Origin of the sequence: Pseudomonas sp. MIL9, assembly GCF_016887925.1 — a bacterium.
GTDB classification, from domain to species: domain Bacteria; phylum Pseudomonadota; class Gammaproteobacteria; order Pseudomonadales; family Pseudomonadaceae; genus Aquipseudomonas; species Aquipseudomonas mohnii.
Genome location: NZ_JAFEHE010000008.1, coordinates 172,869 through 285,171 on the forward strand (window position 1 = coordinate 172,869; position 112,303 = coordinate 285,171).

109 protein-coding genes, 1 tRNA gene and 3 pseudogenes (2 of these 113 only partly in view) are annotated in these 112,303 nt (G+C 59.2%); 80 read left to right on the forward strand and 33 right to left on the reverse strand.

What is annotated here, in order from left to right; all coding sequences use genetic code 11:
- From JQF37_RS11040 to JQF37_RS11115, 16 genes are all read left to right on the forward strand, one after another.
- Nucleotides 1-294: the 3' end of a hypothetical protein gene (locus JQF37_RS11040; RefSeq protein ID WP_204149632.1), read on the forward strand. It extends 588 nt beyond the left edge of the window; the window shows 294 of its 882 coding nt (coding positions 589-882); its start codon lies off the left edge, out of view; the stop codon is at nt 292-294.
- 158 nt (nt 295-452) lie between these two features.
- Complete coding sequence (locus tag JQF37_RS11045) at nt 453-719, forward strand: AlpA family phage regulatory protein (protein WP_204149633.1); 267 nt, start codon at nt 453-455, stop codon at nt 717-719.
- On the forward strand, nt 720-1,091 hold the full coding sequence (locus JQF37_RS11050; RefSeq protein WP_204149634.1) for a hypothetical protein: 372 nt from the start codon (nt 720-722) through the stop codon (nt 1,089-1,091).
- Nucleotides 1,088-1,561 carry a Rha family transcriptional regulator gene (locus tag JQF37_RS11055; RefSeq protein ID WP_204149635.1) on the forward strand — a complete coding sequence of 158 codons (474 nt, stop codon included), beginning with the start codon at nt 1,088-1,090 and terminating at the stop codon, nt 1,559-1,561. The genes JQF37_RS11050 and JQF37_RS11055 overlap by 4 nt, the downstream gene beginning before the upstream one ends.
- A gap of 478 nt (nt 1,562-2,039) precedes the next feature.
- Entirely contained in the window at nt 2,040-2,267 is a 228-nt protein-coding gene (locus tag JQF37_RS11060) for a hypothetical protein (RefSeq protein ID WP_204149636.1), read from the forward strand.
- Nucleotides 2,264-2,788 (forward strand): hypothetical protein, encoded by a 525-nt coding sequence (locus tag JQF37_RS11065; RefSeq protein WP_204149637.1) that lies wholly within the window; start codon nt 2,264-2,266, stop codon nt 2,786-2,788. The genes JQF37_RS11060 and JQF37_RS11065 overlap by 4 nt, the downstream gene beginning before the upstream one ends.
- 20 nt (nt 2,789-2,808) lie before the next feature.
- Nucleotides 2,809-3,084 (forward strand): hypothetical protein, encoded by a 276-nt coding sequence (locus JQF37_RS11070; RefSeq protein WP_204149638.1) that lies wholly within the window; start codon nt 2,809-2,811, stop codon nt 3,082-3,084.
- Nucleotides 3,077-3,298, forward strand: a complete 222-nt coding sequence (locus JQF37_RS11075; RefSeq protein ID WP_017336042.1) for a hypothetical protein — start codon at nt 3,077-3,079, stop codon at nt 3,296-3,298. Before JQF37_RS11070 ends, JQF37_RS11075 begins: the two co-directional genes overlap by 8 nt.
- Nucleotides 3,295-4,173 (forward strand): toprim domain-containing protein, encoded by an 879-nt coding sequence (locus JQF37_RS11080; RefSeq protein ID WP_204149639.1) that lies wholly within the window; start codon nt 3,295-3,297, stop codon nt 4,171-4,173. Before JQF37_RS11075 ends, JQF37_RS11080 begins: the two co-directional genes overlap by 4 nt.
- Complete coding sequence (locus JQF37_RS11085) at nt 4,160-5,962, forward strand: DUF927 domain-containing protein (protein WP_204149640.1); 1,803 nt, start codon at nt 4,160-4,162, stop codon at nt 5,960-5,962. The genes JQF37_RS11080 and JQF37_RS11085 overlap by 14 nt, the downstream gene beginning before the upstream one ends.
- A 336-nt stretch (nt 5,963-6,298) precedes the next feature.
- The gene (locus JQF37_RS11090) at nt 6,299-6,607 is read left to right on the forward strand and encodes a hypothetical protein (RefSeq protein WP_204149641.1); all 309 of its coding nucleotides are present in this window, start codon (nt 6,299-6,301) and stop codon (nt 6,605-6,607) included.
- A gap of 106 nt (nt 6,608-6,713) precedes the next feature.
- Nucleotides 6,714-9,479, forward strand: coding sequence for a phage tail tape measure protein (locus JQF37_RS11095; RefSeq protein ID WP_204149642.1), 2,766 nt, complete (start codon nt 6,714-6,716; stop codon nt 9,477-9,479).
- Between the two features lie 53 nt (nt 9,480-9,532).
- Nucleotides 9,533-9,820 carry a hypothetical protein gene (locus tag JQF37_RS11100; protein WP_204149643.1) on the forward strand — a complete coding sequence of 96 codons (288 nt, stop codon included), beginning with the start codon at nt 9,533-9,535 and terminating at the stop codon, nt 9,818-9,820.
- Nucleotides 9,817-10,176: a hypothetical protein gene (locus JQF37_RS11105; RefSeq protein ID WP_204149644.1), complete on the forward strand. Its 360-nt coding sequence runs from the start codon at nt 9,817-9,819 to the stop codon at nt 10,174-10,176. Before JQF37_RS11100 ends, JQF37_RS11105 begins: the two co-directional genes overlap by 4 nt.
- A 38-nt stretch (nt 10,177-10,214) precedes the next feature.
- Nucleotides 10,215-10,820 carry a tail assembly protein gene (locus tag JQF37_RS11110; RefSeq protein ID WP_204149645.1) on the forward strand — a complete coding sequence of 202 codons (606 nt, stop codon included), beginning with the start codon at nt 10,215-10,217 and terminating at the stop codon, nt 10,818-10,820.
- A 62-nt stretch (nt 10,821-10,882) separates the two neighbouring features.
- Entirely contained in the window at nt 10,883-11,311 is a 429-nt protein-coding gene (locus JQF37_RS11115; protein ID WP_204149646.1) for a hypothetical protein, read from the forward strand.
- Nucleotides 11,312-12,099: 788 nt separating this feature from the next.
- On the opposite strand, the gene JQF37_RS11120 is transcribed toward JQF37_RS11115, so the two are convergent.
- Nucleotides 12,100-12,300 carry a hypothetical protein gene (locus tag JQF37_RS11120; protein WP_204149647.1) on the reverse strand — a complete coding sequence of 67 codons (201 nt, stop codon included), beginning with the start codon at nt 12,298-12,300 and terminating at the stop codon, nt 12,100-12,102.
- A gap of 194 nt (nt 12,301-12,494) precedes the next feature.
- Here JQF37_RS11120 and JQF37_RS11125 point away from each other — a divergent pair, with 194 nt between their 5' ends.
- The 4 genes from JQF37_RS11125 (at nt 12,495) to JQF37_RS11140 (ending at nt 13,748) form a co-directional block, all read left to right on the forward strand.
- Nucleotides 12,495-12,950: a DUF2280 domain-containing protein gene (locus JQF37_RS11125; protein WP_084318220.1), complete on the forward strand. Its 456-nt coding sequence runs from the start codon at nt 12,495-12,497 to the stop codon at nt 12,948-12,950.
- A gap of 107 nt (nt 12,951-13,057) precedes the next feature.
- Nucleotides 13,058-13,276 (forward strand): hypothetical protein, encoded by a 219-nt coding sequence (locus JQF37_RS11130; protein ID WP_204149648.1) that lies wholly within the window; start codon nt 13,058-13,060, stop codon nt 13,274-13,276.
- Nucleotides 13,277-13,299: 23 nt separating this feature from the next.
- Nucleotides 13,300-13,554, forward strand: a complete 255-nt coding sequence (locus JQF37_RS11135) for a hypothetical protein (protein WP_204149649.1) — start codon at nt 13,300-13,302, stop codon at nt 13,552-13,554.
- Nucleotides 13,551-13,748 (forward strand): AlpA family transcriptional regulator, encoded by a 198-nt coding sequence (locus JQF37_RS11140; RefSeq protein WP_204149650.1) that lies wholly within the window; start codon nt 13,551-13,553, stop codon nt 13,746-13,748. The genes JQF37_RS11135 and JQF37_RS11140 overlap by 4 nt, the downstream gene beginning before the upstream one ends.
- Before the next feature lie 68 nt (nt 13,749-13,816).
- Here the strand turns inward: JQF37_RS11140 and JQF37_RS11145 are convergent, their stop codons facing one another.
- Nucleotides 13,817-14,722 carry a hypothetical protein gene (locus JQF37_RS11145; protein WP_204149651.1) on the reverse strand — a complete coding sequence of 302 codons (906 nt, stop codon included), beginning with the start codon at nt 14,720-14,722 and terminating at the stop codon, nt 13,817-13,819.
- Nucleotides 14,723-15,656: 934 nt separating this feature from the next.
- Here JQF37_RS11145 and JQF37_RS11150 point away from each other — a divergent pair.
- Nucleotides 15,657-16,103 carry a hypothetical protein gene (locus JQF37_RS11150; RefSeq protein ID WP_130208518.1) on the forward strand — a complete coding sequence of 149 codons (447 nt, stop codon included), beginning with the start codon at nt 15,657-15,659 and terminating at the stop codon, nt 16,101-16,103.
- A 400-nt stretch (nt 16,104-16,503) separates the two neighbouring features.
- On the opposite strand, the gene JQF37_RS11155 is transcribed toward JQF37_RS11150, so the two are convergent.
- On the reverse strand, nt 16,504-16,953 hold the full coding sequence (locus JQF37_RS11155) for a carboxypeptidase regulatory-like domain-containing protein (protein WP_130208516.1): 450 nt from the start codon (nt 16,951-16,953) through the stop codon (nt 16,504-16,506).
- Between the two features lie 216 nt (nt 16,954-17,169).
- Here JQF37_RS11155 and JQF37_RS11160 point away from each other — a divergent pair, with 216 nt between their 5' ends.
- The 3 genes from JQF37_RS11160 to JQF37_RS11170 are packed head-to-tail and all read left to right on the forward strand — an operon-like array spanning nt 17,170 to nt 19,045.
- A complete protein-coding gene (locus tag JQF37_RS11160; protein WP_130208514.1) occupies nt 17,170-18,132 on the forward strand; it encodes an alpha/beta fold hydrolase in 963 nt (320 codons plus the stop codon).
- 37 nt (nt 18,133-18,169) lie between these two features.
- Nucleotides 18,170-18,586: a hypothetical protein gene (locus tag JQF37_RS11165; protein ID WP_047536298.1), complete on the forward strand. Its 417-nt coding sequence runs from the start codon at nt 18,170-18,172 to the stop codon at nt 18,584-18,586.
- 6 nt (nt 18,587-18,592) lie between these two features.
- A complete protein-coding gene (locus JQF37_RS11170; RefSeq protein WP_047536296.1) occupies nt 18,593-19,045 on the forward strand; it encodes a hypothetical protein in 453 nt (150 codons plus the stop codon).
- An 86-nt stretch (nt 19,046-19,131) separates the two neighbouring features.
- Here JQF37_RS11170 and gabP read toward each other — a convergent pair whose 3' ends face one another.
- On the reverse strand, nt 19,132-20,523 hold the full coding sequence (gene gabP, locus JQF37_RS11175; protein WP_130208512.1) for a GABA permease: 1,392 nt from the start codon (nt 20,521-20,523) through the stop codon (nt 19,132-19,134).
- A gap of 565 nt (nt 20,524-21,088) precedes the next feature.
- Between gabP and JQF37_RS11180 the strand changes: the two genes are divergently transcribed.
- From JQF37_RS11180 to JQF37_RS11225, 10 genes are all read left to right on the forward strand, one after another.
- Complete coding sequence (locus JQF37_RS11180) at nt 21,089-21,862, forward strand: ABC transporter ATP-binding protein (RefSeq protein ID WP_007972784.1); 774 nt, start codon at nt 21,089-21,091, stop codon at nt 21,860-21,862.
- A gap of 13 nt (nt 21,863-21,875) precedes the next feature.
- Entirely contained in the window at nt 21,876-22,622 is a 747-nt protein-coding gene (locus JQF37_RS11185) for an ABC transporter substrate-binding protein (protein WP_130208510.1), read from the forward strand.
- A 78-nt stretch (nt 22,623-22,700) separates the two neighbouring features.
- Nucleotides 22,701-23,396, forward strand: coding sequence for an ABC transporter permease (locus JQF37_RS11190; protein ID WP_047536288.1), 696 nt, complete (start codon nt 22,701-22,703; stop codon nt 23,394-23,396).
- Nucleotides 23,393-24,082, forward strand: coding sequence for an ABC transporter permease (locus JQF37_RS11195; RefSeq protein ID WP_130208508.1), 690 nt, complete (start codon nt 23,393-23,395; stop codon nt 24,080-24,082). The genes JQF37_RS11190 and JQF37_RS11195 overlap by 4 nt, the downstream gene beginning before the upstream one ends.
- Nucleotides 24,063-25,292, forward strand: a complete 1,230-nt coding sequence (locus JQF37_RS11200) for a methyltransferase (protein WP_130208506.1) — start codon at nt 24,063-24,065, stop codon at nt 25,290-25,292. Before JQF37_RS11195 ends, JQF37_RS11200 begins: the two co-directional genes overlap by 20 nt.
- A gap of 299 nt (nt 25,293-25,591) precedes the next feature.
- Complete coding sequence (locus tag JQF37_RS11205; RefSeq protein ID WP_130208504.1) at nt 25,592-26,833, forward strand: nucleoside deaminase; 1,242 nt, start codon at nt 25,592-25,594, stop codon at nt 26,831-26,833.
- A 130-nt stretch (nt 26,834-26,963) separates the two neighbouring features.
- Nucleotides 26,964-27,039: transfer RNA gene (locus JQF37_RS11210), tRNA-Thr, on the forward strand.
- A 172-nt stretch (nt 27,040-27,211) separates the two neighbouring features.
- Nucleotides 27,212-28,534, forward strand: a complete 1,323-nt coding sequence (locus JQF37_RS11215; protein WP_159906154.1) for an integrase arm-type DNA-binding domain-containing protein — start codon at nt 27,212-27,214, stop codon at nt 28,532-28,534.
- A gap of 911 nt (nt 28,535-29,445) precedes the next feature.
- Complete coding sequence (locus JQF37_RS11220) at nt 29,446-30,423, forward strand: integrase domain-containing protein (protein ID WP_159906150.1); 978 nt, start codon at nt 29,446-29,448, stop codon at nt 30,421-30,423.
- Complete coding sequence (locus JQF37_RS11225; protein WP_159906148.1) at nt 30,420-30,743, forward strand: hypothetical protein; 324 nt, start codon at nt 30,420-30,422, stop codon at nt 30,741-30,743. The genes JQF37_RS11220 and JQF37_RS11225 overlap by 4 nt, the downstream gene beginning before the upstream one ends.
- On the opposite strand, the pseudogene JQF37_RS31350 reads toward JQF37_RS11225, so the two are convergent.
- Nucleotides 30,719-31,011 (reverse strand): annotated as a pseudogene (locus JQF37_RS31350) (CopG family transcriptional regulator). The gene JQF37_RS11225 and the pseudogene JQF37_RS31350 sit on opposite strands and share 25 nt — an antisense overlap.
- A gap of 689 nt (nt 31,012-31,700) precedes the next feature.
- On the opposite strand from JQF37_RS31350, the gene JQF37_RS11230 reads away from it, so the two are divergent.
- The 3 genes from JQF37_RS11230 to JQF37_RS11240 are packed head-to-tail and all read left to right on the forward strand — an operon-like array spanning nt 31,701 to nt 33,979.
- The gene (locus tag JQF37_RS11230) at nt 31,701-32,357 is read left to right on the forward strand and encodes a hypothetical protein (protein ID WP_159906146.1); all 657 of its coding nucleotides are present in this window, start codon (nt 31,701-31,703) and stop codon (nt 32,355-32,357) included.
- Nucleotides 32,354-32,848 (forward strand): ImmA/IrrE family metallo-endopeptidase, encoded by a 495-nt coding sequence (locus JQF37_RS11235; protein ID WP_157225376.1) that lies wholly within the window; start codon nt 32,354-32,356, stop codon nt 32,846-32,848. Before JQF37_RS11230 ends, JQF37_RS11235 begins: the two co-directional genes overlap by 4 nt.
- Before the next feature lie 3 nt (nt 32,849-32,851).
- Complete coding sequence (locus tag JQF37_RS11240) at nt 32,852-33,979, forward strand: hypothetical protein (protein ID WP_159906144.1); 1,128 nt, start codon at nt 32,852-32,854, stop codon at nt 33,977-33,979.
- An 8-nt stretch (nt 33,980-33,987) separates the two neighbouring features.
- Here the strand turns inward: JQF37_RS11240 and JQF37_RS11245 are convergent, their stop codons facing one another.
- The gene (locus JQF37_RS11245; RefSeq protein WP_159906142.1) at nt 33,988-34,641 is read right to left on the reverse strand and encodes an MmcB family DNA repair protein; all 654 of its coding nucleotides are present in this window, start codon (nt 34,639-34,641) and stop codon (nt 33,988-33,990) included.
- Between the two features lie 1,337 nt (nt 34,642-35,978).
- Between JQF37_RS11245 and JQF37_RS11250 the strand changes: the two genes are divergently transcribed.
- The 3 genes from JQF37_RS11250 to JQF37_RS11260 are packed head-to-tail and all read left to right on the forward strand — an operon-like array spanning nt 35,979 to nt 40,173.
- Entirely contained in the window at nt 35,979-37,520 is a 1,542-nt protein-coding gene (locus tag JQF37_RS11250) for an OmpA family protein (protein WP_204149652.1), read from the forward strand.
- Between the two features lie 17 nt (nt 37,521-37,537).
- Nucleotides 37,538-39,340 carry a hypothetical protein gene (locus tag JQF37_RS11255; RefSeq protein ID WP_130208478.1) on the forward strand — a complete coding sequence of 601 codons (1,803 nt, stop codon included), beginning with the start codon at nt 37,538-37,540 and terminating at the stop codon, nt 39,338-39,340.
- A complete protein-coding gene (locus JQF37_RS11260; protein ID WP_047536280.1) occupies nt 39,340-40,173 on the forward strand; it encodes a hypothetical protein in 834 nt (277 codons plus the stop codon). Before JQF37_RS11255 ends, JQF37_RS11260 begins: the two co-directional genes overlap by 1 nt.
- A 122-nt stretch (nt 40,174-40,295) precedes the next feature.
- Here the strand turns inward: JQF37_RS11260 and JQF37_RS11265 are convergent, their stop codons facing one another.
- From JQF37_RS11265 to JQF37_RS11300, 8 genes are all read right to left on the reverse strand, one after another.
- Complete coding sequence (locus tag JQF37_RS11265) at nt 40,296-41,006, reverse strand: SDR family NAD(P)-dependent oxidoreductase (protein WP_130208476.1); 711 nt, start codon at nt 41,004-41,006, stop codon at nt 40,296-40,298.
- A 43-nt stretch (nt 41,007-41,049) separates the two neighbouring features.
- On the reverse strand, nt 41,050-41,706 hold the full coding sequence (locus JQF37_RS11270; RefSeq protein ID WP_047536278.1) for a DsbA family oxidoreductase: 657 nt from the start codon (nt 41,704-41,706) through the stop codon (nt 41,050-41,052).
- Entirely contained in the window at nt 41,703-41,921 is a 219-nt protein-coding gene (locus JQF37_RS11275; RefSeq protein WP_130208474.1) for a 4-oxalocrotonate tautomerase family protein, read from the reverse strand. The genes JQF37_RS11270 and JQF37_RS11275 overlap by 4 nt, the downstream gene beginning before the upstream one ends.
- A gap of 218 nt (nt 41,922-42,139) precedes the next feature.
- Complete coding sequence (locus JQF37_RS11280) at nt 42,140-43,426, reverse strand: OprD family porin (protein ID WP_130208472.1); 1,287 nt, start codon at nt 43,424-43,426, stop codon at nt 42,140-42,142.
- A gap of 442 nt (nt 43,427-43,868) precedes the next feature.
- Nucleotides 43,869-44,081 carry a hypothetical protein gene (locus JQF37_RS11285; RefSeq protein WP_130208470.1) on the reverse strand — a complete coding sequence of 71 codons (213 nt, stop codon included), beginning with the start codon at nt 44,079-44,081 and terminating at the stop codon, nt 43,869-43,871.
- 247 nt (nt 44,082-44,328) lie between these two features.
- A complete protein-coding gene (gene aguA / locus JQF37_RS11290; RefSeq protein ID WP_130208468.1) occupies nt 44,329-45,435 on the reverse strand; it encodes an agmatine deiminase in 1,107 nt (368 codons plus the stop codon).
- A gap of 5 nt (nt 45,436-45,440) precedes the next feature.
- Complete coding sequence (gene aguB, locus JQF37_RS11295) at nt 45,441-46,319, reverse strand: N-carbamoylputrescine amidase (RefSeq protein ID WP_090465808.1); 879 nt, start codon at nt 46,317-46,319, stop codon at nt 45,441-45,443.
- A 263-nt stretch (nt 46,320-46,582) separates the two neighbouring features.
- The gene (locus JQF37_RS11300; protein WP_130208466.1) at nt 46,583-49,495 is read right to left on the reverse strand and encodes an aminotransferase; all 2,913 of its coding nucleotides are present in this window, start codon (nt 49,493-49,495) and stop codon (nt 46,583-46,585) included.
- Between the two features lie 186 nt (nt 49,496-49,681).
- Between JQF37_RS11300 and rfbC the strand changes: the two genes are divergently transcribed.
- The 4 genes from rfbC (at nt 49,682) to JQF37_RS11320 (ending at nt 54,004) form a co-directional block, all read left to right on the forward strand.
- Nucleotides 49,682-50,227: a dTDP-4-dehydrorhamnose 3,5-epimerase gene (rfbC, locus tag JQF37_RS11305; protein WP_130208464.1), complete on the forward strand. Its 546-nt coding sequence runs from the start codon at nt 49,682-49,684 to the stop codon at nt 50,225-50,227.
- A gap of 82 nt (nt 50,228-50,309) precedes the next feature.
- A complete protein-coding gene (locus JQF37_RS11310; protein WP_130208462.1) occupies nt 50,310-52,118 on the forward strand; it encodes an ATP-binding protein in 1,809 nt (602 codons plus the stop codon).
- Nucleotides 52,115-53,509 carry a sigma-54 dependent transcriptional regulator gene (locus tag JQF37_RS11315; protein ID WP_130208460.1) on the forward strand — a complete coding sequence of 465 codons (1,395 nt, stop codon included), beginning with the start codon at nt 52,115-52,117 and terminating at the stop codon, nt 53,507-53,509. The genes JQF37_RS11310 and JQF37_RS11315 overlap by 4 nt, the downstream gene beginning before the upstream one ends.
- A 39-nt stretch (nt 53,510-53,548) precedes the next feature.
- Nucleotides 53,549-54,004: a YiiD C-terminal domain-containing protein gene (locus JQF37_RS11320; RefSeq protein WP_047536259.1), complete on the forward strand. Its 456-nt coding sequence runs from the start codon at nt 53,549-53,551 to the stop codon at nt 54,002-54,004.
- Nucleotides 54,005-54,070: 66 nt separating this feature from the next.
- Here JQF37_RS11320 and cysQ read toward each other — a convergent pair whose 3' ends face one another.
- Together cysQ and nudE are read right to left on the reverse strand one after the other, a co-directional pair.
- The gene (gene cysQ, locus JQF37_RS11325) at nt 54,071-54,898 is read right to left on the reverse strand and encodes a 3'(2'),5'-bisphosphate nucleotidase CysQ (RefSeq protein WP_130208458.1); all 828 of its coding nucleotides are present in this window, start codon (nt 54,896-54,898) and stop codon (nt 54,071-54,073) included.
- Entirely contained in the window at nt 54,895-55,461 is a 567-nt protein-coding gene (nudE, locus tag JQF37_RS11330) for an ADP compounds hydrolase NudE (RefSeq protein ID WP_130208456.1), read from the reverse strand. Before nudE ends, cysQ begins: the two co-directional genes overlap by 4 nt.
- Nucleotides 55,462-55,551: 90 nt before the next feature.
- On the opposite strand from nudE, the gene yrfG reads away from it, so the two are divergent.
- On the forward strand, nt 55,552-56,214 hold the full coding sequence (yrfG, locus tag JQF37_RS11335) for a GMP/IMP nucleotidase (protein ID WP_130208454.1): 663 nt from the start codon (nt 55,552-55,554) through the stop codon (nt 56,212-56,214).
- Between the two features lie 102 nt (nt 56,215-56,316).
- On the opposite strand, the gene lysM is transcribed toward yrfG, so the two are convergent.
- Nucleotides 56,317-56,757, reverse strand: a complete 441-nt coding sequence (gene lysM / locus JQF37_RS11340; RefSeq protein WP_130208452.1) for a peptidoglycan-binding protein LysM — start codon at nt 56,755-56,757, stop codon at nt 56,317-56,319.
- Between the two features lie 146 nt (nt 56,758-56,903).
- Between lysM and JQF37_RS11345 the strand changes: the two genes are divergently transcribed.
- The 4 genes from JQF37_RS11345 to JQF37_RS11360 all read left to right on the forward strand — a co-directional run bounded on the left by JQF37_RS11345 (nt 56,904) and on the right by JQF37_RS11360 (nt 61,886).
- Entirely contained in the window at nt 56,904-57,791 is an 888-nt protein-coding gene (locus tag JQF37_RS11345) for a LysR family transcriptional regulator (RefSeq protein ID WP_130208450.1), read from the forward strand.
- A 92-nt stretch (nt 57,792-57,883) separates the two neighbouring features.
- The gene (gene fdhD, locus JQF37_RS11350) at nt 57,884-58,723 is read left to right on the forward strand and encodes a formate dehydrogenase accessory sulfurtransferase FdhD (protein WP_130208448.1); all 840 of its coding nucleotides are present in this window, start codon (nt 57,884-57,886) and stop codon (nt 58,721-58,723) included.
- A complete protein-coding gene (locus tag JQF37_RS11355; RefSeq protein WP_130208446.1) occupies nt 58,720-61,068 on the forward strand; it encodes an FdhF/YdeP family oxidoreductase in 2,349 nt (782 codons plus the stop codon). The genes fdhD and JQF37_RS11355 overlap by 4 nt, the downstream gene beginning before the upstream one ends.
- A 335-nt stretch (nt 61,069-61,403) precedes the next feature.
- Complete coding sequence (locus tag JQF37_RS11360) at nt 61,404-61,886, forward strand: glycine zipper domain-containing protein (RefSeq protein WP_130208444.1); 483 nt, start codon at nt 61,404-61,406, stop codon at nt 61,884-61,886.
- A gap of 69 nt (nt 61,887-61,955) precedes the next feature.
- Here JQF37_RS11360 and JQF37_RS11365 read toward each other — a convergent pair whose 3' ends face one another.
- Together JQF37_RS11365 and JQF37_RS11370 are read right to left on the reverse strand one after the other, a co-directional pair.
- Nucleotides 61,956-62,375, reverse strand: a complete 420-nt coding sequence (locus JQF37_RS11365; protein WP_204149653.1) for a thioesterase family protein — start codon at nt 62,373-62,375, stop codon at nt 61,956-61,958.
- A 48-nt stretch (nt 62,376-62,423) separates the two neighbouring features.
- The gene (locus JQF37_RS11370) at nt 62,424-64,382 is read right to left on the reverse strand and encodes an ATP-dependent DNA helicase RecQ (RefSeq protein WP_130208441.1); all 1,959 of its coding nucleotides are present in this window, start codon (nt 64,380-64,382) and stop codon (nt 62,424-62,426) included.
- A gap of 546 nt (nt 64,383-64,928) precedes the next feature.
- Here JQF37_RS11370 and JQF37_RS11375 point away from each other — a divergent pair.
- The 5 genes from JQF37_RS11375 to JQF37_RS11395 all read left to right on the forward strand — a co-directional run bounded on the left by JQF37_RS11375 (nt 64,929) and on the right by JQF37_RS11395 (nt 68,195).
- The gene (locus JQF37_RS11375; protein ID WP_130208440.1) at nt 64,929-65,219 is read left to right on the forward strand and encodes a hypothetical protein; all 291 of its coding nucleotides are present in this window, start codon (nt 64,929-64,931) and stop codon (nt 65,217-65,219) included.
- A 373-nt stretch (nt 65,220-65,592) separates the two neighbouring features.
- Nucleotides 65,593-65,892 (forward strand): hypothetical protein, encoded by a 300-nt coding sequence (locus tag JQF37_RS11380; RefSeq protein WP_130208439.1) that lies wholly within the window; start codon nt 65,593-65,595, stop codon nt 65,890-65,892.
- A gap of 184 nt (nt 65,893-66,076) precedes the next feature.
- Entirely contained in the window at nt 66,077-66,571 is a 495-nt protein-coding gene (locus JQF37_RS11385) for a helix-turn-helix transcriptional regulator (RefSeq protein ID WP_130208437.1), read from the forward strand.
- Nucleotides 66,568-67,845 (forward strand): HipA domain-containing protein, encoded by a 1,278-nt coding sequence (locus tag JQF37_RS11390; RefSeq protein ID WP_130208435.1) that lies wholly within the window; start codon nt 66,568-66,570, stop codon nt 67,843-67,845. Before JQF37_RS11385 ends, JQF37_RS11390 begins: the two co-directional genes overlap by 4 nt.
- Nucleotides 67,842-68,195, forward strand: coding sequence for a DUF1493 family protein (locus JQF37_RS11395; RefSeq protein ID WP_130208433.1), 354 nt, complete (start codon nt 67,842-67,844; stop codon nt 68,193-68,195). Before JQF37_RS11390 ends, JQF37_RS11395 begins: the two co-directional genes overlap by 4 nt.
- 150 nt (nt 68,196-68,345) lie before the next feature.
- Here the strand turns inward: JQF37_RS11395 and JQF37_RS11400 are convergent, their stop codons facing one another.
- From JQF37_RS11400 to JQF37_RS11410, 3 genes are all read right to left on the reverse strand, one after another.
- On the reverse strand, nt 68,346-69,887 hold the full coding sequence (locus JQF37_RS11400) for a phosphoenolpyruvate carboxykinase (RefSeq protein ID WP_130208431.1): 1,542 nt from the start codon (nt 69,885-69,887) through the stop codon (nt 68,346-68,348).
- Between the two features lie 179 nt (nt 69,888-70,066).
- On the reverse strand, nt 70,067-70,969 hold the full coding sequence (hslO, locus tag JQF37_RS11405; protein ID WP_130208429.1) for an Hsp33 family molecular chaperone HslO: 903 nt from the start codon (nt 70,967-70,969) through the stop codon (nt 70,067-70,069).
- A 210-nt stretch (nt 70,970-71,179) separates the two neighbouring features.
- A complete protein-coding gene (locus tag JQF37_RS11410; protein WP_047536239.1) occupies nt 71,180-71,584 on the reverse strand; it encodes a S4 domain-containing protein in 405 nt (134 codons plus the stop codon).
- A 233-nt stretch (nt 71,585-71,817) separates the two neighbouring features.
- Between JQF37_RS11410 and JQF37_RS11415 the strand changes: the two genes are divergently transcribed.
- Nucleotides 71,818-72,279 (forward strand): ATP-dependent zinc protease, encoded by a 462-nt coding sequence (locus JQF37_RS11415; protein WP_174552512.1) that lies wholly within the window; start codon nt 71,818-71,820, stop codon nt 72,277-72,279.
- Nucleotides 72,276-73,181 (forward strand): 30S ribosomal protein S6--L-glutamate ligase, encoded by a 906-nt coding sequence (rimK, locus tag JQF37_RS11420; protein WP_130208427.1) that lies wholly within the window; start codon nt 72,276-72,278, stop codon nt 73,179-73,181. The genes JQF37_RS11415 and rimK overlap by 4 nt, the downstream gene beginning before the upstream one ends.
- Before the next feature lie 129 nt (nt 73,182-73,310).
- Here rimK and JQF37_RS11425 read toward each other — a convergent pair whose 3' ends face one another.
- Together JQF37_RS11425 and ompR are read right to left on the reverse strand one after the other, a co-directional pair.
- Nucleotides 73,311-74,624 (reverse strand): ATP-binding protein, encoded by a 1,314-nt coding sequence (locus tag JQF37_RS11425; RefSeq protein ID WP_103406042.1) that lies wholly within the window; start codon nt 74,622-74,624, stop codon nt 73,311-73,313.
- A gap of 115 nt (nt 74,625-74,739) precedes the next feature.
- Nucleotides 74,740-75,480 carry a two-component system response regulator OmpR gene (gene ompR / locus JQF37_RS11430; protein ID WP_047536233.1) on the reverse strand — a complete coding sequence of 247 codons (741 nt, stop codon included), beginning with the start codon at nt 75,478-75,480 and terminating at the stop codon, nt 74,740-74,742.
- 361 nt (nt 75,481-75,841) lie between these two features.
- Here ompR and JQF37_RS11435 point away from each other — a divergent pair, with 361 nt between their 5' ends.
- The 7 genes from JQF37_RS11435 to tauD all read left to right on the forward strand — a co-directional run bounded on the left by JQF37_RS11435 (nt 75,842) and on the right by tauD (nt 84,107).
- Entirely contained in the window at nt 75,842-78,166 is a 2,325-nt protein-coding gene (locus JQF37_RS11435) for a Tex family protein (RefSeq protein WP_130208425.1), read from the forward strand.
- On the forward strand, nt 78,166-78,549 hold the full coding sequence (locus JQF37_RS11440) for a PaaI family thioesterase (protein ID WP_130208423.1): 384 nt from the start codon (nt 78,166-78,168) through the stop codon (nt 78,547-78,549). The genes JQF37_RS11435 and JQF37_RS11440 overlap by 1 nt, the downstream gene beginning before the upstream one ends.
- A gap of 194 nt (nt 78,550-78,743) precedes the next feature.
- Nucleotides 78,744-80,327: a glutamate--cysteine ligase gene (gene gshA, locus JQF37_RS11445; protein WP_204149654.1), complete on the forward strand. Its 1,584-nt coding sequence runs from the start codon at nt 78,744-78,746 to the stop codon at nt 80,325-80,327.
- A gap of 244 nt (nt 80,328-80,571) precedes the next feature.
- The gene (tauA, locus tag JQF37_RS11450) at nt 80,572-81,549 is read left to right on the forward strand and encodes a taurine ABC transporter substrate-binding protein (RefSeq protein WP_103406045.1); all 978 of its coding nucleotides are present in this window, start codon (nt 80,572-80,574) and stop codon (nt 81,547-81,549) included.
- A gap of 16 nt (nt 81,550-81,565) precedes the next feature.
- Nucleotides 81,566-82,360, forward strand: coding sequence for a taurine ABC transporter ATP-binding subunit (gene tauB, locus JQF37_RS11455; RefSeq protein ID WP_130208419.1), 795 nt, complete (start codon nt 81,566-81,568; stop codon nt 82,358-82,360).
- The gene (gene tauC / locus JQF37_RS11460) at nt 82,357-83,190 is read left to right on the forward strand and encodes a taurine ABC transporter permease TauC (RefSeq protein WP_130208417.1); all 834 of its coding nucleotides are present in this window, start codon (nt 82,357-82,359) and stop codon (nt 83,188-83,190) included. The genes tauB and tauC overlap by 4 nt, the downstream gene beginning before the upstream one ends.
- Before the next feature lie 74 nt (nt 83,191-83,264).
- Nucleotides 83,265-84,107: a taurine dioxygenase gene (gene tauD, locus JQF37_RS11465; protein ID WP_130208415.1), complete on the forward strand. Its 843-nt coding sequence runs from the start codon at nt 83,265-83,267 to the stop codon at nt 84,105-84,107.
- 159 nt (nt 84,108-84,266) lie between these two features.
- On the opposite strand, the gene mgrA is transcribed toward tauD, so the two are convergent.
- Nucleotides 84,267-85,304, reverse strand: coding sequence for an L-glyceraldehyde 3-phosphate reductase (gene mgrA / locus JQF37_RS11470; RefSeq protein WP_130208413.1), 1,038 nt, complete (start codon nt 85,302-85,304; stop codon nt 84,267-84,269).
- A gap of 169 nt (nt 85,305-85,473) precedes the next feature.
- Nucleotides 85,474-86,364, reverse strand: a complete 891-nt coding sequence (locus tag JQF37_RS11475) for a LysR family transcriptional regulator (protein WP_130208411.1) — start codon at nt 86,362-86,364, stop codon at nt 85,474-85,476.
- A gap of 121 nt (nt 86,365-86,485) precedes the next feature.
- Between JQF37_RS11475 and JQF37_RS11480 the strand changes: the two genes are divergently transcribed.
- Both JQF37_RS11480 and JQF37_RS11485 read left to right on the forward strand, forming a co-directional pair.
- Nucleotides 86,486-87,226, forward strand: a complete 741-nt coding sequence (locus tag JQF37_RS11480) for an SDR family oxidoreductase (protein WP_130208409.1) — start codon at nt 86,486-86,488, stop codon at nt 87,224-87,226.
- Nucleotides 87,227-87,410: 184 nt separating this feature from the next.
- Entirely contained in the window at nt 87,411-87,671 is a 261-nt protein-coding gene (locus JQF37_RS11485; protein ID WP_090327842.1) for a hypothetical protein, read from the forward strand.
- 8 nt (nt 87,672-87,679) lie between these two features.
- On the opposite strand, the gene betT is transcribed toward JQF37_RS11485, so the two are convergent.
- Nucleotides 87,680-89,635: a choline transporter BetT gene (gene betT, locus JQF37_RS11490; protein ID WP_189340427.1), complete on the reverse strand. Its 1,956-nt coding sequence runs from the start codon at nt 89,633-89,635 to the stop codon at nt 87,680-87,682.
- Nucleotides 89,636-90,038: 403 nt separating this feature from the next.
- A complete protein-coding gene (epsC, locus tag JQF37_RS11495; RefSeq protein ID WP_047536188.1) occupies nt 90,039-90,965 on the reverse strand; it encodes a serine O-acetyltransferase EpsC in 927 nt (308 codons plus the stop codon).
- Between the two features lie 197 nt (nt 90,966-91,162).
- On the opposite strand from epsC, the gene JQF37_RS11500 reads away from it, so the two are divergent.
- The 13 genes from JQF37_RS11500 to JQF37_RS11560 all read left to right on the forward strand — a co-directional run bounded on the left by JQF37_RS11500 (nt 91,163) and on the right by JQF37_RS11560 (nt 104,368).
- Nucleotides 91,163-92,170: a D-cysteine desulfhydrase gene (locus JQF37_RS11500; RefSeq protein WP_130208405.1), complete on the forward strand. Its 1,008-nt coding sequence runs from the start codon at nt 91,163-91,165 to the stop codon at nt 92,168-92,170.
- A 247-nt stretch (nt 92,171-92,417) separates the two neighbouring features.
- A complete protein-coding gene (tcyJ, locus tag JQF37_RS11505) occupies nt 92,418-93,212 on the forward strand; it encodes a cystine ABC transporter substrate-binding protein (RefSeq protein WP_047536184.1) in 795 nt (264 codons plus the stop codon).
- The gene (tcyL, locus tag JQF37_RS11510) at nt 93,212-93,877 is read left to right on the forward strand and encodes a cystine ABC transporter permease (protein ID WP_130208403.1); all 666 of its coding nucleotides are present in this window, start codon (nt 93,212-93,214) and stop codon (nt 93,875-93,877) included. The genes tcyJ and tcyL overlap by 1 nt, the downstream gene beginning before the upstream one ends.
- A gap of 4 nt (nt 93,878-93,881) precedes the next feature.
- Nucleotides 93,882-94,637 (forward strand): L-cystine ABC transporter ATP-binding protein TcyN, encoded by a 756-nt coding sequence (gene tcyN, locus JQF37_RS11515; RefSeq protein WP_047536178.1) that lies wholly within the window; start codon nt 93,882-93,884, stop codon nt 94,635-94,637.
- A 482-nt stretch (nt 94,638-95,119) separates the two neighbouring features.
- Nucleotides 95,120-95,884 (forward strand): hypothetical protein, encoded by a 765-nt coding sequence (locus JQF37_RS11520; protein ID WP_130208401.1) that lies wholly within the window; start codon nt 95,120-95,122, stop codon nt 95,882-95,884.
- Between the two features lie 368 nt (nt 95,885-96,252).
- Entirely contained in the window at nt 96,253-97,494 is a 1,242-nt protein-coding gene (locus JQF37_RS11525) for an SfnB family sulfur acquisition oxidoreductase (RefSeq protein ID WP_130208399.1), read from the forward strand.
- Between the two features lie 23 nt (nt 97,495-97,517).
- Entirely contained in the window at nt 97,518-98,723 is a 1,206-nt protein-coding gene (locus tag JQF37_RS11530; protein ID WP_130208397.1) for an SfnB family sulfur acquisition oxidoreductase, read from the forward strand.
- Nucleotides 98,723-100,075: an LLM class flavin-dependent oxidoreductase gene (locus JQF37_RS11535; RefSeq protein WP_130208395.1), complete on the forward strand. Its 1,353-nt coding sequence runs from the start codon at nt 98,723-98,725 to the stop codon at nt 100,073-100,075. The genes JQF37_RS11530 and JQF37_RS11535 overlap by 1 nt, the downstream gene beginning before the upstream one ends.
- Nucleotides 100,076-100,193: 118 nt before the next feature.
- A complete protein-coding gene (locus JQF37_RS11540) occupies nt 100,194-101,003 on the forward strand; it encodes a MetQ/NlpA family ABC transporter substrate-binding protein (protein ID WP_130208393.1) in 810 nt (269 codons plus the stop codon).
- 2 nt (nt 101,004-101,005) lie between these two features.
- Entirely contained in the window at nt 101,006-102,139 is a 1,134-nt protein-coding gene (locus JQF37_RS11545; protein WP_130208391.1) for an ATP-binding cassette domain-containing protein, read from the forward strand.
- On the forward strand, nt 102,129-102,773 hold the full coding sequence (locus JQF37_RS11550; RefSeq protein WP_090465887.1) for a methionine ABC transporter permease: 645 nt from the start codon (nt 102,129-102,131) through the stop codon (nt 102,771-102,773). Before JQF37_RS11545 ends, JQF37_RS11550 begins: the two co-directional genes overlap by 11 nt.
- A 464-nt stretch (nt 102,774-103,237) precedes the next feature.
- Nucleotides 103,238-103,594: a hypothetical protein gene (locus JQF37_RS11555; RefSeq protein ID WP_130208389.1), complete on the forward strand. Its 357-nt coding sequence runs from the start codon at nt 103,238-103,240 to the stop codon at nt 103,592-103,594.
- Nucleotides 103,595-103,738: 144 nt separating this feature from the next.
- Nucleotides 103,739-104,368 carry a class I SAM-dependent methyltransferase gene (locus JQF37_RS11560; RefSeq protein WP_130208387.1) on the forward strand — a complete coding sequence of 210 codons (630 nt, stop codon included), beginning with the start codon at nt 103,739-103,741 and terminating at the stop codon, nt 104,366-104,368.
- 88 nt (nt 104,369-104,456) lie between these two features.
- Here the strand turns inward: JQF37_RS11560 and JQF37_RS11565 are convergent, their stop codons facing one another.
- Nucleotides 104,457-105,476: an RHS repeat-associated core domain-containing protein gene (locus tag JQF37_RS11565; protein WP_223272687.1), complete on the reverse strand. Its 1,020-nt coding sequence runs from the start codon at nt 105,474-105,476 to the stop codon at nt 104,457-104,459.
- 571 nt (nt 105,477-106,047) lie between these two features.
- Nucleotides 106,048-106,830, reverse strand: a complete 783-nt coding sequence (locus JQF37_RS11570; RefSeq protein WP_047536151.1) for a MetQ/NlpA family ABC transporter substrate-binding protein — start codon at nt 106,828-106,830, stop codon at nt 106,048-106,050.
- A 334-nt stretch (nt 106,831-107,164) separates the two neighbouring features.
- Here JQF37_RS11570 and JQF37_RS31815 point away from each other — a divergent pair.
- A pseudogene (locus JQF37_RS31815) lies at nt 107,165-107,242 on the forward strand (outer membrane lipoprotein carrier protein LolA); the annotation flags it as partial.
- On the opposite strand, the gene JQF37_RS11575 reads toward JQF37_RS31815, so the two are convergent.
- From JQF37_RS11575 to JQF37_RS11585, 3 genes and pseudogenes are all read right to left on the reverse strand, one after another.
- The gene (locus JQF37_RS11575; RefSeq protein ID WP_130211638.1) at nt 107,238-108,161 is read right to left on the reverse strand and encodes a sigma 54-interacting transcriptional regulator; all 924 of its coding nucleotides are present in this window, start codon (nt 108,159-108,161) and stop codon (nt 107,238-107,240) included. The pseudogene JQF37_RS31815 and the gene JQF37_RS11575 overlap by 5 nt on opposite strands.
- 65 nt (nt 108,162-108,226) lie before the next feature.
- A complete protein-coding gene (locus tag JQF37_RS11580; protein WP_047536146.1) occupies nt 108,227-108,808 on the reverse strand; it encodes an alpha/beta hydrolase in 582 nt (193 codons plus the stop codon).
- A gap of 283 nt (nt 108,809-109,091) precedes the next feature.
- Nucleotides 109,092-109,203: pseudogene (locus tag JQF37_RS11585) on the reverse strand (biopolymer transporter ExbD); the annotation flags it as partial.
- 863 nt (nt 109,204-110,066) lie between these two features.
- Here JQF37_RS11585 and vgrG point away from each other — a divergent pair.
- A protein-coding gene (vgrG, locus tag JQF37_RS11590) for a type VI secretion system tip protein VgrG (protein WP_130210773.1) crosses the window boundary here: on the forward strand, nt 110,067-112,303 show its 5' portion. Its footprint extends 142 nt past the window's final position; only the first 2,237 of its 2,379 coding nucleotides appear in the window; the start codon lies at nt 110,067-110,069; its stop codon lies off the right edge, out of view.

A 112,303-nucleotide genomic window follows, 5' to 3' on the forward strand; every position in this document is an offset into this window, starting at 1 on the left:
GAAGAGCAGCTTGAGGAAGCTATGGCCTTGGCCGAGATCATCCGCCCCGATAATGAGTTTTCGCCGCCTGAGTTACGCCAGATGGTGATGTGCTGCCGCGAGCTCAGTCGTGATTGCACTATTGATGTAGTTGCCGAGAAAGGTATTGGGCTTCGTATGCAGGTCAAAAGTTGGCTTGAAAAACGAATAGAGAAACCGGCAATCAATCAAATTGACCGCTTTGCAACCGCGCTGACTCTGCTTTCTCACAAAAAAGGGGGAGCTCCAACTCGTAACAAACAAAAAAACGGGTGACCCGTTACAAGCCTTGTAAATCAAAGCGCGCAACGGTTATCCACAGCATGCTGACATAAACCCCTCCCCCCTAGAGTGCAACTCCTCATCTGTTAGGGCCAATACCCGCCGGCCAAACTTTGCCTATGTTCTCAACGCCACCCAAGGAGGCGCACAACATGGCAGGCCCTACCATTTCCCAGCTTCACCAAAACTCGAAAGCCGAACTTGAGCGGCGCACTGAAACCGCAAACCTCCGCCGTTTCATCAAGTTGGCCGAAGTCCGCAGTTTGACCACCCTTTCCACATCCGAGATTTACCGCCGCATTGCAGCTGGTCGCTTCCCGAAGCAGGTACTGCTCGGGCCGAAGTCTGTCGTCTGGATCGAGGCTGAGGTTATTGCCTGGTGCGACTCGCTGGTCGCTCTGCGAGTGGAGGCGGCATAAATGACCGACCAAAAAAAAGACCAACCTAAAAAGGCCAGTCCGGAAAAATCTCACGCCCATAGTACCACCACCAGGATCGGGAAAGCGCCGACGAAGATCAGCCGCGTCCTGACTTATCTGCTCCAGGATCACAGCCTCAACCGCTTCGAAGCCGAGCGCCTGGGCGACCACTGCCTCCACTCGACTATCAGCAGGCTTTCCAACGCCTACGGGCTGAACTTCAGCCGCCAGCCCGAGCGTGTGCCAAACAACTGGGGCCAGCCTTGCATGGTGACTCGCTACAACCTACCGGCCAGTGAGCGTAAGCGCGCCCGCAACGTCCTAAAGATGCTTTGCAGCGCTGCTGGCATTAATCGTGAGGTGGCGGCATGAACGCTATCGTCCTAATCCACTCCACAGACGAGGTCCGCGCCGACAGCCGCATACTGGCCGAACAGCTGGGCGTTAAATCAAAGAACACGCTTGGCCTGATCGAGCGATACCTCAGCAAGTTCGAGCGGTTTGGGGTTGCTCTGTTTCAAACGGAGAAACCTGGGGCCGGTACTGCTGGTGGTAGGCCTGAACGGTTCGCGCTGCTCAACGAGGATCAGTGCTATTTCCTGCTGTCACTGTCTCGCAACACTGATCGCGTCGTAGAGCTGAAGGCGGATCTAATCATGGCATTCCGCGAAGCCAGGTATGGGCACGCCTGCCAGACGCTGGAAGCTCGCAAAAAGGAGGCTAGCAGCAGTGGTCGCCGCCTTGCTCACTGGCGTTATGACAAGCCTGGCGTTTACCAGCACGTTGCCCACCTGAGGGAGCAACTCAAGCTTCCACTCGATCTGGAGGACGTGCGCCCATGATGAATGCCTTGCTCATGCCCCACGATGAGTGGTCTATAACTTCTCTTGCCAGCAATCACGCCCGCCGGTATGGTTTGCCCTGTCACATTGCTGACAACGACCTTGGCGGGTCGAAAAGTAAACGGCGCAACAGCGCCCCTATTACGATTGCAGGCGCTTTTTTTGTGCCCGCATTCTCGTGTTATGGCGGGTTGCGCAGGAGCACCTTCGGGTGCGCCGGGTTCCGTTTACCCCGGTCCGCCAATCCTGTGCAATTCGCCACCCTTCCCTGCTTGGCGGCAGATAGGAGTGGTTCCAATGAAGTAAACGGAGCTACACCCATGAAACACGCCCTCTTTCCGTCCGTAATTCGCGCCTTTGCTCACCGCCACATGGCTCTGATCGCTCTTCGCGCAAACTCTCCCCTGTCCGTCCGTCTCGCCCGCTACAACGCCCACATGGCCATTGTCCGGACCTTGGAAACTGTAGGGGGTGCCGTATGACTTACCCTACCCAACCCTCCGCGTCCTCCGCCGACAGTCCACTTAACGAGTTGCGTGATGTGCAAGACATCCTTGTACTGCTGAGCCTGGCGCTTGCCATCATTGCCTCACCCTCCACGCCAATCCTTGTCGCCCGTGTCGCCGCCGTGATGGCCCAGCACACCGCCATGGCCTGGGCGGAACTCCTCGACGACGCGATCGCCGCGCAAGGGGGTGAAAAATGAACCGCCAGCTTTTGTCTTCGCTCTTCGCCGAGCGCGAGCACGCATCTTCGTGGTGGAGTGTCCTCAATCACTTGCGCATCTCCAACCAGTTGCCAGAGTGGGTTCGCACCAAAGTAGTTGGTAGTGATACCGACTATGAAGAGTCGATGCTCGAAAGAAGCATCGTCAATCATGCGCTGTTTGGCATCGACGAAATTCGACCGGGAGACGACCTTCGGCCATGCGCCTTTGAGTATCAGAGTCTCATTGACCTGATGGAGTTGGAGCGCACCCGTTATCTGACCTGGTGGACCATGCTCAATGAAATGCGGGCGCGTAAACAGCTGCCGGAATGGGTTGTGACGAACCGCATAGGTCACGGCCCGGACCATGAGCGGTGGTCTGACAAAGCGGCCAAGGTCAACCAGATGCTGTTTGGCCAACCACATGTTCGCCACTTGGCGACGCAGCTTCGGGTGCCTGAGGGGCCACGACCAGATTCTCGCCAGCGCACAGCGTCGCTGACTCCCGTGAATTGCTGATTCGATAAAGGTTTAAGCACATGAAGATTCAAAATGGCGCGCCAGCGTCAACGGGATCGGCTTGCCCGAAAAAAGCCACAGAGCTGTTTTATGTGACCCATCCGAAGGCGCTGAAAGCGTTGCTTGGGCCCTTCCTGACTGAGGCTGACGCGGAAGCTGGCCGCATCGTGATGCGTAGTGCTGAAGCCGCAGTGACGGCCTGCTTGGTCGATTCAATCGACGACATCACGCACTGGCACGCCGTGAACAATGGCCGGGTTTGCCGGATCTTTGCTGGGAGCGCCAACCATGGGTGATGTGATCCAGTTCGATCCACTCACCAGCATCGTCCGCGACGACGTGCCGCCACACATGGACGACTTCGGGCGCGCGCTGCTGATCGGTGCCTTCAGCGATCTGGTGAAACTGCGTGACAGCGCGACGAGCGAACACAGCCGCAAGCAATCCGATGCGATCGTTAAGCAGATCGGCAGCGTGCTGGCGCGTTACGAGCCGGAGGGTGCGGCATGACAGACACCACGATCCTTTTCCGTGACGCGCTCCAGTCGGTCTATGGCCCACTCGACTGGATTCCCGTGCCCGACAGCACCATCCACCGGTTCCGCGTCCCGGACGACAAACCCGGCACCCTCAATGGTTGGTATGTCCTGTACCTAGACGGTATCGCTTCGGGTGCGTTCGGGAGTTGGAAGGCTGGCGCTACCAGCACCTGGTGTAGTCGTGAACCAGTGGACGCCCGCGAAGCCGCGCAGGTGCGCCAGCGAATCGAGCAGGCCAGGCGCCAGCGTGAAGCCGAGCAGCAACGGCGCCAGCTCAAGGCCGCGAACATTGCTCAACGCTGGTGGCGTGATGCGCGCCGCGCCGATCCCGATCACCCGTACCTGATTGCCAAGGGCATTCGCGCCTACAGCCTGCGCCAGCGTGGTGACGAATTGCTGGTGCCGCTGTATTCCGGTGGTGTGCTGGTCAATCTGCAACGGATCGCCCCGGACGGCAGCAAGCGTTTCCTGTTTGGGGGCCGGATCAAGGGCGCCTATTCGCCGCTGGGGCGTATCACACCCGGCAAGCCGCTTTGTATCTGCGAAGGCTGGGCGACGGGCGCAACGCTTCACGAAAGCGGCTACACCGTCGCCTGCTCGATGAACGCCGGGAATCTCAAACCGGCGGCGCTGGCGCTTCGGGCCGAATACCACACCACCGAAATCATCATCGCGGGCGATGACGACCGCCTTACCGACGGCAACCCAGGACGCACAGCGGCAAACGCAGCCGCGGCAGCAGTCGGCGGCCAAGTGGCTTTCCCCGAGTGGCCAGAAGGTGCGCCCGATGACCTCACCGACTTCAATGACCTCGCAAACTGGAAGCTCTCTAATGGCCAAGCCTGATACCAACGTTATCAACCTTCGGCCAGAGGCCGCCACCATCGCGCCTGCTCGACCTTGCTGGGCGGTGTACGAACACTGGGTGACCAACGAGAACGGCCGCAAGCTGCGTCCAGGCGTGTATTGGCACAGCTTCAAGCGCACTGCTGCCGATCAGGATGACGCCGAGAACGACGCCGCCGACCGGCCGATCGCTGATGAGTGGATTTCAAGCCCCGTCACGGTTGTGGCCCGCACCACCAACAGCGACGACGGCAGCGAGGGGCGACTCCTGCGCCTGGTCACAGAGGGCGGAATCAAGGAATGGATCATCGCCATGGAGGTGTTCGGCGGCAGCGGCGAGGACGCCCGGCGAGCGTTGTTCGGCATGGGCGTCATCATCGCGCTGAAGAAACGCGGCACGTTCATGGAGTACCTGCTCGACCAGCACCCTGCAGATGTATTCGCCACCACTTGCCGACCGGGCTGGCATGAGTCAGGAGCATTCGTGTTGCCCGGGCGAACGATCGGCAGCGCCAATGTGCGGTATCAGGCCAGCAACAAGGCTCAAGTACTTTTCAGCCGGCGCGGCGAGCTGGCGCAATGGCAGTCAGAGGTGGCCGCCAAGTGCGCCGGCAATCCGGTGCTCACGTTGGCGATCGGCTGCTCGCTAGCCGGCCCGCTGCTGAGCCTGGTCGGCGTGCTGGGTGGCGGCGTTCACCTGGTGGGCGATAGCTCGAGCGGCAAGTCGCTGGCGCAACTGATTGGCTCGTCGGTGTGGGGCGACCCGGGCGTATTTGCCGCCAGCTGGGACATGACCAAGGGCGGCCTGGAGATCGAGGCGTCGAGCCGTAATGACACCATCCTCCCTCTGGACGAGATCAAACGCGCCGACCCGAAGCGGGTACAGGAGATGGCCTACTCCCTCGCAAATGGCCAAGGTAAAGGCACCATGACCCGCGAGCGTGAAGCACGCGGCAAACTGAGCTGGCGCCTGCTGACGCTCTCCAGCGGAGAACGCTCGCTATCTGAGCACGCTGCCATTTCCGGGAATGCCGCCCACGCTGGCGCCGAGTTACGCATGGTCGACGTGAACGCCGGCACCCGCACGCATCGGGCCTTTGATGAGCTACATGGCCTTGAGGGAGCGGACTTCCACCGGCAGCTCACCGTGGCTGTCGGTGCCCACCATGGCCACCTTGGACCGGAGTTTGTTGAGCGCTTGGTCGCGGCCGATGACAAGCCAGGACTGCTCAGCGACTTTGATGGCATCCGCGCCCAGTTCGTTGAGGACAACGCCCAAGCCGGCCGTGTGGCTGACCGGTTCGCCGTGATTGCGCTGGCGGGCGAGATGTCCATCGCCTACGGCCTTTTGCCCTGGGAGCCAGGTACCGCCCTCGCCGACTGCCGCCTGCTCTATGGCGAATGGCTCGCCCGTGTGGGCGGCGGAAACGCAGAAGATCGGCAGATCCTGGCCGGCATCATCGACTTCATCGACAAGCACGGCAGCAGCCGATTCTCCGATGTCGATGCGCCAGAGGTGGACGCCAAAGTGTTCAACCGGGCCGGGTACTGGGAGCTGGTGGCCGGCAAGCGGCTCTTCCTGTTCAACAAATCTGCACTCATCGAAGCCGCTCACGGGTTCGGCCTTACCCGAGTCATCAAAGCTCTTGAGGTTGGCGGGGCATTGGCCAAGCGCGACACCGACCGAGATAGCCGCAAAACCAAAAAGTACCGTATTCCCGCCGGCGGTTCGGCGCGCCTTTACGTGATCGATCCAGAAGCCCTGGACAGCGAAGGAGGTGCGGTGTGACCCCGATCTACGCCAAGTGCGAATGCCCGAGTTCACAGGAACCTACATTTTTGGGGAACAGGGGGAACGGGGGAACAGCCAGTAAAACCGTGGCCTGTAGCCGTTCCCCCTTATTGAATGTATGGGGAACAGGGGGAACACAAACATGTTTTTGAATATAGCCCCCCAAGACTTTCTGAGCATTTGGTTATCACTGTTCCCCACAAAAAAACGTGGGGTACAGAATCCCCCTCTGAAAGCACCGGAAACATTGGCTGTTCCCACTGTTCCCCCGTTCCCCCGTTTTTTTTCTACAGACACATATGGGCAATGGAGCAATCGTGGCGAGGTGGCGCAATGAGCCTCCTCTCCGGCTTGCTCGATCACATGCCGCCAGCCATTCCCGGTACCGACTCGCCAAAAGTGGATAGTCGGCCTGGCCCGCGCCTGGTGCTGGCCTCTCACGTCGAGCGCCCGGGGAAGTTCATCACCGGACCGCACGCAAATGCCGCCACAGCCACGCCAGAGTGGCGCCAGGCCCGCGACCAATATCTGAGCCACATCATGGTTTGCCGCTCCTGCTACGCGCCCACCGGCCGCCATTGCATTGCTGGCGCCGACCTGCGCGTCAGCTACGAAACAACACATATGGAGGCGCACCAATGACGCCTACGCGACACGTTTCCCGAATAACGAAAACGTGGCGCGGCATGAGCAACGACACCGGGCATCAGCCCATGACCAGCGCCAGCGGCGCTAAAGAGGTAATGGCATGACACAAGATATAGCCAGTCTCGGGATCAAAGTAGAGACGGGGGATGTAGCCAAAGCATCCACAGAACTGGATAGCCTCGCGCAGGCTGGCGCGAAGGCCGAAAAGGCGACGGAGAGCTTGGCCGGCGGGACTAAGAAGGTAGGCATCTCCATCAAAGAGATGGCCGAACAAACCAAAGGGGCTGGGCAAGCCACCGAAAAGTTTACCAAGAAGACCGATCAACTCGGCATGTCGGCGAAACAGACCGCAAACGCCCTTCGCGGCGTGCCTGCGCAATTCACCGACATTTTCACCTCAATTGCTGCTGGCCAGCCGATAACAATGGTCGCCTTGCAGCAGGGCGGCCAACTAAAGGATATGTTCGGCGGGATTGGTCCTGCTGCTCGGGCTCTGGGCGGTTACGTTGGTGGGCTGGTTAACCCATACACTCTGGCCGCGGCCGCTGCTGCTAGTCTTGGCATTGCTTATTACAAAGGCTCGCAGGAAGCGACCGCCTATAGCACCTCGCTGATCCTCACCGGAAATGCGGCTGGCACCAGCGCTGATCAGTTGGCATCGCTCGCACGCCAGGTTAGCGCGACGGTGGGCACAACCGGTGCGGCCGCTGAAGTCCTCGCCCAGCTGGCTGGCAGTGGAAACATCGCCGCGTACAGCTTCGAGGGCATCACCAAAGCCGCGCTGACGATGAAGGGCGCGACCGGCAAGGCGGTGGAAGAAACCGTTGCGCAGTTCGCCTCGATCGCCAAAGAGCCGGTAGCGGCCTCGATCAAGCTGAATGAGCAGTATCACTACCTGACCGCATCCGTGTACGAACAGATCGTCGCGCTGGAGAAGCAAGGTCACCATACCGAAGCGGTTCGCTTAGCCACTGTTGAATTTTATGATGCCGTTCAGGGCCGAGGCGAGCAGATCACTCAGCGGCTTGGCACGATCGAGAAAGCCTGGAGCAACGTCGCCAAGGCTGCCAAATGGGCATGGGACGCTGCGCTTGATGTTGGTCGAGAATCCACCTATGAGGAAAAGCTGGCAGAGCTTGAACAGGCAGCATCCAATGCGGCCAGACTTGGTGCTGGTCCGCGCGGTACTGGCGGGCAGGGCGCTGCTGGCATTGAGGCGCAGCGTGCTTCCCTGATGCTTGAGGAGCAGGAACGCCGCAACCGGGTTCAGGCCAACAAGGATGATCAGGACGCTAATGAACGATCGATCCAAGCCCGCCAGCGTCTGAACCTGCTGGTCGACAAAGGCAAGTCGCTCACCCAGCAAACGGCTGACGCTTACGAGAAGATCAACAAGGACGCGGCCGAAGCTGCCAGGAAAGGCACGGCTTACACGGCCGATCAGATTGCTCAAGCGAAGAAAACCGAGTTCGAGCGCATTAACGGCAAGCCTGCCAAGGGTGGCGGCGCCAAACAACTCGACCTGACCGGCTACAACGACGCCCAAAACGCAATCAAGGATCTGCAAGCCACGTATTCGAACTCCGAAAAGGAACTTGAGGCGCAGCAGAAGGCTGGACTGATCACGCAGCAAAACTACCTCGACCAGCGCACCGCGTTGATCCGGGCAGAGCGTGAAGAAGTCACCAGCGCCTATCAGGCCGAGATTGCCGCACTGGAAGCGGTGAAGGATCGCACCGGCACGACTAGCGAGCAGCGCATTCAGCTTGACCAGAAGATCGCCGATGCACGCACCAGCATGGTCAAGGCGCAGAAGGATGCCGACAGCCAGCTAAATATTCTCGCCACCAGCGAGGAAGGTAGGGTCAAGGCTCAGACCGCAGCATCGAAGGCTTATGTCGATCAACTCGAACGGCAGCGCGCCGCGCTTGAGGCATCAGGTGCGCGCGCCGCTAACGGGCTTGGATTGGGCGATCGTCAACAAGGCCTTCAGAACAGCCTCGATGGTTCCACTGACAAGTTCAATGACGAGCGCGCCAAGCTGCTGGATCGTCGCCGGACGGCTCCAGATAAATACAGCATGGATGACTACCAGAAGGATCTTGCAAGCCTGCAGACCGCCGAGGACAGCTACCGCGCCACCGTGGTTGGCAACTACGACAAGATGTCCGTAGCCCAGGCTGACTGGCAGTCCGGTGCGACATCAGCGTGGGCAAACTACCTAGACTCGGCGAGAGATGTGTCGGGCCAAACGAAAAGCCTCTTCACTAATGCGTTTGGCGAGATGGACGACGCTCTGGCAAATTTCGCGTTGACCGGAAAGCTGTCTTTCAGTGACCTCGCCAAGTCGATTATTTCGGATATGGCACGCATTGCCGCGAAGCAGGCCAGCTCCTCGGCCTTGAGCGGTTTGTTCGGCCTGGCAGCCAACGCAGTCGGGTCATATTTCGGCGGCTCTAGTGGCGCCACTCAGGGCGGCTACACCGGATCGGACTACTCGAACTGGGTGAAAACTCAGGCCAAGGGCGGTGCTTGGTCCGGCGGCGTGCAGATGTTTGCCGACGGCGGCGCGTTCACCAACAGCGTTGTCAGTTCGCCAACCGCCTTCGGGATGTCTGGCGGGAAGACTGGCGTCATGGGTGAGGCCGGTCCTGAGGCGATTGTCCCGCTTGCGCGCGACTCACAAGGGCGCCTCGGTGTACGTGGCGGCAGCAGCGCAACCCCGATCACCATGACCTTCTACATAGACGCTGCCGACAACGGCGCTAGCACCATCCCAGACCCCGCTAAGCTGGCTGAAGCGATGAAGACAGTCGCCCGACAGGAGATCGCCAACCAAAGGCGCAACGGCGGTCAACTAGCCTAATAGGGCTTGGGTTATTCGGCGGCTCCCGCCATCCAATTCAATGGAGATAAGCGATGACAATTGAGTACGACAAGCAGGTCCTCGTCGGAGTAATAAGTGACGCAGTGACCAATCACTTCCTGAAAATGCTGCCCAAGCAACCGGACGCTATTCGGGTTCGGGAGATCCTAGAGGAGGCGATCGAGATCGTTGTTCGGACGACTTCGGTTCTACATGAAGACTTTGAAACGCGCCCCGCAGAGATCCTGCAAGAGGGGCGAGAGCACTCGAAAGCTAATGTAGACCGATACCTGAAGATCATTTTAAGCCCAGGCAGCAAAGCTTGGAGACCTCGTAAATGACTGGTCAAGAACGCTTCGCCGAGGCGTGTAAGACAAACAGCTTTGCGTCGTACTCGCTGAAACAGGGGCCTGACTCTGGATACCTAGTGTGGGATGTCCGGCACGTCCGCGACGGCCTGAAGGTAACCATCGACGGTCCTTTCTTCACCGAGGAAGAAGCGCGGGTATCGGCCGATCTGCTTCGCGGGACATTCCGCGGCGCCCGGGCCTATAAGACGATCCGCGATCGGATTTGGAATTATGACCCGAGGGATGAACAGGTGACATTCGATCAGGCGCGTATGTCGCGATCTCTTCTCGCCATTCGCCTTGGCGTGAAAGCCCCAACCAACAGCGCCGCCGGCGCACCGGAGTAAATCATGACCCTTTCCATGAACCAGTTTGAGGTGACGCGATGAGCGCTATCGTTAACCCACCGATGACCCGCATCCTTTTGTCTGGCAGCCTGGCCAAAACCTTCGGCCGCGAGTTTTTCCGTCAATTGGAAACGGGCACCACTCGCGAGGCGTTCAGCGCTTTGCAGCACACCGTCGAAGGCTTCGCCGACTTCATCCGCGACTCGGCTCGCCGCGGCCTTCGTTATGCCATTTTCCGCAACCGAGAGAATGTCGGTGAAGACAGGTTCACCATGAGCGGGACGACAGAGATTCGCATCGTCCCGGTCATCGCTGGCAGCAAGAACGGCGGCCTGTTTCAGACAGTTTTAGGTGTCGCACTGATCGTTGTCGGCGCCTTTGCCTCGGCAACACCCTTCGGCCCGCCTCTAATCGCGATGGGTATCTCGCTGGCACTTGGCGGCGTCATGCAGATGCTATCTCCCGTACCAAAGGCCCCCAGCCAGCAAGAGCAGGCCGTCACCGAAAACAAGCCGAGCTATCTCTTCAATGGTGCGTTCAACTCCACACAGCAAGGTCTGCCTGTCCCGGTTGTTTACGGAACGATGTTGGTCGGCTCCAGCGTTGTGGCAATCGGCACCTGGGCAGAGGCTATTCCGACATGAGGTAAGGCCTGCAATAGGTCGAGGCGAGTGATACATTCGCTCTTTTCCAGGAGAGAAAAGCCATGCAAAGGATTATCGCGGCTGGACTAGTCGTACTGGCTTTGGGCGGATGCGCAACGTCACCAATGCCGGTTTCCGAGGCGAAGCCGGTTCCCTCCGATGAGATTTATGGTTTCAAAGGCCCAGCCTCGAAAGACTCGGGAGGCCTCACAGTTTTCAGGGATGATGGTTTTGTTGGATCAGGTTGCGACATCATTCTGTACATCGATGGAAAGCGCGCAGCTAAGATCGGACCAGGCCAAAAGGCGTCTTTCAATCTGCCCACTGGAGATGTGAATCTCGGCACCGGGCTCGCCGAATCAGGGCTATGTGCTGGCGCTGCAATCAAAACCGTCGCAGCCAACATCAAATCTGGAAGGGAAGCCATCTATCGAATCAATGGGGATATGCAAGGTTTCTACCTCGGCCCATATGTTGATTACGGTCGGTAGGTAAAGCGTACTAAAGCCGCCTACGGGCGGTTTTTTCATGCCTTGAGATAGATCATATGATCCCACTGAGACGATATCGTCTGTCTCGCTGCCGGTACCGCAAGATGGTATCCACTCTGGTATCCACGGTTTGAGGGCATTCCGGGGCGGATACCCATGACAGTTGCCAGGTGCGGTTGCCACCATTGGTTGCCACTTTTCGCTGGTCACAAAACCATCAAACCCATTTGGGGAAACACGACCCCATGAATGACCCGCGTCAAGTGCCTATCGGGGTGTTTTAACGCAGTCGTCACGCGGGACCGTCACGCACCATGAACAAGGCACGAAGAGTGCTCGCCTGTTATCAAATGTTATGGTTCGCACCGCTAGTTCGCACTTCTGGTTCGCACCCGCCAATGCGAACCTAGGGGCATTATTCGGAGCCGACAAAGCATCGAATGCAGTTTGGGAAATCAACCCCATGGAAGCCTCCCGTCAAGTACCGGGCGGCGTATTTTTAGATGGTTTCCAAAGTGGTTTCCACGGTTTCATTCGCTGCGAAAACAAACCCCATGAATGAGCGCCTGAATGCCCGAACGGCTCCGAATGACCCCCATCTGCGAAACACCCCATGAATGAAACCCGATATGCGAAAACCGAACCCCATGAATGACCTGAGATGTACTCAAAACTGAGTACATCTGTCAGGCCGATTTACTTGTGGAAACTTGTGTTTCGCTCGCAGCAGAACCTGACAAAACCTGAGATTCAAACAGGCGCCGGACTTAACAAAACTTAACCTTTTTTCAGAAGCTCAACTGGCGATAGATCACCCGGGCGTCAGTGCCACGTCGCAGCTCGCGGAGTGCGTCACTGGTCAACTGGTCCAGGGCTTGCTCTTCGAAGTCAGCGGCGAGCTTTGCAGCCTTGCGCACGATCAGCAGCGCCAGTTCTGGTGGCACGACCACCTTGATTTCATCCAGGTACGGGCAATCGATAATGGACATGGGCTCTCCGGGAGATGTGCTCAGGTTTGAGTGTATCTCCGATGTGCTGACAGGTAAAAACCCTGCGATAGTAAGTTGCAACAGTGAAATATCATGGTTTCGTGCGCCTTCGCGTCACTTATTCAATTGCCTTGGCCCGATTTCCGCGCAACCATAAAACACATTCTTGACAGACCCTAGACAGATCCAATCCCATGGCCGCGCTCAACAACGAAATCAAAGCTTTCATCGTCCAGGCGCTCGCCTGCTTCGATTCCCCCACCCAAGTCGCAACCGCGGTGAAACAGAGCTTTGACGTTGTGGTATCGCGCCAGCAGGTCGAAGCGCACGACCCGACCAAGCGTTGCAGCAAAGGCCTGGCCAAGCGTTGGGTGACGATGTTCGAGGACACTCGGGCAGGATTCCGCGAGGCGATGATTGAGATCCCCGTTGCCAACCGATCCTATCGCCTGCGCGCACTCGGTCGAATGGTTGAGGAAGCCGAGGAGCGCGGCAATTTGGTCCTTGCCGCTCAGTTGATCGAGCAGGCAGCCAAAGAATCAGGTGATCTGTATATCAGGCGCCCGACGCGCTACCGCGGCGACTCCGACACCCCGGCGGCCAAGGTTGAGGTTGAGCTCGCTTGCACAAGCGATTACAACATCTCGTAGCATGCGCTGTTACTCGCCAAGGGGATCTCATTCAGCCGCTGAGCGAATGACTGCGCCGTCTTTTGAGGCAGTGCTACGCTTTCGTTTTCTCGAATGGAGTCGAAGCGATGCCCTCCTCTGAATACTCTCTCCCTGATGTCCTTGAGCGCATGTATCACAACCAACTTGCCTTGGAGGCAGCGCTGATGGAGCTGACCCTGTTAGTCGAAAGCCAGGGGCAAGACGAAGCCGGCGACAATATTCGGACTGCGTTGAACGCGATCGGCGAAAACGCCGGACATATCAATCAGGGGTTGGCCAGACTCAAGTCACAAGGCACGGCTTGAACCAACGTCAGCAGGGGGCGCGTATGGACGATAACTGCGAAGTGTTGTTTGTTGCCGACCTGGCAACGATGCTTGGCCGAACTGAGGCGTCGGTCAGAGAGGGAATGCGCCGGGGCGTGGACTGGTTACCAAAGAGTTTCAGAATGGGCACCAGACACTGCTGGCTCAAGGCGGATGTTCGGGATTTCCTGCGCGCCTGCCGGGACGGCGAGAACAAGGCGCCGAAGGTTGGTAGGCCGCGGCAGACACCGCCAACACTGAGAGATATCAGGAAATGACAGCGGGCATCGATCGCTTCATTCGCCTCGACGAGGTGCTTCACATCACCGGCCTTGGCCGAAACACAATTTATCGCCGGATCAGGGAAGGCACCTTCCCCAGACAGGTCAGGATAGGGCCCAACTCGGTGGCCTGGCGCCAGTCAGCAATCGCTAAATGGATGTTCGATCTGAGCCCAGAAGGCGAGGGCTGAAGGGTGGGACTTTGGAAAGAAATAAAGAGCCCAGCGCCGGGCCGGGCTCTAAACAGCGACACAGTTGATTACTTTAAAAGCGGCTGATTTGAGTACGAGGAGATCGCCAGCTGAGCTACAGATATGGGTAGAGATTTGGCTTTGACCTTCGTTGTTAGGTACGCCTCAAACTTGCCAGCGCCAATGTAAACCTCACGGAACCAGCGTCGGAACTCTCCCAACGCCGCCTCTGGATAGCAGTTTGATTCCTGAGGATTCGACAGGGCTTGCGGAAAGTAATCTGGATAGTTGTGATCGTATTTGATACGAGGGCCGTACAAATTTTCTAACTCAGCGGCCTTCCAGTGTTTTGCCCAGTGTATCCCCACGCTACCGTCAGGGACGAAGGAGCTGTCAATATGAATGCCGCTCTGTCCGAGATGGACGACCATATCAGCGATTTCTTTGAAGACCCCGAAGTAGCCGGCTGGCACCGCGTTGTAGACCAGAGACATCCTGTCGTGGAACTGCTTCCACTGAGTAGGTACGTGATTCTCTGGATCATATCCGACTTGCGTGTAGATGAAATCCCGAAGGGCTTTCCCTGCTAGAAGCCTGAAATTCATCAGTGCTTCATCTTTACGATTTATTCCCGCTTCAAATGCGTAATATTCCAGGATCGCTAAACATACGCCGTCTGGGTAAGCGTGGGACATTGTCCCCTTGTCGACAACCGTCGTGTAGGGCTCGGTGTAACTGAGCCCGTGGGTTTGCAATAGGGAATGGATCTTGGTGATAGCAGGTCGATTCGACGTCCAATCGTTCGCGATATCCAGTATCGATGTGTGCTGAATGCCACACAGTCTTGCGAGACCTCGCGCGGTTAGAAATGGGGTGCCGTCTGATAGTACGCCCATACCGATGCCGTCGATTTCAATCTGAGCATCAATTGCCAGGGGCAACTGTGATTTAGGGCTGGTGGGCAAATTAGCCATTTTCCTCATATCCTTCTGATTTAAAACGGATTTTGGTGGTGTGCGTTTTAACTTTGGTATATCGCTTGAGCTTTGCCTGCTTGCCGATACTAACCAGCTGATAATCGCCTTATCCTTCCAGCCTTCACCTCATCTGCCAGCCGCGCCAGACTCCCCGGTCTTGGGGCAGTTCAACCAAATGACGCCCAAGCTTTATATATCGCGAGCCGAAATGTAAATGAACAAATTGAGGAGCGCGAAAAAATGCGCTATCTGACCGTCAGAAAATTCTCCAGCGAGTCGGGATATACAGAAGCCGCAGTGAGATCGAAGATCGCTGACGGCACCTGGTTAGAGGATCGAGTCTGGCGACACGCTCCTGATGGGCGGGTGCTGATCGACGTAGGAGGTTACGAAGCTTGGGTAGAGATGGGTAAACCATCAACGGCTAATCGAGGAGATAAGTCTCGGTCAGGACAGAGCACCGCGCCACCGATTAGCAAAGAGTCAAAACTCGGAAGTCCGAAGCCACTGGCTTGATACCGTCTGTCCGACTGAAAGGGCTACGAAAACACTACTGGCGGTGACGCGTAGATGATGGAAAAACGGTGCAAGATTGTAAAAAGTGAGTAGATTTGTGAGTAGATTGCATTGACCGCATACAGATTATTCATCTAATACAATAGGTTAGATCACAAGTTCGATTCCGTCTCTGGGCACCAAATACCGAAAACCCTGAATCGCAAGATTCAGGGTTTTTTTATGCCCGTGATTTGTCCAGTCCGAACGCCGCCGAAAATTCCTACACCCGCGACACCCTTTTCTCTCTATGCGCATCCTCCTCCTCATACATCACCTTGGGATACGTCTCATTGAGCGCACACCCCTTACAAAGTGAAACTTTTGCAGCAGCAAATCTGCCTGCATTCAACGTTTCAAAGTAAGGAAGCATTTCTTGAATACGCTTTTGAAGTTCCTCGCCCTGTCGACAATCATTGCGACAGCAAGCGGCTGCGTCAGTTACAACAACAGCCAACCTTCTTCGCCGATCGACAGCACCGTCAAAGCAGACCTGAAAGCAGACATCGCCGTCGGTGACACCATCTCCGGCCAGTCTTCGGTCAACGTTCTGTTCGGCGTCCTCAAGTTTGGTGGCGACTCCCAGTTTGCGGATGGCGTCAGCTACGGCGGCGAGAGCGGTGGCCTGAGCGGTCTTGGTCTGGATCCCGTCAGCGCCGTCAAATCGGCTGCGGCCTACAAAGCGGTCAAATCCTCCGGAGCCGACCTGATCGTCGCCCCTCGCTATGAAGTGAACGAAGAAAACTACTTCATCTTCAAAAAAGTTTCCGTCACGGTAAAAGGCAACAAAGGCAACAAAGGCAACATCCGCAGCATCCGCTAACACATCCCCCCAGGTGTTTGTTCAGCAATCCATCCATTGCGTTTTGGCAAACCGAAAACCCTAGCGCAATGCACTCCGCAAGCAGCCAGTGAAAAACGGCTGTTTGCGGACTTGAGGACGGGCTGGATGATGGACTCATCAAAATCAATGACGAGCCGCAAATCAAAGAACCGAACTCCTGTTCCGCCTCGCGCTTACCCCTCCACACTGCTGCGCCCTGGCCATCAAGCTGCTAAGCGTAGAAACCAATCCCTTGCGCATTGCGGTGATCCAATCGCTGGCTTGGTTATGAGTATTTCAATCAACCAGCGCCCCCAACCAATCACCGCCCACATATACAAAAAACCCTGAATCGCAAGATTCAGGGTTCTATTTCCCTCCCCCGGCTTTTGCCCACTCGCTAACTTTTACTGTTCCAGTGAAAGACCATGTTGCGGGCCGCTCCGCTGCCGATATCCGCCGTGTCACGCCGCTCCTCGCCATTACGCGAGGCGACGACGGTGTATTTGCCAGCGGGCAATTGCACATAAACCAGCGGGCCGGCGTCGCTCAATGTCAGCACGGTTTGTCCGTGGTCCTTCTGTATGACCACGCTCACGTCAGGGATGTACTCGTTCAGGGGGCCAACGGAGAAGGTCATGTGCAGGTTGTAGCCTGTGGTCTGCTGGATGGCGTGCGCTTCATCCTCGCCGATGCCGCCAGACAGATAGGCAATTCCGTTTTCCTCTTGCCGCTGAATCTGCACGCCCGAACCGTCAACGGGCTCCAGGCTGGCGGCAGGCGATATGGCTGAAAACATGAATACGCCGACTGTGGCGATGGGCAACAACAGTGAATGGAAGGTTTTCATGATGGCGACTCCCGGGCTCTTCAGAACCCATTCGTTACCCTTCTTTTGATTTGCGCGCGAAGGCAGGAGTTTTAGATTGATTCAGTCTTGGGGCGAGCCCGGAACGACCCCGGACTGCTAAGAGCCGCTGAGTCAGAACCGACGATAACCCCGATGGATTGTTCATCTGCCGCGTGAAGACTATCGTTGGCAACTATCCGCAAAGGACGGGCACCGATGAACTTGCAGGAAACCCCACCTCTCGCCCCCACTCAGATCGAGCTGCCGCTGGCGAGTGACGCACTTGGCGAGCCCTTCAAGGAGCCCGCCGCAGATGGCTTTTTACTCGGAGGTTTCACCTGGCGGCATGCTGTCCAGGACACTCAGCGCCCGGTCGTCATCATCAACGCCGCCACCTCGGTGCGCTGCCGTCACTACTCGCGCTTCGCCGACTACCTGTTTGCCAATGACTTCGACGTGATCACCTATGACTACCGCGGCATCGGTGAATCGCGCCCCGCGTCACTGAAAGGATTGAAGGCGTCATGGTCCGACTGGGGTGCCCTGGATTTCGAGGCGATGCTCAAGCGCGCACAGCGTGAGTTTCCCGATCAGCCGATCGATGTGGTCGGACACAGCTTTGGAGGCTGTGCAGCGGGCCTGGGAGCGTCGGGACGGCTTATCCGCCGCCTGGTGACCGTTGGCGCGCAATTCGCGTACTGGCGCGACTATGCGCCCGCTCATCGCTGGCGGATGCTTGGCAAGTGGCATGTGGTGATGCCGTTGATCACGATGATCTACGGTTACTTTCCCGGCAAGCGCCTCGGCTGGCTGGAGGACACGCCCGCCGGCGTGGTCCGTGACTGGAGTACACCCACCGCTCGTTACGAAAGGCGCCCCAGCGGCCAGGATCTCCACATCAGGAATTTCGCCGCTGTCACCGCGAAAGCCCTGGCCATCAGCGTCAGCGACGACCCCTATGGCACGATCCCGGCCATCGAACGCCTGCTCGGCTACTTCACCCACGCCAGCAACACCCACCTGCGCATTGCGCCCGAAGACATCGGCGAAAAAGAAGTTGGGCATTTCGCCTTTTTTCGCAGCGCATACCAAGCCACACTATGGCCCATTGCATTGTCCTGGCTGCAAAACGGTGAGCTGGCCCCCGGCACACCCGGGCGGACGGTGCCCCGCAGCTGAATAAGCCGCCCTTTCAACGAATTACGGAACGACGCCCATGGCCTCCGCCAACAAGCAGCAAAAACGCGCCTCCCGCGCCAAGGCCAAGGCCAAGCAGAACCGCACCCAACGGGCCGCCGCGCCGGTCGAGCTGGACCCGAACGACGACCGCATCGACTTCGAGTCAGTGGACCTGACCGAACTGTTCAAGAAAATGATCGACGCGCAAAAAATCAGCCAGCAAGCCATGTGCACGGCCTTCCTCGAAGACCCGCTGCTGGAACTGGTATACGAGCAGGAAGGCGAAGAAGGCGCGATGGATTTCATCCTCGCGGCACTGATCGAGTATCGCCAATGGTCCGCCGACACCGACGAAGCCGGTGCCCTGGCGTGGATCGAATCCCCGGCCTTCCAGGCTGATTACGTGGCGGCGTCCGACGCCATCGCGACCCAAACCCAACAGAAACCGAACTGAGTTCCCATGGCCTCCCTGAACAAGCAACAGAAACGCGCCAAACGTGCAAAAGCCAAAGCCAGGCAAATCAACATCCACGGCAGAAAACCCGCCGCGCTGGACGATGATCTGGGCGAAATCGGCGAGCCGATCCCGGAATACACCCTGGCGATGTTCAGCAAGATGCGTGACGCGGAAGCCATCGGTCGCAATGACATGCTGCTGACCCTGCTGACCGACCTCGCCGGGATCATCAACGACCATCCCGAACTGCTGGACATGGAAAACGCCGACAACGAAGCCATGGCCGCCACCCACCTGGCTGCCGACATGCTGATCGACTATCGCATGTGGGCCGACGGCATGGACCGCGACACCGCCCAGGCGTGGCTGACCGACCCGCAGTTCATCACCGACTTCGGCGATGCACTCGACAGCTATCGCCAGACGCTGGATGCCCAGGAAGCGAAAGGCGAGTAAAGATTTCGAGGCAAAAAAAACGGCCGCTTGTCATCGCTGACAGCGGCCGTTTTTCATTTCAACAACGTTTGGCGTGAGTCAGGGACTCAGCGAGCAACCGCTCCAATCATCTTCTCGCTACGACGACGGCGAGCAACCAGCAGGCCGGCCGCAACCACCATGATGGCGAGCAGGCCGGTCGCGAGGATTTCCACGCGATGGGCCTCCTGGAACAGCATGATGGTCAAGGCGCCGACGATGAACGCGATCACCGCGTAGGTCAGGCCCGGGAACAGCCACATGCTGAAGACGATTTTCTCGCCGCGAGCCACACGCTGTTTGCGCATGCGCAGTTGCGAGATCGCAATCACCAGGTACACCAGCAGTGCGATGGCACCGGAGCTGGCCAGCAGGAATTCGAACACTGCCGCCGGGGCCACGTAGTTGGCGAATGTCGCCAGGAACGCAGCACCTGTGGACAACATCACCGCCCAGTATGGCGTGCCGCTGTTGTTGGTGCGGGTGGACATGGCCGGTGCATCACCGCGCTTGCCCAGGGAAAACAACATGCGCGACGAGGTGTAGAGCGCCGAGTTCAGGCAGCTGGTCACCGCGACCAATACCACGATGTCGACGATCATCTTGGCGTTCGGGATGCCCATGCGCTCAAGCACGGTCTGGTAGGAACCCAGGCTGGCCAGTAGCGGATCGTTCCACGGCACCAGGGCCACGACGATGAAGATCGATACGAGGTAGAACAAGCCGATCCGCCAGATCACCGAGTTGGTGGCCTTGGTGATTTGTTTGCCAGGGTTCTTCGATTCGGCGGCCGCGATGGTCACGATCTCGGTACCCATGAAGGAGAACATGGTGGTCAGGATCGCGCCCAACACCGCGCCCATGCCGTTTGGCAGGAAGCCCTGAGTGTCGAACAGGTGCGAAACGCCGCTGACCTGGCTGCCTGGCAGGAAGCCGAAGATCGCCAGCACGCCGAGCACAATGAAACCGATGATCGCCAGGACCTTGACCAGGGCAAACCAGAATTCGAACTCGCCATAGTTCTTCACGCTGAACAGGTTGGTCACTGTCAGCAACATCGTGATCACCAAGGCAAAGGCCCAGATAGCCACGTTAGGGAACCAGGCATGCAGGATGGTCGCGGCGGCGTTGGCCTCCAGCGGGATGACGAGCACCCAGAACCACCAGTACAACCAGCCGATGGTGAAACCGGCCCAGTGACCGATCGCGCGATCGGCGTACGTCGAGAAGGAGCCTGTGTCCGGCGAGGCGACGGCCATTTCACCGAGCATGCGCATAACCAACACCACCAGCATACCGGCGGCGGCATAGGCCAACAGGACGGCCGGGCCGGCGGCGGCAATTGCATGACCCGAGCCGACGAACAGGCCGGCACCGATTACCCCGGCAATCGACAGCATGGTCACATGACGCGGTTTGAGCCCCTGTTCGAGGCCATTAGAGCTATGGGTACTGCTCATTGAAACTACCTTTGTAAGGAGAAGCGAATACATTCACCCGCTTGGCGCTCCTCTGTGTAAAAAGAAACAAACGGGGGTGTTCCGGAATCTGCACGCAATAATTGCGCCAAAATGTTTCAAAGCCGCCTGTTCCGGCGCTTTCCACCTGACCGGACGGTCATCGCAAGCCGTTGATATCAATGGCACTTCGCCAGAACGTTACCCTCCGACTCACTTGAAGTGACAATCCCGCGCACCGGAAACACACACAAAAATGGTTCGGCGCACGATAAAAGGGCAGATCGATAACCTTTGGCCTGTTAGCGCTTCCAACCCCCCGCCAAAGCTGGCAACATCGCGCCCTTTTTTAGAACAGCCGCCTGGCTTTCTCTCCAGAAGCAGGGTTCAAACGACTGTTCGGTTGTTGATGGGGCGACAGTCCGCTGTGCCGATGCGACAACCTGCCCCATGCCACCCGTTTACTGCCCGTAGCGCTGTTGGCTGCCCTTGAAACGCTATGCTAGCTTGGCCGCCTCGCCAGGAAGGCCACCAACAGCAGGAGCGCAAAACACAATGAGGAACGCACATGGCTGAGGCCACGCCCGCGCTTGAAATCCGCAACCTGCACAAACGCTACGGCTCGCTGGAGGTGCTCAAAGGCATCTCGCTGACAGCCCGCGATGGCGATGTGATCTCGATCCTGGGTTCTTCCGGTTCCGGCAAGTCCACGTTCCTGCGCTGCATCAACCTGCTGGAAAACCCGCACCAGGGCCAGATCCTGGTCGCCGGTGAAGAACTCAAGCTCAAAGCCGCCAAGAATGGCGAACTGGTCGCCGCCGACGGCAAGCAGATCAACCGTCTGCGCAGTGAAATTGGTTTTGTATTTCAAAACTTTAATCTGTGGCCGCACATGAGCGTGCTCGACAACATCATCGAGGCCCCGCGCCGCGTGCTCGGCCAGAGCAAAGCCGAGGCCATCGAGGTCGCCGAAGCCTTGCTGGCCAAGGTCGGCATCGCCGACAAGCGCCACGCTTACCCGGCGCAACTGTCCGGCGGCCAGCAACAGCGTGCGGCCATCGCCCGCACCCTGGCCATGCAGCCCAAGGTCATCCTGTTCGACGAGCCCACCTCCGCCCTTGACCCGGAAATGGTCCAGGAAGTACTTAATGTCATCCGCGCACTGGCCGAAGAAGGCCGCACCATGCTGCTGGTCACCCATGAAATGGGCTTCGCCCGTCAGGTCTCCAGCGAAGTGGTGTTTCTCCACCAGGGCCTGGTAGAAGAGCAAGGATCGCCACAGCAGGTGTTTGAAAACCCGCTTTCGGCACGCTGCAAACAATTCATGTCCAGCAACCGCTAACGGAGCTACCCGCATGCAGAACTACAAAAAGATCTTCCTGGCTGCCGCCGTCACCCTGGCCTTCAGCGCCGGTGCCATGGCCGAAACCCTGAAGATGGGCATCGAAGCGGCCTACCCGCCGTTCAACAATAAAGATGCCAGTGGCAACGTTGTCGGCTTCGACAAGGAAATCGGCGACGCCCTGTGCGCCAAGATGAAAGTCGAATGCACCGTTGTGACGTCCGACTGGGACGGCATCATCCCGGCCCTGAACGCCAAGAAGTTCGACTTCCTGATCTCGTCGATGTCGATCACCGACGAGCGCAAGCAAGCGGTGGACTTCACCGACCCGTACTACTCCAACAAGCTGCAATTCATCGCGCCGAAAGACAAAGAGTTCAAGACCGACAAGGCTTCCCTGCAAGGCAAAGTGATCGGCGCACAACGTGCGACCCTCGCCGGCACCTGGATGGAAGACAACATGGAAGGCGTTGAAGTCAAACTCTACGACACTCAGGAAAACGCCTACCTCGACCTGACTTCCGGTCGCCTGGACGGCATCCTGGCGGACAAGTACGTCAACTACGAGTGGCTCAAAAGCGACGCCGGCCGCGCCTACGAATTCAAGGGCGACCCGGTGGAAGAAAGCGACAAGATCGGCATCGCCGTTCGCAAGAACGACCCGATCCGCGAAAAGCTGAACGCCGCACTCAAAGAAATCGTTGCTGACGGTACCTACAAGAAAATCAACGACAAGTACTTCCCGTTCAGCATCTATTGATACTGACCTGCCGGACCGGTGCCGCCTGCTGACGGCGCCGGTCCCCGGCCTTGCCTGCCGCGATTTGAAAAGAAATCCATGATTATCGACCTCTACGGATTCGGCCCGGCGCTCGCCGCCGGCGCGCTGATGACTGTGAAACTGGCGCTCTCGGCCCTGTGCCTGGGACTGGTACTCGGTCTGCTCGGCGCCTTGGCCAAGACTTCCCCGTACAAGCCGCTGCAATGGCTTGGCGGCACATATTCGACCCTGGTTCGCGGTATCCCGGAATTGCTCTGGGTCCTGCTGATCTACTTCGGCACCGTCAACCTGATGCGCGCCCTGGGCGAGTTCTTCGGCAACCCCGACCTGGAACTCAATGCCTTCGCCGCTGGCGTCATCGCCCTGGGCCTGTGCTTCGGCGCCTACGCCACGGAAGTGTTTCGCGGTGCGATCCTCGCCATTCCCAAAGGCCATCGTGAAGCCGGTGTAGCCCTGGGCCTGTCGAAATGGCGCATCTTCACAAAATTGATCATGCCGCAGATGTGGCGCATCGCCCTGCCCGGCCTGGGCAACCTGTTCATGATCCTGATGAAGGACACCGCACTGGTGTCAGTGATCGGCCTGGAAGAAATCATGCGTCACGCGCAAATCGGCGTGACCGTGTCCAAGCAACCGTTCACCTTCTATATGGTCGCCGCGTTCATGTACCTGAGTCTGACCATCCTGGCCATGACCGGCATGCACTTCCTGGAAAAACGCGCCGCTCGCGGCTTCGCGAGGAGCGCCCAATGAACTGGGAAATCATCATCAAGTGGCTGCCGAAACTGGCCCAGGGCGCAACCCTGACCCTGGAGCTGGTGGCCATCGCCGTGATCGCCGGCCTGCTGCTGGCGATTCCCCTGGGCATCGCTCGTTCATCGCGCCTGTGGTGGGTGCGGGCCTTTCCCTACGGCTACATCTTCTTTTTCCGTGGCACGCCGTTGCTGGTTCAACTGTTCCTCGTCTATTACGGCCTGGCGCAGTTCGACGTGATCCGCAACAGCTCGATGTGGCCCTACCTGCGCGATCCGTTCTGGTGCGCCACCGCGACCATGACCCTGCACACCGCCGCCTACATCGCCGAGATCCTGCGCGGCGCGATCCAGGCGATTCCACCGGGCGAAATCGAAGCGGCGCGAGCCCTGGGCATGTCCAAGGCCAAGGCGCTGATCTACATCATCCTGCCCCGTGCCGCGCGCATCGGCCTGCCGGCCTACAGCAACGAAGTGATCCTGATGCTCAAGGCCAGCGCCCTGGCCAGCACCGTGACCTTGCTGGAGCTGACCGGCATGGCCCGCACCATCATTGCCCGCACCTACCTGCCGGTGGAGATCTTCTTCGCCGCCGGCATGTTCTACCTGGTGATGGCTTACGTACTGGTGCGTGGCTTCAAGCTGCTGGAGCGCTGGTTGCGCGTCGATGCCTGCCAAGGGCGTTGATTCCCGGGTGTTGACGGGCGAGGCCCTGCTCGCCCGCTTCACCGCGCTGGATGCGTTTCTGACACAGCATCAGGCGCTATGGAAGCCTCGACCGTTCACCCATCTGCAGCTTCCCTGGGAAACGGCCTACCCCGAATTGGCCAACTGGCTACGTGGCCGATCACTGGAAGACGCAGAAAACGCCCACAACCAACCTGCCCTGCTGGACGCGCCAGAGCCTTTTGCTTCATTGGCGGCGCTGTCCCTTGAATTGGCTGCAGTGGGTGAGTTGCCGGCGCATGCACTGGAGGCTGCGGGTCATCGACTGAACGTGGATGTACCGGGACGCAAGTGGCAACAGATCGAAGCCTTCGCCAGTCGATTGCAGTTTGCAAAGGCGCCAAGGCACTGGCTGGACTGGTGCTCGGGCAAAGGGCACCTGGGCCGACGGTTGCTGCAAACCGGTCAACAACTGACCTGCCTGGAATACGACCCGGCGCTGGTTGCCAGCGGCCAGGCACTCAGCCAACGTCATCAACTGCGTGCGCTGCATGTCCAGCAGGATGTGCTCGCGGCGGATACCGCCACGTTATTGAGCGCTGATCACACACCGGTAGCCCTGCATGCCTGTGGTGATCTGCACGTGCAACTGATCCATCTGGCCAGCGCAGCGGGCTGCAAACAAATCGCCATCGCGCCTTGCTGCTATAACCGAATCAATCTTCCCCGGTACTCACCGATATCTTCGGCCGCCAGGAACTCCGATCTACAGCTCTCCATCGACGATCTCGCACTGCCGATGAGCGAAACCGTTACCGCAGGTGCGCGCGTCCGCCGTCAGCGCGACACCTCCATGGCCCGGCGACTGGCCTTCGACCTGCTGCAACGCCAGGTGCGTGGCGTGAACGAGTACCTGCCAACGCCTTCCCTGCCCAGCGCCTGGCTGGACAGCCCCTTCGCCGAGTACTGCCAGCATCTGGCCCGACTCAAAGACTTATCCACAGTCGGCCAGCAAAATTGGGTGGTACTGGAAGCCAGCGGTTGGCAGCGCCTGGCGCAAGTGCGCAATCTTGAGCTGCTGCGTGGCCTTTTCCGACGCCCACTGGAGCTTTGGCTGGTACTCGATCGGGCGCTTTTCCTGCTCGATCAGGGCTACACCGTTCGCCTCGGCACCTTCTGCGAAACCCCGCTGACGCCGCGTAATTTCCTGCTGTTGGCAGAGCGCCCTTAAGGCTGTGCAGCCTGTGGATAACTCTGTTGATGAAAATATCGTGGATCCAACATTTACAGCTGTTTCAGGGGTGAAACGCTACTGTTCAGATTTCGTACACCCGGATAAAAAACCTGAAAAACAGTGATTTGCGGACCAGATGAGAACGAGTCCACAAATTCACGCACGATTGCGTGCGCCGACAACCACGTTGTGCATAAGCGTTAAATCAAAAGAACATAAACGACGCTTAAAACCTCAACTATCTTTGCCCAGCGTCAGAATTGTCTGGCGATCAGGAAGCAAGGAGCTGAGAAACCATGAGCACACTGAACAATGCGCAGGAAGCCGTAGACGCCGTTGCCAACCAGGCCATTGAAGCTGCATTGCAGCAAACCTTTGCGGTGGGTGGCGCCCTCATCAACAACGCAACAGGACAAGTGATTGCTGCGCTGCACAACAACGTATTAATGCCGTTTCCCGGCGGTGGCACGACTTACTTCCTGCCCCACGACCCTACCGCCCACGGCGAACGACAACTGGTGGACTGGTATTACGAAAACGCCTCGCCACTGCAGCTGCCCCCTCCCAATCAACTGACTATCGTGACTACGCTGGACCCCTGCGCCATGTGCGCCGGCTCGCTACTGACCGCAGGATTCAACGTTGCCGTCAGTGCGATCGATGACTACGCGGGCATCAACTACAACAGCCAATTCACGTTTCCGTCGCTACCACCGCACATTCGCCAGCAAGCGCAGAACACCTGGGGTTACTACGCGATTGCAGCGCCTGTCAGCCGGGCCTATCAGGGGTCAACCCGCCCCGTGTTCGGTGGCCAGTCCATCGACTCGGCCGCGTATTTCCTCACCAGCTCGATCTTCTCCGCCAGCGTCAACACGGTGCGCGAGGCCAGCAACAACAGCGGTTTGCCGCCAGATCAGCTGAAAAATCCGTCCACACTTCCCGCCAACAGCAAAGTGCGCCAGGCACTCACTGCACTCAGTCCATTTGCGCTGACCGTGCAATCGGCGAACCCGCGCGACCCCGGCGCAGAACTCGCCCCCGCACTGGTCAAAACCGCGCAGCAAAGTCCGGTGTTCAATTCAGTGGCGCTCATCGACCCGTTCGGCAATTTGCTGGTATGCCTGGGAGGCCTTGAGAATCAGTCGCCGATTCGTACAGCGTTCATGGAAACGACCCGCAACTACGCGGTCATGCGCTGGACCCTGATGAATGACCCGGATCCGGCCGTTCGCGCACAGGCCGAGCAATACCTGACCCATCCGAAGTACGGCACCTTCGTCTTACTGTATGCCCCCGACCCCACCACCCCGCAGACAGTGATGACCTTCGGCGCATACGGCTCGACCATGGAAGGCCCCGTGCCCCAGAGCTATCCGTCCAATCTGCAATACGTGCTATTACCGGGCAACACCACGGCTCAAGCGTTGTCGACACTGGCCCAGAACCTGCCGCCGTTCTACACCCAAAGCGTGCAAGTAGCGCCCGCGCAAGTGCTGAGCCAAGACCTGATCAACGCCGTCAAAAACAGCGTTTGACCCCTCCAGGCAATCCCGCCGCCCGGCCCTGCGCAAGAGTCCGCAGGGCCGGACTGACACAAAAGCAAAAATAGTCAGAATTCAGGGGTTTACAGAACCAATCCAATCGCTATAATCGTCGCCCTGACACGCCGGTATAGCTCAGATGGTAGAGCAACTGACTTGTAATCAGTAGGTCCCGGGTTCGATTCCTGGTGCCGGCACCATACAAGGTTCCAGAGAAGGCTTTCAAAATCTCTGGAACCCCCGAAAAACCCGCCTTCTGGCGGGTTTTTTCGTTTTGGGGTTCCATCGGTTTCCGTCAGAAACTGGTGGATTCCAACCGTTTTAAGGGTAGAGTTTGGGATACAGGTCACTTCGATAAAAGGGAGTACCCTTATGTCGCGCACCACAGCTCCGCTCTCCGACGCAGCTTGCCGCTTGGCAAAACCTACAGACCGCGCCTACAAGCTTTTCGACGGCGATGGCCTCTATCTCCTAGTCCAACCCAATGGCCGCAAAGGCTGGCGGCTCCGTTACGTCAAACCTGACGGACGGGAAGGACTGACTTCGTTCGGCAACTACCCCGTCATTGGTCTCGCCGATGCGCGCCGCAAGCGCTTGGAGGTCAAGCGAATGCTGGCGGATGGCTTTGATCCTATAGAAACCAAGCACCAAGCCAAGGCGGAAGCCGTAATCAAAGGCAGAACCTTTGAAAGCGTTGCGCTCGACTGGCATACGGAAATGTCGGCCAAGTGGGCACCAGGCCATTCCAAGACAGTGATGAGCCGCCTCAAAACCCACGTATTCCCGCTGATCGGCGCACGCGCCATTGTTGATCTCGACACCCATGACCTTATGCAGCCCTTGGAAGCGATCAAGAAGCGCGGAACGATCGACGTAGCTTTAAGGGTACAAAACTACCTGCAGAGCATCATGCGCGAGGCAAAGCGCCTCCGGCTTATCACCATAAACCCTGCTTACGATCTCGAAGGCTCGATCAAAGCCCCGCGGGTGGTACATCGCCCCGCTCTACCCTTATCGCGACTGCCGGAACTGCAGGAGCGGATCGACACCTATAAAGGCCGGGCACTTACCCGTCTTACGGTGATGCTGTCGCTGCATGTGTTTGTACGATCCAGCGAGCTGCGTTTCGCACGCTGGAGCGAGTTCGACCTCAAACGCGGCACCTGGGAGATACCGGACACTCGACCCGCGCTGGAGGGAGTACCCTTTTCCACAAGGGGTACGAAGATGGCAGGGGATATCCATTTAGTACCCTTATCGCCGCAAGCAGTGGCGCTACTCGAAAAAATCCACGCACTCACAGGCAAATTCGCATTGGTCTTCGCAGGGGATGCCAAACCCTGGAAGCCCATGTCCGAAAATACCGTAAACAACGCGCTTCGGACGATGGGATACGACACCAAAACCGATATCTGCGGGCATGGATTTCGTTCGATGGCCTGCAGCGCACTGATCGAGTCAGGATTGTGGTCGGAGACAGCCATTGAACGGCAGATGAGCCACAAGGAGCGCAACAACGTCCGCGCCGCTTACATCCACAAGGCCGAGTTCATCGAGGAGCGCAGGCTGATCATGAACTGGTGGAGCCGGTACCTGGAGGCCAACCGGCAGGAGCATGTCACTCCACACGAATTCGCGAACCAGACCGGACCGAACGTCACTCGCTTAAAAGCAAAACGTGGCGCAACTGAGTAAGCGCTCGGTCTTTATATCTCAGTGATCCGCTTGTCCACGCGGGTCCATCCAAACAGGGCTGCAAAGCCGCCCTGCTTGGATGGACCTCACTTAAAAAATCTAAAGCCCACACAACTGTCTGTGGAAAACCACTGATTTCCACCGGTGGATAATTTCATCCACAGCCGCAGAACTCCCGAAAATTCGAGCCTTGACCCGAATTATCCACAGGCGTAGAAAAGATCGGGCAAAGCGCTGTCGCCGACAGCAACCCAGGTAGCCAGAACCTTTAAGGCTACGCCACACGGTGGTGGTTCTCCCAAAGTGCGATTAGCGTCCGGCGGCTCGCACGGTCACAGCGATGTGATGGATGCCTACTTTTACCAGTGTTCCCACTGCGGCAACTCATCCTCTTTCATAGCTGCCCTGCAGCAACCTATCCGCTTGGCCATTCCCGTGCGCCAACCTGCGCCCGTCTCTTTCTCCCGGAAAGAGACGGGCGCTCCTACCGCTGCTGCAGCCCAACTCGTACAAGGCTTTGCGGCATCCCCCCTCGTGACAATCGGCGTGACAAACACCGAAGTCACCCGCAACAGCGATGCAGATGATGGTGCCGCAGCCCACGGAATGGACTGCACCTGACTGACAGTCAGGCATGCCCCGGTCATCGCTTCACTGCCTTCACCTGACTCAGGATCTCGCGGCGCCGGTCTCGTCAACCGGCGCAGCCTCCACCCGCCCACTTCTTTGGAAGTGTTCAGGAGGCCAGATCATGAGGTGCCCAAGCTCCCGGTCGTAAAGAGCCGCCAGTCCCGCGTTAGTGGACAACCCTCACAGGTCGCAGGGGCCTTGATCCCTGATAACACTCAGCATTCTTGGCGGGATGACGTGGGGAAGGTTTTAAAAGTTTTGGCTTTGAGCGGAGTTCGATCATGGCACTGGTAGGTAAACGTGACGGGCGCAATTTTGGCTATGGTCGGCAAATGAGTTATGCCGGGCCGCTGGCGTTAAAAGACATGTTCGGCGGAGGGCATTACGGGACCGTCAAAGCGCACAGTGATCGTTGGCAAGCATTCGTGCGCTGGTGCCGCTCAGACGATGGACCAGGACTCAACGATGCACGGCAGATAGATCGCCAGATCTTGTCGGATTACGCGGCGCATCTGCGTCACTTAGTCGAGCGCGGCGACTTCACTATCGCCACCGCACAAAATCGATTATCCAGCGTGAACCGGACCATGGCAGCGCTTCGTGGTGATCAGCACGTGAAAGTGCCGAGTCCGAGCAAGGCGCTGGAAATGCAGCGCACCACAATCCGCACGAGAGTTCCACAAGGCCAGGATCGCGAACACGTGATGCGCATCCTAGATGCGCTCCGCAAACAGCATCCTCGTGCCGCCGCCATCGCACAGTTGGCACGCACCACAGGGATGCGCCTGCGCGAAGCCATCTTAGCCGACCTACCGCGTCTTCAACGGGAGGTCGAACACTACGACAAGATCAACATTCAGGATGGCACCAAAGGAGGTCGCTCGGGAACGTCAGCACCTCGCTGGATAGTCACCAATGATCATATTCGCGAAGCACTGAACTACGCCGAGCATGTGTCGCCCACCGGTAGCCGCAACCTGCTGGCACCTAATGAAAGCTATCGAGACTTTCAGCGGGAAGTCGTCCGCCTCGCACGGGGCATCCTGCAGACCCATCACCTCAAAGGCTTCCACGAATTTCGGGCGGCCTATGCGTGTGAACGCTATGAGCAGATCACCCAGCATCCCGCGCCCATCAATGGCGGCCATTGCTACCAACTGGACCAGCGTTTGGATCGTGAAGCTCGGGCGCAAATCAGCTATGAACTAGGTCACGGGCGTATCGACATAGTGTCGGCGTACATCGGAGGCCGAGCATGAGCAAAGCATTCGAAATGGAGCTGTTTCTGGCGGGCGTCCTGAGCGGGTCGCATTCCACGCGCCAGCGCCATATTCGGCAGGCTAAGGCTATCCAAAATGCAATTGCAGACCGCTGGCATCGAGACAATCCGTGGATGTGGCAGCGGAAGCACCTCGTGTGGCTTTTAAATCACCACCTGAATGGGCATGCGGAATCATCACGCTATTACTTTGTGCTGACGATACGGTTGCTCACGAAGCGATTAGGAAAGCCATGGCAGTTCAACCATAAGGCGAAGGACGCTAATCGCCACAATTATCTTCGTCTTCCAGGTTCTTGAGAGTTTTCCAGCCGCTCAACCCGCATCCCGCATCCCGCATCCCGCATCCCAAGCGGGGCACGCATCCCTGCTAGTTGTTCATCAGTGGATGAATTTACCTTAATCGGTCTGCTCCACCGCAGTTCTACCCATTCGTTCTGAGTCCTTTCATGCTCGATGTCGTCGTGAAGAACGTCCACCACCAAGCAACTCACACTTGGCCACTCGTCTTGGCCAGATCGGCGAGATAGCGTGAAAGGTCTTCCGACAGGTTCAGGGATATCCCGATCCTGGTCGTCTCGATGGAGGACGGTTGTTGGGCATCTTAACCCGGCAAACACTCACTTGAATTTGCAGGCTGACGCGAGGTGATTCTCGACGTCTCCCGATTTTAGGCTGATTTAGCTTTCCGGGCGACGTGGCTAGCATCAAGTCAGTATATCCACGCTGGGAGCTCTAAAGGCTTGATAACACACAGCATTCGTGGTCGGATCAATGACCGAGTCGATAATCGGTTTAGACTCAAGCCCTTGAATAATTTGAATGAGCACCCCTAAATAGCATCGGAGGTTGAATATTGGCCCCACCTAATGGCACACTGATACTAATGAGCAGATGAAAGTATATATTAAAACTAGACATCCAATCATCATAAAAGTATAGGCAGATAGTAGGGCTATTCACTTCAAGCTTCAAGGTAGTAGAAGGAGAAAGTGCAGTGATGGAATATATAAAATCTTGGAAAGAGACTTTATCAGATGTCCGAGAACGAAAGCGTATGGAGAAAGCCACGCCGTCGCACTCTCAACATCGACACGATTTAACGCGCATACAACAAATACCTTCATCTATGCTTTGTCTTTTTTTCGTGCCCCCTGCTGGCATACTCCATCTTTTATCACCAGCCTATACAGTAATTAAAGGTTGGAGAACAACAAACCGGCGCATTGCAGCGTCGACAACATGATGAACAACAGTATGCCCAACTCAGCGCAAGAAAATAGCACTCCGACTCTAAATATAAGACATATACGCTTAACAACAACGTTAGCCACAATGATTCTGGCTTTAATTATGAGTCTTTATGCCATCAAGACTCTTGCAGAAACATCCAACACCGAAACAAAAGAACAAAGTCAAGAAGAGTTAAGTCTGACAAATCACAACAACCTGAAAGACTATCTTCTTATTCAGGAGATCGTCCAGTCGATGAGTCCCAAAGCGGATTCCAGCACACGAGATCTCGCACTGGAAGTAAAACTCCAAGCTGAAAAAATAAAAAATCTAGAGAAAGAAGTATCAGAATTAAGAAAACCTGACGATAACAACGTGGCAACGCTTTTATTATCCGCCGTGTCAGTAATCATCACTGTACTTGGAGTACTTATTGCGATACTAGCAATACTTGGGTATCGCAATATCAAGAACGAAGCTATTAAAGACGCTCGAAAAACCGCCAAAGAAACTGTAAAAATAGTCGCCAAAGAAGAAATTCCGAGAGCAACAGAAGAGAATATAATTAAGCTAATCGAAGAAAACCGATTCGACAGATTAATTCAAAATGCTGTGGAAAATATTGTATATCGAGATACTTCAATGCCGGATGAAGTTGCAGATGAGGAGCGGTCAAATTGAGAACTTCGCCAGAATGGAACTCTTTGAGCGATCATCAAAGAACCGTCATATCTTCGCATCAAACTAATCTGCCAGTGGCGGTCGGAGCAATCGCCAAGGATCTCGGATTAACCATCCTTAAATCTACTATGCCAGGTTCAATTTCAGGAGAAATAAGGGAGACCGAGGGAGTTATTACGATCAAGGTTAATCGCCACGATGTTAAAGAAAGGCAACGATTTACTATTGCCCATGAAATCGCGCATTTTTTGCTACATCGTGAACGTCTCGCTGGCGGCATCACAGATGATGTACTTTATCGCTCAAGACTCTCAGACGATCTGGAAAGAGAAGCCAATAGATTAGCGGCAGATATTATAATGCCTGCCTCGCTTATCCAAGAAGCGCTAATTATGCATGGTGCGCTAAAACCAGATGATCGATATAAAAAAATCGCTGAGCTCGCCCAAGTATCGCTCGCCGCAATAAAAATCAGGACGGGGAAAAAATAGTTTATGCAAGATACATTTCCAAATTGGGAATACATACCGATCTTAGCAATAAGTCTTGCTGAAATGACGGCGATTGCACAACTCCCCGACAAAGACAAAGATGAATTACTTCCGCTCTTTTCCCTGAGAGGATGGGTTAGTGCTCACCGCCTGGAAAACTCACTCAAGAAAATTGAGGAGTCCATAGGAAACCGTCCTTGGATCTCAGATATCGACGAAAAATTTCTTTCCGAAAATAAAGTATTCCTGTTCACAGGAAAATATCCAGAAAAACCCGTGTATCAAGAATTAGTGCAGCTTTTAGACCCTAGTAACAGTTATGACAATTGGTACAGTTTCATAAAAAGCCAAAAAAATGCGATCCCTTGCCTTCGACATGAAAGCCTACAAGATATTGAGGGCCAGATTAACAAGCTGTCATCCCTTGACAGAGGATTAGTCTTGAGGATCTGTCCAAACGAGCTAAATATTGAGAAGCATCAACGCTTGGTTACCGCTCTCAATGTTACTAAAGCGGAAAATGTTCTTATTATTTACGATCTAGGTGGGATCGACGTAAATTTCCACGAGAGGATTCCGCTTTTAGAAAGGCTGATGATAGAAGCAAAACGCCAGATTGCAAATGTTACGATATCAATAAGCGCGTCCTCTTTCCCTTCAGGTTTTGCAGGGCAACATCGAGGAACGAACTCTATATACGAGAGAATTCTGTTTAACACAATAGCAGAAAAAGGAATCTTCAATCCTGTCGTTTATTCCGACAGAGGAAGTGCACGTGCAGAGAAACAAGATGGTGGTTCGGGAGTTCCTCCTCCTAGAATTGATTACCCATTAAAAAAAGATTGGAAATTCGTCAGGCGAGAAGTTGACGATAACGCGCCAGACTCCAAAGCCAAACGCACGACTGCCTATATAGACATTGCAAAGGAAATCATCAGTGATGAATATTGGATTCCAGAGCTACGCCTTTGGGGCACCCAACAGATTGAAATAACCTCTGAAAATAATGAGTTCGGAATTTACAGCGCTCAAAAATCAACCGCAGTTCGCATCAACATCCATCTTTTCAACCAGCTTCATTACAATGCTATTGGGGATATAATTAACACCGATGAAGAGTGGGTGGATTGACCACTCTCTCATGCTACCTCGACTACACGTTTCAAATATGGACTCAACAAAATCACATCGGATGGTCTGACGCTGCCGAAAGCACAGACCTTAGCCAAGAACCTATTTGACGGCATGCTAAATCTCTTAGAAATCCCGTCTAGAAGTATGTCTTTCACGTCAGATTTAGAAATCTTATTCAACCTACTTGAGACTTCCATTTTCAGCTCATACATTGCAAGGTCGGAAGGAATTATGCCGATCCGCCTAGCTAGAAGGGAGACCTCTCTCTTCGTCATAAGCTCAAGGTAATTTTGCTTAGATATATTTTTAATCAGCCGCCCCTTGCGAATCACCTTTAACCCGTCCGAGGTTACCTCCCAAACCGCCACATCATCATCAGCGATAGCGAGGACCCCTTCAACGTACTTCCCAGCAACGGCAACAATGACGCGATCGAAGTATTTTCTGTACTCTTCGAGCTGTCCCTCCAATCGAAATAACGAATCTTTTTCGCTCTTAATTTCAATTGCGACCATCTCTTGATTCCGAATATAACCAAGATCTACCCTGCGAGCTTTTCTTGCCAAGTTCATCTCACTAAAAACAAGGGACGAAAAATCAATCTGCCCTGTTTTCAAAAGCTTGTCTAAAACCGTCGTTTTAATCTCTTTCTCACCCATATTTAAACACCGCTTTCATACATTTAACCAACGCACACACCCCAATAATAAAGCATATCTGCAGCAGACACGAAAACAAAATATTTTCAGCACTCTTGGCATTTTCAGTACTCCCCGACTGTTCTGGAAAATATTAATTATCCACAATATCGAAACTTAAGTATAACCTGCCTTGAAATCAATATAAAGCTAGAATTCTGCACCGATCCAGATAAGCCGGCAACTGTGGACGTCATCACCACTCTTTCACTCACACGCATAATATTTATGGCGCTTCCAGGTTATCCCCAATATACAAATCCAATTCAACTCAAGCCAAAAAATTACAACTATCCAACTCCAAATAACACGTACTCCCTATTGATACCTTTATCTAGCATACAATGCATTACCTCCGTACAAACGAAGTGCTCCCTATTACCGGGCGCAATCCGATTAGAACGAAAATCAAATAATAAGATCAATCAGAAAGCGCGGACATGCCACGATTATGGGATGGGCCGTTTTATCAGTTAGTAAAATCGTGGGTTGCATGGGTTGAAGATATCTAGGATACGGGGAGCAGTCCAAATGAGCTTGCAAGGTGTGTAGAAAATCCAAGGCAATTCAGTGAGCACCAACTGCTTAAGGATAGAAATAGGGGTAAATAGGAGCTCAGCACGAACACAAGCTACTGAGATAATTACCATTTTTTGTATAGTTCGACTCCTGGTGCCGCACCACACAAAACAAAACCCCTGCAGAAATGCAGGGGCTTTTTTGTTTCTGCCCCCCTCTCCTTCCAGCTCCCCCCCTCGCTTCTGCCCACAACCTCATTGGCTTTTCTGCATATCAGAGTGCCACCACGTAGCAAAACAGCAGTATCATTGCCACGGTGGTTCCCCTGCACTCCTTCTCGCGAGTACAGCGGCATACGGACATGGATGTGTCGGCCCTCAGGGCTTGCACTTATACGGATATTTTTCCCATGAGCTTCTGCCTCAACCCAGGCATCACGCATTTTCTTGCGGCTGCACCCCATGCGCGCGGCTTTAGTGCTGTTCGTCTGCAATACCACGCAAGACCCCAGACAAGCGTAAAGCCACACCGACCCTGGATCAGGACGGTGAAGGCTTTCCTTCACATCAAAAAATCCAACGGGCATGCCGCCCGGCCTTGACGTTCTGTTTTCGAACATTGCTGCGCAGGTACGAGAGATCGGGCCTTTGGAAAGCGTTTTTTCAAACAATCAGAAGACACCCAGGGGGTCTTGATCCCCTCGGGCCTGGAGCATTCGGTCATTGGCCGAAGGAAATCCGTCAGCTTGACGGACTATGGAATGGGGAGATGGCATTCGGATGTTTTTAAATCATGTTTTGAGACCGACAGCGCTCGCCGTCGCGATTGCCGTTGGCCTTAGTGGTTGCGCCCACGTCGATCAGTACATGGGGCAGTCTTCCGGGACAAGCGCCTGCGTTGCCGGTGGCGCGGTGGGTGCGGTCCTGGGGGTTGCAGTCGTCGCGTTAACCAAAGGCGACGCCAATGCCTACAAGAAAGGCGCATTGATCGGCGCAGGCGCCGGGTGTGGCGTCGCGCTGCTGTACCGCGAGCGGGTGCAGAAGCTTCAGGCTGTCGCAAAAGAAGAAGGCCTGGTGATGCAGGTCAGCGAGCTGAATGCCAACGTCGCCCAGCCTGCGGCCAAACCGGACGTGCAGTCCGTGGGTGTTGAAGCTCAACTGCAGTCATCCGAAATGTTTGCTGTTGGTTCCGCAGAGCTGACCACTGAAGGCAGGCGGAAACTGACGCGCCTGGCCGCAGCATTGGCCGACAAGCAACCAGCCCCCCAACAACCCCCTCAGACGCTCAAGAAGATTCTGGTCGTTGGCCACACCGATGCTACCGGTGCGGCTGAATTCAATCAGAAACTGTCCGAGCAACGCGCTCGTGCCGTGGGCCAGATCCTGGCGGATGCCGGTATCGCTCGCCAGGACATTTACTATCAGGGCGCCGGGGCGTCTCGACCTCTCGCCAGTAACGACACAGAGCAAGGTCGTACCGAGAACCGTCGCGTCGAATTCGTCGAGATCGACAACGAGAAATTGCTGGTTGAACGCGTCCGTAGCGAACGCAGTAACGCCAAGTACCTGGCCCATGGCACCGCGCCCGTGGCCAAGGCCAAACCGGCAGTGGCTAAATCGACCCCGGCCAAACCTGTCGTGACGGCGAGTCAACAGCCTGCGGTGCAAGTGCCACAACCGGTTGCCCAGGCGCCTGCCTCCACGACGGTTTCCCCTGCCAAATCAGCCATTGTTCCACTGGGCGGTGACGGAGGTGTCGACTTCGGCGGTAATGCTGTCACCGACACTCGCTCGATCCTGGCCATGGGCATCACACCAAAAAGCTCGCCCTTCTCCTTGATTGGCACCGCCAATGCGACCGCACCCTTGAGTTCATGTGTCGCCGACCTTCCCCGTATCGAAGGCCAGGTCAAGAACCTGGCCGATGACAAGCCGCTGAACGAGTTCGCGACCAATGAGTTCTTCCCCGGCCTGACTGGCAAGCCCTGGGCAACTGCGGTCAACGGTCACTCCGTCACCGTTGGCCCGATCGCGGTTTTGCGTGACGACGCCAAGGTCGCTCAAGCACCGAAAATGCAATTCATCACCGACTACGCAACCCCGCAAAAGCATCAGAGTCAGCCATACCTCTCCGTCGCTAATACCTATGAAGGGGAGAACAAGATTCTTTATCGGGTGTTTGCCGTCGACCAGTCCAAGTCCCCAGTGACTTGCATGGACATCGTTTTCGACAAGCGTGCTGGCAGCGCCATCGCTGGCGAAATCTATTACCCGAAACAGGGTGACGCTTACGTCGCTCAGTTCACACCGAAGCGCCGATAAGTCTAGAGGGACACGCAATGCTCGAAATTTTCCGTTCGTTTTTCACCGCGTACTGGTACGTGATCATTCCGGTGGTCTTTACCGTCCTGCTTTCAATCCCGGTGATTGTCTACTGGTCGTCATTCAAGTACTGGCTGATGAAAGTCCGTATTCGCCTGCCCGGACTTGGCCGCATCAGCCACTGGGTCAAACATCCCGGCGAAAAGGAAAAGCCAAGCGATACCAACACCAAGCCCATCGGTTTTCTTTCATCCGAGCTGGAGCTGTGCTCGTTCTACGATAAGTACTACCGAGAACATCAGCCATCGGAAGCCAATTTCCGTCGCAGCCAGGACTACCTCGGCAAGATCCAGGAAGACGGCCGGCGGGAGAAAGGCCTTGGCCTGTGGACGCTGATCATCGTCCTGATGCTGATCGAGGCCACGGCCTTCGGTTTCGCGCTGGCGCCTTTTGCCCTGACACTGGCCACACCAAACACCGCACTGGCCGGCGCTTTCGCCATCGGCCTGGTGATCTCGATCATCGGTTTGTTCCTTTCCGAGTTTGCCGGCCGCGCGCTCTACAAGAACCGCGTCGTCGACAACATCATGTCTTATGAAAACCTGCGTCGCACAGGCGCGGGCGGCGACATGATCAGTACTCACATCATCACCATCGACAACACCAACGACGACGATAACTGCGCGCCCTATCAACAAATGTTGAACCGCGTAAAAGTGGATAAAGATGGCGACATGCCGGCCAAGCGCTTCACCATGCTGATCGGCTATGGCGTATTCATCATTGGTCTGGCGGTGGCCGCGTTTTGGGTCCGTACCGAGACGCTCAACGCTCAAGAATCCGACTTGATCGCCAATCCGCCTGCAGTGATGCAGTCCGCAGATGACTTCCCGGCGGCAGACAACGTGCCGATTCCGGATGACATGAAAGCCCTGTCCGACAGTGCCACCCACAAATCGGCTCAAGATCAGATCGATTCGTTGCACCGTGCATCGCTGGTGACCTTTGCCGTACTGAGCGGTCTGTTTATCTTTATCCAGGCGAGCTCGACGTACCTGGCCTTCATCTTCGGTTTTGCCGGCACACACTCACGCAAGGCCTGGGAACGGACGCACAAATTCTCCAGCGCCGATGACTTCATGCGTTACCACGCCAACAAAGCCCGTGGGGTTGCCAACGATGCCCAAGCCTCGCTGGGCACGTTGCAAGGTTTGCAAATGAAGGTGTTCCGCGTCGGCGGCAAAGAACTGGAAGCGCTGCGTTCGGACCTGTTGAACCGCACGTTCGAGTCCTATATCGCCCAGGAAGACGAAAAGAACGCAGCCAAGGCGCGCAAGAATGTCACCGACAACCTCGGCAAAGAAAGCCGCAAGGTCATTGAAAACTACTTCAAGAAGATCGTGGCAGATCTGTCCGCCGCGATTGAAGCCGGTGACAACGCAAGGATCAACGACCTGATCTCGGTGGCCGGCCCTCGTTTCGAGCAAATCGCCGACAATGATCCGACGCTGGCAGATTTCAAAAAGCAGTTTGCCGGACTGAGCATTTTTAACGCCAAACCCAACGCGGCACCAACGGCCGCCGCCGTTGTTGCACCGGTCGAGAACTCCGTGGCCGAAGTCGCCCAAGCCGTTGAAGCAGCCCCGACGCCGACACCGACTGCCGCACCTGCGCAGACAACCTTTGATCACAACGCCTTTGGCGACCTGACCGGCTACGAGGAAGACGACATCGACTACGTGGCCAACAAAAAAGGCGTGGACGCCGCCGTTATCCGCCGTGCCCGCAAACTCCAGCTACTCGACAAGTCGGAGGCTTAATGAAGTTCAAGAGCCTGATCCTGGCTCTGGCATTTGCCCCCGCTGCCCTCGTGGCAGCGGAGCGCAATGATGTCCCGAGCTGCTACGCCCAAGCTAAAATCGAGAACTTTCGCAGTGCACCTTCCGGCCGCCTGCTGACCGTCGTTGTCGATCAGACAACGCCATTGACGCCAGACTTGCAAAAGACCGCCTGGGGCCACATCAAGCGCTTCATCCAGCCCGGTGACAAGCTGCGCCTTTACTCGTTCAGCGCCTACCTGGAAGGTCACTACACCCGTCTGCAATTCGCCGGAGAGCTTGAAAAACCAATCGATCCGGCCGTACTCGGCGATGTACCGATGATGGCCAGCCGAAAGTTCGATGCCTGCCTGAAGGGTCAGTCGGCTGCGTTGTACCAACGGTTCGGAAAGGCTTTTTCCAACGCAATGGGCAAATCCAGCTCGGACATTCCGCGCAGCGAAATCCTGTTCAGCCTGAAGTCTATCGGCGATGACATCAAAAACGCCGAAGGCGTGAACGAGCGGGTCATCCTGCTGATGTCCGACATGCTCGAATACAGTGACTTCGGCAGCTTCTACACCAACAACGGCATCCGCGAGATAAACCCTGCCGTGGAATTGGCGAAGGTCGAAAAACAGCAGTTGCTGGCAGATTTTTCCGGGGCCAGGGTCTACGTTCACGGCGCCGCATTCGTGCCTACACAAATCAAGAACGGCTATCGCAGCGGCAAGATGATCCAGAACCTCGAAGGTTTCTGGCGCCGTTATTTCGAGAAATCGAACGCAGAACTCAAAGGCTTCGGCAACCCGGAATTGACGATCGCAGTCGAGTGATTACAGGGCCACCAGCGGACGGCCCTTTCACGCAACCGCCTCAATGACAGGATAGGTTCCACGACAAAGCCCTCGCAGCAATACGAGGGCTTTGTTGTTTCTACCGCTTTAAAACCCGGGTCTTAGTGACCCGCGCTCTGACCACCATCGACGTGCAGGATTTCGCCAGTGACAAATTTGGCGCCGTCCAGGTACACGACCGCCTGCGCAATGTCATCGATCTCGCCCATGTGCCCGACCGGGTGCAGGGCGCCCAGTGCGGCGTGGGTTTCTTCGCCGTGCATCGGGGTCTTGATGATGCCTGGCGACACTGCGTTCACCCGAATGCCGCGCTTGGCGTACTCGATGGCCAGGGATTTGGTCGCCGCGTTCAGGCCGCCTTTGGTCAGCGACGCCAGTACCGATGGCACGCCGTCGATGGCGTGGTCCACCAGGCTGGTGGTGATGTTGACGACGTGGCCGCTGCCGTTTTTCTCCATCTCGGCGATGGCCAGCTGGGTGATGTAGAAGAAGCCGTTGAGGTTCACCGACAGCACGTTGGCATAGTCTTCTGCGGTGTACGCGGTGAACGGCTTGGCGATGAAGATCCCGGCGTTGTTGACCAGCGTATCGATACGGCCAAAACGTGCGATCGCTTCACGGATGACGCGCTGTGCAGTGGCCGGTTCGCCGATGTCGCCGGCCACGGTGAGGATGTCCGGATCGGTCGATGGCTTGATCGAGCGCGAAGTGGCGACGATCCGGTAACCGAGTTCACGGAAGGCCTTGACCATGCCGTCGCCGAGACCTTGGGATGCGCCAGTGATGACAACGACTTTTTTCGAATTGCTCATGATGAACCTCTACTGATAAATGATGATTTGAAAAAGTAAGTAATCAGGCTTCGGCGGAGGCCGACGCCATTTGTCTCAACATCTGCTCGTAGTACTCGACCGATTGCGAACCGGACACCAGATGACGGTCGTTCAACACCAGGGCCGGGACCGAATTGATGCCGCGCTGCTGGTAAAAAGCCTCAAGTTCACGCACCTCGGCGGCGTACGCACCAGACGCCAACACCTCGCTCGCCTGTTCCTGGTCCAACCCGGCTTCTGCCGCCAACCGCGCCAGCGTCTGCTGATCACTCGGGTTCTGGCCTTCGCTGAAGTAAGCGCGAAGCAGGATCTTCTTCAGCGCCACCTGACGCCCTTGCTCCAATGCCCAAAGCAACAAGCGGTGAGCGTCGAAGGTGTTGTAGAAGTGGGTGCGCTTCTCCAGGTCGAACTTGAAGCCGATGGCATTGCCGCGTTCGATCTGCATCGCTTTGCCATTGGCGACGTCCTGGGCGGTACGACCGTATTTGCGCATCAGGTGCTCGACGGCTTTTTCGCCTTCGGCCGGCATGTTCGGGTTCAGCTCGAAAGGCTTGTAGGTCAGCTCGACCGAAACCTCACCCGCCACGTTTTCGATGGCCTGCTCCAGCGCCGTCGCCCCCAATGCGCACCATGGGCACACCACGTCGGAGACGAAATCGATGGTCACCGACGGCGTCATGACTGCCCCTCTTGCGCCAGTTGCTTGCGGTACTGAGTGGTGGTGATCCCGGCGTAACCCCAGTTATCGGTGTCGACTTCCTCGATCACGATGTGGGTCAGGTCTGGACGCTTGTTGAGGACACGTTCCAGTGTTTCAGTGATTTGCGCGATCACCTGAGCTTTCTGCTCAGTGGTCACGCCATCGCGGGTGATGCGCACGCTTACGAAAGGCATTGAGGAATCTCCAGTGACCTTCCCGTCGGGATGATGGGAGAGGCGTTGGAGCTCAATGTATGGTGTTCGCTGGAGGGGATAAAGGTGGGGATGGGAACATCATTAATTACGCGGTGTAACTATTGTGGCGTGAAAAAAGCCCCGAACCAGTCGTCGAACCAGTCGGGGCTTTTCTTTGCGCTCAGCCTTGCATCAGGCCTCGGTACCGCAATCGACCATCAGAAAATGTTGATCGGGTAATCCACGAACACGCGCACTTCGTTACCGCTGACGTTGTACTCGCTCGACTTCTGCGAAACACGCAGGACAGAGCTGCGCAGTTTCACGCTCAGGTCTTTGGCCGGGCCGCTTTGCACGACGTACTTGAACTGGTTGTAGATTTCGCGCTCGGTGCCGCCAGTGCTGGTGGAGGTGGTGATGTTGTCACCGCGCACGTAGGCGAAGTTGTAGGTCAGGCCAGGAACACCGAAGGCGCTGAAGTCCAGGCCGTAGCCCAGTTGCCAGCTGCGTTCGTCTTCGGCGTTGAAATCGGACCAGTAGGAGTTGGACAGGTAGATGGTGTTGCCACCATCGCCGACGCGACCTTGATCCTTCTGGTAGCCGCCGTAGGCGTAGCCCAGGTTGCTGTCACCCGTGCTGCGCTGGTAGCCGAGGATGAACGAGTGTGGGCCGGTGGCGTAGGTCGCCGCCAGGCTCCAGATCTTGTTGTCGTCGCCGGTGAGGTTGTTGTCGCGTACGTAAGAATCGTCCAGCTTGGTGCGGTAGCCGTTGAAGTCCAGGGTCAGGGACTGATCCTTGTCGATCGGGAACACGTAGTTGGCATTCACGTATTGTTTCTTCAGTACGTCTTCGACGTCGGAAGCGTACAGCGCTGCCTTGAATTGCTCGGTGAACTGGTAGCTGCCGCCCAACACATTGATCGACTTCAGGCCACCGCTGTCACGGCCTTCAGCGCTTTTGCGCGATTCGGCGGTGAAGTGACCGGCGTTCAGTTCCAGACCTTTGATCTCCTTGGAGGTGATCAGGGTGCCGGTGTAGCTTTCCGGCAACAGGCGCGAGTTGTCGTGGCTCAATACCGGCAGGACCGGCATCTGGTCGCCGTAGGTCAGCGTGGTGCTGGAGAGACGGAATTTGACGGCTGCGCCGCCCTTGGACAGGTCGTTAGCCGGTTGGCCGCTGTCACCTTTTTTGAAAAAGTCGATGCCTTGGGCGCCGCTGCGGTCTTCACTGCGCTCCAGGTTGAGTGCGTACAAACCGAAAGCATCCACACCCACGCCCACGGTGCCCTGGGTGAAGCCGGACGAGAATGTACCGATGGCCGCTTGGCCCCACTCGGATTTATCCGGGTTGCCGTCTTTGTAGTCACGGTTAATGTAGGCGTTGCGCAGCAGTACTTTGAGGCTGCTGTCCTCAACAAAACCCTTGGATTCGGCCTGGTCGTTAGCCATGGCCTGTGAAGTGCTCAAAATCCCCAGAGCGATCAGGCTGATTCGCTTGTTCAACATATTGTTTTCCTTATTACGGGTAGGTACGCGCTGTGTCGAACGGCTGAAATGGCACTTTTGCGCTCTTTTTTCATTTCGCAAACAAAAAAGCCCGCCCACGATGACTCGCGGCGGGCCTTTTTATTATTTTGGATTATGGCTGTCAGCCACAGGCGTTGGGCCGAATCGTAGCTGCGGCCTTAATGGTGTGTCAATTTGGTGAATCGTCTGTAATTAGGCAAAAATCGTCTAAGAAATGACTTTACTTGGCAGAAAACATCAAATGACACAGCCATCGATTCCGCGGAAGGCACTTTTGCCGGCAGCGCCTGACGCAAGCGAGGTGAATGTCCTGCGGCTTGCTTTCCACGCGATGGGCCGAGGTCGATGAGGGTGCTTCGGACATAAAAAAACGCTGCCATACCGGCAGCGTTTTTCGTTGATCAATCCGTTGTTTTTCTACTTATCCTTCCATCACATCCCGCAACGCATCCAGCTCAGCCTCGCTGAACAAGCCAGCGGGGTAACGCTCGATTATCATCCGGCGCGGATCACTGTCTGCGATCTGACGCGTCCCATTGGACTTGAACCAGTGCGCCAGGATCTGGAGCGATTCGCTGGTTACTGCCAGGGGATGCAACGCCCGCTCGCTCACCACATTCACTTCGGCGTTCATTTCTGCGCTCTCTCCTGGTTTGTGAGCGGCCTGACTTTATCCAAGGTTTATGACAGAACAACTAAGTTCTCCCCCTCCCTGCATTGCACCATCACAGATACAAGAGCTATGCCAATGTGTGCAGGCAGCCGACAAGCGGATACAAAAAAACCCGCAGTCCTGAAGGGCTGCGGGCTTGCCGTGAAGCTGGGCGCGAACACGTTTGCCGGAGCGAATTTGCAATCAACTCAAGCTGTTACAACTGCACTCATTCTTTGTGCGGCGCTGGCTGTTGTTGGGTAAGGCAGTGGATGTTACCGCCGCCCAGTAACAGTTCGCGGCCTGGCACCATCACCACTTCGTGCTGTGGGAACAGGCTCTGCAAGATCTCTTTTGCGGGAGCATCCAGCGGGTCGTCGAAGCTTGGAGCGATGATGCCGCCGTTGACGATCAGGAAGTTCACGTAGGAACCGGCCAGACGAACGCTCGGGTTGCGCTCTTGCGTGCCGTCCACCGGATCGACACCCGCGCACTCTTCCTCGGTCGCATACAGCGGTCCCGGAATCGGCATTTTGTGCACCGTGAAAGGGCGCCCCTTGGCATCTGTGCTACTTTGCAGCACGTTCATCGCAGCCTGACAACGCGGGTAGTTCGGGTCCTGCGGATCATCGGTCCAGGCCAACAACACTTCGCCCGGACGCACGTAACAGCAGAAGTTATCCACATGACCGTCGGTTTCGTCGTTGAACAGACCGTCCGGCAGCCAGATGATTTTATCCACAGCCAGATGCGCGCTGAGCACGGCTTCGATCTCTGCACGGTTCAGGTGCGGATTTCGATTGCGATTGAGCAGGCATTCTTCGGTGGTGATCAGCGTGCCCTCGCCATCGACATGGATCGAACCGCCTTCAAGCACAAAGCCTTCAGTGCGATAGCGCGGGCTGCGCTCGATCTCGAGGATCTTGCCACCCACCTGCGAGTCGCGGTTCCACGGCGAATACAGGCCACCGTCAAAGCCACCCCACGCATTGAAATCCCAGTTCACGCCACGGACTTCGCCGTTGTCGTTGATGACGAATGTCGGGCCGGTATCCCGGACCCAGGCGTCGTCGCTGGACATCTCCACTACGCGGATATTCGGCACGTCCAGGCGGGCACGGGCGTTTTCGTACTGGCCGGCGGAAACGGCCACGGTGACCGGTTCAAAACGGGCGATGGCCTTGGCCACCGCCACGTGCGCGGCTTGCGCCGGTTTGCCGCCCAGGCGCCAGTTGTCCGGGCGCTCGGGCCAGATCATCCAGGTCTGGGTTTGTGGTGCCCACTCGGCCGGCATATAGAAGCCGTCTGCGCGAGGGGTGCTGTTCAAAGTCGTCATGGCAGTCAGGACTCCAGGGATCCGTCGAGGGTTTTGATAGCACCATACAGGTTAGGGCGGCGGTCGCGGAAGGAACCCCACGCGCTGCGTGTATGTTCGAGTTTTTCGAGGTCGAAGGTGTGAACCAGAATGCCTTCTTCGGTTTCGTTGAGTTCCTGCACCTTCTCGCCGAACTGGTTGGCGATGAACGACGAACCATAAAAGGTAATGTCGTAACCGTCCTGTTCTTCGTTGCCGATGCGGTTACTGGCGATCAGCGGCATCAGGTTAGCGCCGGCGTGCCCCTGTTGTACGCGTTGCCAGTGATCGCGGGACGAAATGGTCTTGTCGTGGGGCTCGCTGCCGATGGCGGTCGGGTAGAACAGAATTTCCGCGCCTTGCAGCGCCATGCTGCGCGCAGCCTCGGGGAACCACTGGTCCCAGCAGATGCCCACGCCGATTTTCGCGTAACGGGTGTTCCAGACCTTGAAGCCGGTATCGCCCGGGTTGAAGTAGTACTTCTCGTGGTAACCAGGACCGTCCGGGATGTGGCTTTTACGATAAATCCCGAGGTTGCTGCCGTCGGCGTCGATGATCGCGATGCTGTTGAACCGCGCGCGTCCCGCCAATTCGTAGAAGCTGATCGGCAGCACCACTTGCAGTTCCCTGGCGACTTTCTGGAAATGCTTGATGGCGACGTTGTCTTCGACCGTCGTGGCCAGTTGCAGGTAATCCGGATTCGGCTTCTGGCAGAAGTACGGCGCCTCGAACAGTTCCTGGATCAGGATGATCTGCGCGCCTTTGGCGGCGGCTTCACGGACCAGCCGTTCAGCGACTTCGATATTGCCTTCAAGGTCCCAGGAACAGGCCATCTGAGTGGCGGCGACGGTAACGTTACGGCTCATGAATCATCTCCGGGCAAGTGCGTGACGGTCGGGCATGGTTTATCCACGCCCTGGCATTGGCGACTTTATAGCCGATAAAAATCGGCTTTAAAAGCGACAAATATGCCTTACGTCTAAAAATACGCACTTAAACCCGATAACAATCGAATTCTCACCACCCCTCCTGTGGGAGCGAGCTTGCTCGCGATGTTGTCGTGTCAGTCAAGGATTTCTTGACCGAAAGACCGCTATCGCGAGCAGGCTCGCTCCCACAAGGGCGGTATTTACAGGTCTTCCGAGAGCACCTTCGAGAGCATGTCGACAAAGAAATCCACGCTGCGGCGCGAGGTGACCATCGGCGGTTTGATTTTGAGGACGTTCAGGAAATCGCCCGTCGGCTGCATGAAGATCCCCAATTCGCGCAAGCGATCACACAACGCGGTGGTTTCCTCGGTCGCCGGTTCCAGGGTTTCGCGGTTGCGGATCAATTCCACGCCCAGGTAGAACCCGGAACCGTGCACCGCGCCCACCAACGGATGAATATCGATCAGCGCTTCCAGGCGCTCCTTGAAATATCCGCCAACGACCTGAGCGTTTTCCCAGAGCTTCTCCTCTTCCATCACATCCAGCACCGCCATGCCGACCTGGCAGCTCACCGGGCTGCCACCGGCGGACGAGAAGAAATACCCCTCGGCTTCCAGTGCTTCGGCGATTTCCCGGCGGGTGATCACCGCCCCCAGAGGCTGACCGTTGCCCATGCCTTTGGCCATGGTGATGATGTCCGGCACCACGCCCTGCTCTTCGAAGCCCCAGAAGAAATGCCCCATGCGCCCGTAGCCGACTTGCACTTCGTCGGCGATGCACACGCCGCCCTGGGCACGAACCATGGCATAGACCTGCTTCAGGTACCCCGGCGGCAGCGAGATACCGCCGGCATTGCCGTACACCGGCTCGCAGATGAAGCCGGCCAGTTGGCGTTTTTGCTCGGCGATTTTCGCCAGGTTGTGTTCGACGCTGCGCACATAGTCCGGCGCACTGTCCGGGCCACGGAACTCGCCGCGATAGGTATTCGGTGCCGTCACCGGGTGCACCCAGTCCGGACGACTGCTCAAGGCTTTCGGGTTGTCGGCAATCGAGGTCGAGACCGCATCGGCGCCCACCGTCCAGCCGTGATAGGCCTCCAGCACGCTGAGCATGTCGCGCCCGCCGCTGTAGGCCCACGCCAGGCGGATCGCCAGGTCATTGGCCTCGCTGCCGCTGTTGACCAGGAACACGCGGTCCATGGAGTCCGGCGCCAGCTTCAACAAACGCTCGGAAAACTCGGCGACTGCCGCGTAGTTGAACCGCGAGTTGGTATTGAGCAACGACCACTGGCGACTGGCGACCGCTGCCATGCGCGGATGGCCGTGCCCCAGCACCGCGACGTTGTTGAGCATGTCGAGGTAGGAGCGGCCCTGCATGTCGATCAGGTGGTTGCGCCAGCCGCGTTCGATGCGCGGCGGGTCGACGTAGTAGTGTTTTTGCGTGCGGGCGAAACTGGCGTCGCGACGGGCCAGCAGGGTGTGCGCGTCGAGTTCGGCTTCAGCATCGCAGGCCAGCCCCAGCAGTGCCGCCGGTGACGGGCACAAGGCTTGCCAGGCGGCCGCACGTGAAGGTGTGCAGAACAACGGTGCCGTCAACGATGCACCACGGGCCAGTTGCACGATCAGCGGCCCGCTGACCGTACCCAGCACCTGTCCTTTGACCAGCGCCGCCCCGGTATGCAGTGACGGTGTGACGCCCCGGAGCCGCACGCTCAGTTGCGGGCCGTCGAGTTGCAACACCCCAGGCGACGGCTGATGAATGACGCCGGCAAACGGCGATTCGACCGCCGTGCCGTGGGGTACGCGCAATTCGACGTGCAACGGGCAGGTGTCCGGTTCGATGGCGCTGTCCGGTCGGGTGCGGGACAAGCGGTATTGCCCGTAACGACTGGCCGCCAGGCCGTGGGCGGCGGCCGCTTCGTCCAGCAACCGCTGATCCACGCCCTCCTGCTCCCAGTTACCGGCGTCGAAATGCGGGCTGAGCACACCCAGATCGATCAAGGCAAACTCGCGACCGACCAGGCTTGGCAGCAACGGCGCAAAGCCTTCGCTGCCAATTTCCGGCAGGTTCTGGCCCACCGACGTCAGGATCGCCGCTTCCATCAAGGCCAATGGCACCGACGTGGCGACGCGGAAAATTTCCCACTCGTGAGTCAGGTTGTCGCGACTGTAATCGTTGCCCGGATCGATGCTGACTTGCTGCTCACCACTGAGCACCAACACTGCCGCACGAGCGACGATCAGCGGCCACAACGCCAGCAGTTCTTCATGGGTCAGCGGATTGACCGCGTAGTAGGCCTGCACCGCCGGCAAAATGCAGAACGGGTCGCCGTCGGCGTGATGCAGTAACGCCGCGCAGGTCACCGACAGGTCGGTGATGCGCCAGGTGCGGATCAAATCACCGAAATCGATCACGCCCTGCAGCTGCCAGTGGCGTTGCGCATCGCGCTGCCACACCACGTTATCGTCGGTGATGTCCATATGGATGGCCTGCACCGGCAGCTTGTCCACCAGTGGCTGCAAATGGCGCTCGGCCTGCTCCGCCGCTTCGGCGATCAACTGGCGCTGAGTGTCGTCCTGGATCACCGGCAACAAATGCGCGATCAATGCCTGAGCATGGCGAGCGTCCCACTGCAAGGTGCGCTCCAGCCCCGGATGATCGAAAGCCGCCAGCGCCAGGTCCATCTCGCCGCACAAGCGACCGAAGCCGGCCACCACCGTGCGATTGAAATGGTCCAGATGGGTCAGGGACTGGCCTTCGATATAGTCCAGCAAGCGCACGTGTACCGCTTGTCCACCGACTTCCAGCGTCAGCAGGTCCGCTCCATTCTTCGCGGGAATTACCCGTGGCACGTGCACATCCGGGTGTTCGCCCAGATGTTTGAGTCCGGCGTGCTGGGCTTGCAGTTCCAGCGCCGAATAGTCGCCCCGGCAGATTTTCAGGACGAAACGCCCCTGGTCGCTGTCGACGCGGTAGTTCAGATCCTGCTGGCTGCCAAGGGCCTGCAACCTTCCGCCGAGCCCGTAATGCTCCTGCAACAGCTCAAGCGCTTGCACCGCAGAGACTTGCGGACTGGGCAAACTGGCGCGATGAATCAACGTGGCGAGCGGCATACAACGACCCCTGAAATATTATTAGGCGCCTATATCGCCACTGCTTGGGGCGATACGCAACCCCCTTCACCCGTCTGACGACGGGCCGGCCGGGTAAACGGAAAAAGAAAAATGACGCGCCACTCATCTTCAACAAGACTCTACGCAAGAATGTCGACCATCTGCGCCCAGCACTGGAGAAACACCATGAATGTAGTCACCACCGACCTGCCCGGTGTTCTGATCATCGAACCCAAGGTGTTTGGTGACGAGCGGGGGTTCTTTTACGAAAGCTTCAACGCAAAGGCTTTCGAAGAAGCGACCGGCCTGAACACACCGTTCGTTCAGGACAATCACTCGCGCTCGCAAAAAGGCGTGCTTCGTGGCCTGCATTACCAACTGCAAAACACGCAAGGCAAGCTGGTTCGAGTCACGGCCGGTGAAGTGCTCGACGTCGCCGTGGACATCCGCCGCAGCTCGCCGCATTTCGGAAAATGGGTCGCGGTGCGTCTGTCCGCCGCCAATAATCGCCAGCTCTGGATTCCTGAAGGCTTTGCCCATGGCTTCGTGGTGTTGAGCGAGTTCGCCGAGTTCCTCTACAAGACCACCGACTACTACAACCCGCCGTCCGAGCGCTGCATTCGTTGGGATGACCCGGACCTGGCCATCGACTGGCAACTGGACGCCGCACCGCAACTGTCGGCCAAGGATAAGGTCGGGGTATTGCTCAAGGACGCCGAAGTATTTGCCTGAAACCCGACCTGAAGCTTCACCGCGCAGACTGCGCCCGCAAGCCTAGGCATAATGCGCCTGTACCCACAGGCGCTCGATGCTTATGACCCCGACCCTCCCCCGCAGACCTCGCTGGCGCAGCCTGGCGCTGCTCGCCTTGTGCCTGGCGCCGTTGTTGTGGCCGCTGGAGCATCTGGCCGAGCGCTATTACCGCAGCGAGCTGGCCAGCCAGAACCGGCAGACCCTCGATCTCTATGTCGCCAACCTGCTGGGCACCCTGCATCGCTATGAGGTACTGCCACAGATCCTCGGCGATCTGCCGGCCCTGCGCGCCGTGCTCGGTGCACCGGACGACGGCGTCACCCAAGGCAATGCCAACCGCCTGCTGAAGAACATCAGCGCCCAGACCGGGGCCGAAGTCATGTACCTGATGGACACCACAGGCAAGACCCTGGCCGCGTCCAACTGGGACAAGCACGACAGCTTCGTCGGCCGTAACTTTGCCTTCCGCCCGTACTTCAGCGAAGCCATGGCCGGCCGGCTCGGGCGCTTTTTCGGGCTGGGCACCACGTCCGCCAAACGCGGCTACTTCTTCGCCGCGGCGGTGCGTGAGGGCGAGAAAATCATCGGCGTACTGGTGGTGAAGGTTGACCTCGACCACACCGAAAGCCTGTGGGGCAAAACCCCGGAACAGCTGCTGCTGACCGACCATAACGGCGTCGTCATCATCACCTCGCGACCGGAATGGCGCTTTCGCGCGACCCGTCCGCTGAACGATGAAGAGAGCAAGGCGATCACCGCGATCCAGCCTTATCCGACGCGCGAGCCCAAGCCCTTGAATCTCAACCCCAACGCCTGGCTGACCCAGACCCAGTCGATCGCGGAAACCGGCTGGGACGTCAGCATACTCGCGCCGCGCACCCTGATTGACCGCCCGGTGCGCACGGTCGTCGCCATCGGTGGCGCGACGCTGTTGGTGCTGATGCTGTTGCTCGGCCTGATGATGCAGCGCCGCCGTCATTACCTCGACCGAATCGCATTCGAAGGCAAGGCCCGACGCGAACTGGAAGCCCGGGTCGCCGAGCGCACCAGCGATCTGGAAGGCCTCAACCGTCGACTCAAACAGGAAGTGCTGGAGCGCGAACAGGCACAGCAGGAGCTGGTGCGCGCCCAGGACGATCTGGTGCAGGCCGGCAAACTGTCGGCGCTGGGCACGATGTCGGCGAGCATCAGCCACGAACTCAACCAACCGCTGGCCGCGATTCGCAGCTACGCGGAAAACGCTGAAGTACTGCTGGATCACCAGCGCACCGACGATGCGCGGGGCAACCTCAAGCTGATCAGCGAATTGACCGGGCGCATGGCCTCGATCATCGCGCACCTGCGCGCTTTTGCCCGCCGTGATCGCCACGCCCCGGAAAGCGTCGCCCTGCAACCGGCGCTGGACGATGCCCTGGCGTTGCTGGCCAAGCGTCGGCGCAGCATGGAGGTCGAACTGATCCGCGATTTGCCCGCCGCCACCCTGTGGGTCGAGGCCGGGGAAACCCGCCTGCGCCAGGTGCTCGGCAATCTGCTGGCCAACGCCCTGGACGCCCTGACGGAAAAAGGTCCGCCGCGCAAACTCTGGCTAAGTGCCCAATCCACCGCTGACGGCGTCCACCTGTACATTCGCGACAACGGCCCCGGCTTTTGCATGGAAGCCCTTGGTCGCGCCAGCGAGCCCTTCTACACCACCAAGACCCGCACCCAGGGCCTGGGGTTGGGGCTGGCGATCTGCGAAACCCTGATGCGTGCCTTTGGCGGTGAACTGTCGTTCGCCAACCACAAGGAAGGTGGCGCATTGATTACCCTGAAGCTGCGCGCAGGCGCACCGGGTGTGAGCCTGCAACCGTCCGAGGACCGAAGTGCATGACCATCGACAACCGCATCCAGGTCGTGTTGATCGACGACGATCCCCACCTGCGCCAGGCCTTGAGCCAGACGCTGGATCTGGCCGGCCTGAAAATCCTGCCGCTGGCCGAAGCCAAGGGTCTGGCCGCACAGCTGGAACGCGACTGGCCGGGCGTTGTGGTCAGCGATATCCGCATGCCGGGCATGGACGGCCTGGAACTGCTGACTGAACTCCACGCCCAGGACCCGGAGTTGCCGGTGCTGCTGATTACCGGTCACGGTGACGTGCCACTGGCGGTGCAAGCCATGCGCGCCGGCGCCTACGACTTCCTGGAAAAACCTTTCGCCAGCGACGCCCTGCTCGACAGTGTGCGCCGCGCCCTGGCCTTGCGCCGACTGGTGCTGGACAACCGCAGCCTGCGTCTGGCCCTGAGCGATCGCAATGAATTGACCACCCGCCTGGTCGGGCAGTCGCCCTCGATCCTGCGCCTGCGCGAACAAATCGGGGCCCTGGCGGCGACCAAAGCCGACGTACTGATCCTTGGCGAAACCGGGGCGGGTAAGGAAGTGGTCGCGCGGGCGTTGCATGACCTGTCCAATCGCCGTAGCGGTCCGTTCGTGGCGATCAACGCCGGCGCACTGGCCGAATCGGTGGTCGAAAGCGAGCTGTTCGGTCACGAGCCGGGCGCCTTCACGGGGGCGCAGAAGCGTCGCATCGGCAAGTTCGAATTCGCCAACGGCGGCACGCTGTTCCTCGATGAAATCGAGAGCATGAGCCTGGATGTGCAGGTGAAATTGCTGCGTTTGCTGCAAGAACGGGTGGTCGAACGCCTGGGTGGCAATCAACTGATCCCGCTGGACATCCGTATCATCGCCGCCACCAAGGAAGACCTGCGCCAGTCCGCCGATCAAGGGCGTTTTCGCGCCGACTTGTATTACCGACTGAACGTCGCACCGCTGCGTATTCCGCCCCTGCGCGAGCGCGGCGAAGATGCCTTGATGCTGTTCCAGCATTTTGCCGATGAAGCCAGCGCCCGCCATGGCTTGCCGCCCCACGAGCTGCAACCCGGGCAACGCGCGCAGCTGTTGCGTCACACCTGGCCCGGCAACGTGCGCGAACTGCAAAACGCCGCCGAACGCTTCGCCCTCGGCCTGGAGCTGGCGCTGGACAACTCAGAGCTGCAAGATACGGCCGGGGCGCCGCCGGCGCTGGTCAGTGGTGGCCTGAGCGAACAAGTGGAAAACTTCGAAAAAACCCTGATCGCCGCCGAACTGGCGCGCTCGCACAGTTCGCTGCGCAGCGTCGCCGAAGCCTTGGGCATTCCACGCAAGACCTTGCACGACAAGCTGCGCAAGCACGGCCTGAGCTTCGCCGACAGCGGCGTCTCCAGCCACACCGACGAACTCGATTGACCCACTGTCAAATCATCCACTTCAAACATGAGGCCCCGCATGAACCGCGACAGTCGTTACCTGGAAACCGTCCTCCATCACGACATCCCCCTCACGCGGGACATGGGCCTCAAAGTGCTCGACTGGCACGATCAGCAGCTGCGCTTGTATTTGCCGCTGGACGCCAACGTCAACCACAAGAGCACCATGTTCGGCGGCAGCCTGTATTGCGGCGCGGTACTGGCCGGCTGGGGCTGGCTGCATTTGCGCCTGAAAGAAGAAGGGATTGAAGACGGGCACATCGTGATTCAGGAAGGGCAGATCAGCTACCCGCTGCCTGTGACCGGCGATGCGAACGCCATTTGCCAGGCGCCGAGTGCAGCGGTGTGGAAGAAATTCCTGACCATGTACCAGCGTTACGGCCGGGCGCGTTTGACACTGCATACCCGGGTCGTGAATGCGGGAAGCGAGGAAGATGCCGTGACGTTCACCGGGCAGTACGTGCTGCACCGCTGAACGTGAGGACAATGCAAAACCCTGTGGCGAGGGAGCATGCTCCCTCGCCACAGATCTCATAAAACGTCAGGAGCGGGCCAGCTCCAGCAATTTCTCCCGCCACGCCGCCTTCGCCGGCAGTGCCAAAAAGAACTCATTCAACAACGATTCCCGGGCCGGATAGCTGAAAGGCACACCGCTGAGCTCCAGCACCTCACCACCTGCCCCTTCCAGCACGCCTTGCGCGGCCGCCGTGTCCCACTGCGAGGTGGGTGCCAGGCGCGGATAACAATCCGCCACCCCTTCGGCCAACAGGCAAAACTTCAATGAACTGCCGATATTGGCCAGTTCCAGCTCACCCAGACTGGCGCTCAACCCGGCCAGCAAACGCTCTTGCTCAGGGCTGGAATGGCGACGGCTGGCGACCACCGTGAACGGCGCACCCGCCGGCGGCACTTCGCGAACCTGAATCGGCAGCGGCGCTGCGCCCCTGTCGCCACGCCACGCCCCCAATCCGGCACCGCCCACGTAAAAGCGACCATTGGTCGGCATCGACACCACACCAAACACCACGCGCCCTTGCTCGATCAGGGCGATGTTGACGGTGAACTCTTCACTGCCGGAAATGAATTCCTTGGTCCCGTCCAGCGGATCGACCAGCCACCAGCGCTGCCACCCGGCGCGCACGCTCCGGGGGATGTTGGCGTCCTCTTCGGACAGCACCGGGATGCTCGGATCGAGTGCCGTCAGGCCGGCCAGAATCAAGTGATGGGCCGCCAGATCGGCGGCGGTCACCGGAGAGTCGTCGGCCTTGGTCGTCACCGCCGTGCCTGTGCGCCAGAACGGCAGGATCGCTTCGCCCGCCTGCAACGCCAGTTCGACCACCGGCGCCATCAATGGATGAGGGAAATTCATGGCAGGAACACTCCGCGTTGAGTCAGTAAGTCACGGGCCAGGTAGAGCGCCGCCAAGGCTCGCCCCTCAGTGAACTGTGGGTTCTGCACCAGGGCGGACAGCTCGCGCAGGTTGACCTTGCTCTGGCCCATCGGCTCCGGCTCGTCACCCTCCAGACGTTCTTCATAGAGGTCCGTGGCCAGCACCACCTGGATTTTCTGGCTCATGTAACCAGGCGACAACGACAACTCGGTCAGATGCTCCAATTGCCGCGCACCAAAACCAGCCTCCTCCTTGAGCTCCCGCTCGGCCGCCGCCAGCACGTCTTCACCCGGCTCGATCAAGCCTTTGGGCAGCGACAGTTCGTAGGCATCGGTGCCGCCGCAATACTCTTCGACCAGCACCGCATGCTCGGCGTCGAGCATCGCCACGACCATCACCGCGCCATACCCGGCGCCCTTGCCGACCAATCGCTCATAAGTGCGCTCCACGCCGTTGGAAAAGCGCAACTTCAGTTCTTCGACACAGAACAAACGGCTGGTGGCGACGATCTCGCGGGCGAGGACGGTGGGTTTCTGGCGCATGAGCGGCTCCTGGACAATAGCGGGTTACTATACCCGGCCTATCCTGATTGTTGTCTTCGGATACCTTTTTTACCGCTGGAGAAGTTTTTTATGCCCCTGCTGCCCTGGCACGACATCGACACCGTTCTGCTGGACATGGACGGCACGCTGCTGGATCTGCACTTCGACAACCATTTCTGGCTGGAGCACCTGCCCCAGCGTTATGCCGACCTGCATGGGGTCAGCCGGGCCATGGCCGAGCTGGAACTGCAACCGCTGTTCGAACGCAATGCCGGTCTGTTGCAGTGGTACTGCCTGGATTTCTGGAGTGCCGAACTCAAGCTGCCAGTGCGCGAATTGAAACTGGAAACCGCGCACCTGATCGCCCTGCGCCCGGATGCGGACACCTTCCTGGCGGCGATCAAACGGGCGGGTAAACGCGTGGTGCTGATCACCAATGCCCACCGCGACTCCCTGTCATTGAAGCTGGAAAAAATCGAACTGGCGCCCTACTTCGAACGCTTGATCAGCTCCCACGACTACGGTTTCCCCAAGGAAAACCCGCAGTTCTGGGAGGCGTTGCAGGCAGACATCGACTTCGACCCGGCACGCAGCCTGTTCATCGACGACACCCTGCCGATCCTGCGCAGTGCCCGGGAGTTCGGTGTGGCGCATTTGCTGGCGGTGAAAGAGCCGGACAGCCGAAAGGGGCCGAAGGACACGGTAGAGTTTGCGGCGGTGGAGGATTATCGGTCGCTCATCGAAGGCCTCTGAGACCGAGGCGCCTGCATCGCGGGCAAGCCACGCTCCCACAGGATTGCGTAAAACCTGTGGGAGCGCGGCTTGCCCGCGGTGGCCATCACACTGGCTAAAGCCTTACTCGGGAATCCGCAACGACTGCCCCGGATAGATCTTGTTCACATCCTTGAGCATCGGCTTGTTGGCTTCGAAGATTTTGTTGTACAGGTTGGCATTGCCGTACACGCGCAGGGAAATGGCGCTCAGCGTGTCACCCTTCTCGACCACGACAAACTTGGCGGCCACGACGACGGGGCCGGTCACAGTAATCTGGTCATCCACGCTACCGACACCGGCAATATTGCCTACGGCCAGCACGATCTTCTCTTTCTCTTCCTGACTCGCCACTTCACCGGTCACGGTGACCTTGTCGCCATCGACTGTCGCGTGCACGTTGGGATTACCCAGGCCAACTTTGCTGATGTGTTCCTTCAACTGCTCACTGGCATTGGCGTTGCCAGGCGTCAGTAAATCCAGCAGTTTCTCGCCTGCTTCTTTAACAAAGCTCAAAAGACTCATGGTGCACTCTCCTTGGGGTTCGGGTTCCAGACGCAAAAGCCTAGACCACCCCTGTGGCTTGTGGATCCAACCCGACCAATGACGCCGCCTCCCCCGAGCGATAGAATCCCCACCTGCTCACCCCCTGGAGCCGCCCTGGAGCGAAGATGGACATCAAGCAGCTGAAATTCCTCATCGCTCTCGACGAAACACGCCACTTCGGCCAGGCCGCCGCGCGCTGCCACATCACTCAGCCAACCCTGTCCATGCGCCTGCGCAACCTCGAAGAAGAACTCGACTTGCCGCTGGTCAATCGCGGTCAGCGCTTCGAAGGCTTCACCGCGCCCGGCGAACGGGTGCTGGCCTGGGCGCGCACGGTGTTGGCCGCCTACGACGGCTTGTACGCCGAGGCCGCCGCCTGTCGCGGCAACCTGGTCGGTACGTTGCGCCTGGGCGTGGTGCCGTTGTCGAGTTTCGATCCACTGCCGCTGCTGCAACACCTGCACGCGCAACACCCGAACCTGCGCTTCGAACTGTCGGCGTTGAGCTCCGAGCAGATCCTCGAACAACTGGCGAACAATCGACTGGACATCGGCGTCTCTTATCTGGAACGCCTGGACAGCGAACGCTTCGAGTCGCTGACGTTCAGCGAAGCGCGCATGGGCCTGCTCTACGATCAGCGGTTCTTCAGCTTTGGCGAGGCGCCGCTGAGTTGGGAATCGTTGATCGAACTGCCGCTGGGCATGCTCACCAGTGGCATGCATTTTCGCCAGTCCATCGACCACAACTTCCACATCCGAGGCCTGACGCCACAACCGTTGCTGCAAACCGACGCGGTGCATCAACTGTTACAAGCTGTGCACGGCGGTCTGTGCTGTGCCGTGATGCCGCTGGACGGCGGTTTTGAACAGCTCACCGACCATCTGCGCCTGCACCCCATCGACGATGCCCAGACCCTGGCCCGGCTAGGGTTGATCATGCGGCGCAGCGCCCCACGATCGGCGCTGGCGGAAGCTTGTTTTGCGATTTTGCAGCAATCGCTACCGAAGGCTTGATCGACGCCATCTATCGGTGGATCAGTAATAGCAATTAGACGCGACACGTTGTCGCGCCTAGTCTTAAAGCTGATCAAACCGTCGGTGATGCCATGAACGCCAAGCGCCCTGACTGCTCGGCGCCCGCCTCCACAACGCCCGAGCCCGCTGCCAGCCAGACCTACAGCTACAGCAACCTCCAATACTCCGAATCGGCCAGCACAGCGTTGGCCGAGGAAGTCGCGCTGGCGATTGCCTACAACGGCATCAGCCAGGCGGTCATGCTGGTGACACCGACCGACCTTGAAGACTTCGTCGTCGGCTTCAGTCTTGGCAGCGGCATCATCCAGGACGCTGGCGAGATTTATGACCTGCAACTCAGCGGCTCCGGTTCGGCGCAGTACGCGCAAGTGACCATTGCCAACCGCGCGTTCTGGAACCTCAAGCAACAGCGCCGGCAACTGGCCGGCACCAGCGGTTGCGGGCTCTGCGGCGTGGAAGCGGTCGAACAGGCATTGCCGGACCTTCAGGTGCTGCCCGGCGCACCGTTGCCGCCCGCCGAATGGCTCGACGGCCTGCGCCAGCGCATCGGTGAATTCCAGCCGCTGGGCCAGTATTGCGGTGCGGTACACGCTGCGGTGTTCATGAACGATCAGGGCCAATTGTTGCTGGGTCGCGAAGACATCGGCCGACACAACGCCCTCGACAAACTGATTGGCGGCCTGATCCGTCGCAATATCCCGATCAGCGGCGGACTGGCGATTGTCACCAGCCGTTGCAGCCTCGAATTGATCCAGAAAGTGCTGCGCGCCGGCATCCAGACCCTGGTCAGCCTGTCCTCGCCCACGGGCCTTGCCGTGCAATGGGCCCGTCGCCACAACCTCAATCTCATCCATTTGCCACAAAAGAATGCGCCACGGGTCTACAGCCCGGCTTTGGAGAATCAAGCGTGAGTCAACACCGTCAAGCCGACCAGACACCCGTTCCTCGCTACAAACCCTACAAAGGCCCCGCCGGCGGCTGGGGCGCCCTGATCAGCGTCGCCCAAGCCTGGTTGACCAGTGACAACGCACTGAAAAACCTGCGCATGATGCTCAAGACCAACAAGAACGGCGGCTTCGACTGCCCCGGTTGCGCCTGGGGCGATTCGCTGGAAGGCGGCATGGTGGCGTTTTGCGAGAACGGCGCCAAAGCGGTGAACTGGGAAGCGACCAAACGGCGTGTCGATGGCAAATTCTTCGCCAGACACAGCGTCACCTCGTTGCTGGAGCAGAGCGACTACTGGCTTGAATACCAGGGTCGCCTGACCGAGCCGTTGCGCTACAACGCCGAGACCGATCGCTACCAACCGATCAGCTGGGACGATGCCTTTACCCTGATCGCCAAGCATCTGCGCGGCTTGTCGAGCCCGGATCAAGCCGAGTTCTACACCTCGGGACGTGCCAGCAACGAAGCGGCTTTTCTCTATCAATTGTTCGTGCGCGCCTACGGCACCAACAACTTCCCCGACTGCTCGAACATGTGCCACGAGGCCAGTGGTGTCGCGTTGGCGCAGAGCGTTGGCGTCGGCAAGGGCACCGTGACCTTCGATGACTTTGAGCACGCCGATGCCATTTTCGTCTGGGGCCAGAACCCCGGCACCAACCATCCCCGGATGCTCGAACCGCTGCGCGATGCGGTGAAACGTGGCGCTCAAGTGGTGTGTATCAACCCGCTCAAGGAACGGGGCCTGGAACGCTTCCAGCACCCGCAACACCCGATCGAAATGCTCACCAACGGCGACAAGCCGACCAACACCGCGTACTTCCGCCCGGCACTGGGCGGCGACATGGCGATCATGCGGGGCATGGCCAAGTTCCTGTTGCAGTGGGAGCGCGACGCGCAGAAGGCCGGTGAACCTGCCGTGTTCGATCACGATTTCCTCAACGAACACAGCGTCAACGTGCTGGATTACCTGGCCGTCATTGACGACACCCCGTGGGAGCAGATCGTCGAGCAGTCCGGCCTGCCCCTGGTGGAAATCGAGCAAGCCGCGCGCATGTACGCCAAGGGCAAGAACGTCATCATGTGCTGGGCCATGGGCATCACCCAGCATCGCCATTCGGTGGCGACCATCCAGGAAATCGCCAACCTGATGCTGCTGCGCGGCAACATCGGGCGACCGGGCGCGGGCCTGTGCCCGGTGCGTGGCCACAGTAACGTGCAGGGCGATCGGACCATGGGCATCAACGAGCGCCCGCCGGTGGCGTTCCTCGATGCGCTGGAGCGTCGTTTCCCATTCAAAGTGCCACGTGAAAACGGTCACAACGTGGTCGAGGCGATTCACGCCATGGCCGAAGGCCGCGCCAAAGTATTCATGGCCCTGGGCGGCAACTTCGCCCAAGCCACCCCCGACAGCCCAAGGACCTTCCAGGCCCTGAGCAATTGCGACCTGACCGTGCAGATCAGCACCAAGCTCAACCGCAGCCATCTGGCCCACGGCAAGGACGCGTTGATCCTGCCGTGCCTGGGTCGCACCGATATCGACCGACAAACCGAAGGCCCCCAAGCGGTGACCGTCGAAGACTCGTTCAGCATGGTCCACGCCTCCAACGGCCAATTGGAGCCGCTGTCGAACCAGATGCGTTCGGAGCCGGCGATACTGGCCGGCATCGCGGCAGCCACGCTGGGCAACCACCCGGTGGACTGGAACTGGCTGGTGGCCGACTACAGGCGCATCCGCGATCTGATTGCCGACACCATCCCCGGCTTCAAGGACTTCAACGAGAGAATCAAGCATCCTGGTGGGTTCTACCTCGGCAACAGCGCCGGTGCGCGCAAGTGGAACACCACGTCGGGCCGGGCCAATTTCCGTCCGAACGCTTTGCCCAGGGACCTGGTGCACGAGCGCACCCGCGCCACCGGCGTACGGCCGGACCTGATCCTGCAATCGATGCGCTCCCACGATCAGTACAACACCACGATCTATGGGCTCAATGACCGCTATCGCGGGGTGAAAGGCCAGCGTGACGTGTTGTTCGTCAACGAAGCCGACATCATTCGCCTGGGCTTCAAGCCGGGGCAGAAGGCTGACATCGTATCGATCTGGGATGACGGCCTGGAGCGTCGGGTAAAAGGCTTTACCCTGCTGGCGTTTGATATCCCGGCCGGGCAGGCGGCCGCCTACTATCCGGAAGTGAACCCGCTGGTGCCGCTGGAAAGCACCGGGGATGGCAGCCATACGCCAACGTCGAAGTTCGTCGCCATCCGCCTGGAAGCGGCGAGCGAGACCAGGTTGATCATGGCCAGGTCGGCTTAAGCGGCGTCTGGTCCAGCACTATCGCGAGCAAGCTCGCTCCCACCGGCTTTTGTGTTCAACACAGATCCATTGTGGGAGCGAGCCTGCTCGCGATGGCGCCATCACAGACAACAAATATTGAGGGACAATCACTTTCCAATCGCCCACAAAAAAGGCCGCTTTTTCTCAAAAACGGCCACTGCCAAGTAGCTACAGACCGGCCAAAAACCGTTAAGTTCCGCCCAAAAAACAGTAACTTATCGAAATGTGCGCAAGTCGTGTTACTCGTCGGATTTCGATTGTCACACCCCTGACACAGCCTCAGGATCGCGCCGTCATCCCCTTGAGGTTCCTCTATGAAGTTCTCCTCGATTCTCTTGTTGTCCCTTGGCCTGGTCAGTGGCTTCGCCTCCGCTGGCGGCACCACCGAAGCAGGTGTGGGCGGCGCATTGGGCGGGGTTCTGGGCTCAGTCGTCGGTCAGTCGTTAGGCGGCAATACAGGTTCCACCATTGGCGCGGCCCTGGGCGGCGCGGGTGGTAGCGCAGTCGGCGCAGACAAACACAGCCGTGGTGAAGCCGCCATCGGTGGTGCACTGGGCGCAGCAGGCGGTAACGTGGTCGGCCGCAGCATGGGCGGCACCACCGGCAGCCTGATCGGCTCCGCAGCAGGTGGCGGCGCAGGTGGCGCGCTGGGTAACTACATGGGCAACAAGAGCGAAGAGGAAGACGATCGTCGCTCCTATCGTGGCCATGATGATCGCCGTTACTACCGTCACGGGCACCCTGGTCGCGGCCATGCCTACGGCCATCGCAAGCACCACAGATATTATCGCGACTGAGGCCTCGATCGCCTCGTCAGCCGGTACTTCAAAAATTCGCAGCTCACGGGCTGCGATTTTTTTGCCTGTCTAAACCACCAGGCGCTCCAGTGCTGCGCGCAACTGCCCGGGAATCGACACCGGCTGATTTGACGCACGATCCACAAACACATGCACGAAGCGCCCCGCCGCACAGGCTTCATCCTCCCCGGCCTTGAACACTGCCAGCTCATACTGCACCGAACTGTTGCCCAACTTGCCTACCCGCAAGCCGATCTCGATGCGGTCCGGGAAAGCAATGGAAGCAAAGTAATCACAGGCCGAGCTCACCACGAAGCCCACCACCTCGCCATCGTGGATGTCCAGCCCGCCGACCTCGATCAGGTAGGTGTTCACCGCCGTATCGAAGAAGCTGTAGTAGGTCACGTTATTCACGTGACCGTAGGCATCGTTGTCGTGCCAGCGCGTGGTGACGGGTTGGAAATGCGGGTAATCGGAACGTTGAGGCATCAGCGTGGGTTCCTGGAGTCGGGCTGCCAGTCTACGTCGAAAACCGTGTCACGAAGCATCGTCGGGAAACACCGCGCTTGCCAGATGCTGTTCAGCCCACCCACGTACCTCGGCGTAGGGATAATCCTCAAGCACCGCAAACCCCGAGATCGCCCGCGCCTTGAGTTTGGTGAACAGCGGTACGCTGATCCCGCACAGAAACCGCGTCACCCGCTCCGCCGATGGCGCACCGCCCGTGTGCTGTTGATGCCTGTGGATAAAGTCCCCACACAAGGCCTCGAAGTTTTTATCCACAAGCGCCGGCAATGGCGGTGGCTCCGGCAATCGCGCCACCTGCCCGTGACACACCGAGCAATGTCCGCATTGCGTGGGGGCGTTGGTGTCGCCGAAATACTCGGCCAGGCGATAGCCCAGGCAATGCTCGGTAGCGAACAGGTCCAGCATGGCGTGAATCCGCGCGATTTCGGTTTGTTCATGCCGGGTGAAATACCCGTGCAGTTCCTCACTCAACGCGACGCTATCGAAACCGGTTTGCAGCAGGCTATAGACCTCGGTCATCTGCTTGCTTTCCAGCTCGACCCAGCCCTTCTCCTGGAAGTAATCCAGCGCCTTGACCACCCGGCTGCGCTCGGCCTGATGTTGCTGATACAGCGCCTCGAAATTCACCGTGGCCCAGGTCCGTGCGCGGCTGGAGGTCTGGATGATCGCCGCGACGAAATCCCTGCGCTCGCCCTCGAAACGCGCCAGCAACGCCTCGGGCTCCAACAAATACTTGAATCGGTATTCGGCGTAGTAGGCGTAACGCGGGGCGATCAGGCCACGCAGTTCCAGCTGCACCAGCAAGGTCTTGAGCGGCAGTTGGCGAATGTTGCTCTGATCCGCCAAAGGCCCCAGCAGAAACTCCCATTGCCCCTCCGGCGCGGCGGCCTGCATTTCGTCGAGCACGCAGCGGATGCCGTCCAGCTCCGGGGTGTCGCCATAGACAAAGTTTTCCAGCACGTTGAGGCTGTCGCGGTTGGCCAGGACCAGGCAGTCGGAGGGCTGTCCGTCGCGCCCGGCACGGCCGATTTCCTGGCTGTAGTTTTCGATGGATTTGGGCAGGTCGAAATGCACCACGTTGCGGATGTCGCTCTTGTCGATGCCCATGCCGAACGCGATGGTGGCAACGATGCAATTGGACTGCCCGCCCATGAAACGCTTCTGGATCGCTTCGCGTTGTTCATGGGGCAACCCGGCGTGATAGGCCTCGGCCTGAATGCCATTGCGGCTCAGATGCTCGGCGATCTGTTCGGCGGTTTTCTGCAGGGTGACGTAGACGATGCTCGGCTGGTCGGGACGCTGGTTCATCCACTCGACAAGACGTCGGCGCTTGTCCTGCCCGCGCACCGGTTCCACCAACAGATTGAGGTTCGGCCGATAGAAACCGGTGGTCACCACGTCCTCGGGGGCGATGGCGAACTTGGCCTGCATGTCGGCGATCACCTTGGGCGTCGCTGTCGCCGTCAGCAGCAACACCTGAGGGATGTTGAACTGGCGTTGATAGTCGGGAAGCTTGAGGTAGTCGGGGCGAAAGTTGTGGCCCCACTCCGAGATGCAATGCGCCTCGTCCACCACCAGCAGCGAGATCGGTACCTGCTGCAAGAAGTTGCGAAAGCGCTCGTTTTTCAGGCGCTCCACCGAGATCATCAAAATCTTCAATTCACCGGATTTGGCCCGGGCCATCACATCGCTGGCGTCATCGCGGCTCTGGGCCGAATCGATACTGCCTGCGGCTATGCCGTGGCGCTGCAGGAACGCCAGTTGATCCTGCATCAATGCCAGCAATGGCGAGACCACCAGCGTCAGGTGCGGCAACAAGACTGCAGGAAGCTGATAGCACAGGGACTTGCCAGAGCCCGTGGGGAAAATCGCCGCCGCCGAGCGCCCCGCCAGCACCGCGCTGACCGCCGCCTCCTGGCCGGGCCGAAACTGTGGATAACCGAAAACCTGTTCCAGGGTGTTGTGCATAAGCTGTCACTCCGTTGACCGCTGCGAAGAGCAAAGCCTGGCCGGCGATTGCAGCGGATCGAGAAAAGGTCGGGGCGAAAAAAGATACGGGATGATACAGCGGATGGTTCGGCAGCATCGCAAGGCTTATGGAATGGAGCGACTGTCAGGGCGCCATCGCGAGCAAGCTCGCTCCCACAAGGATCCCCGCCGTTCACAAAATTGAGGACGATGCTAAACCTGTGGGAGCGGGCTTGCCCGCGAAGAGGTCGGCCCATTCACCACAAAACTGGAAACACCCTACCGTTTCTGAAGCACCCTCTACCGAGCATTTCGACGCGTCGACTGATAAAGCCGTAGGTATTTTTACCACTGCCAGTTTCAGGGTAAAAAACCGCCATCAACTCGTAGGCTTCTTCCTCAACAGTCAGTAAAGACCCTACAAAACCTGTCCATCTCAGCTGTCTTGTGGCGCCGCCTCACGCCCTTCTATAGTTTCCGGCGCGGCTGAAATCAGTGACTCGGCCTGCCGGGCACACTTGCCGATTTCGCACAGGACGCACCTCGATGAACAACCACCAATCATTCAACGACCGCTATCGCCCGCTCAAAACCCGCTACAGCGAAACCCCGGTGCTGGTGATCGACACCGAAGCCGATCCCGTCGAGATCCTCGACGCCGCCCGCCAACGCATCCGCGCCGCCAGCGACCTGTTGGAAACCCTGTATTGCCTGTGTTTCAAAGAGGCCGACGCCAGCGACATTCCCAACATCGTCAGCGCGCTGTACCTGCTGACCCAGGACGGCAACGACCTGCTCGACATCGCCCGGCAACGCCTGCCGAAACTCACTGGCTAAGTCCCACCCGGCTTCTCTGTAGGCGCTGGCTTAGCAGATAACGCCGTCAGCAACGCCCTATGAAAGCTTCGGCACGGTCCTACAAAAGAAGACAACTTGTCGGCTATCGCCGGCCGGGGACACAAACCTATAGTCCGGACTGTCGCTGCCAAATCAGCGACTCGGGCTTGGTCACCCGATGGAACACATAAACACGTCCGTTGTATGCTGCCGGCACCTCAAGTGTCTGCACGCTTTATGGTGGCTGTGTTTGGGACGCCTTCGGGCGTGCCGGTCTTGTGTGTTCTCCCGGTTGACCAACCCGAACACAGTCCGCCTCCATCGCTTGGTCACGATGACAGCGGTTCATCCAATGCATTTGAGAATACATAAAATGAAAAAATGGAACCCATTCACCAACGAACGCTACCTCCCGCTCCACACCAACCTCACCGACACCCCGCCCCTGATCATCGACACCGAAGCCAACCCCCAGGACATCCTCGAAGCCGCCCTCCAGCGCATCCGGGCCTCCAGCGACCTGCTGCGAACCCTGCACTGCCAGAACTTCCACGACGGCGATGTCGAAGACATCCCCCACATCACCCACGCGCTGTACCTCCTGACCCAGGACGGCTGTGACCTGCTCAAGGTCGCACAGCAACGCATGCTCAACTGGAAAGCGCCAGCCTGAGATCACTGCTAAAACTGGCATTATTCTGGCTGTTTACCGTAATTTCAGCTGGAATAATGGCAGTACAAAGGAGGTCCCCCAGAAAATTTGATGCAGTGCGGCGCCTTCAAGGCAAGGCGATGCTTCTTAACTTAAGTGCTATTATTCTGGCAGTTAAGGCTAAAAAATGAAGGAATATTGGCACATGGCCAAGAAGACCGCGCCACTCCTGCCCGCCGCTTCCCGATTGCTCGCCGAGTTCGGGGAGCGACTGAAACTGGCACGACTGCGCCGCAAGCTCACCGCCAAGCAAGTCGCCGAGAGATCAGGCATGTCACTGACAACCTTGCGCTCTCTGGAATCCGGTGGTTCAGGCGTGACCATCGGTGCCTACCTGTCCGTCATGCATGTGCTGGGCCTTGAAAAAGACCTGAACAAACTCGCGGCAACCGATGAGGTGGGGCGGCAACTGCAGGACGCACAACTGAAACCCAGGGCCGCTTCATCCAACGACTCGAACCGACAGGCGCGTAAAGTCAGCGTGGCTAAAAAAGCCCCTCCCAAAACCGGAAAAGAGACTGAAGTCATTGAAAGCGCCAGCCCCGCGGAAGATCTGCTGGCTGACTACCCCTTCAACACCCACTCTCTTTCCAGTCTGTTGACCCAGAAAAAAACCAAGTCCACGACAGGTGAACAATGACGCAGATTGCGGTGTATGCCGATTGGGAGTCCTTGAATGGGCCCAGGCGTCTCGGTTTCCTGCATGCCCGAAAGACCCGGTCCACAGAAGTCTTCGAGTTTGAGTACGACAGGGTTGCGCTGGACGATCCCGAGTTGAACTTCACAGCGCTGGACCCTCGCATCAGCCTCTATGAAGGTCGGCAGTTTCCCGGACAACATCAAAGCCGATTTGGCGTGTTCGCTGACTCAAGCCCGGATCGATGGGGCCAACTGTTGATGAAACGGCGGCTGGAACGGGATATCCGCGACGGCTTGATTGCCAAGGGCAGCAAGCTCCACGAATCAGATTTCCTGCTGGGTGTACATGACCTCTATCGGGTCGGTGCGATCCGCTACAAGCTTAATGACCAAGGCAACTTTCTCGATGATCGCGATGGCGTGGCCGCCCCGCCCTTCATTGAGTTGCGGGCGCTGGAGCAAGCCAGTCGAGCCTTGGAAAACGATCCGGACAACACCTCACTCGATGGCCGTGAGTGGCTGAGAATGTTGATCGCACCGGGCGGCTCACTCGGTGGTGCCCGCCCCAAGGCCAGCGTTGCAGACGAGCACGGTCACTTGTGGATCGCCAAGTTCCCCAGTACCCGCGATGACTATGACGTTGGCGCCTGGGAACTGGTGGTCAATGCCCTGGCCAATCACTGCGGCCTGCGCGTCGCAACCGGTATCGCCCGACGCTATGCCAGTGAACATCACTGCTTCATGGTCAAGCGCTTCGATCGCACCGAACGGGGTGGCCGACTGCACTTTGCCTCGGCCATGACCCTGACTGATCGCGTTGACGGGGACGATGCTTCAGTCGGCGCAAGCTACCTTGAGTTGGCCGAAGTGCTCATGGAACACGGCTCGCAAACCAACGCGGACCTACGGGAGTTATGGTCTCGCATTGTGTTCAACATTCTGGTTTCCAATACCGACGATCACCTGCGCAATCATGGCTTCATCCTCGACCCAGGTCGGGGATGGCGCTTGTCTGCCGCCTATGACATGAACCCGGTGGCCCATGCCGACGGTTTGAAACTCAACATCAGCGATGCCGACAACGCACTGGATCTGGAGTTGGCGCGAGAAGTGGCGGAGTATTTTCGGGTCAGTCGTGCGGATGCAGAAAATATCATCGACCGTTTCAAAGACGTTGTCAGCCAATGGCCAACGCTGGCGCAGGCATTGGGGCTCTCAAAACGTGAGCAGGACAATATGGCGCCTGCATTTCGACTGGCGGAAACTACGCAATGAACCTCGCCCCCCACTTTCCCGACGACCACTTCATGCAGCAACTCATGCAGCTGCTGCACGAAGAAATCGGCCTGCCCGAACGCAAAACCATCAGCCTCGACACCTCGATCAATGTCGACCTTGGCTGCAACGGCGCGGATGCCCAGCACTTGATCGAAAGCCTGGAAGAGCAGTTCGCCATCGATTTCGTGGACTACGACAGTTATCGCTATTTCCAGCCCGACGGCTACGATGTATTCCTCAAGCGCAAAGCCAAGGGTCGCGGCGACAAGGTGCCGTTGACCATCGGCATGCTCTACCGCGCCATCAAGGCGCAACGCTGGGACACCGAGGAGCTTGAAGGACGGTAACGTCCCCGGATATGGACATTGTGGAGCGGCCAGGTCGGTGGTGATGGTGCCAGAGCTTGTCAGGGCGTTCGTACTGCACCTGAAAACCTGAATCACGCCCACAAAAAAACCGCCCCGAAGGGCGGTTTTTTCATTGCATCAAACCAACGCTTACAACTGAGGACCGGCAGCCTTGATCGCGTCGCTCACGTCGAACTTCTTGAAGTTCTCGATGAACAGGCCGGCCAGTGCTTTGGCGGCTTCGTCGTAGGCGGCTTTGTCAGCCCAGGTGTTGCGTGGGTTCAGCAGGCCAGTCTCAACGCCCGGTACGGCCAATGGCACGTCGAGGTTGATGGTGCTCAGGTGCTCGGTCTCGGTACCGATCAGCGCGCCGCTCTGGATCGCTGCGATCACCGCACGGGTGGTCGGGATGTTGAAGCGCTTGCCGACGCCGTAGCCGCCGCCGGTCCAGCCGGTGTTGACCAGGTAGACCTTGGAGCCGAAGCCACGGATGCGCTTGATCAGCAGTTCTGCGTATTCGCCAGCCGGACGCGGGAAGAATGGTGCGCCGAAGCAGGTGGAGAAGGTCGACTTGATGCCGCTGCCCGAACCCATTTCAGTCGAACCCACCAGAGCGGTGTAGCCGGACAGGAAGTGGTAGGCCGCTTGCTCTTCGTTGAGGATCGACACTGGCGGCAGCACGCCGGTCAGGTCGCAGGTCAGGAAGATGACAGCGTTCGGCTCGCCACCGAGGTTTTTCTCGGAGCGCTTGGCAACGTGCTCCAGCGGGTAAGCGGCGCGGCTGTTCTGGGTCAGGCTGACATCGGCGTAGTCGGCGTGCTTGGCATCATCGATGACGACGTTTTCCAGCACTGCGCCGTGCTTGATGGCTTTCCAGATGACCGGCTCGTTCTTCTCGGACAGGTCGATGCACTTGGCATAGCAACCGCCTTCGATGTTGAACACCACGCCTTCGCCCCACGCGTGCTCGTCGTCACCGATCAGGTAACGGCTTTCGTCGGCGGACAGGGTGGTTTTACCGGTGCCGGACAGACCGAAGAACAGGGTCACGTCGCCCTCTTCGCCGATGTTGGCGGCACAGTGCATTGGCAGCACGTCGGCGGCCGGCAGCAGGAAGTTCTGCACCGAGAACATGGCTTTCTTCATTTCACCGGCGTAGCGCATGCCAGCGATCAGCACTTTCTTCTGAGCGAAGTTGAGGATCACGCAACCATCGGAGTTGGTGCCATCACGCTCTGGAACGCATTCGAAGTTGGCAACGTTGAGCACTTGCCACTCATCACGGCCAGCCGGATTGTACTGGGCCGGGTTGATGAACAGGCAGCGACCGAACAGGTTCTGCCAGGCAGTCTGGGTGGTCATCTTCACGGCCAGGTAGTGGTCGGAGTCGGCACCTACATGCACGTGGGAAACGAAATGCTCTTGCGCATTGTTGAACGCCTCGACGCGAGCCCACAGGGCGTCGAACTTGTCGGCCGGGAACTTGCGGTTGATCGGGCCCCAGGCGATGGCACCTGTGGTGGTTGGCTCATCAACGATGAAACGATCGACTGGCGAACGGCCGGTACGGTGACCGGTACGAACAACCAGTGCGCCGGTATCGGCAAGCTCGCCTTCACCGCGGTTGAGGGCTTCTTTTACCAGATCATCAACACTCAGATCGGTGTACACGGCGTTATTGGCTTGCGTCATGAGGTTCCCCGTCGGCCAGTGGCCGAGTGCTCCAAACGTTTTGTAGTAGAAAGTCGCGCACTACTACCGCGAAAAAAGTGGGCCGGATTATGCCAGAAAAGCCCAAAAATAGTAGGGCCCTCCCGTCGTAACGGCGTTATTCCGGCACAAACCAGTGAATTTACCTGCGCTGAACCGTTTTAGTGACGGGTATCTGACGGCGTCTCGACACCCGCACCAGCGAACAATTGAGTGACATCGGCGGCGTCAAACAGGTACTGCTGGTTGCAGAACTGGCAGTCGATCTCGATTTTTCCACCGTGTTCAATCACCAGATTCTGCGCGTCTTCCATGCCCAGACTGACCAGGGCATTGGCCGAACGTTCGCGCGAACAGCTGCAACGGAAGCGCAGTCTCTGCACATCGAACAGACGCACCTGCTCTTCATGGTAAAGGCGATGCAGCACGGTTTCGTTGTCCAGACTCAGCAGTTCATCGGCGGTCAGGGTGGTGGCCAGCGCGGTGAGGTGCTGCCAGCTGGCGGCGCGTTCTTCTTCGTCCTTCAAACGGTCGGCGGGCAGTTGTTGCAGCAACAGGCCACGCGCGCGGCGGCCATCGGCGCACAGCTTGATGCGGGTGCCAATCTGCTGCGACATCACGAAGTAGTTGGTGAAGCAGTCGGACAACGTTTCGCCATCCAGATCGACGACGCCCTGATAGCGCTGGCCCTGGTTCGGGTCAATGGTCAGGGTCAGCGAGCCATCCGGCATCAAGTCGGCCAGGGTTGCGTCGGGAGCAATCCGGTCCGCCTCGTAACGTGCCAGGCCACGAATGTCGCGCTCACTGGAGCACTCGATCATCAGCAGCGGGATCGGACCTTCGGAACGGGCTTGAAGGATCAGCAAGCCATCGAACTTCAATGTGCCGACCAGCAACGCCGCAGCCGCCATCAACTCGCCGAGCAGTTGCGCGACCGGCTCCGGATAGGCGTGTTTGGCCAGGACTTCAGCGTAGCTGAGCTCTAGCGAAGCCATCTCGCCACGGGTGTCGCTGTCATCGAAGATGAAGCGTTGGGTGAAGTCGTTATCCGGTAAGTCGGTCATAAGTCTGGTATCTGAAGTGGTGACAAAAGTAGTGGCAAAATTCGAGGTTACGCCTTGGCTATAGCGTATTGCAGCCTGGTTTTGGATTAGAGGGCGCTGTGCGCTTTACGACCAATGGCTCATGTACGGTAGGCCAATTACCTCATATGGCTACACGCAGGCGCAAATACAAGTCTTGGCCTGATTGATGTGATCGGTGGCTTCGGTCGATCAATCGTTGCTGCTGCCACGAAACTTGAACAGATCACGCCGTTGTTTCTTGCTCGGCTTGCCATCAGTACTCACCCCCAAAGCCCCTGCCTTGCGCTGCGCCGCCGCGTTTTCGCGCTTGGCGATGCTGGCCTCGGTTTCGGCGTACAGCGTCTGTGCTTCCGGCGCGCCACGGCGCACGATCGACAGCGCCTGGACCACCACGGTGCGCTCCTCGAAACCGGTACGAATCACAAACTCATCGCCAATGCGCGGTTCCTTGCCCGGTTTGCAACGCTCACCCCGGCAATGCACCTTGCCGCTTTCAATCGCTGCCTTGGCCAAGGCACGCGTCTTGTAAAAACGCGCGGCCCATAACCATTTATCGAGGCGGACTTTGTCGTCCTCTTCGTTTTTTTGTGCCATGGGATTTCCTCATACTGAAATATTGGTGAACTGTACTACCGTTTCTGTCGTACCAAGAATTACCTCGTCTCGGATTACAATGCAGGCATTCCAGAACCTCCCTGAAGGGCTGGAAATCCGGGCCGTAGATATCTGTCGCCTTTTAATCATTATTCTGCGTGAATACCGCGAATCGGGCCGCGTGCGGCCCAGCGGTTACTACCGGTTGAGCACCTTTGAAGACATTTGACCATTTGACCGTCGTCGGTCTGCGCGAGTGGGTGGCGCTCCCGGATTTGGGAGTGGCTGGCCTTCGGGCAAAAATCGACACCGGCGCCAGCACCTCCAGCCTGCATGCCACCGACATCGAGACCTTCGAGCGCGACGGTGAGCAGTGGGTGCGTTTCACGGCGCACCTGGGCACGGTGGTGCAATTGCGTCACCGTCGTTGCGAAGCGCCGCTGGTGACGATGAAAACCATTAAGAGCTCTAACGGTCACGCGCAGGTGCGATACGTGATCAGCACCACCCTGGCGCTCGGTGATCGGGTCTGGCGAGTCCAGTTCACACTCGCTTGTCGCAAATCCATGCGTTATCGCCTGTTACTCGGTTCCAAAGCCCTGATCGACGGCCAGTTGGTGGTCAATCCGGGCATTAAATATGTACAAGACAAGCCGGTGTTCCCGGTATCTACCTCCTCCACAGGTGTTGCATGAAGATCGCTGTGCTGTCGCGGAACCCGCGTCTGTATTCCACCCGTCGCCTGGTCGAAGCCGGTACCGAACGCGGCCATGAAATGGTGGTAGTCGATACCCTGCGCGCCTACATGAACATCGCCAGCCACAAACCGCAGATCCACTACCGCGGCAAACCGCTGGAAGGTTTCGATGCAGTGATCCCGCGCATTGGTGCGTCGGTCACGTTTTATGGTTGCGCAGTGTTGCGCCAGTTCGAAATGATGGGGGTTTTTCCGCTTAACGAATCGGTGGCCATCGCCCGCTCGCGGGACAAACTGCGTTCGCTGCAATTGCTGTCCCGCCGGGGCATCGGTTTGCCGGTGACCGGGTTTGCCCACTCGCCGGACGATATTCCCGACCTGATCGCGATGGTCAACGGCGCGCCGCTGGTGATCAAGGTACTGGAAGGTACCCAGGGCATCGGCGTGGTGCTGTGCGAAACCGCCACGGCGGCGGAGTCGGTGATCGAGGCGTTCATGGGCCTCAAGCAAAACATCATGGTTCAGGAATACATCAAGGAGGCCGGCGGTGCCGACATTCGCTGCTTCGTGGTGGGCGACAAGGTGATTGCCGCCATGAAGCGCCAGGCCAAGCCGGGTGAGTTTCGCTCCAACCTGCATCGCGGCGGCAGTGCCAGCCTGATCAAGATCACGCCGGAGGAGCGCATGACGGCGTTGCGGGCGGCCAAGGTCATGGGACTGGCGGTGGCGGGTGTGGATATCCTGCGCTCCAATCACGGGCCGCTGGTGATGGAGGTGAACTCGTCGCCGGGTCTGGAAGGGATCGAGATCACCACCGGCAAGAACGTGGCGGGGATCATCATCGAGCATCTGGAGAAGAACGGCGGGCCGAACATGACGCGGACCAAAGGAAAAGGCTGATCCTGGAGGCTTGTGGCGGCTGGCAGGCCGCCATCGCGAGCAAGCTCACCCCCCACAGGGGATTGCATTCCAATGAGGGAGCGAGCTTGCTCGCGATGGGGCCATCAGCCCCACCGAAGAAATCAGCGCTTAAACCGCATCCCGCGGCAGCATCAACCCCAGCGGCAAGCGCACCCGCGCTTCCAGCCCTCCGCCGGAACGGTTGCGCAATTCAACATTGCCGCCATGCATCGAAGCAATCCGCTTCACGATCGCCAACCCCAAACCGGTGCCCTTCCCGCCCCGTGCACGATCGCCACGGGTGAACGGGTTGAAGATCGCTTCCAGTTCCGCAGGATCGATTCCAGCACCACGATCCATCACGCTCAGCACCACATAAGGCGCGGCGGTGTCCCCGGATACGTATGCCGCCACTTCCACGCCGCTGCCGGCGTGATGCAGCGCGTTGCCAATCAGGTTATTCAACAGTCGCTTCATCGACACCCGACGCAGCGGGAATGGCTGGATCGGCTCCAGACGCAAGCGCACTTTTTCCTCGGTCTGGTTGTACGGCGCGGCGACTTCGCGGACCAGGTCGCTCAGGTCCACCTCTTCCACCGACTCATCGCGACCATCGCGAATGAACGCCAGGAACTGATCGAGAATCGCGTCCATGTCTTCGATGTCGCGAACCATGTCGTCGGTCAGGTCGCTGCGGTCGCCCATCAACTCCAGGGACAAGCGCAAACGGGTCAGTGGCGTACGCAGGTCGTGGGACACCCCGGCCAGCATCAGTTCGCGCTCGCGACCGGCCTGCTCGACATCTTCGGCCATCTGGTTGAAGGCGCGATACACCTCGGTCATTTCACTGGGCGTATCGCTGATCGGCAGACGCACGCTGCGACCCTGGCCGAGTTGGCGTGCGGCATAGACGAGGCGCTTCAGAGGCTGATTGAGCTGGCTGACAAAAATCCACGCCGCTGCAGTGGACAGCAAGCCAATGGCGAGAAACCAGCCCAGGACGTTCCAGATTTTCTGGCCGCGCAGCGGATGCGGGTACAGCGGTACTTTCAACCAGCCTTCGCCCAGGCTTGGCGCCCGGACCCACAACGCCGGCGGTGAATGCATGCGCAATCGCACCTCGGTGTCCGCCCCCAGTTCGGCCTGCATCTGCCGCTGGTAGATCTCGCTGTAGGGCCAGTGTTGCTCACCTTCCGGCACGCCGGCACCTACCACCCGTATCAGGGGCACGGCATCGGCGATCTTGTCGCGGTTGTTTTCATCGGCGGCCCAATAGGCGCGCAGTGTCAGGGCGACACCGTGGCTGTACTGACGGTCCACCAGCACGTCTTCGTTCATCAACAGATAAACCAGGGTCAGCGCCTTGGAAAACAGGACGACGATGAGCACCAGCCAAAGGGTGCGGGAGAAGAAGCTCTGGGGGAACCAAACCGGGGTTTTCATGGATAACCGCTACATACTTGCAGGAGCGAGCCATGCTCGCATATTGCGGATCGCGAGTCTGCGGGCGGGATCATATGATCCATCGCCCGTACGACCCGCTCCTACAAATCACCGATCACTTGGTGGCGGTGCCATCCGGAACGAACACGTAGCCTACACCCCAGACCGTCTGGATATAACGCGGCTTGGATGGATCCGGCTCGATCATCCGGCGCAGACGGGAGATCTGCACGTCGATGGAACGCTCCAGGGCATCCCATTCGCGACCACGGGCCAGGTTCATCAGCTTGTCACGGGTCAGCGGCTGACGGGCATTCATCACCAGGGCCTTGAGTACCGCAAACTCACCGGTGGTGAGCATGTGCACTTCTTCACCACGCTTGAGCTCGCGGGTGGCCAGGGACAGTTCGTAGTCACCGAAGGTCACGCTTTCATCTTCGCTGCCCGGTGCGCCTGGTACCGGCGCCGATTGACGACGCAACACAGCCTTGACGCGCGCCATCAGCTCGTCCGGGTTGAATGGCTTGGCCAGGTAATCGTCAGCGCCCAGTTCCAGGCCCTTGATACGGCTCAGCTCATCGCCCTTGGCGGTCAGCATGATGATCGGAATCTGATTGTTCGCGCCGCGCAGGCGGCGGCAGGCGGTCAGGCCGTCTTCGCCGGGCAGCATCAGGTCGAGGACGACCAGGTTGAACACTTCGCGTGCCAGCAGGCGATCCATTTGCTCGGTGTTCGGGACGGCACGGGCGCGGTAGCCCTTGCTGACGAAAAAACGCTCCAGCAGGCTGCTGAGGCCCGGATCGTCGTCAACAATAAGAATTTTCTCGCCTTCAGCAATGTTTGCAGTGCTGCTCATTGGATGCTCCTTTGATCTCGGCGCGCATTATGGCGTAGCTGCCGTTATACGCACCGTGTGCATTGTTAGCAGATTTTTCCTCTACCGCCAGAAAACAGGCCGTTACACCTGCACCCCGCGATGCCCCCTAACGGCAGAACGCTGGTTATAATGCGCGGCCATTTGTGTCAGGCAACATCGGACAGGTACTACAGACAGACGCTATTTATTTTCGTAGCGTTGGCAGTATTTGTTCGATTTCACGGGTCAACGGAGTGCCTGTTGACTCAGGTAGCGGCGCAGGCCAGGCCGCTCAACCAGACTCGCCAAGCCCCTATTTCTGCGCCTGCGAGCCTGCTTTCACAATTTGTCAGGTGGTTTTATGGACAGCATCAACAGCCGCATCGCCGAGGAACTCGGCGTACGCCCACAACAGGTCGAAGCGGCCGTCGCGCTACTCGATGAAGGCTCTACGGTTCCCTTCATCGCCCGTTACCGGAAAGAAGTGACCGGCAGCCTCGATGACACCCAGTTGCGTCATCTGGAAGAGCGTCTGCGCTACCTGCGAGAACTCGACGAACGGCGCATCAGCATCCTGGCCAGCATCCAGGAGCAAGGCAAGCTGACCCCGCAACTCGAGCGTGACATCAAGCTCGCCGACACCAAGACCCGCCTCGAAGACTTGTACCTGCCGTACAAGCAGAAGCGCCGCACCAAGGGCCAGATCGCCCTCGAAGCCGGCCTCGGCGACTTGGCCGACGGCCTGTTCAACGACCCGACACTGACGCCGGATGCCGAAGCCGCACGCTTCGTCGATGCCGAAAAAGGCGTGGCTGATGTGAAGGCGGCCCTCGAAGGCGCCAAATACATCCTGATGGAGCGCTTCGCCGAAGACGCCGGCCTGCTGGACAAGCTGCGCAATTACCTCAAGCAGGAAGCCACCCTCAGTGCCCGCGTGATCGCCGGCAAGGAAGAGGAAGGCGCCAAGTTCCGCGATTACTTCGAACACGACGAACCGCTCAAAAGCATGCCATCGCACCGCGCGCTGGCGATCTTCCGTGGCCGCAACGAAGGCATCCTCAGCTCCGCGCTGAAAGTCGGCGACGAGCTGCCTGGCACCATGCACCCGTGCGAAGGCATGATCGGCCAGCACGTCGGCATCCAGAACCAGAACCGCGCCGCCGACAAATGGCTGGGCGAAGTGGTGCGCTGGACCTGGAAGGTCAAGCTCTACACCCACCTGGAAACCGACCTGCTGGGCGAGCTGCGCGATGGCGCGGAAACCGAAGCGATCAACGTGTTCGCCCACAACCTGCACGACCTGCTGCTGTCGGCTCCGGCCGGCCCGCGTGCCACCCTGGGCCTCGACCCGGGCCTGCGCACCGGTTGCAAGGTCGCCGTGGTCGATTCCACCGGCAAGCTGCTGGATCACGCCACGGTTTATCCGCACGTGCCGCACAACAAATGGGACCAGACCATCGCCGTGCTCGCCGCCCTGTGCGCCAAGCATTCGGTCGATCTGATCGCCATCGGCAACGGCACCGCCAGCCGTGAAACCGACAAGCTGGCCGCTGAACTGATCAAAAAGTACCCGGCCATGAAGATGACCAAAGTCATGGTCTCCGAAGCAGGTGCATCGGTTTACTCGGCGTCGGAACTGGCATCCAAGGAATTCCCGGACCTGGACGTGTCGATCCGTGGCGCCGTGTCGATTGCCCGCCGCCTGCAAGACCCGCTGGCCGAGCTGGTGAAGATCGATCCGAAATCCATCGGTGTCGGTCAGTACCAGCACGACGTGTCGCAGCTGAAACTGGCGCGCGGCCTGGATGCGGTGGTCGAGGACTGCGTGAACGCCGTGGGCGTGGACGTGAACACCGCTTCCGTGGCGCTGCTGGCGCGCATCTCCGGCCTCAACGCGACCCTGGCGCAGAACATCGTCAGCCACCGCGACGAGCACGGCGCGTTCAAAACCCGGGCCGCGCTGAAGAAAGTCGCGCGCCTGGGCGAAAAAACCTTCGAACAGGCCGCCGGTTTCCTGCGCGTCATGAACGGCGAGAACCCGCTGGATTCGTCCGCCGTGCACCCGGAAGCCTATCCGCTGGTGCAGCGTATCGCGGCTGAAACCGACCGCGACATTCGCTCGCTGATTGGCGATGCCGCGTTCCTCAAGCGCCTCGATCCAAAGAAATACACTGACGAAACCTTCGGCCTGCCGACCGTGACCGACATTCTCCAGGAGCTGGAAAAACCGGGTCGCGATCCACGTCCGGAGTTCAAGACCGCCGAGTTCCAGGAAGGCGTCGAAGACCTCAAGGACTTGCAACTGGGCATGATCCTCGAAGGCGTGGTGACCAACGTGACCAACTTCGGCGCGTTCGTCGACATCGGCGTGCATCAGGACGGTTTGGTGCACATCTCTGCACTATCGGAGAAGTTCATCAAAGACCCACGGGAAGCGGTGAAGGCCGGTGATGTGGTGAAAGTGAAGGTCATGGAAGTCGACATCCCGCGTAAACGCGTGGGCCTGTCGATGCGCATGAGCGACACCCCGGGCGAGAAAATCGACGGTGCCCGTGGTGCACGCCCCGGATCGGCCCCGCGCCAATCCCAGAACACCGCGCCACGCAAGGAAACCACGGCGGCGGCTCCGGCCAACAACGCCATGGCTTCGCTGTTCGCCAACGCCAAGCAGTTGAAGAAACGCTGATGGACATCCCGGCAGGGCTGATCGAAAGCGCGTTTTTCAAGCTGCTGGGCTGCCGCTTGCACAGTCTGGAAACCGGGGTGGCGCAAGTCGCCCTGGCGCTGGAACCACAGCTGCGCAATCGCGGGGGCAAGCTGCACGGTGGGGCCTTGTTCAGTCTGGTGGACATTGCCATGGGGCTGGCCTGTTCCAGCACCCACGGCTTTGACCAGCAGAGCGCGACCATCGAATGCAAGATCAACTACATCCGCGCCGTCGCTGACGGTGAGGTGATGTGCACGGCGCGGGTGATCCACCCGGGCCGGCGCACGCTGGTGGTCGAGGCCGATGTGATGCAAGGCGACAAACTCGTCGCAAAAGCACAAGGCACGTTCGCAGTCCTGTAGCTACGGATCATCGATTTGAGTTAATTTCGGCGCAATGAAACCTGTGGGAGCGAGCTTGCTCGCTCCCACAGGAATTGTGCGGTTATGGCCTGAGCGGCTCCAAAACCAGGCGAAAACGCCAGTTTCCACTTCACCCTTGTAGACCGTCTTGCCCACCCCCATATTGGGGCGACTGACGCGTGAAGGAATCCAACTTGAGCGAACTTCTCAACCGCCGCCTGGCCCTGCTCGGCGAGCGCGCTAACCTCTCTCTGCTCGAACAGTGTCTTCACGGCATCGAACGTGAATGCCTGCGCGTGACCGATGAAGGTCGCCTGGCGCAAACGCCGCACCCGGAAGCATTGGGTTCCGCGCTGACCAACGAACAGATCACCACCGATTATTCCGAATCGCTGCTGGAATTCATCACCCCGGCCCTGCCCGACCCGGCGGACACGCTGGCGAGCCTGGACAAGATTCACCGCTTTGCCTACAGCAAGCTCGGCAACGAGTACCTGTGGAGTCCATCGATGCCGTGCCCGCTGCCGGCCGAGGAAGATATCCCGATCGCCTATTACGGCACGTCCAACATCGGTCAGCTCAAGTACGTCTACCGCAAGGGCCTGGCCCTGCGTTACGGCAAGACCATGCAGTGCATCGCCGGGATTCACTACAACTTTTCCCTGCCGGAAAAACTGTGGCCTCTGCTCAAGCAGGCCGAAGGTTTCGTCGGCACCGACCGCGACTATCAGTCGTCGGCCTACATCGCCCTGATCCGCAACTTCCGCCGCTACAGCTGGCTGCTGATGTACCTGTTCGGCGCATCGCCAGCACTGGACGCCGGTTTCCTGCGCGGTCGTTCGCATCAGTTGGAACAGCTGGATCCGGACACCCTGTACCTGCCGTACGCTACCAGCCTGCGCATGAGTGACCTGGGTTACCAGAGCAACGCCCAGGCCGGCCTGACGCCGTGCTACAACGACCTGAGCAGCTACATCGACAGCCTGCGCACAGCAGTGGCCACGCCCTATGCGCCGTACGTCGAAGTCGGCACCCACAAGGACGGTGAGTGGGTTCAACTCAACACCAACATCCTGCAGATCGAAAACGAGTACTACTCCAACATCCGCCCCAAACGTGTGACCTACACCGGCGAGCGGCCGATCCAGGCGCTGATGGCCCGCGGCATCCAGTACGTTGAAGTTCGCTGCCTGGACATCAACCCGTTCCTGCCGACGGGCATCGATCTCACCGAATCGCGCTTCCTCGACGCTTTCCTGCTGTACTGCGCCCTGAACGACAGCCCGCTGCTGACCAACACCAGTTGCGGCAATGCGACCTCGAACTTCCTCAGCGTGGTCAAGGAAGGTCGCCGTCCGGGCCTGCAACTGCAACGCGATGGTCACCCCGTGGACCTGAAGGAGTGGGCTGCACAATTGCTGGAAAACATCGCGCCACTGGCGGCGATGCTGGATCAGAGCCACGGCGGCGATGCTCACAGCAAAGCGCTGGATGCACAGCTGGCCAAGGTTCAGGACCCGTCCCTGACGCCATCGGCCCAGGTCCTGGCGGCCATGGCCGAGCACAAGGAAAGCTTTGCTCAGTTCTCCCTGCGCCAGAGCCGCGCCCACGCGGAGTTTTTCCGCAGCGAACCATTGCCGGCTGAAGAACAGGCCCGGTTTGAAGAGCTGGCGCGTTCGTCGCTGGCTCAACAGGCGGAGCTGGAACAGAACGAAGTCGGCGATTTCGACGTGTTTGTCGGCTCGTATCAGGCGAGCATCCTGGCGATCAGCAACTGACATCAGAAGGTCCTTGGGACCTTATCGCGAGCAAGCTCGCTCCCACGGTGGTCTTTCAGTGTTGCCACAACTGTGCAAACACCGGTGAGCACTGTGGCGAGCCTGCTCGCGATTGACCGCGCAGCGGCTACGCTTAGATTTTTCCGCTAATAAGCTCATTCGAAAAAGTTATTTATTTTCGAATTCTTATATCATTTAGTCTCCTTTCACGCCGACTCTCGGTCGCCTGACAAGGAGCTTCTCGATGAAACTGCATTTCCCTCTTCGCCTGCTGGCGGCCGCTTCTTTGGCGGCAGCGAGCTTCTTTGCCCAGGCGGCTGACGTGACTGTCGCCTACCAGACCACCGTTGACCCGGCGAAAGTCGCCCAGGCCGACGGCGCCTATGAAAAAGCCACCAAGGCCGACATCAGCTGGCGCAAATTCGATAACGGTGCCGACATCATTGCCGCCATCGCCTCCGGCGACGTGCAGATCGGCTACCTCGGCTCCAGCCCCCTGACGGCGGCCATTACCCGCAAAGTGCCGGTGGAAACCTTCCTCATCGCCACCCAGATCGGCGCCGCCGAAGCGTTGGTGGCCCGTGACGGCTCCGGGATCAAGACCCCACAAGACCTGATCGGCAAGAAAATCGCCGTGCCATTCGTTTCCACCGGCCACTACAGCCTGTTGGCCGCGCTGAAGCACTGGAACATCGATCCGTCGAAAGTCACCGTCCTCAACCTCGCTCCGCCCGCCATCATCGCTGCATGGAAACGCGGCGACATCGACGCCACCTACGTCTGGGACCCGGCCCTGGGCGTCGCCAAGGAAAACGGCAAGGTGCTGATCACCTCCGGCGAACTGGCCAAGTTCGGCGCGCCGACCTTCGATGCCTGGATCGTGCGTAAGGATTTCGCCGAGAAGCACCCGGAAATCGTCACTGCGTTCGCCAAAGTGACCCTGGACGCCTACGCCGACTACCGCAAAGACCCGAAAGCCTGGCTGGCCAATCAAGGCAACGTCGACAAGCTTGTAAAACTGTCTGGCGCCAAGGCCAGCGATATTCCGCTGCTGCTGCAAGGCAACGTTTATCCACTGGCGGCTGATCAGGTCATCACCCTGGGTGCGCCGACCACCAAGGCCATCACCGACACCGCCGCATTCCTCAAGGAACAAGGCAAGGTCGAGGCCGTGCTGCCGGACTACGCGCCGTACGTCAGCGCCAAGTTCATCACCCACTGATCGGGAGTTCATCGCCATGGCCTTGCTACAGCTGGAGCGCATCAGCGCACAGTACCCTGGCAGCCCGGAACCGGTGCTGGCGGATATTTCCCTGACCCTGGGGCCCCGGCAATTGCTGGTCGCCCTCGGCCCGTCCGGCAGTGGCAAGACTTCGCTGTTGAACCTGATTGCCGGTTTCGTCGAACCCAGCGCCGGGCGCATCACCCTCGACGGCGTGCCGGTCAAAGGCCCGAGCGCCGAACGCGGCGTGGTGTTCCAGGATGACGCCCTGCTGCCTTGGCAGGACGTGCTGGCCAACGTCGGCTTCGGTCTGGAACTGGCCGGCATCCCTCGGGACAAACGCGAAATCCGCGCCCGGGAAATGCTGGCGCTGGTGGACCTTTCCGGCTTTGAAAACCGCCGCATCTGGCAGCTGTCCGGTGGGCAGAAGCAGCGCGTCGGCCTGGCCCGCGCCCTTGCTGCCGACCCACGTGTTCTATTGATGGACGAACCCTTTGGCGCCCTCGACGCGTTCACCCGCGAGCAGATGCAGGAACTGCTGCTGCAAGTCTGGCGGCGCACGGCCAAACCGGTGTTCCTGATTACCCACGACATCGAGGAAGCGGTGTTCCTCGCCACCGACCTGATTCTGCTGGCGCCCAATCCGGGGCAAATCGTCGAGCGCCTGAGCCTGGACTTCGGTCAGCGTTACGCGGCCGGCGAGTCGGCACGGGCGATCAAATCCGACCCGCGCTTTATCGAAACCCGCGAACACGTGCTCGCCAGAGTCTTCTCCCAACGCAGCGCCGCCCAGCGGCAGGAGCGCGCATGAGCAGCTATGAAATTCCGGCCGTTGCGGTAAAACCCGGCACTTCGGTGATTCCGCTTCGTCGCAGTTTGAGCACCCGCTGGATCAGCGTGCTGACGCTGATCGCCCTCGTGGTCATCTGGTGGGCCGTGACGGCGACCGGCTTGATTGAACCCTTGTTCCTGCCGCCACCGTCCGCCGTCCTGCAAAAAGGCTGGTTGCTGGCCACCAGCGGCTACATGGATTCGACCTTGTGGCAGCACCTGGGCGCGAGCCTCAGCCGCATCGGCCTGGGCCTGGGCTTCGCGGTGCTGACCGCCGTACCGGTCGGTATCGCCATCGGCCACAACCGCATCGCTCGCGGCGTTCTCGATCCGCTGATCGAGTTCTACCGCCCGATTCCACCGCTGGCCTATCTGCCGCTGATCGTGATCTGGTGCGGCATCGGCGAGCTGTCGAAAGTGCTGCTGATCTACCTGGCCATTTTCGCCCCGATCGCCATTGCCACCGCCACCGGCGTGCGAACCGTCGACCCGGCGAAATTGCGCGCTGCGCAGTCGTTGGGCGCGACCCGTACGCAGTTGATTCGCCATGTGATTCTGCCGAGCGCGTTGCCGGACATTTTGACCGGCGTGCGCATTGGCCTGGGTGTGGGCTGGTCGACACTGGTCGCCGCCGAACTGATCGCCGCCACCAGTGGCCTGGGCTTCATGGTGCAGTCGGCCGCGCAGTTCCTGGTCACCGATGTGGTGGTCCTGGGGATTCTGGTGATCGCGCTGATTGCCTTTGCCATGGAGATGGGCCTGCGCGCCCTGCAACGCAAACTGGTGCCATGGCACGGCCAGGCTCACTAAAAACTGCCATGTGAAAAACCTGTGGGAGCGAGCTCTCCCACAGGAGTCAACACTCAGAATTGAAGAGAACCCTCATGAGCCACCTGACCATCGTCCCCTTAAGCTCCGCCCTCGGTGCGCAGATCAGCGGCGTCGACATCAGCCAGCCGCTGAACCTGGAACGGCGTGACGCCATCGAGCAAGCGCTGCTCAAGCATCAGGTGCTGTTCTTCCGCGACCAACCGATCACGCCACAGCAGCAAGCGCGTTTCGCGGCCAATTTCGGTGACCTGCACATTCACCCGATCTACCCGAACGTACCGGAACAACCGGAAGTCCTGATCCTCGACACCGCCGTCACCGACGTACGCGACAACGCGATCTGGCACACCGACGTGACCTTCCTGCCCACCCCGGCGATGGGCGCGGTGCTCAGCGCCAAGCTGTTGCCGGAGTTCGGCGGCGACACCCTGTGGGCCAGCGGGATCGCGGCGTATGAAGCCTTGTCCGCACCGATGAAAACCTTGCTCGAAGGGCTGACCGCCACTCACGACTTCACCCGTTCCTTCCCGCTGGAGCGCTACGGCAATACGCCGGAAGCACTGGTGCAGTGGGAAGAAGCACGGCGCAAGAATCCGCCGCTGTCGCATCCGGTGATCCGTACCCACCCGGTGAGCGGACGCCGTTCGTTGTTCGTCAATGAAGGCTTCACGTCGAAGATCAACGAACTGTCGGAAACCGAAAGCGAGGCGATTTTGAAGTTCCTCTTCGCCCACGCCACCCGGCCGGAATTCACCATTCGCTGGCGCTGGCAGAAAGACGACATCGCGTTCTGGGATAACCGCGTGACACAACATTACGCGGTGGACGATTACCGGCCGGCGCGGCGGGTGATGCAGCGCGCGACGGTGTTGGGGGATGTGCCGTTTTTTCGCTGAACTCCAAGTGCGTTGTTGATTGTCCCGGCCCCATCGCGAGCAGGCTCGCTCCCACACTGGCTCTGTGTTGACCAAAATTTTGCGGTCAACCGCTAGCCCTGTGGGAGCGAGCCTGCTCGCGATAAGGACGGAGCAGACGCCAGAAGACCTGGCTGACGGTTATTCAGCCGTCGAAGGCTTCTCCCACAAATTGATCCCACCCTCCTGGGCAAACCGGTCGATCTCCGCCAGCTCCTGCTCACTGAAACTCAAATTCTTCAACGCCCCGACGTTCTCGATAATCTGCTCCGGCCGGCTCGCCCCGATCAGCGCCGAGGTCACGCGCGGGTCGCGCAGGGTCCAGGCCAGGGCCAGTTGCGCCAGACTTTGACCGCGACGCTTGGCGATCTCATTAAGCGCACGCACGTGGGCAATGTTGGCCTCGGACAGGTGCGAAGCCTGCAACGAACCACCGCCCGGTCGGTTGACCCGCGCATCCGCCGGTACGCCGTTGAGGTACTTGTCGGTCAGCAAACCCTGGGCCAAAGGTGTGAAAGCAATCACACCCGTGCCGAGTTCGTCGGTGGTATCGAGCAGGTCTTTTTCCACCCAGCGATTGAGCAGGTTGTAGGCCGGTTGGTGAATCAACAAAGGCACTTTCCACTCTTTGAGCAGCGCCGCCATTTCGCGGGTTTTCACCCCGGAATAGGACGAGATGCCGATGTACAGCGCCTTGCCCTGTTGCACGGCGGTGGCGAGCGCACTGGCGGTTTCTTCCAGCGGGGTGTCCGGGTCGAAACGGTGGGAATAGAAAATGTCCACGTAGTCCAGGCCCAGGCGCTGCAGGCTCTGGTCGAGGCTGGCCAGCACGTACTTGCGCGAACCGCCGCCCTGGCCGTAAGGCCCCGGCCACATGTCCCAACCGGCCTTGCTGGAGATGATCAGCTCATCGCGGTATTGCTTGAAGTCTTCACGCAGCAAACGCCCGAAGTTGATCTCGGCGCTGCCGTAGGGCGGGCCGTAGTTGTTGGCCAGGTCGAAATGGTTGATGCCCAAGTCAAACGCGGTGCGCAACAACGCACGCTGGGTATCGATCGGCGTGCTGTCGCCGAAGTTGTGCCACAGGCCCAGGGACAGCGCCGGCAGCACCAGCCCGCTGCGGCCCACGCGGCGGTAAGGAATGGAGTCGTAGCGGTTTTCGGCAGCGGTGTAAGTCATCGAATCCTCTCTTGTCTGTCTTGAAATCTGGTATCGACTGCTTCGCCAGTCGCCCAGCATACGCCCAGACAAACGCCAATAAACCCCGGACTCGGTTAATGGCTGAAACGTTTCACAGATTTCATCTTCAACATGATGACGACTGCGGCAGGCGACGATCTTTTGATCTTTACCTCGCCCCCGCAAACACCTCCCCCAACCAATCCACAAACACCCGCACCCGTGGCGACAGGTGTCGGTTGTGGGGATAAAGCACTGACACCGGCATCGGCGGCGGGGGTGTATCGGTGAGGACTTCCTTCACCAGTCCCTGGGCGATTTGGGTTTCCATCCGGTAATGCGGGCACTGGATAATCCCCAGTCCCGCAATCGCCGAGGCGGCGTAGATTTCTGCGCCAAACACCGAAATGCCGCCCTCGATGGCCACTTCCTTGAGCTCGCCCTCGACCATGAATTCGAACGGGAACAACTTGGCGGTGCTGCGGGAAACGTAGTTCACCGCCCGGTGGTTTTTCAGGTCGGCGAGGCTTTGCGGTTCGCCGTATTGGCGCAGGTAGGCGGGGCTGGCGCAGGTGATCTGACGCAGGCTGGCAACGCGTTTGCCGATCAGGGTCGAGTCGCCCAGGGTGCCGGCGCGCAGCACGCAGTCGACGCCTTCGGCAATCAGGTCGACAAAGCGGTCGGCCTCGCTGATCGACAGTTCGATGTCCGGGTATCGCGCCATGAATGGCGGCAGGGCCGGGATCACGAAATGTTTGGCCAAGGTACCGTGCAGGTCGACCCGCAAGCGGCCTTTGGGCGCCACGCCACGAAACGCCAGCTCAGCCTCTTCCAGCTCCGCCAGCAACTGCACGCAACGCGGGTAATACGCCTCGCCATCCAGGGTCGGACGCACCTTGCGCGTGCTGCGCTCCAGCAAACGCGTGCCCAGCCAGGCTTCGAATTGGTTCAGCGTGTGGGTCAGGGTTGCGCGCGGCAGGTTCAGGTCATCCGCCGCCAGGGTGAAGCTGCTGCGCTCGTAGATACGCACGAACACCTTCATCGCTTTGACTTGATCCACGCTGAACTCCTGACGCTCGATTGTTGGCGAATATTGAACAGTCAAGGCAACTCTCGTGCATTTATCGCCCTGAGTAAACATGTGAAATTGGCGCCACTCCCCTATAAACAGGAACCTCCCCATGACTACCCAGACTTCGAAAGTTGCCATCGTGACCGGCGCCTCCCGCGGCATCGGCGCGGTCATTGCCAAACAGCTGGCCGGCGAAGGTTTCGCCGTCGCCATCAACTACGCCAGCAGCGCCACCGAAGCGTCCAGACGGGTGGTGGAATTGCGTCAGGCCGGCCATCAGGCCATCGCCGTCAAGGCGGATGTGGCCAACGCCGAGGACGTGCGCCGGATGTTCGACGAGACCGAAACACAGCTGGGCAAGGTCGATGTACTGGTCAACAACGCCGGCATTCTCAAGGTCATGCCACTGGCGCAACACAGCGATGAACTGTTCGAGCAGACCTTCAACATCCACGCGCGCGGCACCTTCAACACCCTGCGGGAAGCGGCCACGCGCCTGAACGACGGCGGGCGGATCATCAACTTCTCCAGCAGCACCGTCGGCCTGAACCTGCCGGGTTACGCCGTGTACATCGCCAGCAAAGCGGCGGTGGAATCCCTGACCCAGGTGTTCGCCAAGGAAATGCGCGGTCGCAACATCACCGTCAATGCGGTGGCACCGGGCCCGGTGGCGACTGACCTGTTCCTGCACGGCAAGAGCGAAGAACAGATCCAGGCCTTCGCCAAAATGGCGCCGCTGGAGCGCCTGGGTCAGCCGGAAGACATTGCCCGAGTGGTGTCGTTTCTGGTCGGGCCGGATTCGGCCTGGGTCAACGGACAGATACTGCGGGTCAATGGTGGGTTGGTTTAAGGGCCGGGTTCGCCTGGCCTATGCTCAGTAGTGGTATTGATGACTTGGCTTGCGCTGACACTGCGGCGACCCCAATCGCGAGCAAGCTCGCTCCCACAGGGATCGAGGTGATCTTTGTGGGAGCGAGCCTGCTCGCGATCGCGGTTTGTCAGGCATTGCTTATCTTTCGGACGGAACACAGCCCATGCACACCACCATCATCATCACCTTCGGCCTGATCCTCCTGGCGCTGATGCTGTTCATCGGCGAGAAAATCGGCTTCACCCGCCAGACCCTGGCCTACGGTTTTGTCGCGCTGTGGCTGGCGCTCACATTGATCAACTCCGCGGTCGGCATGGTTCACGCCGGCCAGCCATTGAGCACCGAAGTGGTGGTCGGCACCGTGGTGTTCAGCGTCCCGGTGGCGGCGCTGGTGTTGTTCATGGTGCTGACCAGCGAAACCTGAGCCCCCGATCAGCGCACCAGATGCAGGAACTGCATGTGCCGTTCGTACTGATCAAGGATGTCGTTGATGATCTGCTCCTTGGTGTAGCCCACCAGATCGTAGTTCTGACTGCCCTCGCTCAAATGCACTTCGGCCCGGTAATAACGACGGTTGTTGAGCTCCTTGGAGCCCATGCCGCCACGGGCAAATGACGGCGTGAAGTAGCCACGCATCTGCACCTGATAGATAAACGGATGCTCGTCACCGTGACCGATTTCCAGGCTGACGTTGTCATTGGCCGGGTCCGGCTGCGTGATGACCTTCAGACCCTTTTCGACGAACACCGCCGAGACTTCTTCAATGGCCGGGCGCACCGTCGAATCGAGGAAGCGATAGACCTCGTCCCGCGACGGGAAATGCACCGCCTGACTCAAGCGCTGACGCCAGCCGCCACGCCGCGAGCCGGACACTGGCGCCAGGGAATGCAACTGCGCGATCTGCTTTTGCGATTCGAGATAAAACGCTTTGTGCAGCCCCCACATCATCAACAGCAGAATCAGCGAGAACGGCAGCGAGGTCAGCACCACCGCCGATTTCAGTGCATCGATACTGCCGGAGAACAGCAGCGCACTGGTCACCAGCGCGGTCATCGCGCCCCAGAACACCCGCAGCCATTTCGGCCCGTCTTCGTCCGGGTTGCCGCCCTTGGCGGACAGCGTCGACAACACCACCGTGCCGGAGTCGGCGGACGTCACGAAGAACACGAAGCTGATGAACACCGTGACCGCAATCACGGTCTTGCTCCACGGGTAGGTTTCCAGCAGCAGGTAGAGGGTCATCGACGGGTTATCGATGGCCGACATGCCCAGCGCACTCATGCCGTGGTTGAGCACTTGGTCGATGGCGCTGTTGCCGAAGATCGACATCCACGCCAGGGTGAAGCCGAGGGGGATCAGCAGCACGCCGAAGACGAATTCGCGGATGGTGCGGCCGCGGGAAATCCGCGCGATGAACAGGCCAACGAACGGCGACCAGGCAATCCACCAGGCCCAGTAGAACACCGTCCAGCCGCCGAGCCAGTCGCTGGGTTTGTCGTAGGCATACAGGTCGAAACTCTTCATCGGCAAGGCGCCGAGGTAGTCGCCGATGTTCTGGATCAAGGTGTTGAGCAGATGCTGCGTCGGGCCGGCGAACAACACGAACAGCAGCAACGCGCAGGCCAGCAGCATGTTGATGTCGGACATGACCCGCACACCCTTATCGACGCCGGATACGGCAACGATGATCGCCGCCCCCATCATCAGGGTGATCAGGCCGACCTGAATCCACTGGGTGTGGGCGATGCCGAACAGGTAGTCCAGACCCGAGTTGAGGTGCAGCACGCCAAAGCCCATGTCCGCACCGAGACCGAACACCGTGGCGATGATGCCGAAGCCATCCACCGCGTAGCCGATCGGCCCGTTGATGCGCTTGCCAATCAGCGGATACAGCGCCGAACGCAAGGCCAGCGGCAGGTTATGGCGGTAGGCGAAATAGGCCAGCGCCATGCCAACGAAAGCGAACACACCCCAGCCGTGCAGGCCCCAGTGCAGAAACAGAATCTGCATCGCCTGACGCGCCGCATCGGCCGTGCCGGCCTCGCCTTGGGGCGGTTGCAGCATGTGGGTCAGCGGTTCAGACACACAAAAGAAAAACAGGGTGATGCTGATGCCGGCGGCGAACAACATGCCGGCCCAGGACAGGTAGCTGAACTCGGGCTCGTCGTGGTCGGCACCGAGCTTGATCTTGCCGTAGCCGGACAAGGCGGTGACCACCACGAAGACCAGATACAGCGTCATCGCCAGCATGTAGTACCAGCCGACCGTATTGGCCGCCCAGTTTTGCGCCGCCAGCAACCAGGCACCGGCCTGTTCAGGCAAGGCAATGACCACGACGCCGAACAGCAGAATGAAACTCGCCGCGAAGTAGAACACCGGCGGATTCATGCGGACCAGGCCGCTTGGAGGGAGGGACGATGCACTCATGAACGGTGCACCTCGAGGGGGTAAAACGTGGCTGTAGAAATCGGACTCAGCAAAGGCAAGCCTCCTGTTGTGAGCGGGCGGCGAACCACCGGTTTAACTTGAATGAACGTTCAATTTAAACATGGATAGGGTGCTAAGGACTAATCGCAGGGCTCGGCGGTCGTTTTCCTGTGCCCGTTCAAGGGAGGGTATGAGGCAGGATTAAATCAAAGCCGTCAGCTCGATTCGGCATGAAATCCAATCGCGAGCCAGCTCTCTCCCACCGTGGTTCTTCAGTGAACACCATGACGGTGAACACCCGAGAATCCTGTGGGAGCGAGCTTGCTCGCGATGAGGGCCTGTCAGTCAGCCAGGCTTTCTGGAGTTACTTCTGCGCCCCATCGTCATGCTGCAGATTCGCCTGAGTCACGTTGCTGCCTGCCGGCACGCTGCGGGTCAGCCAGACGTTGCCGCCAATGGTCGAACCCTTGCCGATGGTGATCCGCCCCAGAATCGTCGCGCCGGCATAGATCACCACGTCATCCTCGACAATCGGGTGACGCGGCTGGCCCTTCTGCAGCTGACCGTCTTCGTCCGCCGGGAAGCGCTTGGCGCCCAGGGTCACGGCCTGATAAATCCGCACGCGCTCGCCAATGATGGCGGTCTCGCCGATGACCACGCCTGTCCCATGGTCGATGAAGAAACTGCGACCGATTTGCGCGCCAGGGTGAATGTCGATGCCGGTGGCCGAGTGGGCGATTTCCGCACTGATCCGCGCCAGCAACGGCAACCCGGCGCGATACAAATGGTGGGCCAGGCGATGGTGAATCACCGCCAGAATCCCTGGATAGCACAGCAATACTTCATCGACGCTGCGCGCCGCCGGGTCACCGTGATAGGCGGCCAGAACGTCGGTGTCCAGCAGGCTGCGCAACCCCGGCAACGCGAGGGCGAAGTCCTGGATGATCTGGAGGGTCCTGGCCTCGACCTCGGTGTCGACCTGGGCACTGTGGCGCGCGGCATAGCGCAATTCGAGCCGTGCCTGAGCCAGCAAGGCGTTCAAGGCGACGTCGAGGGTATGGCCGACGTAGAAGTCTTCACTTTCCTCGCGCAGATCCACCGGCCCCAGGCGCATCGGAAACAGCGCGCCGCACAGGGCTTCGAGAATCTCCGCCATGGCGGCGCGGGACGGCAACTCGCGCCCTCCCTGCTCGGTGCTGGCACGGCCGTTTTGCGCGCGCCACTGGTCACGGGCCGTGCGCAGCTGGCTGACGATGCTCTGCAATTGCCAATGGCTGGAACGCTCACTCACGGTAAAAACTCCTCTCGGGCGGCCGGACAGTCTGGCCGCGTCACCGGCAATTACTTTACGGCAAGGTCTGCGAGCCAAATTAAGAACCAATTGTGCTGTGTTAAGCACTGTTGGCTATAAGCGATTGGAGGCTCGCGGTTGCCCCTTCAAATAGGCGTGCCTATAGTCCACACATCTCCCACCGCCAGTACGGAACCATGTCCAATCAAGCGCCGATCAAACAACAGCTTGCCCGCTTTAACCGTCTCGACCTGCTCAGTCAGCCCACCGCCCTGGAAAAGCTCGAACGCCTGTCGACCTGGCTGGGCCGCGATGTGTACGTCAAACGCGATGACCTGACACCACTGGCCATGGGCGGCAACAAGCTGCGCAAACTCGAGTACCTGGCCGCCGATGCCCTGGCGCAAGGTGCCGACACCTTGATCACCGCAGGTGCGATTCAGTCCAACCATGTGCGCCAGACGGCCGCCATTGCCGCCAAACTGGGCCTGGGCTGTGTTGCGCTGTTGGAGAATCCCCTCGGCACCGACGACGCCAACTACCTCGGCAATGGCAATCGGCTGTTGCTGGACCTGTTCGATGCCAAGGTCGAATTGGTGGAAAACCTCGACAATGCCGACGAGCAATTGCACGCCCTGGCCGCTCGCTTGCGCAGCAATGGCAAAAAACCGTATCTGGTGCCGATTGGCGGCTCGAACGCACTGGGCGCCCTGGGTTATGTGCGTGCCGGGTTGGAACTGGCGGAACAGATCAAGGACACCGGCCTGAATTTCGCCGCCGTGGTGTTGGCCTCCGGCAGCGCCGGGACCCACAGCGGTCTGGCATTGGCCCTGAGTGAAGCACTGCCGGATTTGCCAGTTATTGGCGTCACGGTGTCCCGTAGCGATGAGGACCAGCGGCCGAAGGTACAGGGCCTGGCTGAGCGGACCGCCGAGCTGCTGGGCGTGAGCTTGCCGAAGAGCTTCAAGGTCGAGTTGTGGGACGAGTATTTCGCGCCGCGCTACGGCGAACCGAACGCCGGGACACTGGCGGCGGTGAAGCTGGTGGCGAGTCAGGAAGGCCTGCTGCTCGACCCGGTCTACACCGGCAAGGCCATGGCCGGGTTGCTAGATGGCATCGGTCGTCAACGCTTCGACGAAGGCCCGATCATCTTCCTGCACACCGGTGGGGCGCCGGCGTTGTTTGCCTATAAGGACTTTCTGTAACCGTGAAGAGCAAAAGATTGCAGCCGCAGGCTGTGATCTTTTTCACGACGCGCAAATATTCCTTTAGGGAATAACAAAAATATTATTGATTATTTTCTAATCTAATAACGCCATCATATAGTCATACCCCAGGCGAATTTGCAGCAAGACGCATACGCTGCTTTAGGGCAGGATATCGCAGTCGTTCAAATCCCGAATTCGCCAACTTTCCTGAAGCGTCTTCCATAAGAAACCATAGGGGCTTGTCATGAATTTTTCCGTACTACGTCGAAATCTGCTGGTGGGTTCGCTGGGCCTGGCGCTGGGCGTCGGTCTGCTGGGACAAGCGGTTGCCGGTGAGCAACTGCAAAAAATCAAGGACGCTGGCGTGATCAACGTCGGTCTGGAAGGCACCTACCCGCCGTTCAGTTTCGTCGACGCCGACGGCAAACTGACCGGCTTCGAAGTCGAGTTCTCCGAAGCCCTGGCCAAAGAGCTGGGCGTGAAGGTCAAACTGCAACCGACCAAATGGGACGGCATCCTCGCGGCGCTGGAATCCAAGCGTCTGGACGCCGTGATCAACCAGGTGACCATCTCCGAAGAGCGCAAGAAGAAGTATGACTTCTCCGAGCCTTACACCGTTTCCGGGATTCAGGCGCTGACCCTGACCAAGAACAAGGACACCATCAAGACCGCCGCCGACCTGGCCGGCAAGAAAGTCGGCGTAGGCCTGGGCACCAACTACGAAGCGTGGGTGAAAGAGAATGTACCCAAGGCTGACGTCCGTACCTACGAAGATGACCCAACCAAGTTCCAGGACCTGCGCGTCGGCCGCATTGACGCCATCCTGATCGACCGCCTCGCCGCGCTGGAATACGCCAAGAAAGCCAAGGACACTTCTGCCGCCGGCGAAGCGTTCTCCCGTCAGGAAGCCGGCATTGCCCTGCGCAAAGGCGAGCCTGAACTGTTGGCCGCTGTGAACAAAGCCATCGACAAGCTGCGCGCAGACGGCACGCTGAAAAAGCTTTCGGAAAAATACTTCAGCGCTGACGTCACTCAATAATGGAAGAAGCTTTTCAACTCGCACTGGACTCCCTGCCCTTCCTGCTCAAGGGGGCCTACTACACGGTCATCTTGAGCCTGGGCGGAATGTTCTTCGGCCTGGTGATGGGCTTCGGCCTGGCACTGATGCGCCTGTCGCGCTTCAAACTGGTGAGCTGGATCGCCCGCATCTACGTGTCGTTCTTTCGCGGCACGCCGTTGCTGGTCCAACTGTTCGTGATCTATTACGGCTTGCCGCAAATGGGCATGGAACTCGATCCGCTGCCGGCGGCCCTGATCGGCTTCTCGCTGAACATGGCCGCCTACGCCTGTGAAATCCTGCGTGCCGCGATCAGCTCCATCGAGCGCGGTCAGTGGGAAGCGGCTGCCAGTATCGGCATGACCCGGGCGCAGACCCTGCGCCGGGCCATCCTGCCGCAGGCGATGCGCACCGCATTGCCGCCGCTGGGCAACAGCTTCATCTCGCTGGTCAAGGACACCGCCCTGGCAGCCACCATCCAGGTGCCGGAGCTGTTCCGTCAGGCGCAGCTGATCACCGCCCGTACCTTCGAAGTGTTCACCATGTATCTGGCCGCCGCGCTGATCTACTGGATTCTGGCCACGGTGCTGTCGCACCTGCAGAACCAGTTGGAAGCCCGGGTCAATCGGCACGACCAGGAGTCCTGACCCCATGATTGTCGTGGAAAAACTGACAAAGCAGTTCAAGGGTCAAGTCGTGCTCAACGGCATCGATCTGCAAGTGAAGGAAGGTGAGGTGGTGGCGATCATCGGGCCGAGCGGCTCGGGCAAGACCACGTTCCTGCGTTGCCTGAACTTCCTGGAAGAACCCACCAGCGGCCGGATCAAGGTCGGCGATATCGAGATCGATACCAGCCGTCCGTTGAACCAGCAGCAGAGCCTGGTGCGCCGCTTGCGCCAGCACGTGGGCTTCGTGTTCCAGAACTTCAACCTGTTCCCCCATCGCACCGCCCTGGAAAACGTCATCGAAGGCCCGATCATCGTCAAGAAGGTCCCGCACGCCGACGCCGTTGCCCTGGGTAAAAAGCTGTTGGCCAGGGTCGGCCTGGCGGGCAAGGAAGACGCCTACCCGCGCCGCCTCTCGGGCGGTCAGCAACAGCGCGTGGCGATTGCCCGTGCGCTGGCGATGGAACCTGAAGTGATCCTGTTCGACGAACCGACCTCGGCGCTCGACCCGGAGCTGGTAGGCGAAGTGCTCTCGACCATTCGCAGCCTGGCCGAGGAAAAACGCACCATGGTCATCGTCACCCACGAAATGGGCTTTGCCCGCGACGTGGCCAATCGTGTGGTGTTTTTCGACAAGGGCGTGATCGTCGAACAAGGCGAAGCGAAGGCGCTGTTTGCCCACCCTAAAGAAGAACGCACGAAACAGTTTCTCAGCAAGTTCCTGAACAACTCACACAACTAAAAACCTTCGCAACAATCGCCAATTTCCAAGGAAGGAAGTTGCACCCCTCTATCAGCACCCTATTCACACATAAATAAACCGCACAAACAATAGACCGCTTTTTGTCAGCGCGCGGGGTACATATATATATCCCGAAACAGACTCAATACGTCTGCTGCCCAGGAACGACCAGGTCACCAACCACCTCATCCCTTTGGTCTTAAGCGGCCTGAACTCAGGGCTTCATAGTCAATTTCGACGCACCCATAGCGTTTATTAACTGCACTGCGTAGGAACTTTCTGAATAACAGATGATTTTGTATTTAACCAACTAACTCTATTGACACTTATTCAAGCGAACTCGTATCTAGTCTCCCACCGGCGTCACTCATCACGCTCACTCATTATTTCAACTCAAAAGTAATGAACGGTTTTGCTGTTCGAAATTCACTTTCCCGATGTTTAAGAAACGGACTTCGCTGCAAGACTTAAAGGAGACTTAAATGGCAACTACCTCGAACAAAACCGAGCTGGCGGCACCGACCCTGGCGCAATCTCACAAGACCGGCATCAACATCACCTCAGCCGCGCATCTGCTGATCCAGGTGCCGTCCTACACCGCAATGGACGAAGGCGACCTGATCGAACTCTTCTGGAATCACTGCTACGTCACTTCCCGGGTGCTGACAACCGCCGATATCGGCCACCCCGTTCAGTTGCGCGTGCCCGAGAGCTTCATCGCCAATGGCAGTTCGCACATCCACTACCGGGTCATGCAGGTGGGCCGAGGTCCGGTCATGTCGGCCGTCCGCCACGTGCAGATCAAACTCGACTGCCCCGGTGGCCAGCCCTGTGCCTTGTATGGCGACGAAATACAGAGCCTGGCACCGGTGAGCATTCCCGAGACGATTCGCCGCCAGGGGGTCAATCCGAGCCAGGTCAAACGGGGTGTGCCGCTCACCATCGAGCCGTACATGAACATGGCGGTCGACGACGAAATCACCCTGCGCTGGGGTGATGTGCGCATGGACCTGCCCCGGCTGAAAGCCAGCGACGTGGGTCAACCGATCCAGGTCTGGGTGCCGCCGGCGATCATCCTCGAAGCCGGCGAAGACCTGCGCCTGGAAGTGACGTACTGCATCCTCGACCGCGTGGGCAACAACTCGCGCTGGGCGCCGGCGCGAACGCTGAAGATCGGTTGCGCCAACCCTTACCTCAAAGTCCCGAAGAAAGAACCCCTCAAAGCCGCCGAACCCCGCAGGCGATGAGAAACAGGCGCCTTGCGCAGAGCTTTTTCTGCAGGAGCAAGGCTTGCCCGCGATGGCGATCCAACGGGCCCTATCGCGGGCAAGCCTTGCGCCTGGAAAAAGCCAAATCCAGCCTTGAACTGTTGCCCCGCAAACAACTGTTGCCCCACGAACAGTGGGTGATGACACACTTCTATCTATATTCCTAAAAGTTAGTTCAAAACTTATTTATAAACGCTTAGGGTATATACACCGGACCACCGGACATTCTTGTTTTCGTTCGCCGCACACCGCGGCGTTTCCATGAGATGCGAGGTAGGTATGGTCCGGAACACAATCACCCCAGTGCAGATCGCCAGGGCATTGCGTGCAGCCAAGGAGTGGCGCTGATGTCCAGTCTGGCAGATGCAATTGTCCAGAGTGATCTGGACGTCGCCCCACGCTTGTTGCCCGCGCAGGTGTTGCACAACGACGCACAAGCCATCGAGGCCGCCCATGAGTTGGCGCAAGTCGCCCGCCTGCAGGCCGCCAAACGCGACCAGCAGCGCAAGCTGCCATGGTCGGAAATCGAACAGTTCACCCGCAGCGGCCTGGGCAGCATTGCCATCCCGCGCGAGTACGGTGGCCCGCAGGTTTCGTTCGTCACATTAGCCGAGGTGTTCGCGATCATTTCCGCGGCAGACCCGGCCCTCGGACAGATCCCGCAGAACCAGTTCGGCATCCTCAACCTGGTGTTGGGCAGCGCCACCGAAGCGCAGAAAAAACAGATCTTCAAAAGCGTGCTCGACGGCTCGCGCATCGGCAATGCCGGCCCTGAACGCGGCAGCAAAAACACCCTTGAACTCAAGGCGCGCATCACCGCCGACGGCGATGGTTATGTCCTCAACGGGCAGAAGTTTTACTCCACGGGCGCGCTGTTCGCGCATTGGGTCGCGGTCAAGGCGCTCAATGACGACGGCAAGCAAGTACTGGCCTTCGTGCCTCGCGGCACACCGGGCTTGCGTATCGTCGACGACTGGTCCGGTTTCGGCCAGCGCACCACCGCCAGCGGCACCATTTTGCTCAACAACGTGCGGGTCGATGCCGAGCGGGTGGTGGACAACTGGAAGATCAATGAAAAGCCCAATACCCAGGGCGCCGTCTCGCAGCTGATTCAAGCCGCCATCGACGCCGGTATCGCCCGTGGCGCCATCGACGACGCCATCGAATTCGTGAAAACCCGTGCCCGGCCATGGATCGACGCCCAGGTCGACCGGGCCAGCGATGACCTGTACGTGATCGCCGACATCGGCAAACTGAAAATCGAACTGCACGCCGCCGAAGCCCTGCTGCGCAAGGCCGGGCAGGTGCTCGATCAGGTCAGCGCCGCGCCGCTCACCGCCGAGTCCGCCGCCCGCGCCTCGATTGCCGTGGCCGAAGCCAAAGTGCTGACAACCGAAATTTCGCTGCAAGCCAGCGAAAAGCTGTTCGAGCTGGCCGGCAGCCGCGCCACCCTCGCCGAATTCAACCTCGACCGCCACTGGCGCAACGCCCGGGTGCACACCCTGCACGACCCGGTGCGCTGGAAATACCACGCCGTTGGCAGCTACCACCTGAACGGCACATTGCCGGCTCGCCATTCCTGGATTTAACGACCAGACATCTGGAGAAACACATGACCCTTTCTCAACACGTCGCGGTCATCACCAGCGATGAGCAAGCCCTGATTGTCGCCAGTGACCTGGCCGAAGATTTCAAACGCGATAGCGCCCTGCGTGACCGTGAACGCCGTTTGCCACACCCGGAACTGGAAGTGTTTTCCCGCTCGGGCCTGTGGGGCATCAGCGTGCCGAAAGAGTACGGCGGCGCCGGGGTGTCCAACGTCACCCTGGCCAAAGTCATCGCCCTGATCGCTCAAGCGGACAGCTCGCTGGGGCAGATCCCGCAGAACCATTTCTACGCCCTCGAAGTGCTGCGCGTGAACGGCAGCCCCGAGCAGAAAAAACGCCTGTACGCCGAAGTGCTGGCCGGTCAGCGCTTCGGCAATGCCCTCGCCGAACTGGGCACCAAAACCGCCCACGATCGCGTCACCCGCCTGACCCCTGAATTACAGGGAGAGCGCGACGGCTATCGCATCAACGGCCGCAAGTTCTACGCCACCGGGGCCATCTACGCCCAACGCATTCCGACGTCCGTCGTGGATGAAAACGGCGTGCAGCAACTGGCGTTCGTCCCGCGCAACAGCAAGGGCCTGACCGTGATCGACGACTGGAGCGGCTTCGGCCAGCGCACCACCGGCAGCGGCTCGGTGGTATTCGAAGATGTCTTCGTCGCCGCCGAAGACGTGATCCCGTTCCAGAGCGCTTTCGAGCGCCCGACGCCAGTCGGCCCGCTGGCGCAGATTCTCCACGCCGCCATCGACACCGGCATCGCCCGCGCGGCCTATGAAGATGCGCTGCACTTCGTGCGCACCAAAACCCGGCCGTGGATCGACGCCACCCACGAAAAAGCCACCGATGACCCGCTGACGATCAAGAGCTTCGGCCACTTGAGCATTCGCCTGCACGCCGCCGAAGCGCTGCTGGAACGTGCCGGTGAGTTTCTCGACCAGGCCCAGGCCGACACCCACGCCGAGACCGTGGCCGCCGCGTCGATTGCCGTCGCCGAAGCCCGCGCCCTCAGCACCGAAATTTCCCTGGCCGCCGGCAGCACCCTGTTCGAACTGGCCGGCAGCCAGGCAACCCTGGCCGAACACGGTCTGGATCGCCACTGGCGCAACGCGCGCGTGCACACCCTGCACGACCCGGTGCGCTGGAAGTACCACGCGGTGGGCAACTACTACCTCAACGATGAAAACCCGCCACTGCGGGGGACTATCTGATGGCCAGGAAAAAGATCCTGCTCAACGCGTTCAACATGAATTGCATCGGGCACATCAACCACGGTTTGTGGACCCACCCCCGGGACACCTCGACCCAATACAAAACCATCGAATACTGGACCGAACTGGCGCAGTTGCTGGAACGCGGGCTCTTCGACGGCTTGTTCATCGCTGACATCGTCGGCGTCTACGACGTCTACCAGCAGTCAGTGGACGTCACGCTGAAAGAGTCGATCCAGTTGCCGGTCAACGACCCGTTGCTGCTCGTCTCGGCCATGGCCGCCGTGACCAGAAACCTCGGCTTCGGCCTCACCGCCAACCTCACCTACGAACCGCCGTACCTGTTCGCCCGGCGCATGTCGACCCTGGATCACCTGAGCCGTGGCCGGGTGGGCTGGAACATCGTCACCGGCTACCTCGACAGCGCCGCCAAGGCCATGGGCCTGAGCGAACAGGTCGAACATGACCGCCGCTACGACCAGGCCGACGAATACCTGGAGGTGCTCTACAAGCTCTGGGAGGGCAGTTGGGAAAAGGACGCCGTACTCAACGATCCCCGACAACGGATCTACGCGCAGCCCGAGAAAGTGCACAAGGTCGAGCACAAGGGCGAGTTCTACCAGGTCGAGGGGTATCACCTCTGCGAGCCGTCGCCGCAACGCACACCGGTGCTGTTCCAGGCCGGCAGTTCCGATCGCGGTTTGCTGTTCGCCGGGCGCCACGCCGAGTGCGTGTTCATCAGCGGCCAGAACAAGCCGTCGACCAAAGTGCAGGTGGACAAAGTCCGCGCCAGCGCCGTCGAAGCCGGGCGCAACCCCGAGGACATCAAGGTGTTCATGGGGTTGAACGTGATCGTCGGCGAAACCGAAGAACTGGCCTGGAAGAAGCACGCCGAGTACCTGAGCTACGCCAGCGCCGAAGCCGGCGTGGCGCATTTTTCCGCGTCCACCGGCATCGATTTTTCCGAGTACGCCATCGACGAACCGATCCAGTACGTGAAAAGCAACGCGATCCAGTCGGCCACTAAAAACCTGCAAAACAACGACTGGACCCGACGCAAATTGCTCGAGCAACACGCCCTCGGCGGCCGCTACATCACCGTGGTCGGTTCACCGCAGCAAGTGGCGGATGAGCTGGAATCGTGGATCGCCGAAACCGGGCTGGACGGCTTCAACCTGACGCGGATCGTCACGCCGGAAAGCTACGTGGACTTCATCGATCTGGTGATCCCCGAGCTGCAACGCCGAGGCTCGTACAAGACCGCCTACGACAATGGCAGCCTGCGCGAAAAGCTGTTTCACGCAGAGGCGCATTTGCCTGAGCAACATACCGGATCGACGTTCAGACGCTAAAAGCATCGCGAGCAGGCTCGCTCCCACATTTGGAATGCATTCCCCTGTGGGAGCGAGCCTGCTCGCGATGAGGCCCGACCAAACACCCAAAATTCATGCACTGACTGGAAAAACCATCATGAAAAAGAACCACCTCTCTAACCCAGTCAAAGCACTGGCCCTGGCCCTCGGCCTGTTCAGCTCTGCGGTATTCGCCGCCGACGCACCGCTGAAAATCGGCACCACCGCCGCCTTCGCCATTCCCCTGGAAGCGGCGGTCGAAGAAGCCGGCAAACAAGGCCTGAAAGTCGAGCTGGTGGAGTTCACCGACTGGATCGCCCCCAACGTCAGCCTCGCCGCCGGCGACATCGACGTGAACTACTTCCAGCACATCCCGTTCCTGGAAAACGCCAAGGCCGCCTCCGGTTTTGACTTGGTGCCTTTCGCGCCGGGAATCATCAATAACGTCGGCCTCTACTCGAAAAAATACAAAAGCTTCGATGAGTTGCCCGAAGGCGCCAGCGTGGCCATCGCCAACGACCCGATCAACAGCGGTCGTGGCTTGCAGCTGCTGGCCAAGGCCGGTTTGATCACCCTCAAGCCGGGCGTCGGCTACAAGGCCACCGAAGAAGACATCATCGCCAACCCGAAGAAAATCAAGATTCTGCAAGTCGAAGCCGTGCAGTTGGTGCGCGCCTATGACGACGCCGACCTGGTCCAGGGCTACCCGGCCTACATTCACCTGTCAAAGACCTTCGATGCCGGCTCCGCCCTGCTGTTCGACGGCCTCGATCACAAGGAATACGTGATCCAGTTCGTGATCCAGCCCAAGAGTAAAACCGACCCGCGCCTGATCAAGTTCGTCGACATTTACCAGCACTCGCCAGCCGTGCGCGCCGCCCTGGATAAAGCCCACGGCAAGCTCTACCAAGCCGGTTGGGAGAGCTGAGCATGACGGCTGCGACCCAACGGCGACTGGAGATTCCAGAGCCCCGCCCTCTACAAGAACAGGCACAACACACCGAGCTGCACCCGCAGCTCAATCGTGCCCACGTGCGCTTTGTCGGCCTGGGCAAAACCTATGAAGGCAAGCAAGGCCCGGTGGCCGCCCTGCAAGGCATCGACCTGGCGATCCAGCGCGGTGAAGTGTTCGGCATCATCGGCCGCAGCGGCGCCGGCAAGTCGTCGCTGATCCGCACCATCAACCGCCTCGAACAACCGACGTCGGGGCGTGTGCTGATCGATCAAGTGGACATCGGCGAGTTCGATGAAGAGCGCCTGGTGGCGCTGCGCCGGCGCATCGGCATGATCTTCCAGCACTTCAACCTGATGTCGGCCAAGACCGTTTGGCAGAACGTCGAACTGCCGCTGAAAGTCGCCGGGGTGCCCAAGGAAAAACGCGATCAAAAGGTCCGCGAATTGTTGGAGCTGGTGGGCCTGCAAGCCAAACACAAGGCCTACCCGGCGCAGCTGTCCGGCGGCCAGAAACAGCGCGTCGGCATTGCCCGCGCACTGGTGCACGACCCGGCCATTCTGCTCTGCGACGAGGCCACCTCGGCGCTCGATCCGGAGACCACCCAATCGATCCTCGGCCTGCTGCGCGAGATCAATCAGCGCCTGGGCCTGACCATCATTTTGATCACCCACGAAATGGCGGTGATCCGCGAGATCTGTGATCGCGTGGTCGTGCTCGAACACGGGCGCATCGTTGAGCAGGGGCCGGTGTGGGAAGTGTTCGGTAACCCGCAGCACGAGGTCAGCAAGACCTTGCTCGCGCCGTTGCAACATGCGCTGCCGACAGAACTGCAAAGCCGTTTGCAGGCGCAACCGCAGACCTCGGATGACGCGGTCGTTCTGCGTCTGCAATTCACCGGCACGGCTCAGGACGAACCGGACATCGCCGCCCTGTTCGCGGCCCTCGGCGGTCGCGTGCGCTTGCTGCAAGGTGGCGTGGAACGGATTCAGGGTCACGCCCTCGGGCAACTGCTGCTGGCCGTGACCGGCTCGTCCCTCGACGCCGAAGCACTGCGCCAGCGTGCGAGCCAATGGGCGCAACAGGTTGAGGTATTGGGCTATGTGGTTTGATCGATTGCTGCAAGGCTTCATCGACACGTTCCTGATGGTCGGCGTGTCGTCCTTGATCGCCCTGCTGGCGGGCATTCCGCTGGCGGTGATCCTGGTCACCAGTTCCAAGGGCGGCATCTACGAGGCACCGGCCATCAACCGCGCCCTGGGTGCGTTCGTGAACCTGTTCCGCTCGATTCCGTTCCTGATCTTGATGGTCGCGCTGATCCCGTTCACTCGCTTGATCGTCGGCACCACGTACGGCGTGTGGGCAGCCGTGGTGCCGTTGACCATTGCCGCTACGCCGTTCTTCGCGCGCATCGCCGAAGTCAGCCTGCGCGAGGTCGATCACGGCTTGATCGAAGCGGCGCAAGCCATGGGCTGCCGGCGTGGGCACATCGTTTGGCACGTGCTGTTGCCCGAGGCACTGCCGGGCATCGTCGGGGGCTTCACCATTACCTTGGTGACCATGATCAACTCCTCGGCCATGGCCGGGGCGATTGGCGCGGGGGGCTTGGGGGACATTGCCTATCGATACGGGTATCAGCGCTTCGACAGCCAGATCATGCTCACGGTGATTGTGTTGCTGGTGGCGTTGGTGGCGGTGATTCAGTTGGGCGGGGATCGGTTGGCGCGAGGGCTCAACAAACGCTAAAGGGGCCTTTTGTAGGAGCGAGCCTGCTCGCGATGAGCGCAAGAGCGCCGCGTTCATCCAGGCAGCCCTCGTTATCGTTTACGTCCATCGCGAGCAGGCTCGCTCCTACAAAAAGCGGATTTTTCCTACGGGAATAACAGACCTCCTACAGCCCTGTTCCCTTTCCTTTGCAGGACATTTCCTAGATTATTCCGCTCGCTTGCGCCTGCCAATTTGGGTGACTAGTCTCGGCCCGTCACTGCTCATCAGTGATCGGGTTTAGTAGCCCGGAACAATAGGCGCATAGCGATTCCATGCTCATGTTCGGCACTTATTGCCGCATGCAGAATATGGTGGCTGTGCGCGGGGCATCTTCGGATGCACGGTTTTCCTATTGACCGGCCTACTAACCTGCGTACAGCCGCCACCCAATCGTTTAGTAGGCGAGAAGTGACGGCTCCCATGAAGCAATAGGAGCAACACTCATGGACAGATCCGTTCCCGATCCACCCCCCGAAACACCCTCCAACGAAGCCATCACCGACGACCTGCTCAGAGACCGCTCGGCGCTCTACCGCGCCATCGATTTCTACCTCACCGGCGATCAACCCTCACCGCCCGACGAACTGCGTTTCTACAACGTCAGCAAAGACGTGAGCTTCGAAGACACCCAGCTCTACGTCGCCGATCTGCTGCGCTGCGCTTCGGTCACTGCCTATCAGTGCGGCGACCACCTCAAGGGCGCCGACCGGGCCATGGTGTTCTCGGTCTGGCATTTGCTGGAGATCGCCAAGGCAATGATTGATCGATCGATTGAGTGTTTGGGGATGAAACACGGTTGAGCCATTAAAACCGCCATCGCGAGCAGGCTCCCACAGGGAAACGCAATCCAAATGTGGGAGCGAGCCTGCTCGCGATGGGCTGCGCAGCAGCCCCCTACCTGATGGCGTATATTCGACCCATTCCAATTACCTGCGCAGCCCACCATGAAACAGACCCCCGACGACCTCCAGCAAATCACCGCCACCACCCTGGGCCATTACAACTCGGTGGCCGAAGGTTTTCGTGAAGGCACCCGCGATCACGATGTCAGCCAGAACATCGACGCGTTGATGCGGCATATCCAGGGTGAGGCGCCGTTCGACATTCTGGACTTTGGCTGTGGGCCGGGCCGTGATTTGCAGACGTTCACCCGCATGGGGCACAAGGCGGTCGGCCTCGACGGTTCAGAAAAGTTTGCGCAGATGGCGCGCGAGGACAGCGGTTGCGAGGTCTGGCAGCAGGACTTTTTAAAACTCGATCTGCCGGCCGAGCGCTTCGACGGGATCTTCGCCAACGCCGTGCTGTTTCACATCCCGCGTCAGGAATTGCCCCGGGTGTTGAAGCAATTGCGCGAAACGCTGAAACCGGGCGGCGTGCTGTTCAGCTCCAACCCCCGTGGCGAGAACCAGGAAGGCTGGAACGGTCCTCGCTATGGCGCCTATCACGACCTTCAGGCGTGGCAGCAATTGCTGACCGAAGCAGGCTTTGTCGAGCTGGAGCATTACTACCGGCCCGCGGGGCTGCCACGGGAGCAACAGCCATGGTTGGCGAGTGTCTGGCGTAAGCCGGCGTAATCCACGTTGACGCCATCGCGCAGGCCTTCGGCCCCCGGAAATTTGAGTCCGGGAGCAACCATCCGGTATGCATGGCCGGGCTCCGGTGTCAGACAGAATGTCGGCGAATACCCGTCGCCGCTTGTTGTAAAGCAGAGAGCATGAACTCTTGCGAATTTTCAGGTGCTGACGAGGATGGCGATGTCGAACGGGCAATCGATGCGGCGTGTTTGTTCTCGGTAAAACGCTTCAAGGCCGGCAATGTTTTGGGATCACGGGCAGCCCAATATGAGCCCCCTCGCGCAAGCAGTGCGGTGGATCCTGCCATTAACGACACCCACGAAAGGAAACTCTGCGCTGAAGAATCAGGGTCGACTTCTTGAATAACCGCTCGAGTCAGCCCGGCGCCCGCACCGACCACGGCCAATGGTCCTGCCAGCCCACTGGAAAGCGCCCCAACTTTAAGTTTGGCGGATTGACCTGACCTCAAAATGCCTGCCCCCAATGCATTTTTCCCGACCAGAAAAGGCACCGCGGGAAAGAGTGTTATCACCGTCGTGAGCAGGACAACACCGCTAAAAATCATTCCGATCAAATTGGCCTCGGAGACGTTGCCCGTCGGATCACTGAAGTTCACCGGATCCCCCAGACAATACGCATACGAATTCAACCCACCCCGCCCAAACGGACTCAAGCTGTCCGGGCCGTTGAAGCGCATCAGCCGCGTGTTGAACAGACGGTGCCCATTACCCAGCAAATAATGCCCGGTGACCGGATCGAGCGCTTCACCGGCAAACCCCAGGAGGCTGCCTGGACCATGCTCCACCCGACGATGTCCGTAGGGGGCATAAGCCTGGCGCACAAGTCCGCCGGGCTCGGTCACCCGCAAGACAGAGCGCTGTCGATCAGTGGCCAGCAAACCGCTGTTGAAGACATCACCTCGGCGCGATTGCAGCGCCAGCAGTTGCTTGTCGTGCTGAAACACACGCTGACTGGACGTCCCCTGAAGTTCGGTAACCAGATGTTCACGACAGTAAAACCGTTGCAGCGCCTGGGCCTCGGCAGGTTCGATCCCGACCAGCAGATCCAGCGCGTCATACCGATACCGACATTTTTTTAACGTGTTCATCATTCGAACCTCGCAAAACATCAGCTTGCCCTAATCAGGCCACTCAACGTACCTATCAGAACTGTCAGGTCGGCCGTGGCAGGCTGGGCGATATCCACGCAGTTTTTTCAATGGGTGTGCTGCGACGGCTATCGGCAACGGACGCTGGATGAACCGACGTGGTATTGGCCGGATTAGGCGGCGCCCGAAACATCGAATCGCGAGCAGGCTCGCTCCCACATTTGCCGAGGCAACGGAAGACGTCTATTTTCCCTTGCACCGTAGGAAAGATCTTTTTTTCAAATTGCCCCTCCAAGGACGGACCACTTTTGGCCAGACTCCCCGGCCAGCTACTCACAAGGAAGAGAAAATGGCAGACGCAAAAGTGCGCAAGCCGATGAATCCACAGGACATCGTGAAATTATTGGTGGCGTTGCGCAGGGCGTTGAAGGCGAGATCAGCCTGAGGGATCTTGGGCGAATCTGTGGGAGCGAGCCTGCTCGCTCCCACATGAAATGTGCGCAGGCAAAAAAACGCCGACGCTGTATCAGCCGTCGGCGTTTTCAAACCTTGAAGGGGTTTACTGCGTCGATCAGAACGCCGGCAGTACCGCGCCGTTGTATTTCTTCTCGATGAACGCTTTCACTTCCGGACTGGTCAGGGCTTTGGCCAGTTTCTGGATGGCCACGCTGTCCTTGTTGTCCGGACGAGCCACCAGGAAGTTCACGTAAGGCGAATCGGCGCCTTCGATCACCAGGGCGTCTTTAGCCGGGTTCAGGCCCGCTTCCAGCGCGTAGTTGGTGTTGATCATGTCCAGGTCGACCTGATCCAGCACACGCGGCAGCATGGCCGACTCAAGTTCCTTGAACTTGAAGTTGTGCGGGTTCTTGGCGATGTCCTTCGGAGTAGCCACGGCGTTTTTCGGGTCTTTCAACTCGATCAGACCTGCCTTCTGCAGCAGGATCAGGGCACGGCCGCTGTTGCTGCCTTCGTTCGGGATGGCAATGGTCGCGCCGTCCTTCAGCTCAGCCAGGGTTTTGACTTTCTTCGAGTAGCCACCGAACGGTTCGACGTGAACGCCGATCACGGTTTCCAGGTGAGTCCCTTTACCTTCGTTGAAGTTCTTCAGGTACGGCAGGGTCTGGAAGTAGTTGGCGTCCAGACGCTTCTGGTCGACCTGCACGTTCGGCTGAACGTAGTCGGTGAAGACTTTGATTTCCAAGTCCACGCCTTCTTTGGCGAGGGTGGGTTTGATCAGTTCCAGAATCTCGGCGTGTGGAACCGGGGTCGCCGCGACCACCAGTTTCTCGCCCGCCTGGGCCAGGCCAGCAGTCAGGGCAGCCGCCAATGCGGTGAACAACAGAACCTTTTTCATGCAGTGTCCTTATCGACAATCACAGTCGCTTGTGGCGACGGCTTGCTATTGAGGTGCCAGTGAAGTGCTATCGCTGGCGTGAAGCGGACAATACCGGGATTTTTTATTCCAGAACAATATCTTTTATTCACTTTCATATTCCATTTTGTTCATACAGCTCTAGCTCGCACCTTCCCTTGTAGGAGCGAGCCGGCTCCGGGCGGCGTTCCGACGATGGTCGTCAACGATAACGTTGGGCACCTGACACCCCGCGGCGCTCCCAGGTTCATCGCGAGCAGGCTCGCTCCTACAGTTCTAGCCCGCACATTCCCCTGTAGGAGCGAGCCGGCTCGCGATGGTCGTCAACGATAACGTGGGGCACCTGACACCCCGCGGCGCTCTCAGGTTCATCGCGAGCAGGCTCGCTCCTACAGGAGGCCGGTTTGCTTAAGTATTTGTTTCAGGGCGTCTTTTTCGGTGGCTGAACCCTTGGCGAGAATCTGTTGGAGTTGCCGTTCAATTTGCGCCAGCCCTTCATCCGGCAAATTCAGATGCTCGGGCAAAATTTCGTCGCCGGTACTCACCAACAGCGCAAAGTGGATGACGTTTTCCAGCTCTCGGGTATTGCCGGGCCAGGAATGGCGTTCCAGCACCGCTTGCGCGGCCTCGCTGATCAGCGGCACGGGCAGGTCCAGGCGTTGGCTGTAGATGCCGAGGAAGTATTCGGCCAGCGACAGAATATCGCCCACCCGCTCGCGCAAGGCCGGCAGTTCGAGCTGGCCTTCGCTGAGGTAGTGATAGAGCCGTTCATGGAATTTGCCGGCGGCGACCGCTTGGGCCAGGTCGATGCTGGTGGCAGCCACCAGGCGCACGTCCACCGGGCTTGGCTGGTGCGCGCCGACACGGGTCACTTCGTGGTTTTCCAGGGCCGCGAGCAGTTTGATCTGAATCGGCAGCGGCAGGTCGCCAATCTCGTCCAGGTACAAGGTGCCGCCATTGGCCGAGCCGAACCAGCCGGCACGACTGCTGGCCGAGCCGCTGTAACTGCCCGCGGCGTAGCCGAACAATTCCGCGTCAGCGTAGGTCGGACTGATGGCGCCGCAGTTGACCGAAACAAACAACCCGCCGCGATCGCTGGCGCGATGGATGTGCCGCGCCAGCAATTCCTTGCCGCTGCCGGTTTCGCCTCGGATCAGCACCGAGATTGAACGCGGCGCCAGTTGTTCGAGATCCTGGCGCAGTTGCCGTGAGCGCGGATCGACGAACACCAGCGCCTTGGCGCGGATGCTCAGGGGACTTTTTTCAGCATCGGGAAAGGTCAGCAGTGGCTGACCGAAGGTTTCAAAGCTCATGGCAGACTCCCGCCCAAAACCGCCGGGAGACGGGGGCGTTATTTAAAAAAGAAAAAAATAAAGGCTCAGGCGCGACGCAGGGCGTGATGTTCCATGCGGTTTTGCAGACGGTAGAGATAGGCAAACCCCTGCTCCCACCGCTGGTGACCCGACTTCACATTGATGTGCCCGGCACCCGCCAGAATCCCCGCTTCAGCGCCCCAGTTGCGCGCCAGCTCCAGCGCCCGTGGCGCACTGACGGCAGCGTCGTTGTCGGAGCTGACGACCTGGCTGGGAAAGGGCAGAAGATCGCCAGGAATCGGCGCGAAGTTACGCAGGGCCGGTGCGCAGGCCGGACGCTCGACGTCCGCCGGCGCGACCAGCAAGGCGCCACGAACCTGCCGCAGAAACTGCACGGGCGCGGTCGCCGCCCAATGCGCGACGGTGATGCAACCCAGGCTGTGGGCGATCAGGATCACCGGGGTGCTGTCGGCGGCAATCGCCTCGGCCAGCGCCGCGACCCAGTCTTCACGACGTGGCGTCAGCCAATCGGCCTGCTCCACCCGTGCGCTGTTCGGCAGGCTGTTCTGCCAGTGGCTTTGCCAATGATCTTCTGGCGATCCTTGCCAGCCCGGCACAATCAGATAGCGAATGGATTCGTTGCGCATGGGGGAGCTCTCCTGCTGCGTGTCTGTTCCTGATCGAGTATAGGGACGGGATTTATATTCGTTAAGGAATAAGAAGCTATTTATTAAGACCTATATCGAATATACAAGCGATCCTTGTGGGAGCGAGCCTGCACGCGATAGCGGTGCTTCAGACACAGCGATGTCGACTGCCATTCAGCCATCGCGAGCAGGCTCGCTCCCACCGGGGGACTTGTGTGTTTTTGCGGAATAAAAAAGGGGCCGCACCCTGCCAAGGAGACGGCCCCGGAAAATCGTAAATCTGTCAGCGCGCAGTGATCACCGACAACGTGGTGATGCCTGCCCGCTCAATGGACGCCATCATCGGCCTGCAACTGCACCCGCACCTCCGGGTCCTTGGCCTTGGCTGCCTGAAGCTGGAATGCAGAGGAGATGCCTGTGACGTCATGGTGTACGCCTCGTGTAACCATTTCGCGCGAAACAGGTTTCGGTTTCATGAATCTCGATGTCAGCCATCCCGGGAGACGTCACCCCTCGACGCTTCGCGGCGCCCAGGGCACCTCCAGAATGCCCATTGATTGACTCCCTGCGGTCTTTTTGCGAATCGCCCGATACGCCGAGCCAAACTCCCCCGAACGACGTATCAGTGGGTGAATCATTGACCTTGACGCTTATTTCTTAAAGTAATTTTTAACACTAGAAGCAGATCAAAATAGAATATGAAGTTGCAAGGATTGCAACGTACAAACGGCAGGCCTGAGCAATTTCTCGTCAACCGCGTGGTGGTGGTGCCGCGTCCCGGACGGATCAAGCAAGTGGTCGACATAGCCCTGCCCCATCCACCATCGTCCGCGCCCACTCCCACTCCCGCGCCTGGTTAGGGCCAAGCTGGGTGCAAGTGGCAAGGCGTTGTGGCTTTCGGGAAGTAACCATGAGAGCGGCTGAGTGATGAGCATCTATGGCGAGAGAGCTTGTCGAATCGCCGCACCGTCCTGTTGGGCGGTGAAGCGGCCCCGGCATTTCCTCGGCAGTACACTGTATCCAAGCAGGACGACGGATGCGCCGGTGCAGCAATCCAACAAGCCCCCTCCCCCCAGGCAATCACCATCCCCCAAAAATCCTACAGCCCCGGCGCATCTAGATACGGAAGCCTCCTACACCACCCTCGGAAACCTCCTATTTCAACCCTTTTCACCTTCGTGAAAGCTGTCACGCGCTTGAACGAGGGTGGAAAAAATGCCTCCCCGTGCACCTCAAACAGGCCAGGGAGGTCTGAATTTTGCAAATCGCCCCGCGTATTTTCTTCGACCACAGCCGCCACAAACTCCAGGTCCGCGACCTCAAGGCCACCCTCGACGTACTCGCCTTCGAAGGCCAGGAACGCCTGAGCGAGCCCTTCCTTTACACCGTCGAATTCACCAGCAGCGACCTCGACCTCGGCGCCCCGCAACTGCTCGGCCAGGACGCGCGGTTCAGCCTGCACGCGCCGCCGATCAAGCCCTTGCCGGGGTTGAGCCTGCCCGAGGTCAAGCCGTTGCGCACCGTGTTTGGCGTGGTCAGTGGCTTCAAGCGCCTGTCCGCGTCGGTGGACGAAGCGCGTTACGAAATCACCCTGCAACCACGCCTGGCGCTGCTCGATCGCGGCCGGCAGTACCGCATCTACCAGCAGCAATCGGTGCCGGAAATCGTCGAGAGCATCCTGCGCAGCCGCCACGGTTTCCGGGGGCAGGATTTCTTCTTTCGCCTGGTGCGCGAGTACCCCAGGCGCGAGCAGGTGATGCAATACAACGAGAGCGACCTGATGTTCATCAGCCGCCTGCTGGCCGACGTCGGCATCTGGTACCGCTTCACCAGCGACGAGCGCCTGCGCATCGACGTGGTGGAGTTCTGCGACGACCAGCGCGGCTACCAGTTCGATGTGCGCCTGCCGCATCATCCCCCCGCCGGCCTGAGCAGCAGCGACGAGGACGGCGTCTGGGACCTGCAAACCCGCCATCAGGTGGTGGAACGGCAGGTCAACGTCCGCGCCTATCATCACCGCGATGCCCACGCCTACCTCGACGGCGACGTCGACCAGGCCCGTGGCGCCACCACCACTTATGGCGAGGCCTATCACTACGCCGAAGGCTACCGCGAACTGGGCAACGCCTACCTCCAGGACGAAGACCTGCAAAGCGAAAGCGGCTACTTCTACGCACGCCTGCGTCACGAGCGCTACCTCAACGACCAGACCCTGCTCAGCGGCGTCAGCAGCAGCGCCACCCTGGCGCCCGGCCAGGTCCTGAAAATCACCGGCGGCGCGCCCCAGGCCTTCGCCCCCGGTGCGGTCATCACCCGACTGGTCACCCGCGCCGCCCGCGACCGCAGCTTCGAAGCCCGCTTCGAGGCCATGCCCTACGCCGAAACCATCTGCTTTCGGCCGCCGCTGGTGGACAAACCGCAAATCGCCGGCACCGTCCCGGCCCGGGTCACCAACCCCCAGGCCAACGACCCCTACGCCGAAATCGACCTCGAAGGCCGTTACCGGGTCAACTTCCTGTTCGACCGCGACACCTGGAAACCCGGCCAGGAAAGCATGTGGCTGCGCCAAGCACGCGCCTACGCCGGCGACACCCACGGCCTGCACCTGCCGCTGATCGCCGGCACCGAAGTGGCCATCGCCTTCGAACAAGGCGACCCCGACCGCCCCTACATCGCCCACGCCCTGCACGACAACCAGCACCCCGACCCCGTCACCCTGGCCAAGCGCGACTACACCCGCAACGTGCTGCGCACCCCGGCGAACAACAAGCTGCGCATGGAGGATCGGCGCGGGCAGGAGCACGTCAAGCTCAGCACCGAGTATGGCGGCAAGAGCCAGCTGAACCTGGGGCATCTGGTGGATGCGAAGAAGCACAAGCGCGGGGAAGGGTTTGAGCTGAGGACGGATGATTGGGGGGCGATTCGCGGTGGTAAGGGCATTTTTATCAGCGCCGATGGACAGCCCAAGGCGCAAGGCCAAGCACTGGAAATGCAGACCGCCGTGGACCGTCTGCAACAGGCCGGCGAACAACTGCAACAACTCTCGGTCGACGCCCAGGCCGCCAGCGCCGAACCGGCGGACGTGGCCGCGCAACTGCAGCTGCTAAGGCAGGACCTCGAACAGCTCAAGTCCCAAGTGCTGCTGCTCAGCGCCCCCAAAGGCATCGCCCTCACCAGCGGCCAGCACCTGCAACTGGCGGCCCAGCACAACCTGATGCTCAACGCCGGCGGCGAAGCGGACCTCAGCGTGGTCAAGCGCCTGTTCATCGGCGTGGGCCAGGGCTTGAGCCTGTTCGTGCGCAAGCTCGGCATCAAGCTGATCGCCAACCAGGGCGCGGTGCAGATCCAGGCGCAAAACGACAAGTTGGAGTTGATGGCGCGGCATGGTCTGGACATCACCAGCACCGAGGACGAAATCCGCATCACGGCGAAGAAGAAAATCGTTCTGAATGGCGGTGGCAGTTACTTCACGCTGGACGGGGTCGGCATCGAATC

What these genes read in the sequence shown, in the direction of transcription:
- JQF37_RS11060 (WP_204149636.1), top strand. Translation starts at nt 2,040, where the DNA reads ATGACTTACCCTACCCAACCCTCCGCGTCCTCCGCCGACAGTCCACTT.
- JQF37_RS11570 (WP_047536151.1), bottom strand. Translation starts at nt 106,830, where the DNA reads ATGAAAAAGGTTCTGTTGTTCACCGCATTGGCGGCTGCCCTGACTGCT.
- JQF37_RS11500 (WP_130208405.1), top strand. Translation starts at nt 91,163, where the DNA reads ATGTCCAATCAAGCGCCGATCAAACAACAGCTTGCCCGCTTTAACCGT.
- JQF37_RS11200 (WP_130208506.1), top strand. Translation starts at nt 24,063, where the DNA reads ATGCCTGCCAAGGGCGTTGATTCCCGGGTGTTGACGGGCGAGGCCCTG.
- JQF37_RS11050 (WP_204149634.1), top strand. Translation starts at nt 720, where the DNA reads ATGACCGACCAAAAAAAAGACCAACCTAAAAAGGCCAGTCCGGAAAAA.
- tcyL (WP_130208403.1), top strand. Translation starts at nt 93,212, where the DNA reads ATGGAAGAAGCTTTTCAACTCGCACTGGACTCCCTGCCCTTCCTGCTC.
- JQF37_RS11140 (WP_204149650.1), top strand. Translation starts at nt 13,551, where the DNA reads ATGACAGCGGGCATCGATCGCTTCATTCGCCTCGACGAGGTGCTTCAC.
- JQF37_RS11110 (WP_204149645.1), top strand. Translation starts at nt 10,215, where the DNA reads ATGAGCGCTATCGTTAACCCACCGATGACCCGCATCCTTTTGTCTGGC.
- JQF37_RS11245 (WP_159906142.1), bottom strand. Translation starts at nt 34,641, where the DNA reads ATGGGTGAGAAAGAGATTAAAACGACGGTTTTAGACAAGCTTTTGAAA.
- tauA (WP_103406045.1), top strand. Translation starts at nt 80,572, where the DNA reads ATGAAACTGCATTTCCCTCTTCGCCTGCTGGCGGCCGCTTCTTTGGCG.
- tauD (WP_130208415.1), top strand. Translation starts at nt 83,265, where the DNA reads ATGAGCCACCTGACCATCGTCCCCTTAAGCTCCGCCCTCGGTGCGCAG.
- JQF37_RS11160 (WP_130208514.1), top strand. Translation starts at nt 17,170, where the DNA reads ATGAACTTGCAGGAAACCCCACCTCTCGCCCCCACTCAGATCGAGCTG.
- JQF37_RS11215 (WP_159906154.1), top strand. Translation starts at nt 27,212, where the DNA reads ATGTCGCGCACCACAGCTCCGCTCTCCGACGCAGCTTGCCGCTTGGCA.
- JQF37_RS11310 (WP_130208462.1), top strand. Translation starts at nt 50,310, where the DNA reads ATGACCCCGACCCTCCCCCGCAGACCTCGCTGGCGCAGCCTGGCGCTG.
- JQF37_RS11250 (WP_204149652.1), top strand. Translation starts at nt 35,979, where the DNA reads ATGTTTTTAAATCATGTTTTGAGACCGACAGCGCTCGCCGTCGCGATT.
- JQF37_RS11535 (WP_130208395.1), top strand. Translation starts at nt 98,723, where the DNA reads ATGGCCAGGAAAAAGATCCTGCTCAACGCGTTCAACATGAATTGCATC.
- JQF37_RS11090 (WP_204149641.1), top strand. Translation starts at nt 6,299, where the DNA reads ATGAGCCTCCTCTCCGGCTTGCTCGATCACATGCCGCCAGCCATTCCC.
- JQF37_RS11190 (WP_047536288.1), top strand. Translation starts at nt 22,701, where the DNA reads ATGATTATCGACCTCTACGGATTCGGCCCGGCGCTCGCCGCCGGCGCG.
- JQF37_RS11380 (WP_130208439.1), top strand. Translation starts at nt 65,593, where the DNA reads ATGAAAAAATGGAACCCATTCACCAACGAACGCTACCTCCCGCTCCAC.
- JQF37_RS11105 (WP_204149644.1), top strand. Translation starts at nt 9,817, where the DNA reads ATGACTGGTCAAGAACGCTTCGCCGAGGCGTGTAAGACAAACAGCTTT.
- JQF37_RS11565 (WP_223272687.1), bottom strand. Translation starts at nt 105,476, where the DNA reads ATGAACACGTTAAAAAAATGTCGGTATCGGTATGACGCGCTGGATCTG.
- JQF37_RS11320 (WP_047536259.1), top strand. Translation starts at nt 53,549, where the DNA reads ATGAACCGCGACAGTCGTTACCTGGAAACCGTCCTCCATCACGACATC.
- JQF37_RS11240 (WP_159906144.1), top strand. Translation starts at nt 32,852, where the DNA reads ATGCAAGATACATTTCCAAATTGGGAATACATACCGATCTTAGCAATA.
- JQF37_RS11485 (WP_090327842.1), top strand. Translation starts at nt 87,411, where the DNA reads ATGCACACCACCATCATCATCACCTTCGGCCTGATCCTCCTGGCGCTG.
- tcyN (WP_047536178.1), top strand. Translation starts at nt 93,882, where the DNA reads ATGATTGTCGTGGAAAAACTGACAAAGCAGTTCAAGGGTCAAGTCGTG.
- JQF37_RS11480 (WP_130208409.1), top strand. Translation starts at nt 86,486, where the DNA reads ATGACTACCCAGACTTCGAAAGTTGCCATCGTGACCGGCGCCTCCCGC.
- JQF37_RS11180 (WP_007972784.1), top strand. Translation starts at nt 21,089, where the DNA reads ATGGCTGAGGCCACGCCCGCGCTTGAAATCCGCAACCTGCACAAACGC.
- JQF37_RS11560 (WP_130208387.1), top strand. Translation starts at nt 103,739, where the DNA reads ATGAAACAGACCCCCGACGACCTCCAGCAAATCACCGCCACCACCCTG.
- JQF37_RS11220 (WP_159906150.1), top strand. Translation starts at nt 29,446, where the DNA reads ATGGCACTGGTAGGTAAACGTGACGGGCGCAATTTTGGCTATGGTCGG.
- rfbC (WP_130208464.1), top strand. Translation starts at nt 49,682, where the DNA reads ATGAATGTAGTCACCACCGACCTGCCCGGTGTTCTGATCATCGAACCC.
- JQF37_RS11255 (WP_130208478.1), top strand. Translation starts at nt 37,538, where the DNA reads ATGCTCGAAATTTTCCGTTCGTTTTTCACCGCGTACTGGTACGTGATC.
- lysM (WP_130208452.1), bottom strand. Translation starts at nt 56,757, where the DNA reads ATGAGTCTTTTGAGCTTTGTTAAAGAAGCAGGCGAGAAACTGCTGGAT.
- JQF37_RS11440 (WP_130208423.1), top strand. Translation starts at nt 78,166, where the DNA reads ATGGACATCCCGGCAGGGCTGATCGAAAGCGCGTTTTTCAAGCTGCTG.
- JQF37_RS11545 (WP_130208391.1), top strand. Translation starts at nt 101,006, where the DNA reads ATGACGGCTGCGACCCAACGGCGACTGGAGATTCCAGAGCCCCGCCCT.
- tcyJ (WP_047536184.1), top strand. Translation starts at nt 92,418, where the DNA reads ATGAATTTTTCCGTACTACGTCGAAATCTGCTGGTGGGTTCGCTGGGC.
- JQF37_RS11045 (WP_204149633.1), top strand. Translation starts at nt 453, where the DNA reads ATGGCAGGCCCTACCATTTCCCAGCTTCACCAAAACTCGAAAGCCGAA.
- JQF37_RS11265 (WP_130208476.1), bottom strand. Translation starts at nt 41,006, where the DNA reads ATGAGCAATTCGAAAAAAGTCGTTGTCATCACTGGCGCATCCCAAGGT.
- JQF37_RS11075 (WP_017336042.1), top strand. Translation starts at nt 3,077, where the DNA reads ATGGGTGATGTGATCCAGTTCGATCCACTCACCAGCATCGTCCGCGAC.
- JQF37_RS11550 (WP_090465887.1), top strand. Translation starts at nt 102,129, where the DNA reads ATGTGGTTTGATCGATTGCTGCAAGGCTTCATCGACACGTTCCTGATG.
- JQF37_RS11135 (WP_204149649.1), top strand. Translation starts at nt 13,300, where the DNA reads ATGGACGATAACTGCGAAGTGTTGTTTGTTGCCGACCTGGCAACGATG.
- JQF37_RS11520 (WP_130208401.1), top strand. Translation starts at nt 95,120, where the DNA reads ATGGCAACTACCTCGAACAAAACCGAGCTGGCGGCACCGACCCTGGCG.
- JQF37_RS11425 (WP_103406042.1), bottom strand. Translation starts at nt 74,624, where the DNA reads ATGAAAACCCCGGTTTGGTTCCCCCAGAGCTTCTTCTCCCGCACCCTT.
- JQF37_RS11130 (WP_204149648.1), top strand. Translation starts at nt 13,058, where the DNA reads ATGCCCTCCTCTGAATACTCTCTCCCTGATGTCCTTGAGCGCATGTAT.
- JQF37_RS11390 (WP_130208435.1), top strand. Translation starts at nt 66,568, where the DNA reads ATGACGCAGATTGCGGTGTATGCCGATTGGGAGTCCTTGAATGGGCCC.
- JQF37_RS11530 (WP_130208397.1), top strand. Translation starts at nt 97,518, where the DNA reads ATGACCCTTTCTCAACACGTCGCGGTCATCACCAGCGATGAGCAAGCC.
- JQF37_RS11275 (WP_130208474.1), bottom strand. Translation starts at nt 41,921, where the DNA reads ATGCCTTTCGTAAGCGTGCGCATCACCCGCGATGGCGTGACCACTGAG.
- JQF37_RS11165 (WP_047536298.1), top strand. Translation starts at nt 18,170, where the DNA reads ATGGCCTCCGCCAACAAGCAGCAAAAACGCGCCTCCCGCGCCAAGGCC.
- JQF37_RS11070 (WP_204149638.1), top strand. Translation starts at nt 2,809, where the DNA reads ATGAAGATTCAAAATGGCGCGCCAGCGTCAACGGGATCGGCTTGCCCG.
- gabP (WP_130208512.1), bottom strand. Translation starts at nt 20,523, where the DNA reads ATGAGCAGTACCCATAGCTCTAATGGCCTCGAACAGGGGCTCAAACCG.
- JQF37_RS11360 (WP_130208444.1), top strand. Translation starts at nt 61,404, where the DNA reads ATGAAGTTCTCCTCGATTCTCTTGTTGTCCCTTGGCCTGGTCAGTGGC.
- aguB (WP_090465808.1), bottom strand. Translation starts at nt 46,319, where the DNA reads ATGAGCCGTAACGTTACCGTCGCCGCCACTCAGATGGCCTGTTCCTGG.
- JQF37_RS11345 (WP_130208450.1), top strand. Translation starts at nt 56,904, where the DNA reads ATGGACATCAAGCAGCTGAAATTCCTCATCGCTCTCGACGAAACACGC.
- aguA (WP_130208468.1), bottom strand. Translation starts at nt 45,435, where the DNA reads ATGACGACTTTGAACAGCACCCCTCGCGCAGACGGCTTCTATATGCCG.
- JQF37_RS11400 (WP_130208431.1), bottom strand. Translation starts at nt 69,887, where the DNA reads ATGACGCAAGCCAATAACGCCGTGTACACCGATCTGAGTGTTGATGAT.
- JQF37_RS11095 (WP_204149642.1), top strand. Translation starts at nt 6,714, where the DNA reads ATGACACAAGATATAGCCAGTCTCGGGATCAAAGTAGAGACGGGGGAT.
- JQF37_RS11065 (WP_204149637.1), top strand. Translation starts at nt 2,264, where the DNA reads ATGAACCGCCAGCTTTTGTCTTCGCTCTTCGCCGAGCGCGAGCACGCA.
- JQF37_RS11195 (WP_130208508.1), top strand. Translation starts at nt 23,393, where the DNA reads ATGAACTGGGAAATCATCATCAAGTGGCTGCCGAAACTGGCCCAGGGC.
- JQF37_RS11115 (WP_204149646.1), top strand. Translation starts at nt 10,883, where the DNA reads ATGCAAAGGATTATCGCGGCTGGACTAGTCGTACTGGCTTTGGGCGGA.
- JQF37_RS11525 (WP_130208399.1), top strand. Translation starts at nt 96,253, where the DNA reads ATGTCCAGTCTGGCAGATGCAATTGTCCAGAGTGATCTGGACGTCGCC.
- yrfG (WP_130208454.1), top strand. Translation starts at nt 55,552, where the DNA reads ATGCCCCTGCTGCCCTGGCACGACATCGACACCGTTCTGCTGGACATG.
- JQF37_RS11580 (WP_047536146.1), bottom strand. Translation starts at nt 108,808, where the DNA reads ATGCGCAACGAATCCATTCGCTATCTGATTGTGCCGGGCTGGCAAGGA.
- JQF37_RS11575 (WP_130211638.1), bottom strand. Translation starts at nt 108,161, where the DNA reads ATGAGCTTTGAAACCTTCGGTCAGCCACTGCTGACCTTTCCCGATGCT.
- JQF37_RS11230 (WP_159906146.1), top strand. Translation starts at nt 31,701, where the DNA reads ATGCCCAACTCAGCGCAAGAAAATAGCACTCCGACTCTAAATATAAGA.
- JQF37_RS11435 (WP_130208425.1), top strand. Translation starts at nt 75,842, where the DNA reads ATGGACAGCATCAACAGCCGCATCGCCGAGGAACTCGGCGTACGCCCA.
- cysQ (WP_130208458.1), bottom strand. Translation starts at nt 54,898, where the DNA reads ATGAATTTCCCTCATCCATTGATGGCGCCGGTGGTCGAACTGGCGTTG.
- JQF37_RS11125 (WP_084318220.1), top strand. Translation starts at nt 12,495, where the DNA reads ATGGCCGCGCTCAACAACGAAATCAAAGCTTTCATCGTCCAGGCGCTC.
- fdhD (WP_130208448.1), top strand. Translation starts at nt 57,884, where the DNA reads ATGAACGCCAAGCGCCCTGACTGCTCGGCGCCCGCCTCCACAACGCCC.
- mgrA (WP_130208413.1), bottom strand. Translation starts at nt 85,304, where the DNA reads ATGACTTACACCGCTGCCGAAAACCGCTACGACTCCATTCCTTACCGC.
- betT (WP_189340427.1), bottom strand. Translation starts at nt 89,635, where the DNA reads ATGAATCCGCCGGTGTTCTACTTCGCGGCGAGTTTCATTCTGCTGTTC.
- JQF37_RS11145 (WP_204149651.1), bottom strand. Translation starts at nt 14,722, where the DNA reads ATGGCTAATTTGCCCACCAGCCCTAAATCACAGTTGCCCCTGGCAATT.
- JQF37_RS11155 (WP_130208516.1), bottom strand. Translation starts at nt 16,953, where the DNA reads ATGAAAACCTTCCATTCACTGTTGTTGCCCATCGCCACAGTCGGCGTA.
- ompR (WP_047536233.1), bottom strand. Translation starts at nt 75,480, where the DNA reads ATGAGCAGCACTGCAAACATTGCTGAAGGCGAGAAAATTCTTATTGTT.
- JQF37_RS11280 (WP_130208472.1), bottom strand. Translation starts at nt 43,426, where the DNA reads ATGTTGAACAAGCGAATCAGCCTGATCGCTCTGGGGATTTTGAGCACT.
- JQF37_RS11185 (WP_130208510.1), top strand. Translation starts at nt 21,876, where the DNA reads ATGCAGAACTACAAAAAGATCTTCCTGGCTGCCGCCGTCACCCTGGCC.
- nudE (WP_130208456.1), bottom strand. Translation starts at nt 55,461, where the DNA reads ATGCGCCAGAAACCCACCGTCCTCGCCCGCGAGATCGTCGCCACCAGC.
- JQF37_RS11300 (WP_130208466.1), bottom strand. Translation starts at nt 49,495, where the DNA reads ATGCCGCTCGCCACGTTGATTCATCGCGCCAGTTTGCCCAGTCCGCAA.
- JQF37_RS11555 (WP_130208389.1), top strand. Translation starts at nt 103,238, where the DNA reads ATGGACAGATCCGTTCCCGATCCACCCCCCGAAACACCCTCCAACGAA.
- JQF37_RS11205 (WP_130208504.1), top strand. Translation starts at nt 25,592, where the DNA reads ATGAGCACACTGAACAATGCGCAGGAAGCCGTAGACGCCGTTGCCAAC.
- JQF37_RS11170 (WP_047536296.1), top strand. Translation starts at nt 18,593, where the DNA reads ATGGCCTCCCTGAACAAGCAACAGAAACGCGCCAAACGTGCAAAAGCC.
- rimK (WP_130208427.1), top strand. Translation starts at nt 72,276, where the DNA reads ATGAAGATCGCTGTGCTGTCGCGGAACCCGCGTCTGTATTCCACCCGT.
- JQF37_RS11285 (WP_130208470.1), bottom strand. Translation starts at nt 44,081, where the DNA reads ATGAACGCCGAAGTGAATGTGGTGAGCGAGCGGGCGTTGCATCCCCTG.
- tauC (WP_130208417.1), top strand. Translation starts at nt 82,357, where the DNA reads ATGAGCAGCTATGAAATTCCGGCCGTTGCGGTAAAACCCGGCACTTCG.
- JQF37_RS11100 (WP_204149643.1), top strand. Translation starts at nt 9,533, where the DNA reads ATGACAATTGAGTACGACAAGCAGGTCCTCGTCGGAGTAATAAGTGAC.
- hslO (WP_130208429.1), bottom strand. Translation starts at nt 70,969, where the DNA reads ATGACCGACTTACCGGATAACGACTTCACCCAACGCTTCATCTTCGAT.
- JQF37_RS11315 (WP_130208460.1), top strand. Translation starts at nt 52,115, where the DNA reads ATGACCATCGACAACCGCATCCAGGTCGTGTTGATCGACGACGATCCC.
- JQF37_RS11375 (WP_130208440.1), top strand. Translation starts at nt 64,929, where the DNA reads ATGAACAACCACCAATCATTCAACGACCGCTATCGCCCGCTCAAAACC.
- JQF37_RS11085 (WP_204149640.1), top strand. Translation starts at nt 4,160, where the DNA reads ATGGCCAAGCCTGATACCAACGTTATCAACCTTCGGCCAGAGGCCGCC.
- JQF37_RS11225 (WP_159906148.1), top strand. Translation starts at nt 30,420, where the DNA reads ATGAGCAAAGCATTCGAAATGGAGCTGTTTCTGGCGGGCGTCCTGAGC.
- JQF37_RS11260 (WP_047536280.1), top strand. Translation starts at nt 39,340, where the DNA reads ATGAAGTTCAAGAGCCTGATCCTGGCTCTGGCATTTGCCCCCGCTGCC.
- JQF37_RS11385 (WP_130208437.1), top strand. Translation starts at nt 66,077, where the DNA reads ATGGCCAAGAAGACCGCGCCACTCCTGCCCGCCGCTTCCCGATTGCTC.
- JQF37_RS11270 (WP_047536278.1), bottom strand. Translation starts at nt 41,706, where the DNA reads ATGACGCCGTCGGTGACCATCGATTTCGTCTCCGACGTGGTGTGCCCA.
- JQF37_RS11395 (WP_130208433.1), top strand. Translation starts at nt 67,842, where the DNA reads ATGAACCTCGCCCCCCACTTTCCCGACGACCACTTCATGCAGCAACTC.
- JQF37_RS11410 (WP_047536239.1), bottom strand. Translation starts at nt 71,584, where the DNA reads ATGGCACAAAAAAACGAAGAGGACGACAAAGTCCGCCTCGATAAATGG.
- JQF37_RS11120 (WP_204149647.1), bottom strand. Translation starts at nt 12,300, where the DNA reads ATGTCCATTATCGATTGCCCGTACCTGGATGAAATCAAGGTGGTCGTG.
- JQF37_RS11370 (WP_130208441.1), bottom strand. Translation starts at nt 64,382, where the DNA reads ATGCACAACACCCTGGAACAGGTTTTCGGTTATCCACAGTTTCGGCCC.
- JQF37_RS11080 (WP_204149639.1), top strand. Translation starts at nt 3,295, where the DNA reads ATGACAGACACCACGATCCTTTTCCGTGACGCGCTCCAGTCGGTCTAT.
- JQF37_RS11365 (WP_204149653.1), bottom strand. Translation starts at nt 62,375, where the DNA reads ATGCCTCAACGTTCCGATTACCCGCATTTCCAACCCGTCACCACGCGC.
- JQF37_RS11055 (WP_204149635.1), top strand. Translation starts at nt 1,088, where the DNA reads ATGAACGCTATCGTCCTAATCCACTCCACAGACGAGGTCCGCGCCGAC.
- JQF37_RS11540 (WP_130208393.1), top strand. Translation starts at nt 100,194, where the DNA reads ATGAAAAAGAACCACCTCTCTAACCCAGTCAAAGCACTGGCCCTGGCC.
- tauB (WP_130208419.1), top strand. Translation starts at nt 81,566, where the DNA reads ATGGCCTTGCTACAGCTGGAGCGCATCAGCGCACAGTACCCTGGCAGC.